Origin of the sequence: Hymenobacter oligotrophus (assembly GCF_003574965.1) — a bacterium.
Lineage (GTDB): Bacteria > Bacteroidota > Bacteroidia > Cytophagales > Hymenobacteraceae > Solirubrum > Solirubrum oligotrophum.
The window spans coordinates 3,429,451-3,542,581 of sequence record NZ_CP032317.1; the positions used below are offsets into that span (position 1 = coordinate 3,429,451).

At 59.2% G+C, this 113,131-nt stretch carries 102 protein-coding genes and 1 tRNA gene (2 of these 103 running past the window's edge); 65 read left to right on the forward strand and 38 right to left on the reverse strand.

Annotated elements, in window-relative coordinates; translation table 11 throughout:
• From D3Y59_RS14725 to D3Y59_RS14745, 5 genes are all read left to right on the forward strand, one after another.
• Window positions 1-360: the 3' portion of a hypothetical protein gene (locus tag D3Y59_RS14725; protein WP_059071879.1), read on the forward strand. 330 nt of this gene lie to the left of the window's left edge; only the last 360 of its 690 coding nucleotides appear in the window; the start codon falls outside the window, past its left edge; it ends in the stop codon at window positions 358-360.
• Window positions 361-670: 310 nt separating this feature from the next.
• The gene (locus tag D3Y59_RS14730) at window positions 671-2,890 is read left to right on the forward strand and encodes a prolyl oligopeptidase family serine peptidase (protein WP_119445735.1); all 2,220 of its coding nucleotides are present in this window, start codon (window positions 671-673) and stop codon (window positions 2,888-2,890) included.
• Window positions 2,891-3,003: 113 nt separating this feature from the next.
• Window positions 3,004-3,426: a hypothetical protein gene (locus tag D3Y59_RS14735; RefSeq protein WP_162910814.1), complete on the forward strand. Its 423-nt coding sequence runs from the start codon at window positions 3,004-3,006 to the stop codon at window positions 3,424-3,426.
• A 111-nt stretch (window positions 3,427-3,537) separates the two neighbouring features.
• Window positions 3,538-3,765 (forward strand): hypothetical protein, encoded by a 228-nt coding sequence (locus tag D3Y59_RS14740; protein WP_119445737.1) that lies wholly within the window; start codon window positions 3,538-3,540, stop codon window positions 3,763-3,765.
• 93 nt (window positions 3,766-3,858) lie between these two features.
• The gene (locus D3Y59_RS14745; RefSeq protein WP_119445738.1) at window positions 3,859-4,380 is read left to right on the forward strand and encodes a GNAT family N-acetyltransferase; all 522 of its coding nucleotides are present in this window, start codon (window positions 3,859-3,861) and stop codon (window positions 4,378-4,380) included.
• Window positions 4,381-4,389: 9 nt separating this feature from the next.
• On the opposite strand, the gene D3Y59_RS14750 is transcribed toward D3Y59_RS14745, so the two are convergent.
• From D3Y59_RS14750 to D3Y59_RS14795, 10 genes are all read right to left on the reverse strand, one after another.
• Entirely contained in the window at window positions 4,390-5,643 is a 1,254-nt protein-coding gene (locus D3Y59_RS14750; RefSeq protein ID WP_119445739.1) for a sterol desaturase family protein, read from the reverse strand.
• A 154-nt stretch (window positions 5,644-5,797) separates the two neighbouring features.
• Window positions 5,798-6,100 (reverse strand): DUF4286 family protein, encoded by a 303-nt coding sequence (locus D3Y59_RS14755; protein ID WP_119445740.1) that lies wholly within the window; start codon window positions 6,098-6,100, stop codon window positions 5,798-5,800.
• An 85-nt stretch (window positions 6,101-6,185) separates the two neighbouring features.
• Window positions 6,186-6,629 carry a DUF6526 family protein gene (locus D3Y59_RS14760; RefSeq protein ID WP_119445741.1) on the reverse strand — a complete coding sequence of 148 codons (444 nt, stop codon included), beginning with the start codon at window positions 6,627-6,629 and terminating at the stop codon, window positions 6,186-6,188.
• Between the two features lie 37 nt (window positions 6,630-6,666).
• Window positions 6,667-6,948: a hypothetical protein gene (locus D3Y59_RS14765; RefSeq protein ID WP_119445742.1), complete on the reverse strand. Its 282-nt coding sequence runs from the start codon at window positions 6,946-6,948 to the stop codon at window positions 6,667-6,669.
• 66 nt (window positions 6,949-7,014) lie between these two features.
• A complete protein-coding gene (locus D3Y59_RS14770; RefSeq protein WP_119445743.1) occupies window positions 7,015-8,292 on the reverse strand; it encodes an MFS transporter in 1,278 nt (425 codons plus the stop codon).
• 77 nt (window positions 8,293-8,369) lie between these two features.
• A complete protein-coding gene (locus D3Y59_RS14775; protein WP_119445744.1) occupies window positions 8,370-9,293 on the reverse strand; it encodes a cation diffusion facilitator family transporter in 924 nt (307 codons plus the stop codon).
• A gap of 66 nt (window positions 9,294-9,359) precedes the next feature.
• The gene (locus tag D3Y59_RS14780) at window positions 9,360-11,834 is read right to left on the reverse strand and encodes a TonB-dependent receptor (RefSeq protein ID WP_119445745.1); all 2,475 of its coding nucleotides are present in this window, start codon (window positions 11,832-11,834) and stop codon (window positions 9,360-9,362) included.
• A 316-nt stretch (window positions 11,835-12,150) separates the two neighbouring features.
• Window positions 12,151-12,708 carry a hypothetical protein gene (locus tag D3Y59_RS14785; protein WP_119445746.1) on the reverse strand — a complete coding sequence of 186 codons (558 nt, stop codon included), beginning with the start codon at window positions 12,706-12,708 and terminating at the stop codon, window positions 12,151-12,153.
• Between the two features lie 30 nt (window positions 12,709-12,738).
• Window positions 12,739-15,141 carry a TonB-dependent receptor gene (locus D3Y59_RS14790; protein ID WP_119445747.1) on the reverse strand — a complete coding sequence of 801 codons (2,403 nt, stop codon included), beginning with the start codon at window positions 15,139-15,141 and terminating at the stop codon, window positions 12,739-12,741.
• 127 nt (window positions 15,142-15,268) lie between these two features.
• Window positions 15,269-15,604 carry a hypothetical protein gene (locus D3Y59_RS14795; RefSeq protein WP_162910815.1) on the reverse strand — a complete coding sequence of 112 codons (336 nt, stop codon included), beginning with the start codon at window positions 15,602-15,604 and terminating at the stop codon, window positions 15,269-15,271.
• 412 nt (window positions 15,605-16,016) lie between these two features.
• On the opposite strand from D3Y59_RS14795, the gene D3Y59_RS14800 reads away from it, so the two are divergent.
• The 3 genes from D3Y59_RS14800 to D3Y59_RS14810 all read left to right on the forward strand — a co-directional run bounded on the left by D3Y59_RS14800 (window position 16,017) and on the right by D3Y59_RS14810 (window position 19,688).
• Complete coding sequence (locus D3Y59_RS14800; protein WP_162910816.1) at window positions 16,017-16,481, forward strand: hypothetical protein; 465 nt, start codon at window positions 16,017-16,019, stop codon at window positions 16,479-16,481.
• 183 nt (window positions 16,482-16,664) lie between these two features.
• Window positions 16,665-18,497, forward strand: a complete 1,833-nt coding sequence (gene htpG, locus D3Y59_RS14805; RefSeq protein WP_119445750.1) for a molecular chaperone HtpG — start codon at window positions 16,665-16,667, stop codon at window positions 18,495-18,497.
• Window positions 18,498-18,698: 201 nt separating this feature from the next.
• Window positions 18,699-19,688 carry a toxin-antitoxin system YwqK family antitoxin gene (locus D3Y59_RS14810; RefSeq protein WP_162910817.1) on the forward strand — a complete coding sequence of 330 codons (990 nt, stop codon included), beginning with the start codon at window positions 18,699-18,701 and terminating at the stop codon, window positions 19,686-19,688.
• An 18-nt stretch (window positions 19,689-19,706) separates the two neighbouring features.
• Here D3Y59_RS14810 and D3Y59_RS14815 read toward each other — a convergent pair whose 3' ends face one another.
• Window positions 19,707-20,057, reverse strand: coding sequence for a YraN family protein (locus D3Y59_RS14815; protein ID WP_119445752.1), 351 nt, complete (start codon window positions 20,055-20,057; stop codon window positions 19,707-19,709).
• Between the two features lie 212 nt (window positions 20,058-20,269).
• On the opposite strand from D3Y59_RS14815, the gene lipB reads away from it, so the two are divergent.
• The 10 genes from lipB to porN all read left to right on the forward strand — a co-directional run bounded on the left by lipB (window position 20,270) and on the right by porN (window position 30,641).
• Window positions 20,270-21,079, forward strand: a complete 810-nt coding sequence (gene lipB, locus D3Y59_RS14820; protein ID WP_119445753.1) for a lipoyl(octanoyl) transferase LipB — start codon at window positions 20,270-20,272, stop codon at window positions 21,077-21,079.
• Window positions 21,076-21,492, forward strand: a complete 417-nt coding sequence (locus tag D3Y59_RS14825; RefSeq protein WP_119445754.1) for a hypothetical protein — start codon at window positions 21,076-21,078, stop codon at window positions 21,490-21,492. Before lipB ends, D3Y59_RS14825 begins: the two co-directional genes overlap by 4 nt.
• Before the next feature lie 48 nt (window positions 21,493-21,540).
• Complete coding sequence (locus tag D3Y59_RS14830) at window positions 21,541-22,608, forward strand: MraY family glycosyltransferase (RefSeq protein WP_240410385.1); 1,068 nt, start codon at window positions 21,541-21,543, stop codon at window positions 22,606-22,608.
• Window positions 22,562-23,776: a DUF4271 domain-containing protein gene (locus tag D3Y59_RS14835; RefSeq protein ID WP_119445755.1), complete on the forward strand. Its 1,215-nt coding sequence runs from the start codon at window positions 22,562-22,564 to the stop codon at window positions 23,774-23,776. Before D3Y59_RS14830 ends, D3Y59_RS14835 begins: the two co-directional genes overlap by 47 nt.
• Before the next feature lie 72 nt (window positions 23,777-23,848).
• Complete coding sequence (locus tag D3Y59_RS14840; protein WP_119445756.1) at window positions 23,849-24,679, forward strand: uroporphyrinogen-III synthase; 831 nt, start codon at window positions 23,849-23,851, stop codon at window positions 24,677-24,679.
• A gap of 165 nt (window positions 24,680-24,844) precedes the next feature.
• Window positions 24,845-25,855, forward strand: a complete 1,011-nt coding sequence (locus tag D3Y59_RS14845) for a PorP/SprF family type IX secretion system membrane protein (RefSeq protein WP_119445757.1) — start codon at window positions 24,845-24,847, stop codon at window positions 25,853-25,855.
• A gap of 234 nt (window positions 25,856-26,089) precedes the next feature.
• A complete protein-coding gene (porK, locus tag D3Y59_RS14850) occupies window positions 26,090-27,106 on the forward strand; it encodes a T9SS ring complex lipoprotein PorK/GldK (RefSeq protein ID WP_119446500.1) in 1,017 nt (338 codons plus the stop codon).
• A gap of 88 nt (window positions 27,107-27,194) precedes the next feature.
• Window positions 27,195-27,965, forward strand: coding sequence for a type IX secretion system motor protein PorL/GldL (porL, locus tag D3Y59_RS14855; protein WP_205590841.1), 771 nt, complete (start codon window positions 27,195-27,197; stop codon window positions 27,963-27,965).
• Between the two features lie 65 nt (window positions 27,966-28,030).
• On the forward strand, window positions 28,031-29,614 hold the full coding sequence (porM, locus tag D3Y59_RS14860) for a type IX secretion system motor protein PorM/GldM (RefSeq protein WP_119445759.1): 1,584 nt from the start codon (window positions 28,031-28,033) through the stop codon (window positions 29,612-29,614).
• A 46-nt stretch (window positions 29,615-29,660) separates the two neighbouring features.
• Window positions 29,661-30,641, forward strand: coding sequence for a type IX secretion system ring subunit PorN/GldN (porN, locus tag D3Y59_RS14865; protein ID WP_119445760.1), 981 nt, complete (start codon window positions 29,661-29,663; stop codon window positions 30,639-30,641).
• Between the two features lie 106 nt (window positions 30,642-30,747).
• On the opposite strand, the gene uvrC is transcribed toward porN, so the two are convergent.
• From uvrC to porW, 3 genes are all read right to left on the reverse strand, one after another.
• A complete protein-coding gene (uvrC, locus tag D3Y59_RS14870) occupies window positions 30,748-32,571 on the reverse strand; it encodes an excinuclease ABC subunit UvrC (protein ID WP_119445761.1) in 1,824 nt (607 codons plus the stop codon).
• A 193-nt stretch (window positions 32,572-32,764) separates the two neighbouring features.
• On the reverse strand, window positions 32,765-35,104 hold the full coding sequence (locus D3Y59_RS14875; RefSeq protein WP_119445762.1) for a penicillin-binding protein 1A: 2,340 nt from the start codon (window positions 35,102-35,104) through the stop codon (window positions 32,765-32,767).
• Between the two features lie 109 nt (window positions 35,105-35,213).
• Entirely contained in the window at window positions 35,214-38,216 is a 3,003-nt protein-coding gene (gene porW / locus D3Y59_RS14880) for a type IX secretion system periplasmic lipoprotein PorW/SprE (RefSeq protein WP_162910818.1), read from the reverse strand.
• Window positions 38,217-38,444: 228 nt separating this feature from the next.
• Between porW and D3Y59_RS14885 the strand changes: the two genes are divergently transcribed.
• From D3Y59_RS14885 to atpG, 8 genes are all read left to right on the forward strand, one after another.
• Window positions 38,445-38,684 (forward strand): AtpZ/AtpI family protein, encoded by a 240-nt coding sequence (locus D3Y59_RS14885; protein WP_119445764.1) that lies wholly within the window; start codon window positions 38,445-38,447, stop codon window positions 38,682-38,684.
• 40 nt (window positions 38,685-38,724) lie between these two features.
• Window positions 38,725-39,153, forward strand: coding sequence for a hypothetical protein (locus D3Y59_RS14890; RefSeq protein WP_119445765.1), 429 nt, complete (start codon window positions 38,725-38,727; stop codon window positions 39,151-39,153).
• A gap of 29 nt (window positions 39,154-39,182) precedes the next feature.
• Complete coding sequence (gene atpB, locus D3Y59_RS14895; protein ID WP_119445766.1) at window positions 39,183-40,259, forward strand: F0F1 ATP synthase subunit A; 1,077 nt, start codon at window positions 39,183-39,185, stop codon at window positions 40,257-40,259.
• A gap of 62 nt (window positions 40,260-40,321) precedes the next feature.
• Window positions 40,322-40,582, forward strand: a complete 261-nt coding sequence (atpE, locus tag D3Y59_RS14900) for an ATP synthase F0 subunit C (RefSeq protein ID WP_059071914.1) — start codon at window positions 40,322-40,324, stop codon at window positions 40,580-40,582.
• Window positions 40,583-40,736: 154 nt separating this feature from the next.
• On the forward strand, window positions 40,737-41,231 hold the full coding sequence (locus D3Y59_RS14905) for a F0F1 ATP synthase subunit B (protein ID WP_119445767.1): 495 nt from the start codon (window positions 40,737-40,739) through the stop codon (window positions 41,229-41,231).
• An 89-nt stretch (window positions 41,232-41,320) separates the two neighbouring features.
• Entirely contained in the window at window positions 41,321-41,878 is a 558-nt protein-coding gene (gene atpH, locus D3Y59_RS14910) for an ATP synthase F1 subunit delta (RefSeq protein WP_119445768.1), read from the forward strand.
• Window positions 41,879-41,887: 9 nt separating this feature from the next.
• A complete protein-coding gene (atpA, locus tag D3Y59_RS14915; RefSeq protein WP_119445769.1) occupies window positions 41,888-43,465 on the forward strand; it encodes a F0F1 ATP synthase subunit alpha in 1,578 nt (525 codons plus the stop codon).
• Between the two features lie 102 nt (window positions 43,466-43,567).
• The gene (gene atpG / locus D3Y59_RS14920; protein WP_119445770.1) at window positions 43,568-44,461 is read left to right on the forward strand and encodes an ATP synthase F1 subunit gamma; all 894 of its coding nucleotides are present in this window, start codon (window positions 43,568-43,570) and stop codon (window positions 44,459-44,461) included.
• Between the two features lie 95 nt (window positions 44,462-44,556).
• Here the strand turns inward: atpG and D3Y59_RS14925 are convergent, their stop codons facing one another.
• Entirely contained in the window at window positions 44,557-45,285 is a 729-nt protein-coding gene (locus D3Y59_RS14925; protein ID WP_119445771.1) for an HAD family hydrolase, read from the reverse strand.
• A gap of 163 nt (window positions 45,286-45,448) precedes the next feature.
• On the opposite strand from D3Y59_RS14925, the gene pafA reads away from it, so the two are divergent.
• The 4 genes from pafA (at window position 45,449) to D3Y59_RS14945 (ending at window position 49,686) form a co-directional block, all read left to right on the forward strand.
• Window positions 45,449-47,170, forward strand: a complete 1,722-nt coding sequence (gene pafA / locus D3Y59_RS14930; RefSeq protein WP_119446501.1) for an alkaline phosphatase PafA — start codon at window positions 45,449-45,451, stop codon at window positions 47,168-47,170.
• A gap of 91 nt (window positions 47,171-47,261) precedes the next feature.
• Window positions 47,262-47,849, forward strand: a complete 588-nt coding sequence (locus D3Y59_RS14935; protein WP_119445772.1) for an inorganic diphosphatase — start codon at window positions 47,262-47,264, stop codon at window positions 47,847-47,849.
• A 154-nt stretch (window positions 47,850-48,003) separates the two neighbouring features.
• Window positions 48,004-48,687 carry a DUF6766 family protein gene (locus D3Y59_RS14940; RefSeq protein ID WP_119445773.1) on the forward strand — a complete coding sequence of 228 codons (684 nt, stop codon included), beginning with the start codon at window positions 48,004-48,006 and terminating at the stop codon, window positions 48,685-48,687.
• A gap of 75 nt (window positions 48,688-48,762) precedes the next feature.
• A complete protein-coding gene (locus tag D3Y59_RS14945) occupies window positions 48,763-49,686 on the forward strand; it encodes a UbiA family prenyltransferase (RefSeq protein ID WP_119445774.1) in 924 nt (307 codons plus the stop codon).
• Window positions 49,687-49,695: 9 nt separating this feature from the next.
• On the opposite strand, the gene D3Y59_RS14950 is transcribed toward D3Y59_RS14945, so the two are convergent.
• Window positions 49,696-51,210 (reverse strand): NAD(P)H-hydrate dehydratase, encoded by a 1,515-nt coding sequence (locus D3Y59_RS14950; RefSeq protein WP_119445775.1) that lies wholly within the window; start codon window positions 51,208-51,210, stop codon window positions 49,696-49,698.
• A gap of 124 nt (window positions 51,211-51,334) precedes the next feature.
• Between D3Y59_RS14950 and msrB the strand changes: the two genes are divergently transcribed.
• Entirely contained in the window at window positions 51,335-51,793 is a 459-nt protein-coding gene (gene msrB, locus D3Y59_RS14955; RefSeq protein ID WP_119445776.1) for a peptide-methionine (R)-S-oxide reductase MsrB, read from the forward strand.
• Window positions 51,794-51,830: 37 nt separating this feature from the next.
• Here msrB and D3Y59_RS14960 read toward each other — a convergent pair whose 3' ends face one another.
• Window positions 51,831-52,268: a GNAT family N-acetyltransferase gene (locus D3Y59_RS14960; RefSeq protein ID WP_119446502.1), complete on the reverse strand. Its 438-nt coding sequence runs from the start codon at window positions 52,266-52,268 to the stop codon at window positions 51,831-51,833.
• Window positions 52,269-52,474: 206 nt separating this feature from the next.
• Here D3Y59_RS14960 and sdaAA point away from each other — a divergent pair, with 206 nt between their 5' ends.
• Window positions 52,475-53,380: an L-serine ammonia-lyase, iron-sulfur-dependent, subunit alpha gene (sdaAA, locus tag D3Y59_RS14965; RefSeq protein ID WP_119445777.1), complete on the forward strand. Its 906-nt coding sequence runs from the start codon at window positions 52,475-52,477 to the stop codon at window positions 53,378-53,380.
• A gap of 84 nt (window positions 53,381-53,464) precedes the next feature.
• On the opposite strand, the gene D3Y59_RS14970 is transcribed toward sdaAA, so the two are convergent.
• From D3Y59_RS14970 to ispF, 5 genes are all read right to left on the reverse strand, one after another.
• Complete coding sequence (locus D3Y59_RS14970; RefSeq protein ID WP_162910819.1) at window positions 53,465-54,517, reverse strand: hypothetical protein; 1,053 nt, start codon at window positions 54,515-54,517, stop codon at window positions 53,465-53,467.
• A gap of 109 nt (window positions 54,518-54,626) precedes the next feature.
• Window positions 54,627-56,006 (reverse strand): LutB/LldF family L-lactate oxidation iron-sulfur protein, encoded by a 1,380-nt coding sequence (locus D3Y59_RS14975; protein ID WP_119445779.1) that lies wholly within the window; start codon window positions 56,004-56,006, stop codon window positions 54,627-54,629.
• Window positions 56,007-56,166: 160 nt separating this feature from the next.
• Window positions 56,167-57,825, reverse strand: coding sequence for a M28 family peptidase (locus D3Y59_RS14980; protein WP_119445780.1), 1,659 nt, complete (start codon window positions 57,823-57,825; stop codon window positions 56,167-56,169).
• 206 nt (window positions 57,826-58,031) lie between these two features.
• A complete protein-coding gene (locus tag D3Y59_RS14985; protein WP_119445781.1) occupies window positions 58,032-59,729 on the reverse strand; it encodes a M28 family peptidase in 1,698 nt (565 codons plus the stop codon).
• Window positions 59,730-59,850: 121 nt separating this feature from the next.
• Window positions 59,851-60,330 carry a 2-C-methyl-D-erythritol 2,4-cyclodiphosphate synthase gene (gene ispF, locus D3Y59_RS14990; protein ID WP_119445782.1) on the reverse strand — a complete coding sequence of 160 codons (480 nt, stop codon included), beginning with the start codon at window positions 60,328-60,330 and terminating at the stop codon, window positions 59,851-59,853.
• A 225-nt stretch (window positions 60,331-60,555) separates the two neighbouring features.
• Between ispF and D3Y59_RS14995 the strand changes: the two genes are divergently transcribed.
• The 5 genes from D3Y59_RS14995 to D3Y59_RS15015 all read left to right on the forward strand — a co-directional run bounded on the left by D3Y59_RS14995 (window position 60,556) and on the right by D3Y59_RS15015 (window position 67,991).
• Complete coding sequence (locus D3Y59_RS14995) at window positions 60,556-61,191, forward strand: TetR/AcrR family transcriptional regulator (RefSeq protein ID WP_240410387.1); 636 nt, start codon at window positions 60,556-60,558, stop codon at window positions 61,189-61,191.
• Between the two features lie 33 nt (window positions 61,192-61,224).
• Entirely contained in the window at window positions 61,225-62,745 is a 1,521-nt protein-coding gene (locus D3Y59_RS15000; RefSeq protein WP_119445783.1) for a TolC family protein, read from the forward strand.
• A 52-nt stretch (window positions 62,746-62,797) separates the two neighbouring features.
• On the forward strand, window positions 62,798-63,991 hold the full coding sequence (locus D3Y59_RS15005; protein ID WP_240410388.1) for an efflux RND transporter periplasmic adaptor subunit: 1,194 nt from the start codon (window positions 62,798-62,800) through the stop codon (window positions 63,989-63,991).
• 90 nt (window positions 63,992-64,081) lie between these two features.
• Window positions 64,082-67,597 (forward strand): efflux RND transporter permease subunit, encoded by a 3,516-nt coding sequence (locus tag D3Y59_RS15010; protein ID WP_119445784.1) that lies wholly within the window; start codon window positions 64,082-64,084, stop codon window positions 67,595-67,597.
• 121 nt (window positions 67,598-67,718) lie between these two features.
• Window positions 67,719-67,991: an acyl carrier protein gene (locus tag D3Y59_RS15015; protein ID WP_119445785.1), complete on the forward strand. Its 273-nt coding sequence runs from the start codon at window positions 67,719-67,721 to the stop codon at window positions 67,989-67,991.
• Window positions 67,992-68,082: 91 nt separating this feature from the next.
• Here the strand turns inward: D3Y59_RS15015 and D3Y59_RS15020 are convergent, their stop codons facing one another.
• Together D3Y59_RS15020 and D3Y59_RS15025 are read right to left on the reverse strand one after the other, a co-directional pair.
• The gene (locus D3Y59_RS15020) at window positions 68,083-68,865 is read right to left on the reverse strand and encodes a YkvA family protein (RefSeq protein ID WP_119445786.1); all 783 of its coding nucleotides are present in this window, start codon (window positions 68,863-68,865) and stop codon (window positions 68,083-68,085) included.
• 174 nt (window positions 68,866-69,039) lie between these two features.
• Complete coding sequence (locus D3Y59_RS15025) at window positions 69,040-69,573, reverse strand: C40 family peptidase (protein WP_240410389.1); 534 nt, start codon at window positions 69,571-69,573, stop codon at window positions 69,040-69,042.
• 350 nt (window positions 69,574-69,923) lie between these two features.
• Between D3Y59_RS15025 and D3Y59_RS15030 the strand changes: the two genes are divergently transcribed.
• Complete coding sequence (locus D3Y59_RS15030; protein WP_205590842.1) at window positions 69,924-70,358, forward strand: hypothetical protein; 435 nt, start codon at window positions 69,924-69,926, stop codon at window positions 70,356-70,358.
• 145 nt (window positions 70,359-70,503) lie between these two features.
• Entirely contained in the window at window positions 70,504-70,773 is a 270-nt protein-coding gene (locus D3Y59_RS15035; RefSeq protein ID WP_119445788.1) for a hypothetical protein, read from the forward strand.
• Window positions 70,774-70,847: 74 nt separating this feature from the next.
• Here the strand turns inward: D3Y59_RS15035 and D3Y59_RS15040 are convergent.
• Window positions 70,848-70,920: transfer RNA gene (locus D3Y59_RS15040), tRNA-Thr, on the reverse strand.
• A gap of 164 nt (window positions 70,921-71,084) precedes the next feature.
• Between D3Y59_RS15040 and D3Y59_RS15045 the strand changes: the two genes are divergently transcribed.
• From D3Y59_RS15045 to D3Y59_RS15070, 6 genes are all read left to right on the forward strand, one after another.
• Window positions 71,085-71,546 (forward strand): hypothetical protein, encoded by a 462-nt coding sequence (locus D3Y59_RS15045; protein ID WP_119445789.1) that lies wholly within the window; start codon window positions 71,085-71,087, stop codon window positions 71,544-71,546.
• Between the two features lie 71 nt (window positions 71,547-71,617).
• Entirely contained in the window at window positions 71,618-72,388 is a 771-nt protein-coding gene (locus D3Y59_RS15050) for an FkbM family methyltransferase (RefSeq protein WP_119445790.1), read from the forward strand.
• Window positions 72,388-72,681, forward strand: a complete 294-nt coding sequence (locus D3Y59_RS15055) for a DUF4834 domain-containing protein (RefSeq protein WP_119445791.1) — start codon at window positions 72,388-72,390, stop codon at window positions 72,679-72,681. Before D3Y59_RS15050 ends, D3Y59_RS15055 begins: the two co-directional genes overlap by 1 nt.
• Window positions 72,682-72,819: 138 nt before the next feature.
• Window positions 72,820-75,390, forward strand: coding sequence for a YfhO family protein (locus D3Y59_RS15060; protein ID WP_119445792.1), 2,571 nt, complete (start codon window positions 72,820-72,822; stop codon window positions 75,388-75,390).
• Window positions 75,391-75,507: 117 nt separating this feature from the next.
• Window positions 75,508-76,443, forward strand: a complete 936-nt coding sequence (locus tag D3Y59_RS15065; protein WP_119445793.1) for a 1-aminocyclopropane-1-carboxylate deaminase/D-cysteine desulfhydrase — start codon at window positions 75,508-75,510, stop codon at window positions 76,441-76,443.
• A gap of 36 nt (window positions 76,444-76,479) precedes the next feature.
• Window positions 76,480-77,109 carry a DUF4230 domain-containing protein gene (locus tag D3Y59_RS15070; protein ID WP_119445794.1) on the forward strand — a complete coding sequence of 210 codons (630 nt, stop codon included), beginning with the start codon at window positions 76,480-76,482 and terminating at the stop codon, window positions 77,107-77,109.
• A gap of 23 nt (window positions 77,110-77,132) precedes the next feature.
• Here the strand turns inward: D3Y59_RS15070 and D3Y59_RS15075 are convergent, their stop codons facing one another.
• Window positions 77,133-77,624: a regulatory protein RecX gene (locus D3Y59_RS15075; RefSeq protein WP_119445795.1), complete on the reverse strand. Its 492-nt coding sequence runs from the start codon at window positions 77,622-77,624 to the stop codon at window positions 77,133-77,135.
• Between the two features lie 341 nt (window positions 77,625-77,965).
• Between D3Y59_RS15075 and D3Y59_RS15080 the strand changes: the two genes are divergently transcribed.
• Both D3Y59_RS15080 and D3Y59_RS15085 read left to right on the forward strand, forming a co-directional pair.
• Window positions 77,966-78,868, forward strand: a complete 903-nt coding sequence (locus D3Y59_RS15080) for a DMT family transporter (RefSeq protein ID WP_240410390.1) — start codon at window positions 77,966-77,968, stop codon at window positions 78,866-78,868.
• A 128-nt stretch (window positions 78,869-78,996) separates the two neighbouring features.
• Window positions 78,997-81,606 carry a DUF5686 and carboxypeptidase regulatory-like domain-containing protein gene (locus D3Y59_RS15085; RefSeq protein WP_162910820.1) on the forward strand — a complete coding sequence of 870 codons (2,610 nt, stop codon included), beginning with the start codon at window positions 78,997-78,999 and terminating at the stop codon, window positions 81,604-81,606.
• 11 nt (window positions 81,607-81,617) lie between these two features.
• Here the strand turns inward: D3Y59_RS15085 and D3Y59_RS15090 are convergent, their stop codons facing one another.
• Entirely contained in the window at window positions 81,618-82,556 is a 939-nt protein-coding gene (locus D3Y59_RS15090) for an EamA family transporter (RefSeq protein ID WP_162910821.1), read from the reverse strand.
• Between the two features lie 163 nt (window positions 82,557-82,719).
• Here D3Y59_RS15090 and D3Y59_RS15095 point away from each other — a divergent pair, with 163 nt between their 5' ends.
• Window positions 82,720-85,221 (forward strand): bifunctional UDP-N-acetylmuramoyl-tripeptide:D-alanyl-D-alanine ligase/alanine racemase, encoded by a 2,502-nt coding sequence (locus D3Y59_RS15095; RefSeq protein ID WP_119445799.1) that lies wholly within the window; start codon window positions 82,720-82,722, stop codon window positions 85,219-85,221.
• Window positions 85,222-85,284: 63 nt separating this feature from the next.
• Window positions 85,285-85,905 carry an OmpA family protein gene (locus D3Y59_RS15100; RefSeq protein WP_119445800.1) on the forward strand — a complete coding sequence of 207 codons (621 nt, stop codon included), beginning with the start codon at window positions 85,285-85,287 and terminating at the stop codon, window positions 85,903-85,905.
• 130 nt (window positions 85,906-86,035) lie between these two features.
• Here the strand turns inward: D3Y59_RS15100 and D3Y59_RS15105 are convergent, their stop codons facing one another.
• Window positions 86,036-86,935, reverse strand: coding sequence for a carboxypeptidase-like regulatory domain-containing protein (locus tag D3Y59_RS15105; protein ID WP_119445801.1), 900 nt, complete (start codon window positions 86,933-86,935; stop codon window positions 86,036-86,038).
• A 191-nt stretch (window positions 86,936-87,126) separates the two neighbouring features.
• Between D3Y59_RS15105 and D3Y59_RS15110 the strand changes: the two genes are divergently transcribed.
• Window positions 87,127-87,384, forward strand: a complete 258-nt coding sequence (locus tag D3Y59_RS15110; protein WP_078063199.1) for a FeoA family protein — start codon at window positions 87,127-87,129, stop codon at window positions 87,382-87,384.
• A 110-nt stretch (window positions 87,385-87,494) separates the two neighbouring features.
• The gene (gene feoB, locus D3Y59_RS15115) at window positions 87,495-89,573 is read left to right on the forward strand and encodes a ferrous iron transport protein B (RefSeq protein WP_240410391.1); all 2,079 of its coding nucleotides are present in this window, start codon (window positions 87,495-87,497) and stop codon (window positions 89,571-89,573) included.
• A gap of 134 nt (window positions 89,574-89,707) precedes the next feature.
• Here the strand turns inward: feoB and D3Y59_RS15120 are convergent, their stop codons facing one another.
• From D3Y59_RS15120 to D3Y59_RS15155, 8 genes are all read right to left on the reverse strand, one after another.
• Window positions 89,708-90,418: an SAM-dependent methyltransferase gene (locus D3Y59_RS15120; protein WP_119445803.1), complete on the reverse strand. Its 711-nt coding sequence runs from the start codon at window positions 90,416-90,418 to the stop codon at window positions 89,708-89,710.
• 21 nt (window positions 90,419-90,439) lie between these two features.
• A complete protein-coding gene (locus D3Y59_RS15125; protein ID WP_119445804.1) occupies window positions 90,440-91,222 on the reverse strand; it encodes an alpha/beta fold hydrolase in 783 nt (260 codons plus the stop codon).
• Window positions 91,223-91,260: 38 nt separating this feature from the next.
• The gene (locus tag D3Y59_RS15130; protein ID WP_162910822.1) at window positions 91,261-93,150 is read right to left on the reverse strand and encodes an ATP-binding protein; all 1,890 of its coding nucleotides are present in this window, start codon (window positions 93,148-93,150) and stop codon (window positions 91,261-91,263) included.
• Between the two features lie 108 nt (window positions 93,151-93,258).
• Window positions 93,259-93,843, reverse strand: coding sequence for a hypothetical protein (locus D3Y59_RS15135; protein ID WP_162910823.1), 585 nt, complete (start codon window positions 93,841-93,843; stop codon window positions 93,259-93,261).
• On the reverse strand, window positions 93,843-94,925 hold the full coding sequence (gene selD, locus D3Y59_RS15140; protein WP_119445807.1) for a selenide, water dikinase SelD: 1,083 nt from the start codon (window positions 94,923-94,925) through the stop codon (window positions 93,843-93,845). The genes D3Y59_RS15135 and selD overlap by 1 nt, the downstream gene beginning before the upstream one ends.
• Window positions 94,926-94,970: 45 nt before the next feature.
• Window positions 94,971-95,360, reverse strand: coding sequence for a VOC family protein (locus tag D3Y59_RS15145; RefSeq protein ID WP_119445808.1), 390 nt, complete (start codon window positions 95,358-95,360; stop codon window positions 94,971-94,973).
• Window positions 95,350-96,414: a tRNA 2-selenouridine(34) synthase MnmH gene (gene mnmH / locus D3Y59_RS15150; protein ID WP_119445809.1), complete on the reverse strand. Its 1,065-nt coding sequence runs from the start codon at window positions 96,412-96,414 to the stop codon at window positions 95,350-95,352. The genes D3Y59_RS15145 and mnmH overlap by 11 nt, the downstream gene beginning before the upstream one ends.
• 92 nt (window positions 96,415-96,506) lie before the next feature.
• Window positions 96,507-97,220, reverse strand: a complete 714-nt coding sequence (locus D3Y59_RS15155) for a pyridoxine 5'-phosphate synthase (RefSeq protein ID WP_119445810.1) — start codon at window positions 97,218-97,220, stop codon at window positions 96,507-96,509.
• Window positions 97,221-97,466: 246 nt separating this feature from the next.
• Here D3Y59_RS15155 and D3Y59_RS15160 point away from each other — a divergent pair, with 246 nt between their 5' ends.
• The 14 genes from D3Y59_RS15160 to D3Y59_RS15225 all read left to right on the forward strand — a co-directional run bounded on the left by D3Y59_RS15160 (window position 97,467) and on the right by D3Y59_RS15225 (window position 110,954).
• Window positions 97,467-97,928, forward strand: a complete 462-nt coding sequence (locus tag D3Y59_RS15160; RefSeq protein ID WP_119445811.1) for a GatB/YqeY domain-containing protein — start codon at window positions 97,467-97,469, stop codon at window positions 97,926-97,928.
• 96 nt (window positions 97,929-98,024) lie between these two features.
• A complete protein-coding gene (locus tag D3Y59_RS15165; RefSeq protein ID WP_119445812.1) occupies window positions 98,025-98,543 on the forward strand; it encodes a CvpA family protein in 519 nt (172 codons plus the stop codon).
• A gap of 22 nt (window positions 98,544-98,565) precedes the next feature.
• Window positions 98,566-99,207 (forward strand): anthranilate synthase component II, encoded by a 642-nt coding sequence (locus tag D3Y59_RS15170; RefSeq protein WP_119445813.1) that lies wholly within the window; start codon window positions 98,566-98,568, stop codon window positions 99,205-99,207.
• Window positions 99,191-99,973, forward strand: a complete 783-nt coding sequence (locus D3Y59_RS15175; protein ID WP_119445814.1) for an alpha/beta fold hydrolase — start codon at window positions 99,191-99,193, stop codon at window positions 99,971-99,973. The genes D3Y59_RS15170 and D3Y59_RS15175 overlap by 17 nt, the downstream gene beginning before the upstream one ends.
• A gap of 148 nt (window positions 99,974-100,121) precedes the next feature.
• Complete coding sequence (locus D3Y59_RS15180) at window positions 100,122-100,802, forward strand: CBS domain-containing protein (protein ID WP_119445815.1); 681 nt, start codon at window positions 100,122-100,124, stop codon at window positions 100,800-100,802.
• Between the two features lie 3 nt (window positions 100,803-100,805).
• Window positions 100,806-102,293, forward strand: coding sequence for a POTRA domain-containing protein (locus tag D3Y59_RS15185; protein WP_119445816.1), 1,488 nt, complete (start codon window positions 100,806-100,808; stop codon window positions 102,291-102,293).
• A gap of 27 nt (window positions 102,294-102,320) precedes the next feature.
• A complete protein-coding gene (locus D3Y59_RS15190) occupies window positions 102,321-103,211 on the forward strand; it encodes an NAD kinase (RefSeq protein ID WP_119445817.1) in 891 nt (296 codons plus the stop codon).
• Between the two features lie 130 nt (window positions 103,212-103,341).
• Window positions 103,342-104,232 (forward strand): DUF6089 family protein, encoded by an 891-nt coding sequence (locus tag D3Y59_RS15195; protein ID WP_119445818.1) that lies wholly within the window; start codon window positions 103,342-103,344, stop codon window positions 104,230-104,232.
• Between the two features lie 37 nt (window positions 104,233-104,269).
• Window positions 104,270-105,007, forward strand: coding sequence for a type IX secretion system protein PorG (gene porG / locus D3Y59_RS15200; RefSeq protein WP_162910824.1), 738 nt, complete (start codon window positions 104,270-104,272; stop codon window positions 105,005-105,007).
• A gap of 72 nt (window positions 105,008-105,079) precedes the next feature.
• Window positions 105,080-105,826, forward strand: a complete 747-nt coding sequence (locus tag D3Y59_RS15205; RefSeq protein ID WP_119445820.1) for an isoprenyl transferase — start codon at window positions 105,080-105,082, stop codon at window positions 105,824-105,826.
• 10 nt (window positions 105,827-105,836) lie between these two features.
• Window positions 105,837-108,374, forward strand: a complete 2,538-nt coding sequence (gene bamA, locus D3Y59_RS15210) for an outer membrane protein assembly factor BamA (RefSeq protein WP_119445821.1) — start codon at window positions 105,837-105,839, stop codon at window positions 108,372-108,374.
• 36 nt (window positions 108,375-108,410) lie between these two features.
• Window positions 108,411-109,100, forward strand: coding sequence for an OmpH family outer membrane protein (locus tag D3Y59_RS15215; RefSeq protein ID WP_119445822.1), 690 nt, complete (start codon window positions 108,411-108,413; stop codon window positions 109,098-109,100).
• 36 nt (window positions 109,101-109,136) lie between these two features.
• Complete coding sequence (locus tag D3Y59_RS15220; RefSeq protein ID WP_119445823.1) at window positions 109,137-109,805, forward strand: OmpH family outer membrane protein; 669 nt, start codon at window positions 109,137-109,139, stop codon at window positions 109,803-109,805.
• A gap of 84 nt (window positions 109,806-109,889) precedes the next feature.
• A complete protein-coding gene (locus tag D3Y59_RS15225) occupies window positions 109,890-110,954 on the forward strand; it encodes an RluA family pseudouridine synthase (protein WP_119445824.1) in 1,065 nt (354 codons plus the stop codon).
• Window positions 110,955-111,029: 75 nt separating this feature from the next.
• On the opposite strand, the gene D3Y59_RS15230 is transcribed toward D3Y59_RS15225, so the two are convergent.
• Both D3Y59_RS15230 and D3Y59_RS15235 read right to left on the reverse strand, forming a co-directional pair.
• A complete protein-coding gene (locus tag D3Y59_RS15230; RefSeq protein ID WP_119445825.1) occupies window positions 111,030-112,643 on the reverse strand; it encodes a tetratricopeptide repeat protein in 1,614 nt (537 codons plus the stop codon).
• Between the two features lie 58 nt (window positions 112,644-112,701).
• On the reverse strand, window positions 112,702-113,131 hold the 3' end of the coding sequence (locus D3Y59_RS15235; RefSeq protein ID WP_119445826.1) for a PstS family phosphate ABC transporter substrate-binding protein. The gene runs 548 nt beyond the window's last position; only the last 430 of its 978 coding nucleotides appear in the window; the start codon falls outside the window, past its right edge; the stop codon is at window positions 112,702-112,704.

Sequence of the window (113,131 nt, forward strand, 5' to 3'; positions counted from 1 at the left end):
AAAGCCGGTGGGCTGCTACGCCAGCGCCTACGCGCCATCCGCACGGAGCTGCCGGTGCGCTACCTCGTAATTGTGGAGGGCATGGCCGCCCGCTACCCGCAGGGCGACCCCCGCAACCGCCAGGAGGAGCAATCCACTTACCAGCTCAGCTACCGCCGCGCCCTTAACCTGCTGAATTTCTGGCGGCAAAACGGCGTGAATTTCACGCAGGACCGCTCCGTCGAGCTCATCATCGGGGGCAGCGGTTTCTACGGCACCGGGCGCTACACCGGCCGCCGCGAAGGCGACAACAAGCGCTTCCTCATCCAGGTGATACCCAAAGTCGGGCGCATTGAAGGTGCCACGATTAAGGCCAAGTAGCGCGCAGTAGCGCGGACTTTGCAGTTCGCGTCCACGGATAGTAATTTCTAACCTAGGGATGCAGCGCAGTGTAGCGCGGGCTTGAGCCCGCGCTTGTCAGCACGAAATCGTCCGCGTGTTTTCGCCCGTTACCAATCGTTCACGCCAACGCGGACTGAAGTCCGCGCTACACCGGATGCCATAGGTCCGAAAACAGAAATTACTATTTGTGGACGCGGACTACAAAGTCCGCGCTACACCGCGTTACTCAGCGCTACTGCCGTTGCCGAAACCGCTATTTTGCGTACCTCCTCCGTTATTATTCGTTCCTATGAAAGCATCCCGACCCATACTGAGCGCCACGCTGGCGGTGCTGGCGGCCTGCGGGCCCGCCAAGCAGCTAAACCAGCCCACTGCCACGGCGCCGCTTACCGAGAAACCCGTGACTGAAAACGCAGCTCCGGCCAAAGCAGTGGCCAAACTTGATTACCCGAAAGCCCGGAAAGTCGACCACAAAGACGACTACCACGGCACCAGCGTAGCCGACCCCTACCGCTGGCTCGAAGACCCCGACTCGCCCGAGACCAAGGAGTGGGTGACGGCCCAGAACAAGGTGACCTTCGGCTACCTAGGGCAGGTTCCGTACCGCGACCGGATTCGAGAGCGGCTCACGCAAATGTGGAATTACGAGCGTTACGGCGTACCGCAGGAGGAGGGCGACTACCTCTACTACCAGAAAAACGACGGCCTGCAAAACCAGGCCGTGCTGTACGTGCAACGCAAAGGCCAAACCGGCGAGGGCGAAGTACTGCTCGATCCGAATAAGTTTTCCGCCGATGGTACCACGGCTCTGAGCGGCACTTACTTCTCCAACGACCACCGCTATATGGCCTACACCACCTCGGGTGGTGGCTCCGACTGGCAAACCATTCACGTGCTCGACCTGAAAACGCGCCAGCCGCTGAAAGACGAGCTGAACTGGGTGAAGGTATCGGGCGTGGCTTGGGTGAAGGACGGTTTCTACTACAGCGGCTACGATGCGCCCAAGGCCGGCGAAAACAAGCTGGCCGGCAAAAATGAGTACCACAAGGTGTACTTCCACCGAATCGGCACGCCGCAATCGACCGATAAGCTGGTGTACGAAAACAAGCAGATGCCCCTAGGTTTCCGCATTGCCTCCGTTACCGAGGACGAGCGTTTCCTGGTGGTGTACCTCACCGACGGCAAATCGGACGGCAACAAGCTGGCCGTGCGCGACCTCACCGATGCCAAGCAAGCTGGCAAGTGGGTTGTCCTGGGTTCGGATTACGAGTCGGACATTAGCCTGGCCGGTAACATGGGCGGCAAGCTGCTGCTCTACACCAACCAAAAAGCGCCGCGCTACCGCGTGGTGAGCGTCGATCCGAAGCAGCCGCAGGAGGCCAGCTGGAAAAACGTACTGCCCGAAACCGAGAACAAGCTCGAAGGCCTCGACCAGGTGGGCGGCAAGCTGGTGGCTACATACCTGAAGGATGCCTCGTCGCTGATTAAGGTGTACGACGAGCAGGGCAAGTTTCTGCACGATGTGGAGCTGCCGGCCCTAGGTACGGCCTCGGGCTTTGGCGGCCGCAAGGAATCGAAGACGGTATACTACGCCTTCACGTCCTTCACGTATCCAACCACCATTTACAAGTACGACCTGGCCACGAACCAGAGCACAGTGTTTCGGGCCCCGAAGGTAGATGTGAACCCCGCGGACTACGTGACCACGCAAGTGTTCTACCAGAGCAAGGACGGCACGAAGGTGCCCATGTTCATCACCCACAGAAAAGGGGTGAAGCTCAACGGCCAAAACCCCACGTACCTATACGCCTACGGCGGCTTCAACGTGAGCCTGACGCCGGGCTTCTCGGTGGCGCGCATGCTGTGGCTCGAAAACGGCGGTATTTTGGCTATACCCAACCTGCGCGGCGGCGGCGAGTACGGCGAGGCCTGGCACAAAGCCGGCATGACGCCGAACAAGCAAAACGTATTCGACGACTTTATTGCCGCCGCCGAGTACCTGAAGGTGCAGGGCTACACCTCGGCCGAGAAGCTGGCCATTGCCGGTGGCTCGAACGGTGGCCTGCTCGTGGGGGCTACCATGACGCAGAAGCCCGATCTGTGCCGCGTAGCTTTCCCGGCCGTGGGCGTAATGGACATGCTGCGCTACCAGAAGTTCACCATCGGCTGGAACTGGGCGCCTGAGTACGGTACCGCCGACAACTACCAGCAGTTCCAGAACCTCTACAAGTTTTCGCCGCTGCACAACCTGAAGCCGGGTACCAGCTACCCCGCCACCATGATTACCACCGCCGACCACGACGACCGCGTGGTGCCGGCGCACTCGTTCAAGTTTGCCGCCACCTTGCAGGAGGCCAACAATGGCCCCTGGCCACAGCTCATCCGCATCGACGTGAATGCCGGCCACGGCGCCGGCAAAAGCACCAAGCTGCAAATCGACGAATGGGCCGATGTGTGGTCGTTTGCCTACTACAACATGGGCCTGAACCCGTATCAGAACCTGAAGTAGCACCCTAGGTGCTGCGCTGCCATATTTATTAAACAAGCGCGTTCGGCATTGCCGAACGCGCTTGTTTAATAAATCAGACCAAGTATGGCTGCTAATATCTACCTGTTATCCCCGTGGTTTTAAGGATATTCGTTTCGATTATTATTAGTGTGTTTTTTGCTGCGTTGTTCAGGCAATTAATGCCTGTAAAACCTGCCCTAATTTTTGCCACGCCAAGCGAAGGCATGGGTTTCATGCGGGCATGGCTGCTGAATTTTATAGTGGAGTTGGTGTACTTTCTGCCGTTTTATGTGCTGGGCGGTTCTTTGTTCGCGTTGATGCTTAGCGGTGATAAAACCAATCTGCCCAAACCTCTGGTATTGTATTTGGCGGGCGGATTAGTGGCCGCTGTTATTTACGCAACGCTAACGTTTGGTAGCAATTCCATATTCAGGCCAACAGAATTCTTCGGCTCGGTTGTGGTTTACTTCCTAACCGGTATCGTTTATGCCGTGGTTTACCACTGGCTACTGCCCAAACAGCCGACGCGCACGTAAGATGTTGTCTTCGCCTGTCACCCAAACATCCAAAGTGGCGTAGGCTACCTGCCGCAGGCTGTGTATCTTGCGCCGCGAAAACGCCAAGCCTTGATTTTTTCCGCTCCGAATATGAAGAAACTGCTGATGCTCGGCCTCGTGGCCGGCGCTATGCTGTCGGTATCGGCCTGCAGCAACCCCGATTACGAAACCAACGACATCACGGCAACTGAATTGCCTTCGCTGCCCCCGGCGGCTGCCGGCAAAGACTCCGCTGCGGTAGCTGCTGAGCAAGCCAAGCAAGAAATTTCGGCCCAGAACGCCACCGAAGCCATCAAGAAGCAACAGCCCGTGATGTAAGCTTCGGCCCCGACGGCCGACGAATTACCTAGGCGCCCGCTTTCCCGAAAGGAGAGCGGGCGTTTCCTTTGTAGCCTTACTTAGCGCATTGCCATGCCCGTCCCCATCAACCTGCGCATCCGCCGCGGTACCGAAGCCGATTTGCCCCGCGTGCACGAGCTCATCGTGGAACTGGCCGTGTACGAGCGCGCTCCCGACGAGGTAACCAACACCCTGGCCGACATGCGCCGCGACGGGTTCGGGCCCAACCCCATCTTCGGCTTTTTTGTTGCCGAAACCGACGAGCAGGGCATCCTGGGCATCGCGCTGTTCTACACCGGCTACTCTACCTGGAAGGGCCGCATGCTGTACCTCGAAGACCTGATTGTAACCGAGCAGGCGCGCGGCACGGGCATTGGCCGCAAGCTGTTTGATGCCGTGGTGGCCGAAGCCCGCCGCACCAGCGCCAACCGCCTGCGGTGGCAAGTGCTCGAGTGGAACGAGCCGGCCATCGGCTTCTACAAGAAAATCGGCGCCAACCTCGACCCCGAGTGGCACAACGGCACCCTTACCGCGGAGGAGCTGCGCGCTTACCGCTGCGACCCAGCCGTGGAAGCTGCCATAACGCTAGGCTGAGTTGGCCGCCTACGCCTGCGCGTAGGCGGCTTCGGGCACTTTGGTGGCGGACGCAAATACCCGCCGGAACGAATACAACCACAGCAGCGAACTGCCTAGGTACACCCCGCCGGCTGCCAGCGCGGCACCCAGCCAGGGCTGATGTTGCAAGGCCAGCAGCAACAAGCCCACCGAAGCTGCCAGCCGCAACGGCTCGAGCCAGTACCCCCAGCGCTTGGCCTCAAACAAGGCTCCGCAGGCCAGCGCGGCCCACGTGCACCAGCCTGCTACCAGCCAGCGCGAAGCAGGTGTCATGTCTTTCTGCGTAAACAAGAATACCGCTGCCACGCCCAGTAGCACCACGTACTGCCCAAACACGTACCAATTGACGGTAGCCGGCGCGGTGGTGCAGTACTTTTGGTAGGTAGCTACCTCCACCGCGGGTACTTGGTAGGGGCCACCTAGGGCCGCGGGGCGCCAACCCGGCCGCCCGAACACCACCCGAAGCTTGTTGCCGAAGCCCGGCGTTTGGCGCAGCTGTTCGGCCATCTGAAAGTAGTGGCCGAAATTTGCCCACACGGGGTTCCAGGAGCGCACGGGCGTGGTGATGCCGTACACGGGTGTTTCTTCTTCCTCCTGAAAAGTACCGAACAGCCGGTCCCAGATGATGAAGGTGCCCGCGTAGTTCTTGTCGATGTATTTGGGGTTGCGGCCGTGGTGCACGCGGTGGTGCGAGGGCGTGTTCAGCACCCACTCCAAGGGGCCGAGCTTGCCGATGAGCTCGGTATGAATCCAGAACTGGTACAGCGTTACCAAGGCCGAGACGTACACGAAGAAGCTCGTCTCGAACCCCACCATGGCCAGCGGCAGGTAGAACATGAACGTGAACATGCCCTGCAAGGAGCTCTGCCGCAGGGCTACCGAGAGGTTGTAGTCTTCGCTTTGGTGGTGCACCACGTGGCCGCCCCAGAAAAAGTTAATCTCGTGCGAGTAGCGGTGGGCAAAGTAGTAGCATAAATCGGCCAGCACGAACAGCAGCAGCCCCGTAGCCCAGGTGCGCGGAATGTCGAACAGCCGGAAATGCTCGTACAGCAGCTCGTACACGCCCACCACCACTACCTTCAAGAACACGCCCGAAATCTGCGACGTCATGCCGCAGCTGATGTTGGTAATGGCGTCGTGGAAGCGGTACTTCTCCTTGTGCTGCAACCGCTCAACCAACAGCTCCGCGCCGATTAGGGCGAAGTAGATAGGGATGGACAGCACGATGGGGTTGAGGTTCATGGCGCGGGCGGGCTGGTTGTGGCGAGGAATTTAAGCAGAAAGGCCACGTCTTCATACCCCAACCCAAAGCTCCATAAACAGGCCCGCCGCACGCAGCGGTGGCTACGTGCGGCGGGCCAATGTGTTAAGTGCAGACTCGGGCCCGCAGCAGTGCTTAATTGATTACCTCGAGTACCGTGCGGAACGATACGTACTGGCCCGGAAAGCGCGTTTCCAGGTCGGCGCGCAGGCCGGGGGCCGAAACGCGCTGGTACTCATCGAGCTGCTCCATGCTAGTGCAGTAATACTGGGCGGCGTACGTAAAGCCGTCTTCCTCTTCGTTAAGCAGGCGCAGGAGTTGGCTCTTGACGAAGAAACCCGTGGCCATTACATCGGGCATGTGCACATCGCGCATAAAGGTTACCCACTCTTCGGCAACTTCCGGATCGACGCTGCTGGTTACGTTGTACAGGATCATAAGCAAGGAAATAAAGGAGCAGGGCAGGAGGCTCCCTGCAAAGGGCTACACCTAGGGCTAGCTAAGCCAGCCGCTCGGGGCAAAGTTACACCCGCATGTGGTCGGGCCGGAACTGCTGTATCTGCTCGCGAATGGCACCGGGCGCGAGTTTCTGCTGAGCAGCAGCAGCGGCCAAGGTAGGCAGTTCGGCATCGGAGGCAAAGCGCAAAGAGAGTATCTGACCTAGGCTGAGCTGCTGCTCCAAGGGGCCGAAGCTCTGCTGCGTAAGCTCGAAGTAACGCTGGCGCACCTCGAGGCGGGCGATACGGTCTTGCAGCGTCAGGGCGTAGTGCTGGCGTAGCATCACCAGCGTCAGGAGCAGAATGATGGCCAGCGCCGCTATGCTGAACCACAACCGCGATTCATCGGAATCGGAACCTGCTACGGCCGCGTACCGGCGGCCCGTGTAAAAAGCCATTACCAAGGCGGCGGGCAGCAGCACAAAATGGTGCAGCCAGTAGTAGCGACGGGTAAAGCGGGCTTCGGCCATGCGGAGCAGGTTGGTGGATTGGGAGCTTGATTAGAGATTACGGATTGGTACGACGCTGGGCTTTTTCTTCGTCACGAGCGGCGCGTTCCCGTTCGCGGTCGAGGTTGTCCTTGGCTTTGTCGCGCTCTTTGCTGCCGGGCTTAGCCGTGGGCGAGTTGATTTGCGGCGCCGCCGAGGGCGTAGCCGTAGCAACGGGTGGCGCAGCAGCCGTGGGCGTGGCGGCCGGGCGGGTATCGGAGGTAGGCGGAACCACTTGGGCCGAAGCGGCAAAAGCCAGCAACAAGCCACCTAGGGTAAGAGCGCCGGTGATGAGTTTCATGGCAGTGGGGGAGGTAGGTATGCCATCAGTACGATACAGGAGCCGTGGCAGTTCCGCCTAGGTGGGTTAGCTCACCTCCAGGTAGTCGAGGTCTTTGCCATAACTCTCGGGCAAAGTACTCACGGCCCAGAAGGCCACCAGTAGCGAAAGCACACCTACAACAGCGCCGCTACCAATGAGGTTGGGCGTGCCACTGGGGCCAGCCATTGCCGCCGCAATGCCGTTGAACAACGGTACCAAGCCTACTACCGAACCGCGCGCGAAGTTGGGGGCGGTGGTGGCTACCGTAGCGCGCAGGTTGGTGCCAAACTGCTCGGCCGCTACCGTTACAAACAAGGCCCAAAAGCCCACCGAAATGCCCAGCACGAAGCACACGGCATAGAATACCGTAGGCGAAGCACCCCGGATACCAAACAGGTACACCGCAATCAGCAAGCCGCACAACACCAAGAACAGCTGCAGCGCCCGGTTGCGGCTGCGCAACAGTTGGCTGATGGTGCCGCTGGCAAAGTCGCCGAATACGAGGCCGAAATAGCACCAGAACACCGCCAGGCCAGCCGTTACCTCGCCCTGAATACCTAGGGCGCGGCCAAACTCGGGCGCCAGCGTGATGAGGATGCCCACCACAAACCACAGCGGTACGCCAATCAGCAAGCACTTAATGTACTTAAGCAGGCGCGGGCCGTTGGTGAACAGGCTGAAGAAGTCGCCGCGGGCTACGCCTTGCTGCTTGGCCTGCTCGAACATGCCCGACTCGAACACGCTCACGCGCAGCACCAGCAAGGCCAAGCCCAAGCCGCCACCCACGAAGTAGGCATTGCGCCAGCCCAGCACTTCGCCCACCCAGTAGGCCAGCATAGCGCCCGATACGCCCACAGTGGCGACAATCATTGTGCCATAGCCGCGCTTTTCTTTGGGCAGGGTTTCGGCTACCAGCGTAATGCCCGCACCCAGCTCGCCGGCCAGGCCAATGCCAGCAATCAGGCGCAGCCAAGCGTATTGGTCGATCGTCTGCACAAAGCCGTTGGCAATGTTGGCCAGCGAGTACAGCAAAATCGAGCCGAACAGCACCGACAGGCGCCCGCGCTTATCGCCCAGCACGCCCCACAAAATACCGCCCAGCAGCATGCCGCCCATCTGCATCGAAATGAGGTGGGTGCCTAGGTTGGTTACATCGGCCGCGGCTGTAATGCCTAGGTCCTTCAGGCTAGGCACGCGCACAATGCTGAACAGGATCAGATCGTAGATATCGACGAAGTAGCCAAGGGCGGCCACGACCACGGCAGCGCTGAGTAAGCCGGTTGTTTTGGGAGCAGAAGTTGGTGGGGTAGAGATGCGAGCCATACGTAAACTGAGTGGAACTGCAGATTACGAAGATTTGGCTGGGTCGCAATGCGCACGCGGCGTCAGGCAGGCTTGGGCTAAGCGTCGCAGCTGGCGTGCGTGCAGGCGCCGGGCTCTATCTGCACCGTAATGTGGCCGATGTTGAACTCGTCTTGCAACTGGTGCTGCAGCTCGTGCAGAAACTGGCTATCGGTACCGCTGGGGCGCACCAAGTGGGCGGTAAGGGCGGTGTCGCTGGTGCTGAGGGGCCAGATGTGCAGGTCGTGCACATCGGTTACGCCGGGCTGGGCCAGCAGGAAACGCCGCACTGCCATCGGATCGATGCCGTGGGGCACACCCTGCAGGCTCAGTTGCACCGTTTCGCGCAGCAAGCCCCACGAACTTACTGCTACTACGCCCAGGATGATAAAGCTAATAGCCGGATCGAGCCACAGCCAGCCCGTGAAATACACCAGCGCGCCGCCCACCACTACGCCCAACGATACCAGCGCATCGGTGAGCATGTGCAGGTAAGCGCCTCGGATGTTGGCGTCGCCCTGGTGCCCGCGGCTGAAAAGCCACGCCGTGAAGCCGTTGATAACAATGCCCACGCCGGCTAGCAGCATCACCACGGGCGCATTTACGGGCTCGGGGTGGCGCAGGTGGTTGATGGTGTCCCACAGAATAGCACTTAGGGCCACGTACAACAAGGCCGCATTTAGCAAGGCCGCTTGTATGGAGGCGCTCTTCAGGCCGTAGGTGTAGCGCTCGGTGGTTGGCTGCTTACCTAGGCGGGTGGCACCCCAAGCCAGGGCCATGCTGAGCACATCGGAGAGGTTGTGGCCAGCGTCGGAAAGCAGCGCCGAGGAGTTGGCCCACCAGCCGCCGGCAGCTTCGGCGGCCACAAACAGCAAATTCAGCCCAATGCCCCAGCCAAACGCCTTGCCGAAGTGGGCCGGCGCGTGGTGGTGATGGTGGTGTCCGTGGTGGTCGGCGGGGCCGTGCGAGTGGTGGTGTGCCATGGCGGTAAAAGTACGGCCGGCACTACCCAGCCGGCCGTACGAAATTTCAACCGCAACCGTGCAGAATTAGTTGAATTGCAGCGGTACCAACAGCCTAAAGCTCACGTTGCGTCCCATGTTAAACACGCCCGTACGGCCTGTGGCGTTGTTCACGGCCGTGTACTTTAGGCGGCTAAGGTGGTGCTGATAGGCCACGTCGAATAGGTTGTTCACGCCAATCATCAGCGTAGCCACGGTGCGGCCTTTGCCGTTCGTTACATCGGTGCCGGCCCCTAGGTTTACCAGGGTGTAGCTGGGCGTAGCAATTTCGGTTTCGAAAGCCGAGAAGATGCGGTTCTGCGCAAAGTTGTGCTCCACGCCGGCGCGGGCGTACACGTTGGCCACGCGGCTGATGGCGCCCACTTTGCGGAAGTTCACGCGAAGCTCCGACTGCAGGCGGTCGGCGGGGGTAAAGGGCAGCCACCGCTCACCCTCGGCCTGGCCTAGGCGGCGGGCCCGCACCATCGAGAAGGTGTTCTCGAAGTGCAGCCAATCGAGCGGGTGCGGGTGCAGGTCGATGCTGACTTCGCCGCCGTAGAGGTTGGCTTTGCCTTGCCCGTACACAAACACCCGGAACTCTTCGCCGTCCTGCGTCAGCACCGAGTCTTGGCCGGCGGCGTTGCCGATGCGGCGCGGGAAGATGAAGTTGCGAATGCGGTTGTCGAACGCATCAACGCTGAACGTAACGTGGTCGGTGTTGATGCTGAAGCCTAGGTCGGCTTGGCGGCTGGTTTCGGCTTGCAGGTTCGGGTCGCCGATTTCGTAGCGCGTGGTGCCCTCGTGCACGCCGTTGGAGGCCAGCTCGGCAATGTTGGGCGCCCGAAAGCCGCGCGAAAGGTTGGCTTTCAGCACCAATTGCTCGGAGGCATTAAACGCCCCGCCCGCGCTGCCCGACCAATTGCGGTAGGTATTCTCGAAGGCCAAAAACTTGGCTTCGGCCGCGGGCGCATCGGGCGTGGTGGGCTGCCCGGACGCGTTGAGCCACAACGCGTCGCTGGTGATGTGGCGCTCGTCGTAGCGCAGGCCGCCGCTCAGGTCGAGCTTACCGAGGGTGCGCTTTGTTACGCCAAACACGCCGCCATCGAACAGCCGGTAAGCCGGTATCAGAAACTCCTCGCCCAGGTTCTGGTTTTCCTGGCGCATGCCGCTCAAGCCCACGGTGGTGGTCCAGCCCCGCAGCTCGGGCAAAAAGTAGCGCGCGGCGTAGTCGAGGGTGCGCAGCTGAAAGTACAGCGAAGGCTCGTTGGGGGCCAACACCTCACCAAACTCGCGGCGCAGGTTTTGCTGCCAGCCCACGTTCAGCGTCAGCCGCGACTGACCTAGGATGAAGTTGTTGTCGGTGCCGATGCGCAGGTGGTTTACGCGCTGGCCGGGCACGTACACGTCGTAGCCGCGCAGGTCGCGGTCGGTTACGGGTACTTCATCGATGCCAGACGCGGAGAGGGTGTTGGGTACCAGCTTCAAAAACTCGCCGGTTTGCTCGTCCCGCTCGCCCTCAATCAGCCCCAATACTTGGTTGAAGGAGGTAAACGTAAGGTGCGAGTAGCCCCAGCTTTTATTCAGCCCCACGTAGCCGCTGCCGTCGATTTCGCGAAACGCCGAGTTGTACACCGGGCCGTCGTAGCGGTTGCGGTAGGGGGCGGCGCGCTTGCTGGTGCCGCGCACCATCCAGTTCAGGCCTTGGCGGTTGCCGGCCGTCATCAGCGAGTAGACCTGCTGGCGGTTGTTGGTTTGGTAGTTGGCCATCAGCGAACCGATGATTTTGCCTTCCTCCACCGGGTCGGGGGCCACAAAGTTTACTACGCCGGCCATGCCATCGGAGCCGTAGAGCAACGAGCCCGGGCCCTTGATGATTTCGGCCCGGTCAACAGAATACTCGTCGAGTTCGATGCCGTGCTCATCGCCCCACTGCTGGCCCTCTTGCTTGGCGCCGTTGTTGAGCGTGATGACGCGGTTGGCGCTTAGGCCCCGGATAACGGGCTTGCTGATGGCCGCGCCGGTGGTTATTTGGTTGACGCCGGGCGTGCGGGCAATGGCATCGATAATATTGGAGCTGGCGTGCTGATCGAGCTCGGCGCGGTCGAGCACGGTGGTGGGCACCGGCGAGCGGCGCAGCTCCGTAGAGGCCGATACGCCGGTAATCACGATTTGGCCGATTTCGGTAGCGGTGGGGCTGAGGGCCAGCTCCAGCGGTTGGCCGCTGCCGGTATCCACGGTGCGCACCAGCGTGCCGTAACCCAGGGAGCGTACTTGCACCAAAAAGCGGCCGCGCGGTAAGTTGCCGAAGCTAAAACGCCCGTCGGCATCGGCCACGGTGCTTTGCTTCAGATCGGGAAATACCACCACGGCGCCGGGCAACGGCTGTTGCGTAGGAGCATCGAGCACGCGGCCCACCACGGCTGCTGTAGCCGGAGCTGCTGTGCGCGGCCGGCGCGGCGAAGGGGTTTGGGCCTGCGCCGTGGCCGCCAGCAAAAGCGCTGCGGCCAGCAATAAACGAGACATAAGCGGAGCTAAACGAACGGGGGAGGTGGCGAATGAACGAAGAAACAATGTTTAGGATGCACCCTCAAAAGAAAACACCGGCCACAAGCCGGTGCTTTCCCCCTATTTCTCCATAACCAAACCAAATGGAGAGAAAAAACGCGGGCCGCGCGAAGCCGCCCAATCTTATGCTTCGTGATTAAGAGCAGTACCTAGGCGCTACAGTTGTCAAAAGCCATTTTTTTCTTTGATGATGGCAATAACGCAAATTTGCTCAGGCCTCGACTACAGGGTGTGGTGCAACCAGCACTTGAGGCGCCAGTAGCAAACAGCGTACTTACTGAACGGTTACCGGGAAGGTCACGTCGGCGTCGGTCGAGCCTAGGTCGGGCTGGCCGTTTTTGTTGTCGGGCTGGTGACGCAGCACCACCTTAAGCGTGCCGGTGGCGGCGGTGGTGGTTTGCACGCGCGTAGCCAGGCCAACTTCCAGGTTGTTTTTGTCGCGGTCGGTGCGGGTTACCGTAAGCAGGTTGGCCGGCGCCGGGGTGTACACCACCAAGTGCTCGTCGTTTTCGGCCTGCACCTCGGCGGTAATGTTGCCGGCCGGGTTTTTCGATTCGTCGAGGAAAGACAGCGCACCCGTGTAGGTGGTGTTGGGCGCCAAGCGCAGCGTGCCGATGGTGGGGGCGTTGCCGCCGGCGCCATCGAGGTCTTTCCACTCCACCGTTACGGCCTGGCCACCGCCCGTGGTGGGCGTAAGGGTGTAGCGCACCGTAGTAATCAGCTCGTTCTCATCGTCGGGCTCCGGCTCATCGTCGTTGCCGCAACCAGCTAGCAACAAAGGGGCAACAAACAGCACCGCGGCGAGGTAGGGGCGGAAAAGTGTGGTTTTCATGAGGGTGTGGATGAAGTGGTTTGTAAAAGGTTAGTTGGCCGAAGCGCGCCGGCCGAAATTCAAGGGTGCTTGCAGCCGCAGCGTGATGTTGCGGCCCATGTCGTCGGCGAAATAGCGGAAGCGGTTGAGGTACTCGCGGTACCGTTCGTTCAGCAGGTTGGTGCCCGTTAGGCTAAGCTGCACCGGCACACCGCCTAGGTGCACGGTGGCGCCTACCTCGGCCCCGAGCAAGCCGTAGCCATCGGGGGCGGGTAGGGGGTCGTAAAGGGCGCTGGGCACGCGCGTTTGGCGGCGGGTAGCACCTAGGGTTAGCTGCGCGAAACGTTGGGTGAGGCGGGCAGCGGGGCGGCCGGCCCACTCGCGGCGCACGGCCAGCTCAAAACGGTCGGCTGGTACGTACACCAAGTAATCATCGAGCCGCAGGTTGCGGGCCCGCACCAGCGCCGCTTTGCCACTCACAAGCCATCCCGCAGCCGGCGTGTAAGCTAGCGAAGCATCGAGCCCGCGGAACACGGCATCGGTTTGCTGGTAGCGCCACGGCCGAAACACGCCCTGAATGGTGGTTACCGGCTGCCCGATTACTTGGTAGATGTACCCGTCGATGTGGTTCTGGTACACCGTCAGCTCGCCGTTCAGGCGCGGGTTGGCGTGCAGCGTAGCAGTAAGGTTCAGGTTGCGGGCGGTTTCGGGCTGCAGTTGCGGCGCCCCGGCTGGGCGCGCTACGTCGTAGCCTTCCTCGTACAAGCCGTTGTGCACGCCCTGCGCGTACCGCTCGTTGGGGGCGGGGGCCCGGCGCACCAGCGCGGCATCGGCCCGCAGCGTAAAGTGCGGCGACACCTCGTACACGGCGCCCAGCGAGGCCGAGGGCGTCCAGAATTGAAAGCGCTGCCGCTCCACCCCGTAAAACAAGCTCGAATCGGCCGCGAAACCCCGGATAAGGCGTTTGGTGGCTAGGTCGCGGCGGTCGAGGCGCACCCCGGCCTCCAGCGTCAGCTGCTCGTGCTGCCACCGCTCAATAGCAAAAGCGCCGCCCACCCAGTTGTTGTAGAACGGGATGAACTGCCGGCTGCCCGGCGCGTAGCGGTTGTGCTGGTAAGTGCCGCTCAGCCCCACGGTACCGCTGAAGTTGCCTAGGTGCGGGTGCTCCCAAGCCACATCGGCCGTGGTGGTGTAGTTGAGGTAGCTGAGCTGGGGCAGGTTTTTGCGGCCGGCCGCGCTGCCGCTTCGCACCACATCGTACTCGTCGCGGTAGTCTTGCTGATGCGCTAGCGTGGCCGTAAGCTTTCCGCCGTGCCCGGTTTTCACAAAGCCCGTCAGCTTGGCCAAATCGTGGCGCACCTGCTGGTACGGCCGCGCAATGTTGTAGCCGAACGAACCCAGCCCTACGGGCCGCCCGCGCTCGGTGGCGGTTTGCAAATCGGCGAGGTTGCCCACAATGGCCGCCTGCAAAATGCCCATGCGCGCGTTGAACTGGCTGTAGAACACCTCCAGGCCATAGCTATCCTTGCGCCAACCTAGGGCGGCCGCAAAGTTTCGCTCGCGGTAAGCAGTGTTCTCGAGCCAATAATCGGGCGTGCGGGTGTTGCCGGCTTGCTTTAGGGTGCCCTGCACGCGCCAACTCAGGGCCGGCAAGCGGCGCAAATTGCCCTCAACGGTGGTGGCCACGGTAGCCAGGCCGTTGTTGCTGGCGCCCACCAAGTTCAGCTCGGCGCCCACGCCGGCCGAGTCGCGCAGGGGCTTGGGTTGCACCAGCACCACGCCGCCCACGGCATCGGAGCCGTAGCGCACGCCGGCGGCGCCTTTCACCACCGTCAGCTCGGAGGCCACAAACGGGTCGATTTCGGGGCCGTGCTCCTGGCCCCATTGCTGGCCCTCTTGCCGCACGCCGTTGTTCATGATGGCCACGCGGTTGGAGTGCAAGCCGTGGATGATCGGTTTGAACACACTTGGCCCCGTTTGGATGGCCGATACCCCGGCAATCTTTTGCAGCGCTTCGCCTAGGGCCTGGCCCCGTGTGGCTTGCAGCGCTTGCCCTGCGAGCGTGCCAGCCGCCTGCGTTTGCGGCCCAACCACCCGTTCGCCGCGCACCACGGCGCTCCGCAGCTTGATAGCGCTTGGGTGCAGGGCGAAGTTGCGCACGGTGGCAGCACCCACGCGCAGCTCGGCCTCTTCGGCTTCGTAACCCACGAAGCGAACCTGCACCCGGTAAGCACCGGCGCACACATGAAAATGAAAGTGGCCTTCCGAATCGGCTTGGGTGGCTTCCTGCGTGGGTAGCAATACTACCGTGGCGCCTGCCAGCCCTTCGCCCGATTCATGGTCCGTTACGCGGCCGGCCAACGGCAAGGTGCACGTGCTTTGGGCAGCAGCCGCACAGGCTACACCCCAGCACAGCCCCGCCCAAAGCAGGACCGCCGCAAGGCGGAAAAGCATGAAGTAGGAGGAAAGATGCCCGAATACTAAACAGGGGGCTGTGCACGTGGCTGCTACCGCCGCTAGGGTAGCTTAGGTGCACAGCACACCTAGGCCCAGCTGCTCGGCAGCCTGGGCACTCAGTAAATTAGGCGCAAGCCGGCGGGCCTCGGAGGTACGCCGTCGCGGGCGTGGCGCTTTCCCAAACCGAGTACTGCAGCGCGGCTTTCAGCGGCGCGTAGCGGTGTACTACCGGTTGCAGCACCAGCTCCGGCGTGGGCTGGAACGGCACGTCGAACAAGTGGTCGACGGGGCAGTGCTGGTGCTTGGCCGTGAGCAGGGCTTTGTAGCCACGGCCGGTGTGGGCGGCTTCCTTCTCGGTGTGCTGGTGGCGGTGCAACGCCAGTATAGCCGACTCCGGCAGCAGCACCCGCACGAAGCAGAGCAGCAGCAGAATGGCCAACTGAGAACGGAGTGCACGCATAAGCGGAGACGAAGCAGGTGCTTGGGCGGCTAATGTAAGGAGAAACCCGAAACCGCCGCAAATTTTCGTCTCCTTAACAAGCCCATGGGCATTTGGTTATGGCACAACGGGGTAGAGGCCTCGTGCGTAAATAATTACACCTTCTGATTTTCGTACCGCTACGCATTACTGCCCCATGAAACAACTTGTACAACGCTCCCTGCAACTGCTGGCCCGTTACCTGCGCGGCCACGCCCCGGTTAGCGCTCCAAGCGCGCCCGATCCTTTGTTTGTGTAGCCCTAGCGGCTGCGTCGGCAAGCGTTTAGCACGCCGTATTTCTTTTTCGCATAGGCTTTTGCTGCATCCGGCAAGTAGCTGCTTCAGGCGTTTGGCACGGCATTTTCATTTGCTGTGTCAAACGCCTGATTTACTGTGATGGATAACCTGTACTTCGATAGCCTAACGCTGTTTCACGACCCTGCTTTGCGCTTGCTGTACCACCGGTGGCGCGGCACCTACAACAGCCACTTGTTTCAACCGGCCGTGCGGCATATCCAAAGCTTGCTCGAGCAACGCAACGTGGAATACTGGATCGTCGACCTGAACGGCCTGCCCAACTTAGGGCTCGAGGATCAGTTTTGGATTAGCGCCGAGGTGCTGCCCCAAGTGGCGCAGCTGCCGCACTTGCGCCAGCTGGCCTTGGTGCTGAGCTCCAACGTGTACAACCAACTGGCGGCCGAGAGTATTTTGCACCTAGGAAACAGGCACTTGCAATTCGAGGTGCAGTTTTTCTCCGATACAGCTTCGGCTTTCGATTGGCTTATTAACCCGACGCTTGAGTCCGCAACGCCTGCCCAATTGTTGGCGGAGCAGGCAAGCCTGCGCCCGGTAGCGTAGCAGTTGGGCAGCGCCTTTGGCGGATGGCGGGCCGCTGCTAGCAGGGCAAAACTGCCAGCTTGGCAGCTTTGCGTACGGTTTGGGCAACTGGAATAAGGTTTGATTTCGGGGCGAGCAACGGCAGCCGTGTGTAGTGGGCTGCCTTTGTACCCGTCAAACACATCTACCCCTTACCTAACCGCTATGCAGGAAACCGGTAGCATCTCGATTCATACCGAGAACATCTTCCCCATCATCAAGAAGTTCCTGTACTCCGACCACGAGATTTTCTTGCGGGAGCTTGTTTCGAACGCCGTTGATGCCACCCAGAAGCTGAAGAGCCTTGCGCAGCTGGGCGAATACCAGGGCGAAGCCGGCGAGCTGAAGGTGACGGTGAGCGTCGATAAGGAGAAGCGCACCATCACCGTGTCGGACCGCGGCATCGGCATGACGGCCGAAGAGATTAAGAAGTACATCAACCAGATTGCCTTCTCCGGCGCTACCGAGTTCGTTGAGAAATACAAGGACAAAGACGCCGCGGCCAAAGACCAGATCATCGGTCAGTTTGGCCTAGGTTTCTATTCGGCTTTCATGGTAGCCAAGGAAGTCGAAATCTTCTCGAAGAGCTACAAAGAAGGCACCGAAGCTGCCCGCTGGGTGTGCGACGGCAGCACCGAGTTTACGCTCGAAACCACTGAGAAGCCCGAGCGCGGCACCGATGTGGTGCTGCACGTGGCCGAGGATAGCGACGAGTTTCTGGAAGAGGCGCGCCTGCGCGGCATTCTGGAGAAGTACTGCCGCTTCCTGCCCGTTGAAATTGAGTTCGAGGGCAACGTTATCAACCAAACGCAGCCGCTCTGGACCAAGCAGCCTTCGGAGCTGACCGACGAAGACTACACCAAGTTCTACCAGGAGCTGTACCCGTTCTCGGAAAAGCCGCTGTTTTGGATTCACCTGAACGTGGATTACCCCTTCAACCTCACGGGTATTCTGTACTTCCCGAAGGTGAAGGACGAGTTGCAACTGCAGCGCAACAAAATTCAGCTGTACTCGCGCCAGGTGTTTATCACCGACGAGGTGAAGGACGTGGTGCCCGAGTTCCTGATGCTGCTGCACGGTGTGCTCGACTCGCCCGATATTCCGCTGAACGTGTCGCGTAGCTTCCTGCAGGCCGACGCGAACGTGCGTAAGATCAACCAGTACATCACCAAAAAGGTAGCCGATAAGCTGGCCGAAATCTTCCGCAAGGAGCGCAGCTCGTTCGAGGAGAAGTGGGGCGACATCAACTTGTTCGTGAAGTACGGCATGCTGTCGGACGACAAGTTCTACGACCGTGCCAAGGACTTTGGGCTGCTGCAGAGCATAGCCGGTAAGTTCTACACCTTCAACGAGTACAAAGAGTTGGTGCAGGCCAACCAAGTGGACAAGAACGGCCAGAGCGTGCTGCTCTACACCACCGACGAAGAAGCCCAGCACGCCTACGTGGTAGCGGCCCAAGAGCGCGGATACGACGTGCTCAACTTCAACGGTCCGCTCGATCCGCACTTCATCGGCCTGCTCGAGCAAAAGCTGGAGAAAACCACCTTCAAGCGCGTTGATGCCGATACTATCAGCAAGCTCATCGAGAAAGAGGAAACCGCCGAAAGCGTGCTCTCCGACGAGGAGAAAACCAAGCTGCAGGAGCTGTTCGCCAAAGCCATCAGCAACGAGCACATGCACGTGCAGGTAGAGGCCCTGGCCCCGCAAGATGCCCCGGTTATCATCACGTTGCCCGAGTTTATGCGCCGCATGAAGGACATGCAGCGCGTAGGGAGCGGCGGTGGCATGGCCATGTTCGGCTCGCTGCCCGATAGCTACACCGTGAGCGTGAATGCCAACAACCCCGTGGCCCAGCGCGTGCTGAAGGCCGACGAGGAGGCTGCCACCAAACTGGCCAAACAAGCCTTCGACTTGGCCTTGCTGGCCCAAGGTTTGCTGAAAGGCGAGGCGCTGACCCAGTTTGTGAAGCGTAGCGCCGAGCTGCTGGCCGCCGAATAACGAGTTTTGTTCCGGAGCGAAGCCGGTCTTGCAACTGCTGCGGTTGCGGGGCCGGCTTCTTCTTTTGCTGAGCTGCCGGCACCAATCGTGCAACAAAGTGTACCTGCCGAGCTTGCCCGTCGTAGAATGCTAGTGCCGACCTAGGGCACTATCAAACCCTATCTTTACGTTTCGCTACCCAAACACCTTCCTGCCTACTTCATGCGTCCGTTTCGTCTGCCGACCACGCTCTTGCTGCTGCCGCTGATGCTGCTTGGGGCCTGCGCCAAGAAGACGGTTTCCTTCAACAGCAAGCCCGAGGCTGGCGCCGTGGCCCTGCTCGCGCCCGATAGCCTAGGTGGCACCCGCGCCGATACGCTCGCGGCAACCCGCGACACGGTAAAGGCGCCCTCGCTGAGCACGGCCAAAAAGCTCAGCAAAGAAGAGCAGCGCAAAGCCGAGGAAAAGCAGAAGGAGGCTCAGCGCAAAGCCTTGGCCAAGCGCAAGAAAAACGTGTTTCTGGGCGAGCCCATCAAAAAAGGCTTTGCCAAATCGGGCGCAAAGGGGCGCAACCAGGTAATCGAAATTTTTTACTACCTGAAGGTGCCCAAGCAGCCCAACGCTTACGCGCCCAGCAAGTGGTACTTCAACGTAGCCAAGCGCCGCATCGAGAAAACGGCCTCCGCGGCCGAAGCCGACCCGGGCAAGTACAAGGTGCTGCACGGGCCTTACAGAAAGATGCAGGGCGGCAAAGTGGTGGAAACCGGCTTTTACTACGTGGGCACACGGCACCTGCGCTGGGAGCGGTACAACAAGGAAAACATCCTGCTGAGCAAAGTGCACTACGAGCAGGGTTTCCCGCGCGATGCCCACATCAGCTACTACGACGGCGGCCAAACCATGGTGAAGGAAGTTATTCCGTACATCGACGGCAAGCTTGAGGGCGAATACGTGAGCTTTAAGCCCAACGGTCAGCTCGATTGGGCCGGCGAGTTTGAGAACGGGCGCAAAGTGGGCACCTGGACGAAGTACTGGGGCTTCCGCAACCGCCGCCACTACGAATACCAGTACGGCGACTCCGGCTTCGACCCGGAGCAAGAGCCTGTGCTCGTGAAGGAGTACAACCGCAACGGCGTGCTGATTTACGAGAAAGACAAGCTCGACAAGCGCGCCGAAGACTCCCGCAATTCCTTGGCCCCGCGGCGCAACTAGGCACCTAGGCGCACAGGCTCAGAACGCGTCCTCAAACGCCTCCACCCGAAAGCCTGCCGAGTTGGGCGTAAGCGCCACAATATCAAAGCGAATGTCGGCCTGCCAATTGTGGCTGATGATGAATTGCTCGGCGGCGCGCCGGATGCGCTGCTGCTGCGCCGGCGTTACGAACGTTTCGGGGTAGCCGTAGCGCAAATCGGTGCGCACCTTCACCTCCACAAACACCAAGCGGCGGGTGCCGTCCTGCACAATCAGATCTACCTCGCTGCGGCGGTAGCGGTAGTTGCGCGCCACCACGGCGTAGCCTCGCTCGAGGTAGTAGTTGGCAGCGGCTTGCTCGCCGGTGGCACCTAGGGCAGCAGAAAGCATAAATGGCGTGCGGTGGACTTGGTTACGGTGCTTGCCAACGCTTACTCGGGCCGCGAAGTAAAGGTTTGGCAGCCCCTTGTAGCCAGTACCGCAAACGCAATACGGCAACCAAGGGCCATCAACCGCTAATAAGGCGTTACTTTTGTAGGCGACAACGCTTTCGACCTGCCGCTTGCGTGGTTGAGTTAAAAGCGCTGCAAATCCTCTGAGCTATGGAACCTGAACTGTATTCGGCCTGCGCGCAACCGGTGGCTGCGGCTGTTTCGCACCCCGAGCCGGCTGGCGTTGCCGCAACGGCCAATACGCGCGTGGTGCTGCAGCGCTTAGGTCGCGTAGCTTACGCTCCTACTTGGCAGTACCAAGAGGAGTTGCTGGCCAATTCGCTGGCCGTCAAAACGCGCAACCGCCTGGCCGAAGGCAGCGGAGCCCAGCCCGAAAGCACGCCCAACCACCTGCTGTTCTGCGAGCATCCGCCGGTATACACCCTGGGCAAAAGCGGCAAGCCCGAGCACTTGCTGCTCGACGAAGCCGGCCTGGCCGCGCACGGTGCCACCTACCACCACATCAACCGCGGCGGCGACATTACCTATCACGGCCCCGGGCAATTGGTGGGCTACCCTATTCTCGACCTAGAGAACTTCAAGCCCGATATTCACCATTACCTCCGCACGTTGGAGGAGGCCGTTATCCGCTTGCTGGCCGAGTATGGCTTATCGGCCGGGCGCATTCCGGGCCTTACCGGCGTGTGGCTCGATTTTGAAGAAGGCGCCCCGAACCCGCGCAAAATCTGCGCAATGGGCGTAAAGTGCAGCCGCTGGGTTACCATGCACGGCTTTGCGCTCAACGTCAACACCGACCTTTCGTATTTCGGCTACATCGTGCCCTGTGGCATTACCGACAAAGCCGTGACCTCGCTGCAGCAGGAACTCGGCCGCGAAATACCCTTGCGCGAAGTAGAAGACCGTTTGCTGCCCCATTTGGCTGAGCTGCTGGGAGCTGAAATTGTTGAACCCACCGCATGAAAGAAGACATCAAATTTGACCCCGTAGAAGGCGTTTCGGTAGCCATTGTTCCCGACGAGGCCGCCGCCGTAGAGGTAGGCAAACCGGGTTGGTTGGTGTATTTGCTCAACCATAACCGCTTCCCGCTCGAAAACGTCATCATTAGCTCCAATGGCTACGGCCTCGATGCCGACGGCCACGACGTGCGTACCTCAACGCTTCGGCACCACTTCCCGGAAATCGAGGCGTACTCGGCTGTGCCCATCGAACCCATCGACCCAGCTCTGTTTCACCTGAATAACCAGTACTGGGTGAGCTACTACATCGGCGGCCAGATTTTTGATAAGAAATTCATTTTCGTACCCGATTCCATCGTGGCCGATAACCTTATTCCGATTGCCCTGCTCGGCCGCGAGGGCGTGCTGCACAGCTAGCCGCCTTCGGTCGCTGTTGCGTAACTTTACTCGTCTCACTCCCGACATATGACTCCAAACGGCATAACGCTGGGGCTGGCCTTCTTGTGGGCCTTTTTGGTGGCGTTGTTCGCCGTGCCTTCGGTGATTTACATTGCTCACCTCAAAAACATGCTCGATTTGCCTAACAAGCGAACCGTGCATGCTTTGCTGACCCCGCGTCTGGGCGGCGTGGCCATTTTTGCCGGGTTCATGTCGGCCCTTACCATCTTCGCCGACCTAGGCAATGGCATTCAGCAATTGCTGGCAGGTTGTATTGTGCTGTTTTTCGTAGGCCTCAAAGACGACCTTGTATCCATCTCGCCGGCCAAAAAACTGGTTGGCCAGTTGCTTGCCACGGGCATCGTCATGTTCATGGCCGATATCCGCATTACCAGCTTTCAGGGCATTTTTGGAATCCACGAGCTGCCCGATGGCATTAGCTACGCGTTTACTTTCCTGGCCATTGCCGGCATCACCAACGCCATCAACCTGATCGACGGCCTCGACGGGCTGGCGGGCTCCATCGTTCTCATCATCGTCAGCACGTTCGGCTACTACTTCCACCGATACGGCGGCTCGGCGTTCGGCAACTACGTGTTCGTATCGGTGTGCGTAATTGGTGGTATGCTGGGCTTTTTGCGCTATAACTTCCACAAAGCCACCATTTTCATGGGCGACACCGGTTCGCTGCTTTGCGGATTTATTGTTTCGGTGCTCACCATCCAGTTCATTCAGATGGGGCTGCACACCAGCCAGCCCTTCGACGCGGCTAACCCAGCCGTAGCGGTTGGCATTCTGTTCGTGCCGTTGTTCGATACGCTGCGCGTATTTACCGTGCGCGTGCTCAACGGTACGTCGCCCTTCACCCCCGATAAGAACCACATCCACCACCGAATTCTGGCAATGGGTTTCCAGCAAATCAGCACAGTGCTGCTGCTGGCCTTGCTCAACCTCGTGGTCATTCTGTTTGTCATCAACTTTGGCTACCTAGGCAATACCTTGCTCATTGCAGGGTTGATTGCTTTTTCGTTGTTGTTGAGTGTATTCCTTGGAACATACCGCAGCCGCAGCGCGCAGCAGCGAGTCGCCTCGTAAGGCCTGGGGCAACACTTGGTGGGCGTGGTTGCTGGCGCTGCTCTTGAGCATCGGGCCGAGGCTGCTACATGCCGTTGAGTACCGCCCTTTGCCGCCAGCGCCGCCCGTAGGCCTAAGCAACGATTGGCTTATTTACGATGCGGCCGGCAACAAACTGGTGTTATACCTACCTGGGTACCACCCGCCAGCTCGTGCGTACTACCAATGGGTAGCAGTACGGCCCAACCAGCCCTTTCGCATAAGCTTTGCGGCGCGGCAGGATTTGGCCCTTTTTGTTGATAACCAATTAATTTTCCGGGCGGAATCGGCAGGCAATTACACACTCGATTTGACCCAGTTGCTGCCGAAGCCCATTAGCTACGGGCAGCATTTGCTATGCGTGTGGCACCCCGCGGCCGCCCCCGATTACGTTTCGTTTTCCAGCGCTTTGCCTGCCGAGGCAAAGACCAGCTCTTTTGCCACGGCCAACTGGTGGAAGCCGCAACTACGCGCCTCAGTTCACCAAGGCGAAAACGTATTTCTCTGCTTTCTGATTCTTATTGGGCTGATGTACGGCGCCATTCGCACCGTGTACCGCCCGGGGTTCGCGCGCATCTATGAGTTGTGGAGCAATGTCCCAGGCGAGCAAAATTTTCTGACGCGGCCCACTATTACGTGGCTCAACGTGCTGCTTATATTATTATTCTCGCTTTCGTTTGGGCTGCTGATCGTCGCAATCCATACCAACGTCCAGAATATCGTTATCCTGAAGCAGCTTTTTTCAGTTTCCGAATCGGGCCTGGTTGTACGCGTTATCCTTTACGCGGTGCTGGTATCTGTATTCGTGTTCGCTAAAGCCGTTTATATCGCTTTAATGGGTTATATATTCGATTTATCATCTTTAGTCTTAGTTCAGTATAGAGAGTTTGTTCGCAGCCTGCTGTTCATGGGGTTATTTCTTCCCATTGTGATGCTGCTGTACCTAGTACTGAATCAATCTTGGCCTGAAGGCGTGTTGTGGGTGTCTAACGGCGTGGTTTCTACCATGTTGCTGGCCACCGTTTTTAGGGTTGGCCGCACGCTTAACCGTCGCATGTCACTGCTAAATCTGCATTTGTTTTCGTACCTTTGCGCCACCGAAATCATCCCCTTGACTGTGTTGCTCAAGTTGTTGGTTATCACGTATTGAGTGAACGGCTCCTTGTTCTTTCGTCCACAGCTCCATTTCGTATCGCTTAAGCTTTACTTTCTTTAACCTCACATGGCTGAGAGCACAGACAAGCCGGGTACCGGTCGGCACGCCAAGCGCATTCGCAGCATCTTGGTTACGCAACCTAAGCCAGCCAATGATGTGTCGCCGTACTTTGCCATTGCCGAGAAATACGGCATCAAAGTAGATTTTCGCGAGTTCATCCAAGTCGATCCGGTTTCGTACAAAGACTTCCGCAAGGAAAAGGTTAACATCCTGGATCATACGGCTATTATCTTTACTAGCCGCAACGCCGTTGACCATTTCTTCCGCATTTGCCAAGAGGCTAAGCTGGAGATGCCGGCCGAAATGAAGTACTTCTGCATTTCGGAGCAAACTGCTAATTACCTGCAGAAATACATCGTGCTGCGCAAGCGCAAGCTATTTGTCGGCCTGCGTACGGCTGTCGACCTTTTCGATGTAATTAAGAAGCACAAGAACGAAAAGTTCCTGTATCCGTGCTCCGACATTCGCAAGGATGACATCCCTGAGTTTATGCGTGCCAACGGCTTCAAATTTTCCGAAGCCGTGATTTACCGCACCGTAGCCAGCGACTTGTCCGATCTGTCGGATGTGAAGTACGACTGCATAGCCTTCTTCAGCCCGTCCGGCATTAGCTCTCTGTTTGTCAACTTCCCTGACTTTGTGCAGGATGGCACGCGCATTGCCGCTTTTGGCCCTACTACGGCCAAAGCCGTACGCGACGCCGGGTTAGAGCTCGACATTGAAGCGCCACTGCCTAATGCGCCGTCCATGACGGGGGCCATCGAGGCCTACATCCGCTACCACCACGGTGCCGAAATAGCCAAGGAGCAAGCGCGCAATAACAAACAAAAAGCATAGCGCGTTTAACTGCCAACGACGAGCGGGGAGCATAACATAATAAGTGTGCTCCCCGCTCGTTTTTTCGGGGCATTTGGGCAAGGTTGTATTTTCAATACATTTGAAAGTACATACCTTATTTTCGCCATCTGCCGTAGCCACGCATACTTACAGCAGCAGTCTTTTATGAAGAGAAATCTACTTGCTACGCTTGTGCTGTCGGCTGTAGCTGGCTCTGCTGTAGCACAGCAGCAGCCGCAGTTTAGCCATTATCCTTTCAACGGGATGTACCTGAACCCAGCCTATGCCGGCATCAAGGGTCAGGGTGAATTCATTTCGATTTATCGATACCAGTACTTCAATTACAAAGCTACCCTCGACGAAGGCGGCGAGCCGAAAACGTTTATGCTGTCGGGCTCCTTGCCGGTGCGGGCCCTAGGTGGCGGCATTGGTTTCAATGCCTATCGGGACGAAATAGCCCAGTCCGATATTACATCGTTTTCCCTTTCGTATTCAAAGCATTTCAAGATCGGAGACGAAGGCCTCCTAGGTGTCGGGCTTCAGGGTATATACAACAACTGGCGGCGGGGTGGGTACCGCGCTGTCGACGAGTTCGACCCGAGTATCCCCGACAACAGCTCCGACAACAAGTTCGATGCTGGCGCGGGCGTTTGGTACGAGTCGCCGCGTTGGTATGCCGGTTTCAGTGTTAATAATCTGCTGCGTTCGCAGTACCGCTTCCAAAGCGTACCGGATAGCCTAGGCAATAGCCAAGGCAAACAAGCCAGGGCAACGGCCGAAAATCACGCGTATCTGAGCGTAGGTTATAACTTCGAGCTAACCGACGAGATTACCTTAACGCCGTCGGCCATTGGCAAACTGGTGTTGCCGGGGCGTTTTGGCGACAGCAAAAAGTTTTCACTCGATAACAACTCGTTCGAGGCAAACGTACGGGCCACCTACAACGACAAGTATTGGGGCGGGTTTGGCTATCGTTACGGAGAATCTTTTATTGGCATGGTGGGCGGATCCATACTAAAAGATAACGCTCTTCGGATTGGTTATGCGTTTGATTTAATTGCATTTAATCAGGATGCTCGTGCATTCAGTTCGCACGAAATAATGATTTCTTACCGGCTGCCTAAGCCGGGCTTAGCGATCCGCCCAGCCATCCGTACGCCGCGGTACAGCTTCTAATTGAAGGCTAATTGATGGAACTATTGGTTCGTTAAGTACCTTTGCAAAGGTATTTTGACCCAAGTGTAATAACGCAAGGCACTCAGACGTTTAACCAGCTGCCTAATCGGTTATGAAACAAACCGATGGCCTTTGGTTAAACGCTTGTTTGCGAAAAGCTTTGTCGCTAAATTTGCCAAGCGCAAAATTGTAATCTTTGGGTATCGCCGCCTGAACAGTCACTTTCACCCTCACATGAACAAGTTTCTTGGTTTGCCCCTCATTGCCTGCGTGGCCTTGATGCTGGGGGCTTGCAGCTTCGGCAAAGGCCCCACCGGCGACCTGGTGGGCGCTGAAGACCGTCCGGAATTTAACCCGCAGGAAGTGCCTTTTGGCATGGTGCCCTGCCCCGGCGGTACCTTCCACATGGGTCAAACCGACGAGGACATTGCTGCCTCGATGGTGAACATGAACAAGCAGGTGACCATCGCCGGCTTCTACATGGACGAGACGGAAATCACCAACAACGAATACCGTCAGTTCATGAATGCTGTGATGCAAGACTCAATCGACGTGTTGGGCGAGCAGTACATCATGACGGAGCTTTATCCGGATACCACTGTGTGGGTTCGTGACTTCACCTACCACATGGGCGACCCGCTGATGGAGTATTACTACAGCCACCCAGCGTTCGATGACTACCCCGTAGTGGGCGTCGACTGGTTTGCGGCTAAGTATTTCTGCAACTGGCGCACCAAGCACAAGAATGCCGCCGCTGCTGAAGAAGGCTTGGCTGGTGTTCCTGGCTTCCGCTTGCCTTCCGAAGCCGAGTGGGAATACGCTGCTCGCGGTGGCCGCGAACTAGCTACTTTCCCTTGGGGCGGTCCTTACCTGCGTAACTCGCGGGGCTGCATGCTGGCAAACTTTAAACCCGGCCGCGGCGACTACGCTTCCGATGGGTTTGCTTACACTTCACCCGTAGGCGCTTACTTCCCCAACGACTTCGGCCTGTACGACATGGCCGGCAACGTTTCGGAGTGGTGCGACGACGCCTACATGGAATCTTCGATGCCGGTGGTTTGGGACATGAACCCCACTAACCCCGACGACAACGAGCCGCGCAAAGTAGTACGTGGTGGTTCTTGGAAAGACATTGCTTACTTCCTCGAAACCGGCACGCGCAACTTCGAATATCAAGATTCGGCTCGCTCTTACATCGGCTTCCGCTGCGCGCTGATTCAAATTGGTATGGGCACTAATAACAGCCTTTAATCCACGTTTCGCTTTTTCTCGCTCACACCAACTTCTTTACTTCTAATTAACAATGGCACAAAAGGGAAATTTTCTGTATGACACGGTCATGCCGAAAGTGTATGGCATCGGTGCGGCGGTGGTTATCGTCGGTGCACTGTTCAAAATTCAGCACTGGAAAGGTGCCGATGTCATGCTGATCGTGGGTTTGGGTGTTGAGGCGTTGATCTTCCTGCTGAGTGCTTTCCAACCCCAGCACAAAGACCCCGATTGGTCGCTGGTATACCCCCAGTTGGCTGAAGGTTACGACCCCTCTACCGGCGACCCATCGTTCGGCGCTACCAACAACTCGGGTACCGGCCTGACCCGCAAGCTCGACGACATGCTGAAGGACGCTAACGTGACTCCGGATGCTATCAAGTCGTTGGGTGAAGGCCTGAACCGCCTCAGCACTACTACTACGCAGCTGTCGACCCTAGGCGACGCTACCAACGCTACCGACGAGTACACCCAGCGTGTGCGTGCTGCCGCTCAGTCGCTTGACAACATTAACGTAGCATACAAGCAAACTGCCGAAGCTATGTCGGCTATGTCGAATGCTACTGCCGATGCTAAAGAGTATCACCTGCAAGTTCAGAACGTAACCAAGAACCTAGGTGCGCTGAACGCTGTGTACGAAATGGAACTGCAGGATGCCAACACGCACCTGAAGTCGATGAACAAGTTCTACGGTACGCTCAGCCAAGCCATGGAAAACCTGGTTAGCGCTGGCAAAGACACCGAGCAATTCAAAGACGAGGTTGCCAAACTGACGGTTAACCTGAACTCGCTCAACCGCGTGTACGGCAACATGTTGAACGCCATGCGTGCTACCAGCTAATTGCTGAGGCTAGCTAACGCAGGTTATCAATACACCCACGACTTCTTTATTAGGATTCAATAACAATGGCGGGAGGTAAAGAAACACCGCGGCAAAAGATGATTGGCATGATGTACTTGGTACTGACTGCCCTTCTTGCGCTGCAAGTAAACTCCGCAATTCTGCTCAAGTTTAAGTTCCTCGACGACAGCCTTTCCAACATCAACGAAAAGGTGTCGAAGTCAAACGACTTTGCTGTAAAAGGCATTCAGGCTCAGGTTGAGAAGAACCGCAACCAAGCCAAGGACTTGGTGGTGTTGAAGCAAAGCCAGGAAATTCGGGAGCGTACCAAGCAGACGATTACGTACCTGCGCGAGGTTCGTGATAAGCTGGTAACGGCCACCGAAAACACCAAAGGCAAATCGGAGTACAAGAACATGAGTGCCGAAGACAAGGTGGCCATCACCATGCTCGGCGGTTCTCGCAACGGCGAGGCGTACAAGATGAAAGACGAGCTGAATAAGTTTTCGTCTTACATCAAGCAGTTCGTACCAGGCGTTTCGCCGCTTGCTATGGACGCTAAAGAGGACCCAGGTGTTATCGACCCGGAGCAGAAGAACAAAAACTTCGCTGAGCTCAACTTCGAAAACACCCCGTTGGTAGCAGCACTGGCCGTGCTTTCGCAAAAAGAGGCTGAAGTGCTCAAGTATGAGTCGGACGCTTTGAGCGAACTTGCTAAGCGAGTAGGTGCTGAAACGATCGTATTCGACAAAATTGGTGCTTTCGCTAGCGCCGAGTCGAACACGGTAGCTGCCGGTACCAAGTACAAAGCCGAACTGTTCCTGACGGCCTCCGCTTCGGGTATGCGCCCCTCGATGACCCTGAATGGTTCGCCGCTGCAGGTTGGTCCCGATGGCAAAGGCAAAATCGAATTCACCGCCACTCCTGGTGCGTTCGATGCTTCGGGCAACGCCAAGAAAACCTGGACGGGTACGATCCGCATCCGCAATAACGGCCGCGATACCACGTTCAAAGTAAGCGTGCCTTACACCGTTACGAAGCCCGTAATGCAAATTCAGTCGGCTTCGGTGCAGGCGCTGTACTTTAAGTGCGGCAACAAGCTGAGCGTACAAGTACCGGCTCTTGGTCCGCAGTACAAGCCTGGCTTCTCGGCTTCGGGTGCTCAGGTTATCCAGGGCGACAAAGTTGGCGACGTTACGCTTGTGCCTAACTCGGCTGAAGTTACCCTGAACGTAAGCAGCGGCGGCAACGCTATCGGCTCGCAAACCTTCAAAGTTCGCCCGATCCCTAAGCCCGACATCAAATGCGTAGTAGGCGGCCGCGAGGCCAACGAAAAGCAGGGTACCCCGATTACGGCTGTGCGTAACATGAGCCTGCGTGCCATTCCGGATCAAGGTTTTGCCTCGTTCTTGCCCGAAGATGCTCGCTACCGTGTAACGCGCTACGAAGTAACGCTGGTACGTGGCAAGCGCCCGGCCATGCCTACTATCAACGTAAACGGCCCCGATGTTGATTTGAGCAGCGTAGTTAACTCGGCCCGTGAAGGCGACCGTCTGTTCATCGAAGTAAAAGAAGTTCGTCGTATGAACTTCCGCGGTGAGCAAGAAGAGGTGCGCATGAGCAAGCAGTTTAACGTGCCGCTGATCTAGTACTAAGTAGTTGAACCAACTGCCTGGCCTTTTGCCTTTCCCTCACATGAATAAGTTCTTATCCTTCGCCGCTATGGCGGCCAGCCTATCGCTGTCGGTTTCGGCGTCGGCCCAAGAGCAAGCAACTACGGCCAGCAGCAACGGCTCGTATCGGCCCATTCCTAACTCGGACATCATGTTCCGCAAAACCGTGTGGCGTGCCATCGACCTGCGGGAAAAGCAGAACAAGCCGATGTTCTCCGAGGGCAAAGAAATCAGCCGTGTGATTCTGGAAGCAGTTCAGCGTGGTGAGCTGCAAGCCTACCGCAACGACTCGCTTACTACTACTTTCACTCCGACGGAAGTTTCCGGTAACTTTTCTTACGCTGAGGCTACCAACGAGCTGAGCGCCGAGGAGAAAGCAGCTGGTTTCACGCAGGAGGATAGTGGCTTTGGCGGTAGCGATGATGGTTGGGGTGCTCCTGCTAAAAAGTCGTCGGCTGCCAAAACGCAGCCGAAGCGCGACAAGAATGGCAAGATCATGAAAGACAAAAACGGGAAAACCATCATGGAGAAGGTCCCCGCTACGTCTACTGCTGCTGCCAAGCCGGCCGGTCCTCCGAGCTACAACTACCGCTTCAAAGACATCTACCAGATGGAATTGAAGGAGGACATGATCTTCGACAAGAAGCGTTCGAGAATGTACCACGACATCAAGTCCATCACGCTGCTGGTGCCGGCTACGCTGGGCTCCAACACGTCGGGCATTGAAAAGCCGATCGGTACCTTCAAGTATTCGGATCTGGTTCGTGTGTTCCGCGCTAATCCCGACAAAGCCATTTGGTTCAACCCCCAGAACGACGCACAGCACAAGAACTTGGCTGACGCTTTCGAACTGTGGCTGTTCAACTCGTACATCGTAAAAGTGTCGAACCCGAGCGACTCGCGTCTCGACGAAATCTACGGTGGTCAGCAGCAAGGCATTTTGGCTGCTTCGCAAGCCGCCGCCGACCTGATCGAGTATGAGTACAGCCTGTGGAGCTTCTAAGTCTACTAGGCCCAAACAAAAAAGGCCCCTGCTAACTGCAGGGGCCTTTTTTGTTTGGGCCTAGGTGGTTGTAAATGTTGGGCTATTCAGGATCAGAAAACTATAGCTATTCTGCGGAGCGGGCAGGCACGTCCTGCTGGGCGAAGTAGTCGAGCAGCACCTTGGCTTTGGCCTTGCCGATTTCACTTACCAACTCGGATTCGCTCAGTTCCTTTATCTTCTTTACCGATTTAAACTTGTTCAGGAGCTTATCAGCCGTAACCGGACCTAGGCCCTTCACGTCGGTGAGTTCGGTCTTTAGCGTGGCTGCATCGCGCCGCGAACGGTGAAACGTGATGCCGAAACGGTGGGCTTCGTCGCGCATGCGCTGAATGAGGCGCAGCGTCTCGCTTTTCTTGTCGATGTAGAGCGGCAAAGGGTCGTTGGGTACGTAAATTTCCTCCAAGCGCTTGGCAATGCCAATGATGGGAATTTGCCCCCACAGCCCTAAGTCCTTTAGGGCCTTTACGCCCATGCCCAGCTGGCCTTTGCCGCCGTCGACCACGATGAGTTGGGGCAAGCTGGCGCCTTCGTCGAGCAGGCGGCGGTAGCGGCGCGTCACGATTTCGTACATCGAGTCGAAGTCGTTGGGGCCCACCACCGTTTTGATGTGGAAATGGCGGTAATCCTTTTTGCTGGGCTTGGCGTTGCGGAAACACACCATGGCCGCCACTGGGTTGTCGCCCTGAAAGTTGGAGTTGTCGAAGCACTCGATGTGGCGCGGCAAGTCCTTCAGGCGCAAATCCTTTTTGGCTTGCTCCATAATGCGCACCTCGTTAACGTCCTTCGATTTCTCGTTCATCGACTCTTTCTCTTTGCGGAGGTAGAGCACGTTTTTAATCGAGAGATTCAGCAGCTTACGCTTGTCGCCGATTTCGGGCACGGCCACTTTTACGCCAGGTAAGGGTAAGGGCGGCAGCTCCACGTTCACCAATATCTCCTTCGATTCGCTCTCGAAGTCCTGCCGCAGCTGCATCACCATGGGGGCCAGGATTTCGGCGTCGGTTTCGTCGAGCTTCTTCTGCACTTCCAAACTTTGAGTTTGGGTAATTGAGCCGTTCATCACCTTCAGGTAATTAATGAAGGCCGATTTCTCGTTCGAGGCGATACTAAACACGTCGATGTTCGATAGCGACGGGTTAACGACCATTGATTTCGTCTGGAAGTCGTCGAGTTTGTCGAGCTTCAGCTTGTACTGGTGTGCCAGCTCGTACTGTTGGTCGGTGGCCGCTTCCATCATTCGCTCCTTAAAATAGCCCTTGGCCACGGTGAGGTTGCCCGACAGGATGTTGCGGATTTGCTGAATGTGCTGGTTGTAAATTTCTTCCTCAATCAGGTCCTGACACGGCCCTTTGCAGTTGCCAAGGTGGTACTCCAAGCACACCTTGTATTTGCCGGCGGCCACGTTTTCGGGCGAGAGGTTGTAGGTGCACGTGCGTAGCGGGTACAAAGCTCTGATGAGCTCCAGAATAAGGTTCATGCCCGTTACGCTGGCGTAGGGGCCGTAGTAGCGCGAGCCGTCGTTGATTTTGTTACGCGTGGGCAGCACCCGCGGAAACCGCTCGTTGGTGATGCACAGGTACGGGTACGTTTTGCCATCCTTCAGCAGGATGTTGTACTTGGGCTGGTGCTGCTTGATGAGGTTGTTCTCCAGCAGAAACGCATCCGATTCCGAATCGACGATGGTAAACTCGATGCGCTCGATGTTTTTGACGAGCTGCTGGGTTTTCTTGTTGTGGTCTTGCTTAGTGAAGTAGCTGCTCACGCGTTTGCGCAAGTCCACGGCTTTGCCGACGTAGATGATACGCCCTTCGGCATCAAAGTATTTGTAGATACCCGGCCGGTGCGGCAGGTGTCGGATTTGCTCTTGCAGGTGGGCTTGGGCAGCCATAGAAAAGTAGTAGCAGAGGTAAGCAGGGTTTTAAACTACCAAAACATCAACGAGGTTGACAGAATTCACCTAGGTCGCGCGTCGGATGCCTTGGGCCAGGGGCAACGTAGGCAGGAGCCCTAGGTGGCCGCCGGCAACAAAACAGCCCCGCTTGCAGGGCAGGCGGGGCTGTAATGATAAAAAGTACGTGGGGCTAAATATCTTGGTCCTCGAGGTCCTGAATGTCCACTTGGTTCAGTTTCTGCTCGTACGGAATGGTGTCGCGCTGGGCGCCGTAGTAACGCGAGCAGTCGATTTCAATATCCAACGGCTTCTGCGGTTTCGGAAACTCGCCGGTGCTGATGCCGATGTCTTTGTTGTGCTTGTACACCTGCCGCATAAACAGGCCATAGATGGGCAGAGCCAGGCGCGAGCCTTGGCCGTATGCACCCGTGCGGAAGTGAATGCTGCGGTCTTCGCCGCCTACCCACGTGCCGCACACCAAGTCGGGCGTCATGCCCATAAACCACGCATCGGAGTAGTTAGAGGTGGTGCCGGTTTTGCCGGCCATCTGGTGCGGAAATTTGAAGCCGTTGCGCAGAATGATGGAGGTACCACCTTGCTCTTCCACGGCGCCGCGCATCATGTACGTCATCAGATAAGCGGTTTCCTCGTTCAGGGCCTCCTTAGTTTGGGCCACAAACTCGCGCAGCACGTTGCCGTTTTTGTCCTCGATGCGCGTTACCATCATCGGGGCCGTCCAAACGCCCCGGTTTACGAACGTGCTGTACGCCCCCGACAACTCGTAAATGCTCACGTCGGACGAGCCAAAGCCCACGGCTGGCACCGCCTCAATGGGCGAGGTAATACCTAGGCGCTTAGCGTAGGCCACAATGGTTTCGGGGCCCAGCTTTTGTACCAGCCAAGCCGTAATCGAGTTCATCGAGCGAGCCAACGCCTGCCGCAGCGTGAAAGTGCGACCCGAGAAACCGCCCTCGAAGTTTTTGGGCGTGTAGGGCGCGCGGCCCGCCACGGCCGGGAAGGTGGTAGCCACGTCGGGGCGCTGGTAGCAAGGCGAGTAGCCCTGGTCGATGGCGGCTACGTACACAAAGGGCTTAAACGTGGAGCCCGGCTGGCGCTTGCCCTGCTTTACGTGGTCGTACTTAATGTACTTGAAGTTGATGCCGCCTACCCAAGCCTTGATATGGCCGTTGAGCGGATTCATGGCCATAAAGCCGGCGTGCAGCAGGCGCTTGTAGTAAGCCAGCGAATCCATCGGCGACATGGTCACTTCTTTCTCGCCGCCGTTCCACGTGAACACCTTCATGCGGTACCGCTTGTTCAGGTAGTACTTGATGGAATCTTTGTTGCCATCGAAGCGGGTGTGAAGCGAGCGGTAGCGCTCGGTGCGCTGGATGGAGGTGCTCAGGAAGTTGGGAATGAGCTTGCCGTTCTCGTCGCGCCACGGCTGCTGGCCTTTCCAGTGCGCATCAAACCAGCGCTGCTGCAGCTTCATGTGGTCGGCCACAGCGGTTTCGGCGTAGCGCTGCATGCGCGAGTCGATGGTGGTGTAAATCTTGAGGCCGTCGGCGTACAGGTCGTAGCCGGTTTCCTTGGCCCAGCTGCGCAGCATTTTGCTTACCTCCACCCGGAAGTACGGCGCAATGCCTTCGTTTTGATTTTCAACCTTGTAGTCGAGCTTAATGGGCTTGGCTACCGCGGCGGCATAGGTACCTTCGTCGAGGTAATCGTATTTGCGCATTTGGGTCAGCACCCAGTCGCGGCGCTTTTTGCTGCGCTCGGGGTTGCGCACCGGATTGAACACGGTGGGGCCGTTTACCAAACCCACCAGCAGCGCCGATTCTTCCAACGTCAGCTCTTTTGGCTTTTTGTTGAAAAACGTTTTGGCCGCCGTGAAAATGCCGTAAGCATTAGAGCCGTATTCAGCCTGATTGAGGTACATGCGCAGGATTTCGCGCTTGGTATAGTTGCGCTCGAGTCGCACCGCCAAAATCCATTCTTTGGTTTTGGTAATGAGCATGCGCAAGCCCGGCACGTCGTTCAGCTTGCCGTCGTTCAGGTCTTCGCGGGTGCGGAACAGCATTTTGGCTAGCTGCTGGCTAAGTGTAGAGCCGCCGCCGCTTTTGCCACCCAGCACCAAGCCCGAGGCCACCCGCATCATAGCTTTGGCATCGATGCCGGAGTGTTGCTCGAAGCGCGCATCCTCGGTGGCCACCAACGCATCAACGGTATGTTGGCTGAGGTCGTCGTACTCCACGGGCGTGCGGTTCTCGCGGAAGTATTTGCCCATCAGCGCACCATCGGCCGAATAAATTTCCGACGCCAGTTCGCTTTTGGGATTTTCGAGCGTGCGTAGGTTGGGCATGCTCCCGAACAAGTTCAGGAAGTTGATGCTCACAGCCAGCACAAACAAAATGGCGGCCAGCACGCCCGCGCCAAACAACAGCCAGAGCGTACGGGTAACGGCCCCAAACCGCTCAGGACGGTTTGGCTTGGGGCGATAAGCAGGTTTAGGCCGTGAAACGGTAGGCATTTATGAGAATTAGTAATTGAGAATTAACAATGAATAGTTGACAGCTGGTGCCAGCATGTGTATACACCGGAGCCGATGCATACTGCAGCCAATTATTAATTGCTCATTGTTAATTCTTAATTGAATAAACGGGCTGGGCGAAGCGCAAATACTCCTCCAGGTTGCCGCGCGAGAGGAGCACCGGCAGGTTATCAATACCGATCAGGAAGGATTGGTAACCCGCGTTGCGAAACTTCATCAGCGGGCCTTGCGGCCCGCGCAGCTTAAGCGCGTAGTTAAGCGCAACCTTGGCGTTGGGCAAAGCCTGCACAACCAGCAACTGCTGATCGGGACCTAGGGGCTGCGCCTGCACCTGCAAATTGCTGGCCTTAAAGAAGCGGTTGTTGTAAGCGGCAAGCTGATTTTGAAGCTCGGCAAAAGCAGCGGCGTCTTTGGGGTAGGCAATTACCACCGCGTGCGCTGCATTCACATCGGCGCGGTACGGCGAGGCTTCGGCAGGCGGGGCGGCAGTTGGCTTAGGCTCGGTGGCAGCGGTTGGGGAGGGGCTGCCGGCCCCTGCAGGCTGCGGCGGCGTAGGCGAGTTGTTAGCAGGCGGGGTTGGTGCGCTTGGGGCAGGCACTTGGGCAGCGGCGACCTTGGGCGCGGCAGGAGCGGGAGCTGCGCCCTTCGAGGCCGGTGGCGTAACCACCGGGGCTGGTAATTTTTGAGGCTCGGCTTGCGGGGCCGGCTTTAGCGCCACGGCTGGCGTTTCGTTTTCTTGGTACAGAATGCGCACACGGTTATCAACCTCGCCGGGACGAAAGAACGACACCGATGGCTTTTCGGTGGAGGCCAAGGCGCCGGCCAACTGGCCGCTTTCGTAGCGGCCGTAAGTGCTCAGTAGCTCTTGCGCCCTAGGTGCCAGCCCACTCTCGGGGTACTTCTTCACAAAGGCAGCTACCTCGGCTTTGTGCTTGGCCGGCGGTTGGGTGCGCAGCGTTAGCAGCAGTTGCAGGTACTCGGCGCGGTCGTTCAGGTCGGTTTCGGGGTACTGCTTGCGCGCCCGAACCAAGGCTGCGTTGGCTTTCTTGAATTCCTGCTTTTTGTAGAGCGCAAATGCCGAATCGAGCCGCACGGCCATGTGCTCGTTGGCCACCGAAGTGCGGCGCAAGTACTCGGGGTCGGCCACAAGCCGGGCAAACGAGGAGTTAGCAAACTCCTGCCGTAGCCGTTGGGCGTAGGCTTCGGCTTTAGCATCGCCTAGGTCCTTGTAAAGCAGGTACAAGCTGTAGTACACCTCCAGGGTGTGCGGGCTGTTCGGAAAACGTTGCAGCAACTGCTCGTAGGTCTGGGCTGCCTTGGCCGGCTCTTTCAGCTGCTGGTTGTAAATGGCTCCTAGGGCAAACAAGGCCTCCAGCACCTTGGCTTCGGCCTGCTGTTGTTGCTCGGCCGTAGCCGGTATGCTTTGCTGATACTGCGCCAGCAACGCCGCGCGTTCGTCAGCAGGCGTGGCCTGCTGGGCCGATGCCCCGCTAGCCGGGTTTACCAGGCTGCCATCGGCCCCGCGTACCGAAACCGGCGCCCCGGCGCCTGGCACCGGCGCACCGGTGGTGGCAAGGCTGCTCAGGCGCCAGTTATCGGTTAGAGGGCGGTTGCCCCAACGCCGCTCAAAGTCGGCGCGGGCAGTGCCCAGCGCCGTTGGGTTATCGAAGTACCACAGCCGGCCTGTGGAGACACTGGCAAACGCCAGCGGGTCTACGTTGGGGTTGCCAGCGCGGGTGGGGTCTTGACCTAGGGCCGTTTGGTTGACGCCGCGAGCGGCCAACGCCGCCTGCCGCTCGGCTGCCTGTTTGCGGCGCAGCAGCTCCGCATCGGCATAAGCAACCAAGCGCGTGCGCAGGGCCGCTGTATCCAGTTTGGCCAAGGCAAGCAAGCTGTCTTGGGTTTCAACGGTAGTTAGGTGCTGGGCAAAGTCGCGCAAAATATCGCGCCGCTCCACAATTGCCGCAAACTCCGGCGTTTCCCTGGGCAGGCTCTGGGTAGTGCTATCGTAATAGGCGGCTGCGGGGCGGTACTTCTGCAGGTTTTCGTAGTAGATGCGCCCAGCCAGCAAGTACGCATAGCCGCGTTGCGCCCGGTTGGTGGTATTCAGCCGCACCGATTGGTTAAGCAGCTTCAGCGCTTCGTCGTATCGTTGCTGGCGGTACTCCAGGCGCGCCATTTCGTAGTACACTTTGTCGCGGTACTCGCGGTTGTTGGGGTCCTTCAGCAGCTTCGCGAAGTACTTGTTTAGGCGCGTGCGGTCTTGCTGGTTCAGGTCCGATACCTGCCCGAGCATGAGTTTGGCAAAAAAGTCGAGCTCGTAGGGCGGGTTGCGCCGCAAAATGCTGTTGAGCTGGGCGTAAGCTTCCTTGTCCTGGCCGGTGTTCTGATAGAGTTGCGCTAGCACATAGCGCGTGCGCGAGCGTTCGTCCTTTTTCTCTATATATGGAATGGCCTTGCTGAGATTCTCAATGGCCAGCCGCTCGTTGCCCTGCCTAATGTGGTATTGCGCGCGGGTCAGGAAAAGCTCGCGCGCATTGTCGTAGGTGCCTTCTTCTTTATCAAGCAAGTCCGATACGGCGGCGGCATTTTCCCACTCGTTGGTGGCCATGTACGTGCGCATCAGCCAGATCAGCGCCTCGTGCCGGGCGTTGGCGTCCTTGCTGGTGGTGTTCACGTACTTAAACGTCTTTAGCGCCTCCTCGAACTCGCGTTTGTAAAAACGGGCCTTGCCAATCAGCACATACGCGTCGTCGGTATAGTCGCTAGTGCCGTGGCGCTGAATAGGCAAGGAGGCCTTTTTCACCACGTCGTCCATGTCGCCCGCGAGCTGCACGGCCTTTACCGAATCGACCACCGGCAACAGCGGCAGCGTACGGTTGTAATCGTTGGGGCGTTCCTTATTTAGGGCAGCCTCCACGCCCCGCATTTTCTCGCGCGCCAAAAAGTAGCCGTTGTCGCGGGCAGTAATGTTTTGGTAGGTGCGAGCTATCACGTTGTGGCGTTCGGCCGAGCAGCCCGCCAGCAAAGCGGCGCCAGCAAAAGCCAACCCAACAACAGGTACCCAAGTAAGGCGCAAAAAATTCGACACGAGCAGCAGAAAGCAGGCGGGTGAAAGGCAGTGTGAGCAAAACGCCGACCGACCGTGATTTTGTTCGGAAGCGATGTAATCCTCCTAGAACGCTACAATGCAAGTAAAAGTACGGGAAAAATGCGCCAGCCCCGGGTTGGTGTCGCTGCCCTAGGTGCTTAAGCCCTGCCGATAGGCAGGCATTTACGCAGCGCGCCGTACCTTTGCCATCCGCTTGCCCCAACCTACATGCCCACGCCTAACCCACAACCCCCGTTTAAATCCGATTCGGACGCCGACCGGCGGCGCCAGTTCGGCAAGTTTTCCGGCGTAGGCGTGCAAATGCTAGTAGTGATAGGCCTAAGCGCGTGGGGTGGCGTTGCCCTCGACAAGAAAATGGGCTGGGAGCCTTGGGGCACCATTTTGCTCACCTTGCTCGGGGTATTTATTGCTATGTACCAAGTCATCCGGGCCGTCTCCGAAAAATAGGCTGTCCACAAAACCAAGCTCCTTTCTGCCCTAGGCAGGTTTGCAATACCTACTCCACGTGAACCGCTTTTTTCGCAACCTACTGCTGTTTTCGGTGCCGCTGGCCGCTCTGCTGTACTTCCTGCGCCTGCAGTACGGTACTGCTGTTGTGCACCCGCAAGCCGATTATTTGCTGCTCTTTTACGTAGGGCTTACGGCTTTCACGTTCTGGCTGACTTACCGAGCTGTAAAGCGCAAACCCGATAGCATGATGACCGCCTGGTTTGCCACCACCGCCCTGCGTTTGGTACTGGCTATGGTAATAGTTGTGGGCTATTTGGTAAGCGGTGGCGCCAAGGATGGCAACAACACTTGGACTTTTTTGGGCTTGTTCTTCCTGCTGTATTTTCTCTACACTGGGTTTGAAGTCTGGAACGTCGTGACTAACTTGCGCCCGTTTTCAAAACCGGGCTCCGAAAGTGCGCAATAGTGCGCTAAGTAGGCCTTAAATCTCACTGAATGAAGCGGTTTCTGCTCCTTTTCTTCTGGATTCTGACGTTGCCGGTTTTTGCGCAGGAGCATCACGGCGATGTGCCATCCACCTCGGCCACGCAGGTGGAAGCCACCGAAGAAGGCGAGTTCAAGCCGGGTGAGATGATTCTGCATCACATTGCTGATGCGCACGAATGGCACTTCGCCACGATTGGTCACACCCATATTACGTTGCCGCTGCCGGTAATTGCATACCAGCCCGGTAAAGGCCTGTCGGCTTTCTCCTCGAGCAAGCTGGCTCACGGTGAAACCTACAACGGCCTCAAGCTTGAGCATGAGCACCTTGTAGCCCAAGATGGCAGCAAAGTGTACGACTTTTCGATTACCAAGAACGTAGCCTCGCTGCTCTTGAGTGCACTGCTGCTGATTGTTGTTTTCTTCTCGGTAGCCAGCGGCTATAAGAAGAACCACGGCCGTGCACCGCGTGGTATTCAGTCGTTCTTCGAGCCCATCATTGCCTTCATTCGCGACGACATCGCCAAGACCAACATCGGCCCGAAGTACGAGCGTTACCTGCCGTACCTGCTCACGTTGTTCTTTTTTATCTGGTTCAACAACCTGATGGGCTTGATGCCCGGTGCTGCCAACCTTACCGGCAACATCAGCATTACCTTCCTCCTTGCCCTGCTGACGCTGCTCATCACCGTGTTCAGCGGCAACAAAAATTACTGGGGCCACATTTTTGCCACGCCCGGTGTACCCACCTGGTTGCTGCCCATCATGATTCCGGTTGAACTGATCGGAATCATCACCAAGCCGTTCTCGCTGATGGTGCGTTTGTTTGCCAACATCACGGCAGGCCACATCATCGTGCTGAGCTTCATTTCGCTCATCTTCATCTTTAAGAGCGTGGCAGTTTCGCCCCTAGGTGTTGGCTTCGCCCTGTTCATCAACGTGCTGGAAATGCTGGTAGCCATTCTGCAGGCCTACCTTTTCACCCTGCTCTCTGCCATGTACATCGGTGGGGCAGTAGAGGAGCACCACCACGATGCTGACATCCAAATCGGCGGCGAAGACATGAGCAAGCCGGCTACGCATCACTAAGCTCGACATTCCCCTTTTTTGTTTTTCCTGACTTTTTTCTCACTCTCCTAACTCTTTCTGTTATGCTGCTCACTCTGTTGCTGCAGGTCGTTAATGCTGTTGGTCTGGCCGTTATGGGTGCCGGCCTGGGTGCTGGTCTGGCTATCCTCGGTGCTGGTCTCGGCATTGGTCGCATCGGCGGCAGCGCCATGGAAGCCATCGGCCGTCAGCCGGAAGCTTCGGGCCGTATCCAAACGGCGATGATCATCGCGGCTGCTCTTATCGAAGGCGCCACCCTGTTCGCCGTCGTAGTCTGCCTGCTGGTAGCTCTGCGTCTGCAATAACAGTCACCCATAAGCGGCCGCCTGTAGCCTTGCTTTGGCAGGGCAGCAGGCGGCCGTATTGGTGTAACTGTACCCACGGAGCGGCTTTGGTTTTTGGCGGGCTTGTCCTGCCTTCTACGGTCGCCCATTTCCCACACGCATTGCCCTAAACGCCATGAATCTGATTACCCCCGATTTTGGCCTGCTGTTCTGGCAGTTTGTCGTTTTCCTGCTGCTAGTATTCTTGCTGGCTAAGTTTGCGTGGAAGCCCATTCTGGCTGGTCTGCGCGAGCGGGAAGAATCCATCGAAAACGCTCTGCGTCAAGCCGATCAGGCTAAGCTGGAAATGCAGCAGCTGAAAGCTGGCAACGAAAAGTTGCTGGCCGAGGCTCGTCAGGAGCGCGACCGTATTCTGAAAGAAGCTACTACAATCAGCGAACAGCTGATTGAGCAAGCCAAGCAGAAAGCAACCGACGAAGGTGCCCGCATGATCATGCAGGCTCGCGAAGCCATCCAGAACGAAAAGCAAGCTGCTTTGGCCGAAGTGAAAAACACGGCTGCTCAGCTTTCCATCGACATCGCCGAGCGCATCCTGCGTCGCGAACTGACGGATGCCACTGCCCAAAAGCAGCTGGTAACCGATTACCTGCAAGAGGTAAAACTCAATTAGTAGTGAGTATGGAGTATTGAGTAGCCAGATCGTTTCTTTCAAAACGCCCTACTCAGTACTCAATACCAAATACTCAATACCATCCCACAATGTCTGAACTACGAGTCGCCGCCCGCTACGCCAAGTCTTTGCTGGACTTGGCGCAAGAGCAGGGTACGCTGGATACGGTAAAGCAGGACATCGAGCTGTTCTCCAATACCATGGAGGGTAGCCGCGACCTGCGCCTGCTGCTGCGCAACCCTATTGTGCAGCACGACAAGAAGCTGGCCATCCTGCGGCGGCTGTTTGACGGCAAGGTGTCGGACCTCACCATGCGGTTCTTCACCATCATCACGCAGAAAAACCGCGAAAACGCGTTGGAATTCATTGGTCCGGAGTTTCTGAATCAGTACAACGCGCTACGCGGTATCCAAACGGCAACGGTTACGACGGCTACGCCGCTCACGCCCGAACTCCGCGCGCATGTGGAGCGTTTGGTGGTCGGTCAGACGGGTGGCCAGGTAATGCTGCAGGAACAAGTAGATCCGTCCTTAATTGGTGGATTTGTTTTGCGCATCGGCGACCGGCAGATCGACGACTCGGTACGCACGCGTCTCAACCGCCTGCGCACCACTTTCAAAGAGAACCCCTACCAAGCCCAACTATAAGTCAGCATCATGGCAGAAGTACGTCCGGATGAAGTATCCGCCATTCTGCGGGAGCAGTTGTCCAATTTCAAGTCCGAAGCCGAACTCGAAGAAGTCGGTACGGTGCTGCAGGTTGGCGACGGGGTAGCCCGCATTTACGGCCTTTCAAAGGCTCAGTCAGGCGAACTGGTTGAGTTCGAGAACGGCCTGCAGGCACTGGTTTTGAACCTCGAAGAAGACAACGTAGGTGCCGTAATGCTCGGCGACTACAGCGAAGTACGCGAGGGCGCTACCGTGCGCCGCACCAACAAAATCGCTTCGATTAAAGTAGGCGAGGGCATCGTGGGCCGCGTGGTAAACACGTTGGGCCAACCCATCGACGGCCGTGGCCCCATTGCTGGCGAGCTGTACGACATGCCGCTGGAGCGCAAGGCGCCGGGCGTAATCTTCCGCCAGCCGGTAAACGAACCACTGCAAACCGGTATCAAGGCTATCGACGCCATGATTCCGATCGGTCGTGGCCAGCGCGAGCTGATCATCGGCGACCGTCAGACGGGCAAGTCGACGGTTGCGCTTGACGCTATCCTGAACCAGCGCGAGTTCTTCGAGCGCGGCGAGCCGGTTTTCTGTATCTACGTTGCCATCGGCCAGAAGGCCTCGACGGTAGCCCAGATCGTGAACTCGCTGCAGCGCGGCGGTGCCATGGACTACACGGTGGTTGTTTCGGCTTCGGCCGCTGACCCCGCTCCGATGCAGTTCTTTGCCCCGTTCACGGGTGCTGCCATCGGTGAGTTCTTCCGCGATACGGGTCGTCCGGCTCTGGTTGTGTACGACGACTTGTCGAAGCAAGCTGTGGCTTACCGCGAGGTGTCGCTGCTGCTGCGCCGCCCGCCCGGCCGCGAAGCTTACCCTGGCGACGTATTTTACCTGCACAGCCGTTTGCTCGAGCGTGCCGCTAAAATCAACGCTTCGGACGACATCGCCCGTAACATGAACGACCTGCCCGACAGCCTGCGTGGCCTCGTGAAGGGCGGTGGTTCGCTAACGGCTCTGCCCATCATCGAGACGCAAGCTGGTGACGTATCGGCTTACATTCCGACGAACGTAATTTCGATTACCGACGGTCAGATCTTCCTCGAAACCAACCTCTTCAACTCGGGCATCCGTCCGGCTATCAACGTAGGTATCTCGGTATCGCGTGTAGGTGGTTCGGCTCAGATCAAGTCGATGAAGAAAGTGGCTGGTACGCTGAAGCTGGATCAGGCCCAGTTCCGCGAACTGGAAGCTTTCGCCAAGTTCGGCTCGGACCTCGATGCCTCGACCAAGCTCACCATTGAGCGTGGCCGCCGCAACCTCGAAATCCTGAAGCAGCCGCAGTTCTCGCCGGTAAAAGTTGAAGACCAAGTAGCTATCATCTATGCTGCTACCAACGGTCTGCTCGACGCCATCCCGGTAAACCGCGTACGCGAGTTCGAGAAGGAGTTTACGCAGGTGATGAACACCCGTCATGCCGACGTGCTGGCTGGCCTGAAGGCCGGTAAGCTCGACGATACCATTACGGGCACCATCCGCCAGGTGATCAAAGACCTGTCGGCTTCTTACAAGTAGTAATTAGTTGTCAGTTGTCAGTTGTTGGTTGTCAGTGTGGGGTAGTTCGACTACCCTGCACACACTGACAACTGATAACGGGCAACTGACAACTCTTTTCATATGGCAAGCTTAAAAGAAGTCCGGGGCCGCATTCAGTCGGTAAGCTCGACGCAGCAAATCACCAAAGCCATGAAAATGGTGGCGGCAGCAAAGCTGCGCCGCGCGCAGGACAACATCATGCGCATGCGCCCCTACGCGCAACGCCTGAACAGCATCTTGGCTAATTTGTCGCAAGGCAATGCAGAGGACAGCGTGACCGGCGAATACGGCGTGGTACGCGAAGTGCGCCGCGTGCTGATCATTGCTGTTACGTCGGATCGTGGCTTGGCTGGTGCTTTCAACAGCAACATCTTCAAGGCTACGAACGCGCTGATTCAGGAACGCTACGCCGACCTGGCTGCCGCCGGCAACGTACGCGTGATGGCCATTGGCCGCAAAGCGCACGATTACTTCGGCCGCCGTGGCCTGTTGGTGGGCAACCATACCAACGTATTCACGAACCTGTCGTTCGACACGGTGCGCGTGGCTGCTGAAGAGGCTATGGATGCTTTCCGGGCCGGGCAGTATGATCAGGTAGTGCTGGTGTACAACGAGTTTAAGAACGTGGCGACGCAGATTATCCGTACGGAGCAACTGTTGCCCATTCTGCCGCCCGAAGCACCCGCCAACGCCGCTACCACCTCGAACCTGGACTACATTTTTGAGCCCAGCAAAGAGGAAATCGTGCTGACTTTGATTCCGACGTCGCTGAAAATCCAGCTCTACAAAGCGGTGCTCGAAAGCAACGCTTCGGAACACGGTGCCCGCATGACGGCCATGGACAAGGCCACCGAAAACGCCGGCGAGTTGCTGAAAGCGCTAAAGCTAACCTACAACCGCGGCCGCCAAGCCGCCATCACGAACGAGATTCTCGAAATCGTGGGTGGTGCCGAAGCCTTGGCTGCCAGCCGCTAAACCACAGGCTCAGACCTAGGAAAAGCCTGCCCCAGCCGGGGCAGGCTTTTTTGTTGATAGGCACCTAGGGCGTTGCCAAGGCAACCGGGCAGGCGCTACAGCTTGGCGTAGTTGCGCTCGGCAATGTGCTTGCCGGGCTTGGGCGTGTAAGGGTTTTGCTCCACGAGCGCCAACACGCGCTCGGGGGTAAGCTGGGTAAAGTCTTTCATGACGTGCATCGGCGCCTGAAACTTGTTGGCGCTTATGCTGGTGCTCAGGCAAATGCAGCGCATTTTGGCTTTGTAAGCGGCTTGCTCGCCCAGCACGGCATCCTCGAATACCACGCAGCGCTCCGGCGCAACGCCCAGCTGCCGGGCGCACTCGCTGAAGGTATCGGCGTGAGGTTTGCCGCGCTGCACATCGGCTTTGCCCACCACCACATCGAAGAAGCGGCGCAGGTTGAGGTGGTCGATGATATAGCCGATGGTTTCGGGGGCCGAGCCGGTACCTAGGGCTAGTTTGAAGCCGGCCGCGCGGGCTGCCTGCAAAAAGCCAGTGAGGCCGGCGGTTTCCTGGCGTTTGTCCCAGTAGAGCACGCGGTACAGAAACTCGCGGCGGTCGGCGTAGGTCTTGAGTTCCTTTTCGGGTACGGGGTTGCGGTATACGGTTTTGAGGATGTTGGTAGCCGGCATACCGTTCAGGCGCTGCAGCAACCCGAGGGCATTGGTTTGCAGGCCCAACTCGCGAAATAGCAGTTGAAAAGCTTTGGCTTGGTAGCGGGTGTTATCAATGAGGACGCCGTCCATATCGAAAATGAGGGCGCATTCGGAAGCACGGAGGGGCATAAAGCTAACTAGCAGTAGGAGTGAGGTAACCAGAGCGCGGCTGTGTGCGTGTACGAGAAGTTAGCTACCTAAGCTGCCATAGCCGGGCTTGGGCATTTGCCTGTTACCTTTGCGGCCGCAAACTTGGCCGGAGCCATGCCAGGCTACCAGCCCGCGTTTTTTTATGCGAAACACTCTCTTGACTGGACTGCTGGCCGCGGCCACCTTGCTAGGTGGCCAGGCGCCGGCCATGGCGCAGAAGCCCAAAGCCGTACCTAGGCCCAAGCTGGTGGTCGGCATTGTGGTCGACCAAATGCGTTACGACTACTTGTACCGCTACTGGAACAAGTACGGCAACGACGGCTTCAAACGCCTGCTCGGGGAGGGTTTCAGCTACGAGAACACCCACTACAACTACGTGCCCACGTACACCGGGCCGGGCCACGCCAGCATTTACACCGGCACCACGCCCTCGGTGCACGGCATTGTGGGCAACAACTGGTTTGTGCGCGAGGCCGGCAAAGGCACGTACGTAACCGACGACAAAAGCGTGCAGGCCGTGGGCGGCTCTCCGGCCGCGGGGCAACAGTCGCCGCGCAACATGCTCACCACCACCATTACCGACGAGCTGCGCCTGGCCACAAACTTCGGCAGCAAGGTAATTGGCGTGTGCATCAAAGACCGGGGCTCGGTGCTGCCGGCCGGGCACGCAGCTTCGGCGGCGTACTGGTTCGATAACAGCAACGGCGCCTTCATCACGAGCACCTTTTACACCCAGCAACTGCCCGAGTGGGTGCAGCAGTTTAACCAGCGCAAACTGGCCGAACAGTACCTGGGCAAGCCTTGGGAAACGCTGCTGCCCATTACCGAATACACCGAAAGCACCGCCGACGACGTGCCGTGGGAAAACACGTTTCGGGGCGAAGCCAAACCCGTATTCCCGCACAATTTGCCAGCCTTGAGCGGCGTGGCTCCGGCCGATGTGCGCAAAACCATGCAGGCCGCCGGCGAAAAGGTGCCCAGCACCAACCTCGACCTCATCCGTACAACGCCTTTTGGCAACACGCTCACGCTGGATTTTGCGCTGGAAGCCTTGCGGGCCGAAAACATGGGTAAAGGCGACCAAACCGATTTCTTGGCGCTGAGTTTTTCCTCGACGGACTACGTGGGCCACCACTTTGGTACCAATGCTATCGAAACGGAGGATACCTACCTGCGCCTCGACCGCGACATTGCCCGCCTGCTGGCGTACCTCGACAAAAACATCGGCAAAGGCCAGTCGTTGGTGTTTCTGTCGGCCGACCACGGCGCGGCGCACTCCACGGAGTTCTTGCGCAGCCAGCGCCTGCCCGGCAACGGCGTGGGCGTTACGCTGATGCGCGACTCGTTGCAGCGCGAACTGGCGCGCCGCTTCGGGCCGGGCCAGTGGGTGCTGAGCTACGAAAACCAGCAGGTGTACCTCAACCGGCCACTACTGGCGCAAAAGAAAATCGACCTGTACCAGATGCAGCAGGAAGTGGCGGGCATCATGACGCAGTTTGCCGGCGTTACGCGCGCCATAACAGCCACCGACCTCGAAAAATCGCACTGGGAAAGCGGCATGCTGATGTACCTCGAGAACGGATACTTCCCGAAGCGCAGCGGCGACGTGATGGTGGTGCTGGCCCCGGGCTGGCTGGAGGCCTACGGCTACCCCGTGGTAAAGGGCACCACGCACGGCTCGTCGGGCGCATACGATACGCACGTACCTTTGCTGTTCTGGGGGTGGCGCGTGCCGCGCGGCGAATCGGCCCACCCGGCGCGCATTACCGATATTGCACCCACCTTGGCGCGCTTCCTGCACATACAGGAGCCCAATGGCTGCACCGGCCAACCCTTGCAGGAGGTGCTCCGCAAGAAGAAATAAGCTCAGCCTTTCGGCTGCTACTCTCGTACAAACTCATCCTTTACCCGGCGGAGGCTGCTTTTGTTGGCCCGTCATACTCTCATCATTTGCAATGGCTCACTCTCACTCCACTACGCATTTCAACCCCTGGCACGATGTAAACTACGGTTCCAAAGCGCCGCAGACCGTAAACGCCATCATCGAAATTCCGAAGGGTTCAAAGGGTAAGTACGAGCTCGACAAAGACAGCGGCCTGCTGAAGCTCGACCGCGTGCTGTTTTCGGCTGTGCACTACCCGGCTGCTTATGGCTTTATTCCGCAAACCTACTGCGACGACAAAGACCCCCTCGACGTGCTGGTGCTGTGCTCGGTTGACGTGGTGCCGATGTGCCTGATTGAGGCCAAGGTGATTGGCGTGATGCAGATGATCGACAACAACGAGGAGGACGACAAAATCATTGCCGTAGCTGCCAACGACGTGTCGATGAACCACTACAACGATATTTCGGAGCTGCCCCCGCACACCCTGCTCGAAATGCGCCGCTTTTTTGAGGATTACAAAGCCCTCGAAAACAAGCAGGTGGTAGTAGAAAAATTCATGGGCCGCGAAGAGGCATACAAGATTGTGCAGGACAGCTTGCGCCTGTACGACGAAACCTTCCGCCACAAAAACCACCAAGCCCAGCTTTCTATGCTCTAGGCCCTAGGTGCCGTTGGCTTAGCGGCGCTGTGCCAGCAAAAAGCCCCTGTCCCCGTCCGGGGGGCAGGGGCTTTTTGCTGGCTGTTGGGGTTTAGGTATCACATTTTTGGCCGCGGGGGCGTACACGCTTTCAGACGTTCCTTTCCGGCTCTTCATGACGCAACAAACTCCCCGCAGCCCACTTGGGCGCTTTCTGTACCAAAATGGCCTGTCGCTTACGGTTGGCATGCTCACGCTGATTACGCTGGTGGGCCAAACCCTAACCGGCCACCACGACTACAACGACGAGCTGCAGCAGCTAAACCGACCCGCGCTGAGCCTGAGCGAGTACGTAACCTCGGGCCACTGGCTGGAGGCCACGTTTGAAAACTGGGAAAGCGAGTTCCTGCAGATGGCTCTGTACGTTCTGCTGACCGTGAAGCTGCGCCAGAAAGGCTCGGCCGAATCGAAAAAACTCGACGAAGAAGAGGAAGTGGACCGCGAGCCAAACCCCTACGACGACGACGCCCCGTGGCCCGTGAAACAGGGCGGCGCGGTGCTGTGGCTTTACAAACATTCGCTGAGTTTGGCTTTTCTGGTGCTGTTTATGGCGTCGTTCTTCCTGCACGCCGTGGGCGGCTCCGAGGTTTACAACATCGAGCAGCAAGCCCACGGCCAGCCCACAGTGGATGTGTGGGGTTACTTGGGCACGGCACGCTTCTGGTTCGAATCGTTTCAGAACTGGCAGAGCGAGTTTCTGAGCATTGTTTCGATCGTGGTGCTGACGATCTGGCTGCGGCAGTACGGCTCGCCTGAGTCGAAACCGGTAGACGCGCCGCACAGCGAAACGGGCAAGTAGCGCCGGGCCAGCAGCGGCTAACAGCCCCAGCGAACGTATTTTGCGCCTTTAACCGCTCAGTTGCTGCTCGCCGCAATGCCTCCTCAACACGCCGCCGCGCCGTCGTCATCTGCCCTGGGGTACCGGCGGCCATGGTTTTGGGCTGTGACCGATGCGGTGCTGTACGGCAACGGGCTGGTAGCGGCCGCAGCCGCGATTTTGGTAATGGCCTCGGGTCGGTACTGGCAGCAAGCGCTGCCGCTTTCGGTGCCGGCGCTGGTGTTGGCTGCCACGATGTTTGTGTACAATCTCAACGGAGCCCGGCGCCACAACCTACGCCTGCCGCCCCACGTGCCGGCCCGCCGCCGCTGGATTGTGCAGCACCGCCCGTTGCTGCTGTCGGTGGTGTTGGCCTCGGCGGCTGTGGTAGTGGCCTTGTATCTTACAAGCCCCTTTATCGAGCGGCTAACGTGGTTTCTGGGGCACTTGGCATTGCTGTCGTTGGCGTACTCGTGGCCGGTGCTGCCGGGGCGCGACGGCGGCCGCCGCCGGGGCCTGCGCGACATTCCGGGGCTGAAAACGCTGCTGATCGGCTACGTTTGGAGCGCCGTTACGGTATGGCTGCCGGCGCTTTGCCTGGGCCTCAGTATCGATACTGCGGCCGTTTGGCTGCTGTTTGGGCGCCGCTTTTTCTTTATTCTGGCTATTGCGTTGGTGTTCGACCTGCGCGACGTGAGCCGCGACCGGCGCGCGGGCACCGCCACGCTGCCTGTGCTGCTGGGCTACGAGCGCGGCCGCTACGTGGCCCTAGGTTGCGTAGTAGCCTCAGCAGCGCTGGTGCTGCCGGGCTTGGCACTTGCGGGGCAAATGGTGCTGGCTGTGCCTACGCTGCTTACGGCTTTGGTGGTGTGGTTTGCTAATGAAGCCCGCTCCGACTACTACTACGCGCTGCTGGCCGATGGCCTACTGCTGGTGCAGGCCGGGGCGTTGTTTGTAGCTGCTGCGGGCACTGCCACCTAGGGCTGCGCTTCAGAGCGTACGGGGCGTGGTAAGCTCGTGCAGTGCCCGGCCGATGTAGCGCGGCAAGTCGCCGGCAATTAGGCCTGCTTGTCCGGTATCGGCTGCGGCCAAATCGGCGGCGCGGCCGTGGGCGTACATGCCGAGCAGCGCAGCATCGAGGGGCCCTAGGTGCTTGTCGGCCCGCAAAGCCGTGAGCAGCCCCGTGAGCACATCGCCGCTGCCGCCGGTGGCCATGCCGGGGTTGCCGGTGGTGTTGAAATACAGCTCACCTTCGGGCGTGGCGAGGCAGGAGTAGGCGCCCTTTAATACCACGTAGCAACCGTAGTGCCGGGCAAAGTTGCGCAGCAGCTCCAGGCGGTGGTAATCGTTGTGGGCGGGCTGGGTAAGGCGCTCGAACTCTTTGGGGTGCGGCGTTAAAATAGTGTTGGGTGGCAGCAGGTCGAGCAGGCTGCGGTTGGCACCCAGGAGGTTTAGCGCGTCGGCATCGAGCACCAGCGGCACTTTGGCGGTGCACAGCAGTTCTTCAAGCACAGCGCGGGTATCGTCGTCTTGCCCGATGCCGGGGCCCATGCCCACAGCGGCGTAAGGTTTTAGCTCGGGCAGGTTGCTGAGGTGAGTTTTGCACTCATCGGGCAGGCACATGGCCTCAGGCACGGTGCTCTGCAGCACGGCGTAGCCCACAGCGGGCACGCTCACCGTCAGCAGCCCTACGCCGCCGCGCAGGCAGGCGTGCGCCGCCAACACGGCAGCGCCCACTTTGCCGCGGCTGCCCGCCAGCAACAGTGCGTGCCCAAAAGTACCTTTGTGGGCAAAGGTGGCGCGGGCGGGCAGGCGGCCGGCCAGCAGCGCGGCATCAACCAAGTGCATAGTGGCCGGCACTTCGGCTAGGTACCTAGGGCTAAGGCCGATGGGCACGGCATGCCATTGCCCTACAAACTCGGCGTTTTGCGGCAGCAGCAGAGCCAGTTTAGGAAGCTCGAAACAGACGGTATGCCGGGCCTTCACTACGGAGCTGCCAGTGGGCTGCGGCGCATCGGCAAACAAACCCGAGGGCACATCGATGCTCACCACGCGGGCCCCGGCGGCGTTGAGGTGCTGCACCAAGGCGGCCGCGGTGCCCTCGAGCGGGCGGCTAAGCCCCGTGCCAAACAGCGCATCAACCACAACAGTGGCCGGGTCGATAGCCGGAAACTGCCCGAGGTGCCACTCGGTTACGGGTACCTCGGCGGGTACTCGGGCACGGTTCAGCTCCCAATCGGCGGAGTGCTGCGCGGCGGGCAGCAAGCCTACCTGCACGGAGTAGCCCTGTTGGTGCAGCAGGCGCGCGGCCGCCAAGCCGTCGCCGCCGTTGTTGCCGGGGCCGCACAGCACCAATACGGGCGCAGCGGCAGGGGCGAGGCGGGCCTTCAGCCAGGTTGCCAAGGCCGTGGCGGCGCGCTCCATCAGCTCGGCCGAGGCAATGCCTTCTTCTCGGATGGTGGCCGCATCGGCTTCGCGGGTTTGGGCGGCGGTGAGTAGCTTCATGCCGGTAGCTTACGCAGATTTTGGCGGATGGCCCAACCCTAGGTGCAGCGGCCGCGCTAAACCGCAGGCAGGGTTAAGCCGTTGCTAGCTATTCTGGTTTTCCTCTGAACCTAACCCCTCTGCCATGACAACCTGGGCCGACGTAATTCGCTTTTCCAATAACGGGGTGCCCGCGCCCGAGCGCCGCGTGGAAAAAACCGATGCCGAGTGGCGCGAGCAACTCACCCCCGAGCAGTACCGCATCACGCGCCAGCACGGCACCGAGCGCGCCTTTACGGGCGAGTACTGCGAGGCGCACGACCCCGGCCTGTACGCCTGCGTGTGCTGCGGCACGCCCTGCTACGATTCAGGTACTAAGTTCGAATCGGGCACGGGCTGGCCGAGCTTTACCGAGCCGGTGAAAGACAACGTGGTGAAGTACAAGAAGGACAGCAGCTACGGCATGGTGCGCGTGGAGGTGCTCTGCAACGTGTGCGATGCCCACCAGGGCCACGTGTTTCCCGATGGCCCCGCACCCACCGGCTTGCGCTACTGCATCAACTCGGCCGCCGTGAAGCTGGTAGACCAAGAAGCCAACGCCTAGCGGCCAGGGGCACACATCAACTAGGCGTCCGCCGTGCTCACGACTGGTTACGATACGGATCGAGCTTGGCGTTTTCCATGAAGCGTTGCGGGCTGGCCAGGGGCGTAAAGCCAAACTCGGCGTACAGCGAGTGCGCATCGCGCGTGCCCAGCATCCAACGGCGCAAGCCTTGTAGCTCGGGGTGCTCGGAAATATGGCGCATCAGCAGCTTGCTGAGGCCTTGGCCGCGGTACTCCTCCAGCACAAACACGTCGCAGAGGTAGGCAAAGGTGGCTTTGTCGGAAATGATGCGGGCAAACGCCACCTGTTGGCCATCGGCGTTGTACACGCCGAAGCACAACGAGTTGCGGATGGAGCGCTCCACCAGCTCGCGGCTGATGCCGGGCGCCCAGTACGAGCGGTTGCTGAGAAAATCGTGGATTAGGCCGATGTTGAGGCGGCTGCTATCGGTGGAGATGGTAAAGGCGGAAGGCATACGCAGCATGAAGCAAGGGCCTGGTGGGGCCTATTTTGAGCGGAAAGTAAGCGGTATCTTTGGAAGCTGTGCTCCGGGGCTGCGGTAGCCGCCTGCAAGTGCCAGCTGCGAAAAGGCGGCCCCGCCGGCACCCCTTGGTGCGCAACCGCGTTTAGCAACTATTGCCCCCATCTGCCTACTCACTGACCCGCTTTTCCCGCATTCACATGTCGTTGCTTTTCAATGATTTTGCCAGCTGGCAAGCGCACTGCGCCCAAACCGGCGAGGCGCTGTGGCAGCCCGTACTAACCTACGAAATGGAGCAAAAAGGCCGCTCCGAAGAAGAAATCTGGGACGGGCTGCAGCGCGCCTACGATGTAATGCGCGATGCCGTGCGCACCGGCCTGAGCGAGGACATGACCTCGCGCTCGGGCATGATCAAGAACGGTGCGAAAAAGGTAGCTGCTTCCCCCGTAACGGTATTGTCGCCCGAGTTTAAAATGCTCGTAACCCGCGCCCTAGGTGCCAAAGAGGTAAACTCGTGCATGGGCCGGGTGGTGGCCGCGCCTACGGCCGGCGCCTCGGGCATTTTGCCGGGCATCCTGACGACCACGCAAGAGCTGCACAAGCTCGACGACCGCATCATTCTGGAGGGCTTATTGGTGGCTGCCGGCGTGGCGCTCATCATCGAGCAAAATGCCTCGTTGGCGGGTGCCGTAGGCGGTTGCCAAGCCGAAACCGGCAGCGCCGCCGCCATGGGCGCCGGCGCCATTGTGTACTGCCTAGGTGGCTCGGTGGAGCAGGCGTTTGCGGCCGTGGCCATTACCATTCAGTGCATGCTGGGTTTGGTGTGCGACCCGGTGGCGGGCCTCGTGGAGGTGCCCTGCGTGGTGCGCAACGCTTCGGCCGCGGCCATTGCCTTCTCGTCGGCGCAAATTGCCATTGCCGGTGTCGATCCGGTTATCCCCGTCGACCAATGCGTGCAGGCGCTGGGCGAAGTGGGCGAAAGCATGGAAACCCGCTACAAGGAAACGGCCCTGGGCGGATTGGCCAACACGCCCCGCGCGCGCCAAATCGAGCAAAAAGTACTGGTACAGGACATCCAGATTTTGCCCGATCAGCCCGAGGCGTAGGCCGCTAGCTGCCCTAATACAACAAGCCCCGCCGGTGCTATGCCTGCCGGTGGGGCTTTGTTTTTAGTTGCGCCCTAGGTGCCGCTACACGGTTTTTACATCCGGAGCGGTGAGGAGCTTGGCCAAGAAGGTTACGGCCTCTGTGTAGCGGCCGCGCAGGGTATGGTAGCGGCGCCAGGCCGCGTCCGGGTCGGGGTGCAGCTGCACATTGTGCGCTTGCAAGCATTTGTACGCCTCCAAAAACTCACGGCGGCTGGGCTCTTCAAGGGCGTCGGTGGGCCCGAGCAATTCGGAGGGCTTGCTGCGGGCGCGTTGCTCAAAAAAGCGGTACACGCGGTTTACAGCCAGGCAGCCGGCTTTAAAGCTAATTTCGACCTGATTACTGCGCGGCTGATCGACGGCGCTGATAATGAGCGCGGCGGCATCGAGCAAAATGCCGGCCGAGGCAATCCAGGAGCGGCCCGGCTGGGGCGAGCGAAAAAACGACAGCACCGGCAACGAAGTGTGGGTTTCGTCGATCTGCACAAACCACTCTTCCCAGGCGCGCCACTCGTGGTCGTCGTCGAGCAAGCTGCCGCCGCGGTTTAGCCACACAATTAGGTTGGTGGCCGAGCTGGGCGCGCCGGCCCGCAGCTCGAGCTGAGCTACCACCAGCTCGCGGCGCGAAAACGCCTGGTAAATGGTGGGCAGGTAGGAGATAAGCAGCGTCATCAGCAGCAGGCCCCAGGTAGCCTCGGAGTAGGATAAAAAGGAGCCCACCAAACTGTTGGCCTCCAGGGAGCCGAGCGTAAGCAGGCTGTTGCTGCTGAGCTTGTAGCAAAAGGCCCACGAGCCTTCGCCCACGGCCCAAAACATGCCCGTGTAGCCGAGGGCAATTAAGGCCAACCAAGCAATGGGCAGCAGCACCAGCGCCACCGGTGCGTAAAGCGCCAGCACCCAGTCGCGGCGGGCGTAGGTACGGCCTAGGGCTGCCACCATATAAAACACTAGCCGCACCCCCCGAAACACCCAATTGCTGAGCAGCACCGACTCGTTGCGCGGCATGATGAACGCCCGAATGGCCGCCGACAGCGTGTACATCACCACCGCGGCGCCTGCCAGCAGCACCGCTCCCCGTAAGGCCCAATCAATCAGCATAAAACACCGCCGTATATATTCTGCCGAGGTTGTACGGGCCGGCCGGCGGGCGGTTGGCTGCCGCACCCAAAGCGCCTAGGTAACCCGGGCACCGGCGCGGGTCGGCAGGCTACGGCTGCCGCTCTTTCCAGAGTTGCCGAAACGATTTGGGCGCCAGTTGCACGGCTTCGCGGCGCTTGTTCCAGCCGGTTTGGCCCAGCAAGCGGTTTAGCACCCAGCGTTTGGCCGAAAGCGGGGCCATGCCCCACAGCCAACGGTGCTTCATGCCGTAGAGCCACAGCTTAATGCCGCGCGCTTCGTCGGCGTCGTTGTGGTGCTCGCGCACGGTTTGTTGGCGGTTGAGCAACAGGATGTTGTGGATGGGAATGCGCACCGGGCACACCGAGGTGCACGCCCCGCACAACGAAGAGGCGTAGCTTAGGTGCTTGTTGTCTTCGAAGCCGGCTAGGTGCGGCGTAATCACGGAGCCAATGGGGCCGGAGTAGGTAGCCTCGTAGGTGTGGCCGCCGATGTTTTTGTACACGGGGCACACGTTCAGGCAGGCTCCGCACCGGATGCACTGCAGCGCCTCGCGCTTGTCGGGCTGGGCCAGCAGGTTGGTGCGGCCGTTGTCGAGCAGCACCACGTACATTTCGTCGGGGCCATCTTTCTCGAGCGGCTGTCGCGGCCCTAGGTACACCGTATTGTATACAGTGAGCTGCTGGCCGGTGCCGCTGGTGCTGAGCAAGGGCCAAAACAAGTCGAGGTCTTGCAGCGTGGGAATGAGCTTTTCGATGCCTACGATGGCAATGTGCGTGCGCGGAAACGCGGCCGAGAGGCGGGCATTGCCTTCGTTCTCGGTTACGGCTACGCCGCCCACATCGGCCACCAAAAAGTTGCCGCCCGTAATGCCGATTTCGGCCGAGGTGTACTTGTTGCGCAGCAGTTTGCGCGCCGTGTACACCAGCTGCTGGGCATCGTCGGTGGGCGCAATCTTCAGGTGCTTCACGAAGATGTCTGCAATGTCCTTCTTGCTCAGGTGCATGGCCGGCGTTACAATGTGGTAGGGCCGCTCACCATTCAGCTGCACGATGTACTCGCCTAGGTCAGTTTCCACCGATTCAACACCGTTTTTCTCGAGGTAGTCATTCAGGTGAATTTCCTCCGTGGTCATGCTCTTGGCCTTTACCACGGTGCGGGCCCGGCGGCGCTGCACAATCTTGCCAATTTCAACGAGGGCTTCCTTGGCATCCTGCGCCCAAATAACCTTGCCGCCGCGCCGGGTGAAGGTCTCCTCCCATTGCAGCAGGTACTGATCGAGGTTGTTGACGATTTGCGCTTTGCGGTACGCAGCGCGCGAGCGGGCCAGCTCATGGTCGCGGTACCACTCGAGGCCTTGCTGCACGGCCGTGTTGTACTTGCCAATGTTGAACCGGATTTTACGGCGGTGCTCCAGGTCGAAGGCTTTCGAATCGGAGTCGACCAGGAATTGGGATGCTTTAGTAGTCATGGCAGCACAAATCGGAGCAATCAGCAGCAATTGCGACTATAAAAATGCGGAAGTCTGCCGAGAGTTCATTTCTCGGCAGACTTCCAGCGGTTAGTTCGCAGTTATCAGGCGCATCTCAGGCGGCGTTTAGTAGCCAACCTCCGCTTGCCCCAATGGTTACCTAGGGCTTGTTCGAATCAACGACGGGGCGGTTGTCGCGGTTGGCCAGCTCCCAAGCGGTATGGAACACCAAACGGCCGCGCTTTTCCATCAACGGGAATTCGATTTTCTCCACGTCGTCGGTTAGCTGGTGGTAGTCGGCGTGGTCGCCGGTGGTGTAGAAGATAACCGGAATTTTGTGCCGCGCGAAGTTGTAGTGGTCGGAGCGGTAGTACACGCGCTCGGGGTCTTTGGGGTCGTTGTAGCGGTAGTCGAGCTCCAGCTGCGTGTACTTCTTGTTCATGTCCTCGCTGATGGCGTGCAGCTCCGACGAGAGCTTATCCGAACCGACCAAGCACACGTATTGGTCGCCGGGTTTGTGGTTGTCATCGGTGCGGCCTACCATGTCCAGGTTCAGGTCGGCAATGGTTTGCGCCAGCGGAAACACCGGGTTATCGGTGTAGAACTCCGACCCAAACAGGCCCTTTTCCTCGCCCGTTACGGCCAAAAACAAAATGCTGCGGCGCGGGCCGTGCCCTTCGGCCTTTGCCTTGCCAAACGCCTCGGCCAGCTCCAGCACCGATACCGTGCCCGAGCCGTCGTCGTCGGCGCCGTTGTATACTTTCCCGTCGCGGATGCCTAGGTGGTCGTAGTGAGCCGATAGCACCAGCACCTCGTCTTTTTTGTCGGTGCCTTCGAGGTAGCCCATCACGTTTTCGGTGGCGAAGGTTTCGGTTTTGCGTGGCGAGCGTACTACCACCTTCGCGGGTTTAAACGAAGCTTTCACCGGCTTGCCAGCCGCGGCTACCGCTGCTTGGTATTTGGCCACGCCCTCAGCGTTGCTGCCCAGCAGCTCGTAGCCAGCGGCCGTCGAGATGAAGTACGTAGCGGCCCTAGGCGACTGCACCTGCGCTTTGCCCGGGAAGCCCATGCGCGGCTGATTCAGGTAGGGCATAAAGCGCGCAAGGTTCTGGGCAAACTTTTCGGCGTCGGGGTTGATGAAGAACACCGAGCGGGCGCCTTTTTGCGTAGCCAGCGCCGACTTAGCCCGCGTATCGAGGCCCCACTTGCTGGGCTTGCCATCGGTGCTTAGCATGGGCTTGCCGTCCTTGGTTGGTTCGCCGGCCAGCACAATCAGGTCTTTGCCCTTCACATCCAGGCCAGCGTAATCGTTGTAGGCGTCTTGCTCAATGCCGTAGCCCACAAACACCGGTTGCAGGGTGGTTTCCTGCGAAAACGGCGAGTCGCTGCTGATGAAGTAGTCTTGCAGCAGTTTGTACTGCTGCTTGCCAATTTGCAGCTTCATCTGCTCGGCGGCCCAGTGGTTGCGCTCCAGCGTAAAGTGTTGCAGGTACGGGCTGTCGGAGTTCTGCACCGGGCCGGTTAGCCCCAGAGCGGCAAACTGTTTAGCGAGGTAGTCGGCGGCCATTTTCTGGCCTTTCTCGCCGGTTTCGCGGCCCTCGTACGCGTCGGAGGCCAGCACCGTCAGGTGCTTGCGCAGGTCCTCCTGCGTAATCGTGCCAGCGTAGTTTACCGCCCAGTCGGTAGCCGTGGCCGCGGCTTTTTCGGTTTTGGTTTTCGTCTTGACTTTGGTTTTGCTCTGGGCTAGCGCGTGCGGCGCGCCACCTAGGGCCGCCCAGCCCAAAGCTGCTGCCAAGGCATAGAGTTGAGGTTTGTGCATAAGGAAATATGGTTGCTGTTGAGAGATATTGCTGAGGGCAGCAGGGCAGCGGCGCCTACCAAGTGCAACGGCCCGGCCGGTGTAAAACCAGCCGGGCCGTTGTGGTAAGCAGCCGATAACCACGGCCAAGGTGCTCGGTAGCCAGTGGCGTACTACTATGCTGAGCCTGCCTTGCCCGTTGTCGGTTATCGATTACCCAACGCCACCTAGGGCTTGTTCGAATCGACCGCGATGCGGTTGTCGCGGTTTACCAGTTCCCAAGCCGCATGGAACACCACGCGGGCGCGCTTCTCCATCTTCGGGAATTCGATTTTCTCCACCTCGTCTTTGGCGCCGTGGTAATCGTCGTGCACGCCGTTGAAGAAGAACGCCACCGGAATGCCGTGCTTGGCAAAGTTGTAGTGGTCGGAGCGGTAGTAAAAGCGGTTCGGGTCGTTCGGGTCGTTGTAGCGGAAGTCGAGGTCCATGGCGCCGTTCTTCTCGTTGGCGGCCAGCACAATCTTGTGCAGCTCCGAGGAGAGCTTATCCGAGCCAATCACGTACACGTAGTCGCCCTTGCCTTCATGCTCCTTATCGGTGCGGCCTACCATGTCGATGTTCAGGTCGGCTACGGTTTGCTTCAGCGGAAACACGGGGTGGTCGGAATAGTACTCCGAGCCCAGCAGGCCCTTTTCTTCGCCCGTTACCGTCAGGAACAAAATGCTGCGGCGCGGGCCGTGGCCCTCGGCTTTGGCCTTCACGAAAGCTTCGGCCATTTCGAGCACCGATACCGTGCCCGAGCCGTCGTCGTCGGCGCCGTTGTGTACTTCGCCGTTGATGATGCCGATGTGGTCGTAGTGGGCCGATACCACAATCAGCTCGTCCTTTTTGTCGGTACCCTCGAGGTAGCCCAACACGTTTTCGGTCGTGAATTTCTCACGCTTTTTGGGCGCGCTGATGGCAAACTTAGCGGGCTTGAAACTTGCCTTGGCAGGCTTGCCGGCTGCGCTCACGCTCGTTTCGTACTTGCGCACGTTGGCATCGGTGGTGCCCAGCAGCTTGGCACCTAGGGCCGGCGATACGAAAAACGTAGCGGCGCGCGGTTCCTTCTTGGCATCCACAAAGCTGATGCTCGGGCGGCTCAAGTAAGGAGCCATGCGAGCAGCCGTTTTGCCAAAGTTGTCGTTGGGGTTGAAGCTTACGAAAAACACCGAGCGGGCGCCCTTTTGCGTAGCCATGGCGGCTTTGGCGCGGTAGTCGTTGCCCCATTTGCTGGCGGCCCCGTCTTTGCCCAGCAGGGCTTTGCCGTCCTTGGTCGGCTCGCCCATCAGGATGATCAGGTCCTTGCCCTTCACATCGAGGCCGGTGTAGTCGGAGTAGCCATCTTGCTCGATGCCGTAGCCTGCAAACACCGGCTGCACGGTGGTTTCCTGCTCAAACGGCGAGCCGCCGTAGGCGTAGAAATCCTCCATCCACTTAAACGTTTGGCCGCCCACCTTCAGGGTAGCGCCGCCGGCCCAGGTGCTGCGCTCCATCGTGAAGTGCTGCATGTAGGGGTTGTCGGAGTCTTTCACGGGGCCTACCAGGCCCAGCTCCTGAAAGCGCTTGGCCAGGTAGTCGGCGGCCATTTTCTGGCCTTTTTCGCCGGTTTCGCGGCCCTCGTACGCGTCGGAGGCCAGCACCGTTAGGTGCTTGCGCAAATCGTCCTGCGTTATCGTGCCGGCGTAGGTAGTGGCCAAGTCAGCGGCGGGGGCAGCGGCGGCGGACGGAGCGGCAGCCGCGGCGGGGGCAGCAGTGGCCGCCGGAGCCTCCGACTTGTGCTTAACCTTCACCTTGCGTTTGCCGCTGGGTGCATCTTGCGCCGCAGCGGGCCCGGCAACTACCGAAGCAGCCAAAAGCAGCGCGTAAAAAGACTTGTGTGACATAGGCAGACAGCGCACCGCGCTGCTTGTGGGAAAAGGGTGAGTGAATTAAGGAGTGAATCAGAAGTTTGCGAAGCAAAGACGCTCGGCTAACCGCAAGGTTGCCCGGCCCTAGGTGCTTTCGTTAAGCTCGCACAATCAGGACCGTAGCGTAGGCGGCCACCCCCTCTTGCCGGCCCACAAAGCCCAGCTTTTCGGTGGTGGTGGCTTTGATGGAGATGTCGTCTTCCGGAATGCCCATCACCTCGGCCAGTACGCGCTGCATGGCGGGGATGTGCGGGTTCACCTTGGGCCGCTCCAGGCAAATCGTCGAGTCGATGTTGCCTACCTCGTAGCCCCGCTCGCGCAGCAGGCGCATCACCTCGGCCAGCAGGCGCTTCGAGTCGATGCCCTTGTATTGCGGGTCGGTGTCGGGAAAGTGAAAGCCGATGTCGCGCAGGTTGGCCGCGCCCAGCAGCGCGTCGCAAATAACATGGATGAGCACATCGGCGTCGGAATGACCTAGGGCGCCGTGGGTGTGTTCGATCTGAATGCCGCCGAGCCAAAAAGGGAGGCCTTCGCGGAGCTGGTGCACGTCGTAGCCGAAGCCGGTGCGAATTCTCATGTGAGCAGGCAATATGGTAAAAAAGCGACTCCAAGGTACGGAGCCGGGAGCGTACCGCCGAGCCAAGCCGTAGAGCGCGGCTACAGCAAAAAAATAGCCGCGCCGGTAAAGTAAAACCCGGTCGGCCGCGTCGGCCTCGGCAAGGCACCCGACCAATCCAGAATAATAGCGAAAAAATAATGGAAACTTTGGGTTCACTTAAAGTTTCCATTGTACCTTTGCGACGTGAGTACGGAAATCAAGGATCGGATTCTGCAGGCGGCAGTTGAGCTGTTCATGCGCAACGGCATCCGCAGTGTTTCAATGGATGACATTGCCGCGCAGCTCGGCATGTCGAAGAAAACGCTCTACAAGTGGTTCGATAACAAAGACCAGATTGTGCTGGCTACCATGCAGCAGCACCTGGGCCACGAAGAATCGACCTGCGAGCTGGTGTTTGCCACCGGCAGCAACGCCCTGGAGGAGATGTTCAACCTGATGCAGTGGCACAAGCAAATGCTCTCGACGGTGCACCCGAGCATTTTTCATGAGCTGCAGAAGTACTACCCCGAGGCGTGGGCGCTGTTCGAGGAGCACAAGAACACGTTCATCCTCACCAAAATCGTCGACAACCTGCGCCGCGGCATCGGGGAAGGCTTGTTTCGCGCCGACCTCGACGTGGAGGTGTTGGCGCGCCTGCGCCTGGCCGAAATCGAGTTGATGTTCGACGGACGCGTGTTTCCGCCGCGGCAATTTGAGCTGCAGCGCCTGCACCTAGCCACCGTCGAGCACTACCTCTACGGCATCTGTACCGTCAAGGGGCACCGCCTCATCAACCAGTACCGCCAGGTAACGGAAGAAGTCGAAGAAGAAACGAAGTAAGTCTCTCGCTCTCAACTCCTATACCATCTCGCAATGAAAAAAGCGTTTCGCCTACTGCTGCTTGTAGCGGCACCGGGCTTTCTGGGGATGCCCACGCTCTCGGCGCAAACTCCCTCCACGGGGCAGCCGGTGGCCACCAGCACCCCCATGGCTTTAAGCTTGCAGCAGGCCATTAATTATGCGTTGCAGAACAAATCGACCTTGCAAGCCACTCGGATTAACGAGAAGGTAGCGCAGGCGCGGGTAGGAGAAATCCGCTCGGCGGGTTTGCCGCAAATCAACGGGGCCGTTGCTGTTACCGACAACTTTAAGCTGCAAAAGGCGCTGGTAAGCTTCCCCAACCAGCAAACCGTGCTCACGCAAACCGAGGTAAACCAGGCCCAAAACGGGCAGGAGGCGGTACTAACCAGCCGCCAGGGCCCGGCCATTCCGCCGCAGCCGTTCGCCTTTGGCCTGCAGTGGCAGGGCAACGCCGGCGTGCAGGCTTCGCAGCTGTTGTTCAACGGCTCGTACCTCCTAGGTCTGAAAGCAGCCAAGGTGTACGAGGCCCTGTCGGTGAAGCAAACGCAGCAAAGCGAAATTGAGGTGATGGAGCAGGTGTCGAAAGCCTACTACAGCACCTTGGTGGCGCGCGAGCGGTTGCAGCTGCTGGCCCGCAACGTGCAGCGCCTCGATACTTTGCTGTATCAAACCAAGCAAACGTACAAAGAGGGCTTCGTGGAGAAACTTGACGTGGACCGCCTGCAAGTGCAGGTAAACAACCTCAAGATTGAGCAGCAAAACGCCCAGCGCCTCGTGGAGCTAAGCGTGGCCTTGCTAAAGTTCCAGATGGGCCTCGATCAGCGCCAGCCCGTGGAACTGACCGATAAACTCGACGGCGCCGTGGTGGATGCCGAAGCCGAGCGCCAGCGCCTGCAAAGCGGCCTTAGCACCGATTTCAACTACAGCAACCGCGTGGAGTATTCGGTGCTGGAAACCCAGCGCGATTTGGCCGTGCTCGACGTGCGCAACCGCCGCGCGGGCTACCTGCCCTCGCTTAACCTGGTGGGCAGCTACGGCGTCAACGGTTCCGACCGCACCCTAGGTGGTTTGATGGAATTTCGCGGCACCAACTCCACCAACGAGCAGGGCTTCCGCAACCAAAACTGGTTTGGCTTCGGCAGCATTGGCCTGCAGCTGCAAATCCCCGTGTTCGACGGCTTCCGCAAGAAATACAGCATCGAGCAGGGCAAACTGGCCTTGGAGCAGGTGAACAAAGGGTTCACCACGCTGCAGCAAAGCATCGATTTGCAGCGGGCTCAAACCCAGACCACCCTGCAAAACTCTCTCGACGTGCTGGCTAACCAAAAGGCCAACCTCGAGCTGGCCACCAACGTGGCGCGCGTGGCCAAAATCAAGTTTCAGGAAGGCGTAGGCTCTAACCTGGAGGTGATTACGGCCGAAACCGATTTGCGCCAGGCCCAAACCAACTACTACGCTGCCTTGTATGATGTGCTGGTAGCGAAAGTAGACTTCAACAAAGCGTCGGGCTCGCTCTCGACGCCGAGCAAATAGGGCGGTTAGCGCCTGATCCTCCATGCAAACGCTCCCCGCGAACACGTCAACCATGAAACGTTCTTTTCAGCAGGCTTTCGCTAACCGCACGCTGTTTTTCGCCACTCGTACCATGAAATCAACTACTTCGGCCGCTGCTGTGCTGGCCCTGGCTTTTCTGGCCTCTTGCGGCGGCGAAAAAGATCCGCAGGCCGAGCTGGCCAAGCTGAAGCAAGACCAGGCCGCCACGCAAGCCAAAATTGCCGAGCTGGAGGCCAAGGGCGGCGCCAAGCCTGCCACGGTAGCCGCCACGCCTGTTTCCGTTATCAACGTGCAGCCGGAAAGCTTTACCAGCTACCTCGAGGTGCAGGGCCGCGCCGATTTCGACGAAAATGCCAACGTGTCGCCGCGCGTGCCGGCCGTGATTACCGACATCCGCGTGCAGCGCGGCGACCGGGTAAGCCGCGGCCAAGTGCTGGCTACCCAAGATGCCGCCGTGCTCGAATCGGGCATTGCCGAGCTGCGTACCCGCCTCGAGCTGGCTCGCACCGTGTTCGAAAAGCAGGACCGCCTCTGGAAACAGCAAATCGGCACCGAGATTCAGTACCTGCAAGCCAAAAACAACTACGAAGCCCTGCAGCGCAGCTTGGCTACGCAGCAGCGCCAGCGCGCCATGTACAACGTGGTGGCCCCGTTCAGCGGCGTAGTGGATGATGTGCCCGCCAAAGTGGGCGAAATGGGCAACCCCGGCATGCCGGTGGTGCGCTTGGTTAGCGGTGCCGGCAACAAGATTGTGGCCGATGTATCGGAAAACTACGCGGCCAACATCAAGGCCGGCGACAAGGCCCTGGTGAGCATCCCCGACCTAGGGGCCGCCGATATTCCTTCGACGGTGCGCACCGTGAGCCGCACCATCAACCCGGCCAGCCGCACTTTTTCCGTGGAGCTGCGCCTCAACGGTGCGCAAGCCCAGCAGCTGCGACCCAACATGGTGGCTACCGTGCGCATCCAAAACTACAACAAAGCCCAGGCCACGGTACTGCCCGTTGACTTGGTGCAGCGCGACGAGGAAAACAGCTACGTGTTTGTTATAGAAGACAAAGGCGGGAAGAAGATTGCCGCCAAGCGCGTGGTGCAAACCGGCGCTACCTACAACGGCAAAATGGAAATCACCGGCGGCCTGAAAGCCAACGACCAAGTGATTTCGGCGGGTTACCAGAACCTCAACGAGGGCCAAACGGTGGCCCTTGCCGGCGCAGCCGGGTAAGCTGGCGGACTGGCGTGGCGCTTAGGCACCTAGGCCTAACCCAGGAGCCGCACCGCCCGAGATATATCACATCCTAGCTTCTGACTTCTCATGCAGGATATACAAAAAGAGTTTGGGCCCACCAGTTGGTCCATCAACAACAAAACGAGTATATACATCATCACGCTGTTGCTGTGCGTGGCGGGTGTGTTTGCCTACATCAAGCTGGGCAAGGAGAAGTTTCCGGACATCGTGATTCCGCGCATTATCGTGGCCACGGTGTACCCCGGCACTTCGCCAACCGACATCGAGAACCTGGTTACGCGCCAGCTCGAGAAGGAAATCAAGTCGGTGAACGGGGTGAAGAAGATCAACTCGACCTCGAACCAGGACTACTGCATCGTGGACGTGGAGTTTAACTCCGGCGTAGACGTGCAGTACGCCAAGCAGCTCATCAAGGACGCCGTTGACAAGGCCCAGAACGAGCTGCCCAACGACCTGCCCTCGCCGCCTACCGTGCAGGAGGTTAACCTGTCGGAGCTGCCGATTATGCAGATTAACCTGGCCGGCAACCTGCCCGCCTCGCAGCTCAAAAAACTCGCCGACGACTTCCAGGACAAGATCGAGGCCCTGCCCGAAATCACCCGCGTCGACATCATCGGGGCCCTGGAGCAGCAAGTGAACGTGGATGTGGACATGTACAAGCTGCGCGCCGCGCGGCTTGGTTTCATGGACATTCAGAATGCCATTGGCCGCGAAAACATTACGATTTCGGGCGGCTCAATTGACGTAGGCAACCAGAAGCGCGCCGTGCGCGTGGCCGGCCAGTACGCCAACGCCGCCGACATTGCCAACATCCAGGTGAAAAACCTGAGCGGCGCCGCCGTACGCCTAGGTGACATTGCCACCGTGGAAGATGCCTTCAAGGACCGCGAATCGTACGCGCGCCTCGACGGCAAGCCTTCCATCACGCTGAACGTCATCAAGCGCCAGGGCGAAAACCTGATCGATGCGTCCGATAAGATCAAGGCGCTGGTCGACGAGTCGAAGAAGACGCTGCCCGGCGACTTGCGCGTGACCATCACGGGCGACACCTCCAACGACACCCGCGTAACGCTCCACGACCTGATCAACACCATCATCATCGGCTTCATCCTGGTAACGGTGATTCTGATGTTCTTCATGGGCACCACCAACGCGCTGTTCGTGGGCTTGTCGGTGCCGATTTCGATGTTCCTGGCCTTTGTGGTGCTGCCCATGTTCGGCTTCGCCCTGAACATGATCGTGCTCTTCGCCTTCCTGCTGGCCCTAGGTATCGTGGTCGACGACGCCATTGTGGTAATCGAGAACACGCACCGCATCCTGCACGAGCACCCCAACCTGAGCACGGCCAAGGCCGCCAAGTTTGCCGCCGGCGAGGTATTCGTGCCGGTACTGGCCGGTACCCTCACCACCGTGGCGCCGTTTGTGCCGCTAATGTTCTGGCCAGGCATTGTGGGTAGTTTTATGTTCTACCTGCCCGTCACGCTGATTCTGACGCTGATGTCGTCGCTGATCGTGGCCTTCATCATGAACCCGGTATTTGCCGTGTCGTTCATGGAGCGCGAAGACCACCACGCCGAGCACAGCAAACCCAAAGTGACGCGCAACCTGCTGATCTGGACGGCGGTGCTCGTGGGCTTCGGCATCCTGTTCAACCTCGTGGGTATCGGCGGCCACAGCGCAGCCGAGGCCGAAGGCGCTGCGGCCGTAGCAGCCGGAGCCGAGTCGCCGGGTTTCTTGAAAGAGCATGGCCACTTCATCGGCAACCTGTCGCTGTTTATTGCGGCCTTCATCTGGCTGAACATCTTCGTGTTCAACAAAGGGATTGCCTGGTTCCAGACGAAAGCCCTGCCGCGCTTCCAAGACGGCTACGCCAACCTGGTGCGTTGGGCCATTGGCCACCCGGTGCTGGTGATGCTAGGCGTGCTGGTGCTGTTCATCGGCTCGTTTGTGGCCGTGGGCATGCGCCAGCCCAAGGTCGACTTCTTTCCGAAAGGCGACCCGAAATTTGTGTACACCTACTTGCGCATGCCGGTGGGCACCCGCGTAGAGGTAACCGACTCGGTGGCCCGCATTCTCGAAAAGCGCATCTACGGCGTTATCGGGCAGAGCAACCCCGATGTCGAATCGGTGATTACCAACGTGGCCATTGGCGCCAACGACCCCGGCGAGGCTTCCGCTACGGGCGTGTCGCAGTCGCACCTGGCCAAAGTGGCGGTGGCTTTCAAGGAGCTGAGCGAGCGGACGGGCCCGAGCACCCGCACCTACATGGACAAAATCCGGGAGGTGGTAAAGGGCATTCCCGGCACCGAAATTTCGGTTGACCAAGAATCCAGCGGCCCGCCCACGGGCAAAGAAATTGCCATTGAGGTAGCCGGCGACGACTACCCGCAGCTGGCTGCGCTGTCGAAGGACGTGATTCGCTACATCAACTCGAAAAACATCGGGGGCATTGAGCAGCTGCGCTCGAACCTGGAAGACCGCAACCCCGAAATTGCCGTGAACATCGACCGTACCCGCGCCAACCGCGAGGGCATCAGCACGGCGCAGATCGGCATGGAAGTGCGTACCTCTATTTACGGTTCGGAAGCCAGCAAATTCAAGACGCCCGAAGACGAGTACCCCATTCAGGTGCGCTACGCCAAGCCCTACCGCGAAGACGTAAACGCCATCCTGAACGCCCCGCTGACCTTCCGCGACGCGACCGGCCAGATGCGCCAAGTGCCGATTTCGTCGGTGGCCGACGTAAAATACGGTACCACCTACGGCGGCATCAAGCGCAAGGACGTGAAGCGCGTTATCACGATTTCGTCGAACGTGCTTAGCGGCTTTACCGGCCCCGATGTGGTACGCAACATCGAAACGGCCCTCAAGGCTTACCCCACGCCGGCCGGTTACACCATTAAAATGGGCGGCGCGCAGGAAGACCAGAAGGAAACTTCCGACTTCTTGCCTATTGCCGGCCTCGGTGCTTTGGCCCTGATCTTCCTGATTCTGGTGGTGCAGTTCAACTCGTTCAGCAAGCCGGTTATCATCCTTTCGGAGGTGCTGTTCTCGATTGCCGGCGTGTTCTGGGGCTTGGCCATTACGGGCATGAACATCAGCATCGTGATGACGGGCGTGGGCATCATCGCGCTGGCGGGTATCGTGGTGAAAAACGGCATCCTGCTCGTGGAGTTCACCGACATACTGCGCGCCCAAGGCATGCCCATGCGCGAAGCCATTGTGCTGGCCGGCCGCACCCGCCTGAACCCGGTAATTCTGACGGCCACGGCCGCTACCCTAGGTCTGATTCCGCTGGCTATCGGCCTGAACGTGGACTTCTACGAGATGTTCGCTGCCTTCGACCCCATGTTCTACATCGGCGGCGAGTCGGTGGTGTTCTGGGGTCCGCTGGCCTGGACGATCATCTTCGGTCTGGTTTTCGCTACGGTAATCACCCTGGTGGTGGTGCCGGTGATGTACCTGCTGAGCGAAACCCTGAAGGGCAAGCTTAGCGGCAAAGACCCCGACGCTAGTGTGCCGCAGGAAGTTGATGCCGAGGAGGTATCGGCTGCCACGCCCGCGATTCTGGCCGAGTACTAACTGCTAGGCTTGCAACCTTTTGCGCCTGAAATGGCTCCGACATATGGCCGCTCGGCCGTACGTCGGAGCCGAACCGGGCAATCTTCTTTACCTCTTTCCGTTCTTTTCGTCGTTTCACGCCATGTTAACCCGAACGACTACCGCCGCCCCCGCCAGCATCGAACAACAAGTGCTGCGCATCATCAGCAAGCGTAAAGCCATCAAGCCGAACCGCCTGCGTGTATCCAGCAACCTCAGCCGCGAACTCGGTTTCGATACGGTTGACGTGGTAGACATCATCTTGGAACTCGAACGTCGCTTCCACATCACCATTCCCGACGAAGTGCCGCTGAACACCGTGCGCGACTTTGTGCGCTACGTGGCCTCGCACCTAGGGGGCTCCAAAGCCCAATAGCACCCCGCGCACCTAGGGTTCCTTTACGCAACAGGCCCGCATACCTCCGGAGGTATGCGGGCCTGTTGCGTAAAGGAACCTGCTGACTGGCTTAACGTACGTTGCCGCCGGTATCGCCGCCACGCATGCCACCGCTTTTGGGGTCGCGGCTGCCGGCCGTGCTGGCGCCCTCTACGTTGGGGTTGGGCTTAATGTCGAGGTCGGGGTGGTGGGCGTTGGTTACGCTGCCCTCGGGGTAGGCTTCGCTTACCTGGTTGGCTGGGTCGGGCTGCGAGCCGCCCGGTAAATCGGCACGGCCGGCGCGCTTCGCCGACTCAGGGTTTTCCACAAACGAGCCGCTGGTTACGCTGTGCTCGGCTTTCTCGAGGTGCTGGGCCGCGGCGGCCGTGCCCGATAGGGGTTGGTCGGTGGCGGCTTTTTCGGCGCCTAGGTTGCTGCCGGCGGCCAAGGGCTGGGCGCGCGTACGCTCCCATTCTTCAAACTTGTCCATTTCGTTTTTGAGGGTGCTGGTAAACCATGCCAACAAGGCCACATCATCAAGCAAGCCGACCACCGGAATGAAGTCGGGCACGAGGTCAATCGGGCTCATGAAATAGATGAGCACCGCCACGGCCCCAAGCACGGTAGGCGTGGGCACGCCGTGGTATTCGCCCGAAGCGGCCGAGCGCACCAGTCGGAATAGGGTTTGCAGGCTTTCCCAGGCCTCTTGGGCCAAATGGCCGAGCTCTTTTTTCTCGCTGGCTTTGTGGTAAGCGTCGCTGAGCAGTTGCTTAATGCGCAACGGCTGGCGCAAGTAGCTTTCTGCTTTGCTCAAGAAACCTTTGAACAAGGGCGACGAGGCAACTTGCTCGCCTTTGGGTTGATTAATAGCCATACAGCTAGGCGGTGAAGAGAGAATAATGGCGCAGCAGCGCAGGCAGTACCGGCGCTGGTTGCCGTTCTAATACTACTTCGGGGCAAAATAGTTATTCAGCAGCATTCCGGCAGGCAAACAAAAAGCCCCTGCCGGTGGGGCAAGGGCTTTTTTAAAGAGCAGCGCAGCGTTGGGCTAGTTGCGGTTCACGCGGCCGGCCGCGTAGAAGTTGCGCTGGTAGTAGGGTTGCTGCAGCGAGCTTACCATTACACCGCCGTTGGTAGCCGAGTGGGCAAACTTGCCGTCTTTCAGGTAGATGCCTACGTGGTAGATGGGTTGGCCGGGGCCGCGGCGGAAAAACACCAAGTCGCCGGTTTGCATCTCGTCCTTGCTTACGCGCTTCACGTGGTTGAACATGGAGCGTGAGCTGTGCACCAGGCTGATGCCGTATACTTCCTTGAACACGCGGGTTACAAAGCCCGAGCAATCGGTGCCGCTTTTGCTGTTGCTGCCAAAGCGGTAAGGCGTGCCCAACCACTCGGTAATGGTGCGCAGCAAGCTGGCGTTGTCGTCGTAGCTGGCCTTGATGCCAAGGGCTTGCGAGTAGTAGCCAACGTTCAGCGAATCGCGGAAAGAGGCTGGGTTATCACCTTCGGGAAACGAAAAAAACGAGGCCTCGGCAATGGGGGCAGGGCCACCGGCTACCGAAGCAGCTTTCCCGTTGGGCACGTAATCAAAGAAAAAAGAAAGAGCCAGTGAAACAGCGGCGAGGCAACACAAAAGGGTATTCTTCATTGTCCGTCGTGTGGGGTTTGGTTCCGCTCCCGAGCGGCGACCCTTACGGGCCAGGTGGCGTACTTTTCTTCTCTAAGACAGTTGTTTGAGAAGGTGATAAAAACAGTTCGTTGAACTCCGGTTCGGATAAGTTATATCTTCCCCGATATCGTAAAAATAGGGCTCAACCAGAAGACGTACAAGCTTTTAAGCTAAAAGTGGCGTATTTTCCTGGTAATGTTCTATTGTTAGTCTCTTCGAAACTCGACATAGCCACCTAACCTTTAGGCAATTAGCTCGTATAGATGCCCGCTTTTTCGATGACTGCCCCCAACCTGCCTCGCATAATTGAGAACTCGCCGTTGGCGCGCATTGCCCGCTGGAAGCTGGGGCAAACGAACGTGGCCATGGTGCTGGGCCGCAGCATACACCTGAGCGGCGTAACGCGCGCCGATTTTCTGCGCGATGCCTCGTGGGTGGCACACGAGCTTTGCCACATCCGGCAAGTGCAGGAGCATGGCCTAATGGGCTTTCTGTGGAAATACTTGGTCGAGTCGGCTCGGGTGGGCTACTATGCCAATCGTTTTGAGGTAGAAGCCCGCGAGGCCGGCCGCCGCGACGCCGCGCAGGTGGCCGTGTGGCTCGGGATAGCGCCCCCGCAGGGCCATGGTCGCGGCGGTGCAGAGCCAAGCCAGCCTTCGGCCACGGCGGCGGATGCCCGGCCCGATACGGTGGCCTGATACCCTAGGTGGCAGCCACAGGCGTACGGCTGGGCAGCAAACCAATCAAATGTTTGAAACCCCGGAGGTAGATTTTACGAATAGTTGCGTGTAACTGAGGCTGGTAACTCCAGCCGATGGTTTAACCACACTAAACATCGCAACCATGGCTACGCAAAACACCTCCAATAACACCGACTTCCTGGGCACCGCCAATAGCTCGTCGCGCCCTGGCCAGCAAGAAAACAGCGCCAACCCGGCTGCTTCGCAAAAAGGCAACATGATCGGTGGCCTGAACAATACCCTGAAAAACTTCGGCGACTCGGCCGCGGGCCAGCTGAACAAGCTGAGCACCACCCAAAAAGTAATGGGTGGCCTGGCCCTGGCTGCTGGCATTAGCTGGCTAAGCAAGGCTATGAACAAGCGCAGCGCCTAAGCTGGGCAGTGCCCGTAAATGGCAATAAACAAAAGGCCCCGTTTCCGAGAGGAAACGGGGCCTTTTGTTTGCAGAGCCTGCTATTGGACTCGAACCAACGACCTGCTCATTACGAATGAGCTGCTCTACCAACTGAGCTAAGCAGGCATTTACCGGGCGCAAGCCGTAGCTGTCGTTCGGGGCTGCAAATATAAACACGTGGTTTTACTCCAAGCAATCGGTGGGCAAAAAAAACCTCGCAACCCCGGCTTGGCCCTTGCGTTTGGCCTGATGAACAACCTCGTGTCTTCCTCCACTGAACCCTTTTGTTTATGGCCGCCTCCGCTTCCGATGATTTCGCGCACGCTTTAATCAGTGGCCTGAGCGGCTCGGTGGTGCTTACGCTGGTGCACCAAGCAGCCCGCCAAGCAACGCCCGATGCGCCGCGCATGGACATTTTGGGCATGCGCGGGCTGCGCAAAATCCTGTCGGCGGCCGACGCACCCCAGCCCGATCACAAAACGGCATACAATATCACCATGGCCGGCGACTTGCTCGTGAACGGGCTGTACTACAGTTTGGTAGGCACGGGCTCCGATGCTTGGCTGCGCGGCGCCGCCCTAGGTGTGGCGGCCGGGGTGGGGGGCGTGCTGCTGCCCGGCCCCATGGGCTTGGGCAACGGGCCCAGCAACCGCACCCCGCAAACGCAGCTCATGACGGTGGCCTGGTACACCCTAGGTGGTTTGGCCGCGGCAGGCATGTCGCGGTTGTGGAGCCGGTTGGGCAAGCAATAACAACTGCCTTTCAGCGGTGGATTCGCCCAGGCGCCGCTAGTTGGTGGTGCTAAGCTTACCTTTGCCCCGCAATGAAAGCACTGCGCAAACTGTTGGTTGGCACGCTGGGCTTCGAGCGCTACATCCGCCTGGCCAGCCACGTGTATTTGCGGCTGGTGGCACTGGGGTGGGGGCGCGCGAAGTACCCCGAGCTGTTTTTTCTGGAAAAGCTGGTGAAGCCCGGCAACGTGTGCCTCGATATCGGCGCCAACTTGGGCTACTACTCCGTGGCCTTGTCGCGGTTGGTGGGGCCGCAGGGCAAGGTGTTGGCCGTGGAGCCGGTGCCGCTGTTTCAACAAATCTGGCAAGACAACGTGCAGCTCAGCGGCTTCGATAACCTGCTGCTGTTGCCCTACGCCCTAGGTGGCAAGAACGCCGTGGTAAAAATGGGCACGCCTGCTCGCAACGGACTGCTGCACCACGGCATGACCAAAGTAACTGACAGCAGCCCCAGCGAGCAGTACGGCCAGTACTACAACGTGGAAATGCGCGTGCCCGACGAGTTGCTGGCCGATTTCGAACGACTCGACTTTATTAAGTGCGACGTCGAAGGCTTCGAGTACGAAGTATTTCGGCACATGCAGAATACGCTGCGGCGGCACCGGCCCGTTATTCAAACTGAGCTGAACGGCCTTGAGAACCGCCAGCGCGTGGCTGGCTTGCTGGCCGACTTGGGATACCGCCCGTACGTGCTGGAAACCAAGGATGCTGCGCCTAGGTTAGTACCTTGTCCGGCCGAGGTGCTTGCTGCGCCAGCCGACCGCGACTTTTACTTTCAACCCGACTACCCCGCCGACCGCTAATGTTCATCAACTTCCTGCTCATCACTTTCCTCGTGGCCATGGTGCTGCGGCTGGTGCTGCCCGCGCTGCTGCGCTGGGCGCTGAGTGCGTTTGTAAAGCGGCAGATGCGCAAAGGCGGCCTGGTGTTCGGGCCCAACGGCAACCCGTTTGCTGCGCCGCCGCCTTCGGGTGGCCCCAGCCACAGCGGTGCCAACGGGCAAGTACGCGTTGATTACGTGCCTCCAACGGCCAAACGCCAGCCCGATACGAATTTCCGCGGCGGCGAGTACGTCGAATTCGAGGAAGTGAAATAATCGGACTACCTTCGGGCTTGAAGCCCGGCTGGCGCCTGCCGGCCGGGTTTTTTACGTTTGTAGGGGTGGTATGCCACGCGCCCTAGGTGCCGCCGCTTGCCATCCGCCTCACCGCCTACTTACCACCAGCTACCGTACATGCCCGCTGTCGAATCGACAACGCCAACAGCACCCTCGTTGGGCCGCCGTTTGCTGCCGCACCTGCTAGCCGTTGCTTTCTTGCTCGTGCTGGCCGTTATGTATTTCTCGCCCATCGTATTTGGGGGCAAAACCTTGGCCCAGCACGACATCGTGCAGTTCAATGGCAGTGCCCGCGAGGCGCTTACCTACCGCCAGCAAACCGGCGAAGAAGCCCTCTGGACGAACTCCATGTTCTCGGGTATGCCCACGTACCTGATCAGTACCCGCTTCCCCGGCGACTTATCGGTGTACCTGAACTACGTGTTTACGGTGGGCTTGCCAGCGGTTGCCGCTAACCTGTTTGCTGCCCTGTTTTGCGGCTACCTGCTGTTCGCCTTTTTGGGCATGCGGCCGCTGGTGGCGCTGGTGGGTGCTATTGCGCTGGGCTTTACGAGCTACAACCTCATCATTCTGGCGGCGGGGCACAACTCTAAGTCGTACGCCTTGGCGTATGCGCCGCTGGTGTTGGCGGGCCTGCTGGTTACGTTCCGGCGGCAGCGGCTGCTGGGGGCGGCGTTGTTTGCCCTAGGTCTCACCATGAACATCAGGGCCAACCACTTGCAAATCACCTACTACTTGCTGCTGCTGGTATTGGTGTTTGGGGTGGTCGAACTCATTTTTGCGGCCCGCGAAAAGCGCCTGCCCGATTTCTTCCAGCGCACGGCTTTGCTGGCGGTGGGGGCCCTGTTGGCTGTGGGCGTAAGCTTCGGCCGCCTCTACACCACGGCTACTTACACCAAGTACAGCATCCGGGGCAAATCGGAACTCACGACGCCGGCACCCACTGCGCCCGGCGAGCAAGCCGCTGCCCCGGCGGCCGATGGCGAAGGCGGCGGCCTCGACCGCGACTATGCCTTCAACTGGAGCTACGGTGTAGGCGAAACGATTACGCTGCTTATCCCGAACTACTACGGAGGGGCCTCGCAAGGCAAACTCGACGACGACTCGAACACGGGCAAAGCGCTCAGCGGCCTAGGTGTGCCGCCGGTGCAACTCGAGCAGTACCTCTCGGGCATGCCCACGTATTGGGGCGACCAACCCATTACCAGCGGGCCCGTGTACATGGGCGCGGTGGTGTGCTTGCTGTTTGTGTTGGGCCTGTTTGTAGGCGACCGACGCACGCGCGTTTGGCTGCTGGTGGGCACCATCCTGTCGATAATGCTGGCGTGGGGTAAGAACTTTGCCACCTTCAACGACCTGATGTTCGACTTCTTTCCGGGCTACAACAAGTTCCGGTCGGTGTCGATGGCGTTGGTTATTGCCCAGCTGGCCATGCCCTTGCTGGCCGTGCTGGCCTTGGCCCGCGTATTGCGCAACCGCCCCGCAGCGGCAGCACCTGCCGTGCACCCCAAGCTGCCCACAACCCCGGCGGATAGCCCCGAAACCGCCGAGCTGCGCCGCAAGCTGCTGCTGGCTACCGGCATTACGGCGGGTATTTGCGTGCTGGCGTTCATTTTCGGCCTAGGTGCCGATTTCGCGTCGCCCGTCGACAGCCAATTGCAGCAACAAGGCTTCCCCATCGATGCGCTGCGCCAAGACCGCGCGGCCCTCATGCGCGCCGATGTGCTTCGCTCGCTGTTCTTCATCGTGGCCACGGCCGGGGTGCTGTGGTTCTACCTCAACCGCAAGCTCACCGTATCGGTAGCCGCTGGCATTGTAGCCCTGCTCACGCTCATCGACTTGTGGGCTGTGGATAAGCGCTACTTGGGCGAAAGCAGCTTTCAGAACGAAACCGTGGCGCAGCAGTTTGTGCCCTCGCGTGCCGACTCGCAAATCCTGGCCGACCCCACGCTGCACTACCGCGTGCTCAACCTCAGCAACCCCTTCAACGAGGCCCAAACCTCGTACTTCCACAAAAGCATTGGGGGTTACCACGGGGCCAAGCTGCGCCGGTATCAGGACCTGATCGAGCGGCAGATTTCGCAAAACAACCCGCGCATCCTGAGCATGCTCAACGCGCGCTACGTCATCACGCAGGATCAGCAAGGGCAGCCCGTAGCCCAGCGCAACCCCGGCGCTTTGGGCAACGCTTGGTTTGCAAGCGCCATTCAACCTGTGCAGAACGCCGACCAAGAAATGGCCGCGCTCAGCAATTTCGATCCGGTGAACACGGCCATTGTGGATGTAAGCAAATTCCCGCAAAGCAAAACCAGCTATAACGCTGCCGGCTCGAGCATTACGCTCACGAACTACTCGCCCAACGCGCTGAAGTATACCGTGAATGCCGCGCAGGAAGGCTTCGCGGTGTTCTCCGAAATCTACTACCCCGAAGGTTGGAACGCTTACCTCGATGGCAAGCCTGTGCCGCACGTGCGCGCCAACTACGTGCTGCGCGCTATGCCCGTGCCGGCTGGCCAGCACACCATCGAGTTTAAGTTCGAGCCCAAGGAGTACGCCGTTGGCAATACGGTGTCGTTGGTGTCGTCGCTGCTGCTGTTTGGGGTGCTGATTGGGGCCGTAGTGTACGCCGTGCGCCGCAAGCCAGTGCCCGAGCCCGAAGCCGAACGCGATGAGCTGATGGCCGCCTAGGTAGCGCCAGCTAATTCAGTACACTGCCACTGCTCCGGCCTGGTGCAGTGGCAGTGTTGTTTTTAGCACATGCCACAGCGGCCTAGGTCGGCGGCTTGCGTTTCCTTTGCAGCAGCCATGCCTCAACTAGTGCAGCCGCCTGTTCTGCTCGATTTGCCCGAGCCCGTTGCCGAGCGCCGCGGCGTGCAGCTGCGCTTGCTGCGCGACGATTTGCTGCACCCCGAGCTGCCGGGCAACAAGTGGCGCAAACTTAAGTACAACCTGCTCGAGGCGCAGCACCTAGGGCACCGCACGCTGCTTACGTTTGGGGGTGCCTATTCCAACCACTTGGCCGCGGTGGCCACGGCCGGCCGGCTGCAGGGCTTCGGCACCATTGGCGTGGTGCGCGGCGAGGCCGCTTCCGAGCTTAGCCCCACGTTGCAGCAGTGCCAGGCCAACGGCATGCAGCTGCGTTTCGTCGGCCGCGAGGCGTACCGGCAGCGGCACGAGGCTGCCTGGGTTGCCGAGCTGCTGGCGCACCTAGGGCCAGCCTACGTGGTGCCCGAAGGCGGCACCAACACCTTGGCTTTGCAGGGCTGCGCCGAACTGATAACGGAGCTCGATGCCGCTGGCGAGGCCTTCGATGCCGTAGCCGTAGCATGCGGTACCGGCGGCACGCTGGCCGGCTTGCTCGTGGGCCTAGGTGGGCAGCGGCATGCCGTTGGGGTAGCAACCCTGAAAGGCGCCGACTTTCTCCGCCGCGATGTAAACAACCTAACCGCTGCTGCGGTGGGGCAGGTGTTCAGCAACTGGCACCTGCACACCGGCGCGCACTTTGGCGGCTATGCAAGGTTCTCCGAGCCGCTGCTGGCGTTTATCTACCGCTTTTACCAACAGTACCAAGTGGTGCTCGACCCCGTGTACACGGGCAAACTGCTCTACGGCGTGCTGCAGCTGATTGAAGAAGGATATTTTGCCGCGGGCAGCACCGTGGTGGCCGTACACACCGGTGGCCTGCAGGGTTGGGCCGGGTTTCAGCAGCGCTTCGGCGTGGCGGCGCCGGGTATCGTATAGCTTAGTATTGTCAACTTCGTTTTTCCACGCACGCTCATGATGCTGTTGCTGCGGCGCTTGCTGCCCTTGCTGTTTCTGGTTGCGCTGGGTTGGTTTCTGTGGCGGAAAGTAGCCCCGAGCCTGCGCGACTTAAACTCCTTGGTGGAGCCCGAGCCGCGTGTAACCGTAACGCACAACACCGTGCTCGAGAAGATTGAGGGCATGGGCAAGTTAGAACTGGTGCGCTACCGCTTCAAGGACGTGGTGGAGTACCGCAAAAGCACCTACCGTTTTCTGCCCGATGCCAAGGTGGCCCTGATCGTGGCCGGCGAGGCCATTGGCTGCGTTGATTTGCGCAAAGTAGGTGCCTTGGATGTGGTGTTCGAAGGCGACTCCCTAGTGCGCGTGGCCCTGCCCGCCCCCGAGCTGTGTACCTGGCGCATCGATCATTCGCAAAGCCGCGTGTACGACACCGAAAATGCCCTGCTGCAAGATGCCGCGCTGGTAGATGAGGGTTATAAGTACGCCGAGCAGAACGTGCGCCGCGCCGCTTTGCAGTCAGGCATTTTGGCCCAAACCCAGCAAAACGCCGAGCAAATTTTGCGGCCCATGCTCGAAACCCTCACGGGCCGCCGCGTAGTGCTAACCCAGCAAACCGCGCCGCCGCAGCGCGGCCGCTTGCAGTAGCTCCGCGCAGGCTGGGGGTGCCCTTAGTCCTCCGCCAATATTTCACCTAGGGCGTCCTGAATCAGATCGGCCTCATAGCCTTTTTGCGTGGCGTAAACGCTTAGCTTTTGCCGCCGCTTTAGCGGGTTGCTTTCTTTCTCGAGGGCGTTCTTCTTTTCGAGCAGCTCGCGCAGGTTTTGGTAGTACTCGTCGCCGTCGATTTCGCTCATGCCGGCCTTGATGCAGAACTCCGAAATACGACGCTGCTTCAGCTCCATTCGGATGCGGCGGCGGCCCCATTTCTTGAGCCGGTACTTGCCGCGCACAAACGAGCGGGCAAAGCGCTCCTCATCGAGCAGCTTTTCGCGTACCAGCCGAATAATGATTTCGCCGGCTTCGTCTTCGTCGAGGCCGTAGCTGCGCAGCTTGTCTTCTACCTCGCGGTGGCTGCGCTCCTGGTAGGCGCAGTAAGCGGCTATTTTCTGTAAGGCCTCGCCGGGCGTGTAGGTTTTGCGTTTGCGCGAAGCGTCTTCCATTACTCAGGCAAAATAAGCAGGCCGGTGCGGCCCCTAGGTACGCTTACGTATAATGCCCGGCACGGGCTACCGCCCTAGGTGCGCAGCCGCCCTTTGGCCGAACTGGGCAAAAAAACAGCCGCCGCCCAGAAGGCGGCGGCTGTTCGCTCACATAAACAAGTTGAATCCAAAAACGGTAACCAATACTGACGGCAAAGGTTCTTCGATTCAGCTGGGGCAAGATAGCACGTTTTGCCCACATTTCGCACAATATTAAGCAATTAAAATACCCGTATAGTGCTGATTTCCGACTTCGCTGATTTGCACAGACCTTTGCGCCCTTGCTCTTTTTTCTTGGCGCTATGCTATTAAGTCGCGGAGCCCGCTACATGCTTATTTCCACGTTCTGCTTTGCCCTGATGAACGTATGCGTGAAGCTGCTGAAGCATTTGCCGGCTATGGAAATTATCCTGTTCCGGTCGGCTATGTCGGTGTTGCTGAGCTACCTAACGTTGCGGGCCCTGCGCATCCGGCCGTGGGGCTCCAACCACTTCTTTCTGATAGCCCGTGGCACCACCGGCGCTATGGCCCTGATGCTGTACTTTTTTACGTTGCAGCGCATGCCGTTGGCCACCGCCGTAACGGTGCAATACCTGGCGCCCATCTTCACGGCTATCATCGGCATCTTCGTGGTGAAGGAGCGGGTGCTGCCCTGGCAGTGGGCGTTTTTCCTGCTCTCGTTTGCGGGCGTGCTATGGGCCGAAGGCGTAGATACCCGCGTGGAGCCCATGTGGTTGGGGCTGGGCGTGCTGTCGGCGGTATTCTCGGGCTTCAGCTACAACTCCATCCGGCGCCTCAAGGGGAAAGAGCACCCGCTGGTGGTGGTGTTTTACTTCCCGATGGTGGCCTTGCCCATCTCGGCTGCCTTTTGCTTGTTCAACTGGCAAACCCCGCAAGGGCTCGATTGGCTTTGGCTGGTTCTGACGGGCGTGCTAACGCAAGGTGCGCAGGTGTACATGACGAAAGCCTACCAGGCCGAGCGCCTTGCTAGCGTAGCCAACCTCAATTACATCGGCATTCTGTACGCCCTAGGTCTGGGTTACGCGTTTTTCGGCGAGGCTTTCCCGCCCGGGGCCTACGTGGGCATGGCTCTGGTGCTGGCTGGTGTTTTGCTGAACTCGTGGTACCTAGCCCGGCACGCACGGCACACCCAAGCGCCCACGCCCGAGCCCGATGCCATCGAGGGCGAGGCCGTACGCACCTAGCAAAAAGTTGCTTGCCGGGGCAACGCTGGTGCGAAGGCCGCACTCTTAGCAGTATCTTCCCCGCCAAGTGCGTTATGTTGCCTGCTATGCGTCGTCAGTACCTGGTTTGTTGCTTTTGTCTGTGGTGTGTGTTGCTGGCTCCGTTGGCGCTGAAGGCTGGAATCATCCGCGGGCGCATCACCGACCCGAAAGGCGAAGTGCTGGCGTTTGCTAACGTGGCCGTGAAGGGCACCAGCACCAGCACGGCCTCCAACGAGCAAGGCAACTACCAGCTGCCGTTGGCCGCCGGGCGCTACGAGCTGGTGTTTCAATACGTGGGTTTTAAGCCTCACGTAGAGGCGGTGCGCGTGGCGGGCGGCGACACCGCAACGACGCTCAACGTAACCCTCACGCCCGAAAATTACCAGCTGCGCGAAGTGGTGGTGCGCGCCAAAGACAAAGATCCCGCCTACGCCATTGTGCAGCACGCCATCGACTGGCGCAGCTACCACCGGCGCGAAGTGGCCGCCTTCACGGCGCGTACCTACATCAAAGCCCTGGCCCGCCTCAATGAAGCGCCTAGCCGCATCCTAGGTTTGTTTAAGACTGGGCCCGATCTGAAGCCCGGCATCATCTACTTGTCGGAGTCGGTTTCGGAGGTGGCGTTTCGGCAGCCCAACCTGGTGCGCGAGCGAATGATATCATCCAAAGTGAGCGGCGACGCCAAGGCGTTTAGTCTGAACCGCGCAGGCGCGGGCCGCGGCCTGAGCTTTTACAACCCTGTACTGAAGCTGTTTTCGGAGCGCGGGTTTGTGTCGCCCATCGCGCCCAATGCCTTCTTGTTCTACCAATACACCCTCGAGGGCACCACGCAGCAAAACGGCCAAATGGTGCACAAAATCAGGGTAACGCCGCGCCGCCGCACCGATCCGGTGTTTGCCGGCCACATTTACGTTATTGAGGGCACGTGGCGCTTGCACTCCGTGTCGCTGACGCTGAACAAGGACGCCCAGCTCGACTACGTCGACGACGTGCGGATCGACCAGATTTTTGCGCCCGCGCCCAACGCGCCCCACGTGTGGCTGTTGCAAACCCAGAAGCTGACGGCCAACTACTCGGCGTTCGGCTTTAAGGGCAACGCCTACCTCACGGTGGTGTTCTCGAGCTACCGCGTTACGCCTACCTATGCCAACCGCCCGGTGCCCACGCAGGCGCCAGCACCCGCTGCCAACGAGCCCGCCCACGCCGAAACCGTAGCCGAGGCCAGGCAGCAGCGCCCCAACGTACGTGCCCTTACGCGGCAGGTAAAGCGCCAAAGCAAGCGCACCGGAGCCGCCGCCGTCGATTCGCTGGCCCGGCAGGCGGGTGCGCTCGAGGTGGAGCGCATGGGCAAGCACGAGGTGTTGCGGGTTGAGAAAGGCGTGAACGAGCGCGACAGCGCCTATTGGGCCCAAATTCGCCCGGTGCCGCTTACCGATGAAGAAAAGCGCGACTACCGCGTGAAGGACAGCACCGAGGTAGTACGCAACTCCAAGCCCTACCAGGATTCGCTCGACCGCATCCGCAACAAGTTCGATGCGAAAAGCTTTATGCTCACGGGCTATACCTACAACCAGACGCACCGCAAGGAGCAGTTTTACGTAGCGCCGCTGTTCAATATTCTGCAGTACAGCACCGTTGAGGGCACAATTATAAACCCGCAGTTTACCTACACGCGCTACACCGACGACCGCCGTCGTTTTTGGCTGACGCCCTCGTTGCGCTACGGTACCGAAGCCCGGCTTTTCAGCCCCTCCTTGGAGCTGAACTGGCAGCACGACGCCGCGCGCACGGCCCGCCTGCAGGTGGTGGTGGGCCGTACCGTCGAGAATTTCGACCCAAATTCGCAGCTCACGCCGGCCATCAACACCTCGTACACGCTGCTGCGCAACCGCAACTTTGCCAAGTACTACCAGCGCCGCGGCGCCGAGGTGGGCTACCTGCGCGAGGTGCTCAACGGGCTTACCGCGCGCGGCGCCGTAAGCTACTTCGACCGCCGCGAGCTGCAGAACGCTACCATCGATTTGCTGAACGACATCCCGGGCCGGGCTTTTACGCCCAACCAGCCCGTGGCGGCCGAGCTGCCGCAAGGCGCTGGCTTTGGGCGCAGCCGCGCCCTAGGTTCCGAAGTGTGGCTGAGCTACCAGCCGGGGCAGCGTTACATCAGCCGCCCCGACGGCCGCGTGAACCTGGGCTCGCGGTACCCCACTTTCCGCTTTACCTGGCGGCAGGGCTGGGGCGTCGAGAATTTCAGCGATGTGCGCTACACCATGCTGGAAGTGGGCGTGCGGCAAAGCCTGAACCTAGGGCTGCTGGGCACCAGCAACTACTACGTGAATGCCGGCGGCTTCCTGGGCAAGCCCGAGCTGGCCTTTATGGATTACCGCCACTTCTCGGGCAACCTTACGCGCTTTGCGGCTGATTTTTCGCGCTTTCAGCTGCTCGATTACTACCGCTACAGCACGCGCCGCACGTTTGTGGAAGCCCACTACGACCACCATTTCAATGGCTTTTTCCTGAACAAGGTACCCGTGCTCAAACGCCTGAAGTGGCAAGAGGTGGGCACCGTAAATTACCTGCACACCCCCACCGTTGGCCACTACGTGGAGTTGGGCGTGGGCATCGAGCACGTTTTCAAGTTTCTGCGCGTCGATTACTTCACGGCGCTGCAGTCGGGGCGCAAGCTCGAGCAAAGCGTGCGCGTTGGGTTTGGGTTCTGACGCGTGAGCACCTAGGCCACTCGCGTAGCTTGCTCCGGCTCGGGCACCGCTTTAGTAGTTGCCGGCTGGCGCTTGGCGGGCCAGTTGTACAGCAACACCGACACCACAATCAGCCCGTAAGCAATTACCTGATTGGCGGTTGCCGACTCCCCGAAGTACAGAAACGCCAGCAGAAAGCTCACGAGCGGGTTGAGGTACATCAGGATGCCTACCGTGCCCGACGACAAACCACCTAGGGCAAACAAGTTTAGGAACAGCGGCAGCACCGTAAAGCCGGCGCTCAGTAAGCCTACAATCAGCAGCAGGCGCGTATCGGCAAAACCCGCGAGCGGATCGGCACCTAGGGGGCCGGCTAGCGGCACCAGCACCGCCGTGGCCAGTAGCAATTGTAAGCCCAGCAGCACCAGCTTATCGTAGTGGCGCAGCACACGTTGGGTGATGAGGTAGCTGGCATAGCTCAGGGCCACGAGCAAGCTCATGCCTACGGTTTGCAAATTGCCGGTGGCCAGCAAGCCGCAACTAACCAAGCTGATGGCAATGGCCGCACCTTGCACCGGCCGCAGCCGCTCACCCAACAGCGCCCAGCCCAGCAGCGCCGTGAGGATGGGGCAAAGCAGGTAGGCAAACGAGCCGGCCTGTACGCTCACGTGGTTGACTACGTAGATGAACAGCAACCAATTGATAGTGAGCAGTATGCCACCTAGGGCCGTGAGGCCCAGCATGCGCCGCCGCTCGGCGGGCACTGCCATGCGGTATTGCTGCCAGGTTTGCCGCAAGGCATCGCGCCGACCTAGGAGCAAAATGCCAGCCAGCAACAGCAAAGCCAGCAGCACCCGGAAGTACAAAATCTGACCGCTGGCGTAGCCCGTGAGCAAGCGCAGCGGAATAGGAAAGAAGCCCCAGATAAGGTATGCAGCCAGGGCGGCGGTATGGAAGCGAGATGGTTTCAACCGGGTAAGCATTTGCGCCTAGGCGGCGGCGCGCTGAAAAAGACCGCAAAGATAACCGGTAGCCGAGGCAATATTCTGACTGCGTGTAAACTAAAGCGACCAAAGCAGCAGCGCACAGGCGTGGGTGCAATCGGCGCGCGTGTAGCTCTACCTTTGCGCTGCTATGCTCACCTTCTCACATCTGCCGGCTCTTACGGGTGGCACGCTGCTGCAGGCACCTGCCGATGCTGCTGCTCCGGTGCTTCATTTGCTGCTCGATAGCCGCCGTATGGCCCAGGCTGCCGGCACCTTGTTTGTGGCACTGCGCGGCCCCCACCACGACGGGCACCAGTACGTGCCCGAGCTGTACCAGCGCGGCGTGCGCCTGTTCCTCATCGACAAGGCCGAGATAGTGCCCGGAGCGCTGGCCAACTACCCCGAAGCGGGCTTTGTGCTGGTGCCCGATAGCTTAGTTGCCTTGCAGCGCATTGCCGCCGAACACCGGGCCAGGTTTGATATACCGGTGGTGGGCATTACGGGCTCGAACGGCAAAACCATCGTAAAGGAGTGGCTGGCGCAACTGCTCAGCCCCGACGAGCTCATTTGCCGCTCGCCGCGCAGCTACAACTCCCAAGTAGGTGTGCCACTGAGCGTGTGGGAGCTGCGACCGGCGCATACGCTGGGTATCTTCGAAGCGGGTATTTCGGAGCGCGGCGAAATGGCGCGTTTAGCGCGGGTCGTTCAGCCCACCCTAGGTATTTTCACTAACCTTGGCTCGGCACACGACGCCGGGTTTAACTCGCACGCCGAGAAAGCCGCCGAGAAAATGCAGCTTTTTGCCGGCGTTGATACCTTGTTTTACTGCCGCGACCACACCGAGGTGCACGCAGCAGCCGAACAGCTGCCGGCGCGCGTGCAACGCTTTAGCTGGTCGCGCCGCAGTGCAACCGATGCCCAAGTGCAGGTGCAGCTGGGGCCTGGTGCCGACCCCCAGCAGCCACTGGCGCAGGTGCAATACCTAGGGCAAACGCACACGTTTACGCTGCCTTTTGCCGATGAGCCTTCGGTTGAAAACGCGCTCCACTGCGTAGCCTTGCTGCTCTGGCGCGGGTTGCCCGCCGCCGAGCTGCAGCGCCGCCTGCTGCGCCTGCAACCCGTGGCCATGCGCCTCGAAATGAAGCAGGCCATTCACGACTGCTACATTCTCGACGACACCTACAACAACGACCTGGCCGGCCTCGATTTAGCTTTGGATGCGCTGCGCCGCCAACCGCGCCGTGGCCGCCGCACGCTTATCCTGTCCGATTTGCTCGAATCGGGCTTGCCCGCCGCGGAGCTGTATCAGCAGGTGGCCCAACTTGCCCGCCAACACAACGTGCAGCGTTTGCTGGCTGTGGGCTCTGAAATCAGCCAGCACCAAGGCTTGCTGCAGGCGGCGGTAGCCGATGCGCAATTTTTCGCCGACACCGATGCGCTGCTCAACTGGTTTCACCCCGACCACTTCCGCCACGAAACTATCCTGGTGAAGGGCGCCCGGCGTTTTGGCTTCGAGCAGGTAGTAGCGGCTTTTCAGCGCAAAATTCACGGCACCGTACTCGAGGTAAACCTCGATGCATTGGTGCACAACCTTAACTACTACCGCGCCCGGCTGCAGCCCAACACCCGCCTGATGGTGATGGTGAAGGCTTTTGCCTACGGCAGTGGCTCCTACGAAGTAGCCAACCTGCTCGAGTTTCACCGCGTCGACTACCTAGCCGTGGCCTACACCGACGAAGGCGTGCAGCTGCGCGAGCACGGCATTTCGTTGCCAATCATGGTGATGAACCCTTCGCCCGATTCCTTCGCCCTGCTAAGGCAATACCACCTCGAGCCCGAAATCTATTCGTTTGCCCGCCTGCGCGAGTACCTGATGGCCGCCCAAAGCGGCCCGCTGCCGCCCATCCACCTCAAGCTCGACACTGGCATGCGGCGCTTAGGCTTCGACGAAGCCGACCTCGACGAATTGTTGCCCTTGCTGCAGCAGCATGCCGGTACGCTGCGCGTAGCCAGCGCCCTCACGCACCTAGCCGGCGCCGACGAGGAGCAGCACAACAGCTTCTCGCACCGGCAGCTAGCGGCTTTCCAGCGCATGGCTGCTCGCCTCGAAGCAGCCCTAGGTCACGCCGTGATCAAGCACGCCCTGAACTCCCCGGGCATCATGCGCTTTCCGGAAGCTCAGCTCGATATGGTGCGCCTGGGCATCGGCTTGTACGGCGTCGAAGCTGCTGGCCTCGATCCGGCCGCACTCCGTGCGGTGAGCACCTTGCGCACCACCGTTTCGCAGCTGAAAACCTTGCCGGCTGGCGAAACCGTGGGCTACGGCCGCCGCGGCGAAGCCGCCGACCACAACCGCCGCATTGCCACGCTGGCCATTGGCTACGCCGATGGGTACGACCGGCGTTTTTCGCGCGGTGTGGGGGCGGTAATCATCCGGGGCCAGCGCGCACCCATCATCGGCAACGTGTGCATGGATATGTGCATGGTCGACGTGACGGAGGTGCCCGACGTGCAAGAAGGCGACACGGCCGTAGTGTTCGGCGACGAGTTGCCCCTAAACGAGCTAGCTGCTCGCATCGGCACCATCCCGTACGAGCTGCTCACCAACGTAAGCGAGCGGGTTAAGCGGGTGTTTATATCGGAACAGTAGCGCGGGCGGTTCAACACAAAACGAAGAGTGTGCGTATGCAGGCCCACACTCCCAACCACACCCATGAAAAAACCGATCCTTTCCCTGCTGGCCGGTATGGCCTTGTTCACGGCCTGCAACGACCTTAATAAGCCCCAAGCCAAAGACGAACCCCAAGAGGCCACGCAGGATACCGCTGTGGTATACCGCGACGGCAAAACCGCCGCCGACGCCGCAGCTGGTGCCGCCTCTGCCGTAAACCCCGACAATTGGGACATTGACGCCGACTTGCCCAATGTGCGCTACGAAGAAGTAACCCTGCCCGAGGTAGAAGTGCGCGGCAACGAGCGTTACAGCGTGTATTCGGTTGATGAAAAAGTGTTTTTTGATACCGACAAAGCCGAGCTGAAGCCGTCGGCTAAAGACGCGCTCAGCCAGATTTCCGCTTCCATCGGCAAGCGTTTCGGCAGCAAGGATGTGCGCATCATGGGCTTCACCGATTCGCGCGGCGACAAGAACTACAACAAGGAGCTAAGCGCCAAGCGCGCGGAAGCCGTGAAAAACTGGATGGTGCAAAACGGCAAGGTTGAGGCCGGGCGCGTAAGCCTAGAGCCGATGGGCGAAGAAGCTCCGGCCGCCTCGAACGCTACCGCAGCGGGCCGTCAGCAAAACCGCCGCGTCGAGATTGTGGTGCGCAACAGCTAATCCGGCGGTTGCCAAACCGCTGCGGCAAACCCGCAACAAGCAAAAGGCCGGCTCCCTGCAGGGAGCCGGCCTTTTGCTTGTTTACAAACCAACATCGGGCTAAGTCAGCTATGCCAGTTGGTTGTAGCTATTACTTGTATACGTCTACCTCCGCTTTAATCATAGCGTTGTAGCGCAAGCCCGTGCTGTTCGACATGGTAATCAGGCTCCAGCCTTTGCCCATGGAATACGTCCAGGTGCGGCTTTCCTTGAACTCGAACGTAGGCTTCATGATCTGGCCGTAAGGCGTGTAGTTATCCATGAAGTTGGTGGTGTAGAACTTGTCGCCCGACACAATCCATTCCATGGCCACGAAAAATCCTTCGTCCGGCGCCATGATGTTGTACGGCGTCATGTCGATAGTGAACCAGGAGCCACCGCCCGGAGCCGATACCACCACGTTCTCGGTGAGCAAGTCGGTGTTGGGAGCGTTGTAGTCGCCGTCGTTTTTGTAGATGCGCACCCGGAACGGTTCTTTCGGGAAGCCGTGCTCACCGATGTAGAAGGAAACCGTGCGAATCATGCCGAGCTTTTTGCCCTTCTCGTTTTTCACGAAGAAAGCGTATTGGCTGCCGGGCATGCCCTGAATCATGCCCTCGCCGGGCGTGTTGTTGCGGGCGCCCATGTCGGCGTTTTTCACCTTGCCGGCTTCTACCTTCACTTCCGCCAACACGATGTTGCGCTTGGTAACCTCCACAATGAGGTCCTCCAGCTTGGCGCCGCGCTTCACGGCCACGGCCTTGCGCACGTAACCTAGGGCTTGGATGATAAGCGAGTCCTGCGCGACTTTCTCCGGCTGTGCCATCTGAAAGAAACCGTATTCGTTGGTCAACGCACCGGTTTGTTCTTCTTTCAGGCCAATAGAGGCAAAGGGGATGGGCTCTTTGGTTTTGGCGTCAACCACGCGGCCTGTAATGCGATTATCCTGCGCACTAACCAACTGCGGGAGCAACCAACCTAGCGCAACGAAAAAGAGTAGGCGTTTGAGCATAAGCGGTGAATTATAGAATCAAAAATACAAGCAGTTCGGACGGTAACTGCAATCTTCCTTCGAATATTTATAAAAGTGCAATTCAGGCCTAGGTAAGTGCTACCCAGCTAAGACCTAGGAGCTTTGCTTTTGGCGGAAACCTTTGTGGGGCGTACCTTTGTTTATAGCTTGTCTAAATAAACGTACCGCCTGTGCCCACCCTGTCTGTTGCCTCCGCTACCACGTCCCGCAGCGTTAAAGATCTGCGCTTGGGCGAGACGGGTACCATCTGCTGCCTCAAAGATCCGGAAATGGCGCTGAAGCTCCTCGAGATGGGTTGCATACCGGGTACGCAGGTAACGCTCAGCGGGCGGGCGCCGTTGGGCTGCCCCATTACGCTGCACGTCGACGGCGAATACACGCTGTCGTTGCGCGTGAGCGAGGCGGCTACCATTATGCTCAAGGATTAACGCTTCGGCGGATGGCGAGTGCGGCAGTATTAACTCCTGACCCCAAGCAGGGTCAGCCAGCAGCAGTTGCTGCTACCCGATCGGCAACCGAGCGCCACACGCGCATTGCCTTGATCGGCAACCCCAACTCGGGCAAGTCTTCGCTGTTTAACCAGCTTACGGGGCTCAACCAAAAGGTGGGCAACTTTCCGGGGGTTACCGTCGACCGCAAAACGGGCGTGGCGCAACTCACGGCGCACCACCGCGCCGAGATTGTCGACCTGCCCGGCACGTATTCGCTTTACCCCAAGAGCCTCGACGAGAAGGTCATCACCGATCTGCTCTACGACCGGGCCTCGAGCGAGTACCCCGACTTTGTAGTGGTGACGGCCGACGCTTCGAACCTGAAGCGCAACCTGCTGCTGTTTACGCAGCTCGCCGATTTGCAGCTGCCCATGGTGCTGGCCCTGAACATGATGGACACGGCCGAACAGCACGGTGTTCAGATTGATGTGGCCGAGTTGCAGCGCCAACTGGGAGTGCCCGTTATTCCGATGAACGCCCGCAAAGGCGTGGGCGTAACGGCGCTGAAGATTGTGATGGCGCAGGAGCTTGGTGCTCCTGGCCAGACGTTCTACGAACCGACCGACGAACTGCTGCCGATGATCCGGCAGATTCGCTACTACTTCAACCTGCACAACGATTACTTGGCGCTGCACTACGCGCACCAGTACGAGCGGCTGAAGTTTTTGTCGGCCGATGATAAGGCTTACATCCACGAGCTGCGTCAGCAATACGGCTTCGATTCGGTAGCCCTGCAAGCGCAGGAAACCATCGACCGGTACGCCCGCATTTCGGAGCTGCTGCTCGATGTGGTGCGCGTAACGCGGGCCGAGAAGAACGAGTCGTACAGCAACAAGATTGACCGGGTGCTCACGCACAAAGTGTGGGGCTACCTGATTTTTCTCAGCATTCTGTTCCTGCTCTTCCAGGCCATTTTTGCTTGGGCCGAGCTCCCCATGGACCTTATCGACCAAGGCGTGGCGTGGCTGGGCGGGCAAGTGAAGAGCTTGGGCAAAGGACCGCTTATTGATTTGCTTTCTGACGGCATTATTGCTGGCCTAGGTGGGGTGCTGATGTTCATTCCGCAGATTGCCCTGCTGTTCGCCTTCATTGCCGTGCTCGAAGAATCGGGCTACATGGCGCGCGTGACGTTCATGATGGACAAGATCATGCGCAAGTTTGGGCTGAACGGCAAGAGCGTGGTGCCGCTGATTTCGGGCATGGCCTGCGCCGTGCCGGCCATCATGAGTGCGCGTACGATTGAGAACTGGAAGGACCGCATCATCACCATTTTCGTGGTGCCGCTGATGTCGTGCTCGGCGCGCATTCCGGTGTACACCGTATTGGTGGCGCTGGTGGTGCCCGAGCGTACCGTCCTAGGTATTTTCAATCTGCAAGGCGTGGCCCTGATGGGGCTGTACCTCCTAGGGTTTGTATCGGCGGTGCTTTCGGCGTGGGCGCTGAAGACGCTGCTGCGGGCCAAGGAGCGCAGCTTCTTTATCATGGAGTTTCCGGTGTACCGTTGGCCGCGCTGGAAAAACGTGGGCCTAACCATTGTGGAGAAGGTAAAAGCCTTTGTTTTTCAGGCTGGTAAAATCATCGTGGCCATTTCGGTGCTGCTGTGGGTACTGGCTTCGTACGGCCCCGGCGACTCACTGGTGCAAGCCGAACAGCAGGCCCGCACCGAAGCCGCTCAGCAGCAGTTTACCCCCGAGCAGACCGAGAACCTGATTGCCGCTCATAAGCTCGAAAGCTCGTACGCTGGCGTATTCGGCCGCAGCATCGAGCCGGTTGTGCGCCCCTTGGGTTTCGATTGGAAAGTGAGTATTGCCCTGCTGACCTCGTTTGCCGCCCGCGAGGTATTTGTGGGCACCATCTCCACTATCTACAGCGTGGGGCAAGATGCCGATATGAGCACCGTGCAGGAAAAGCTGCGCGCCGAAAAAGACGAGTTCGGCCAGCCGTTCTTCACAACTGCCCGGGCCGCTTCGCTGCTGGTGTTTTACGTATTTGCCATGCAGTGTGTGAGCACCTTGGCCACTACCTACCGCGAAACCAAGGGCTGGACGTGGCCGCTGCTGCAACTCGGATACATGTCGGGCTTGGCCTACGTAATGTCGTTGCTGGTGTACCAGCTGCTCAAGTAGGGGCGCGTTGCAGCCCCGGAGGGTACACGCAACGCCCTAGGTATTAAGCAAACAAAAGCCCGAACCGCAGCGCGGTTCGGGCTTTTGTTTTTGTAAGGTCATTATCGTTCAGCAAACGGGCGCGCAACGCGCCCCTAGGTGCCGATCAGGAAAACGGCAGGCTGCTTGTGCAGGTCAGGCAAAGCAGCCTTTTTCCAATTGGCTACGGTGTCGGTGCGCAGGTATTCGTTCGGTGCCGTAAGGTTTGCGGCCACGCACAGGCGGGTGCTGGGCTGCAATTGCGCCAGCAAATCCTCGAGCAGTTGCATGTTGCGGTACGGCGTTTCGATGAACAGCTGGGTTTGGTGCTGCGCCAAGGCTTGGCGCTCGAGCTGCTTGATGGCTGCGGAACGCTTCGGCCGCTCGATGGGCAAATAGCCGTGAAAAGCGAAGCTCTGCCCGTTGAAGCCCGAGCCCATCAGCGCCAGCAACAGCGAAGACGGCCCCACCAGAGGCACTACCCGAACCCCTGAGCGGTGCGCCTCGCGGGCCAGCGCGGCACCTGGGTCGGCAATGCCGGGGCAGCCCGCCTCGCTGATAACGCCCGCGCTGATGCCTTGCTTAACCAGGGGCTCCAACGCCGCGCGCACCTGCGTATCGGTCGAGTCTTTGTCGATAACCGAAATGCGCAGCTCTTCGATTACCTGCGCCGGGGCCACTTGCTTGATGAAGCGGCGGGCCGTGCGGGCATTCTCAACCAGAAAATACCCTAGGTCGGCTACGCGCTCCGCTATTTGAGGAGGCAGCACTTGGGCGGCCGTGTCGTCGGCCAGCACCGTCGGAATAAGATAGAGCGTTCCTTTCAATTAAGAATTAACAATTAGTAATTAATAATTGGCTGACGCAAAGGTCGTTACCAACTCGTATACCTTGTCGGGCGCCTCGGCGTGCACCCAGTGGCCGGCATCTACCACGGTTTCGACCACGGAGTTGGGAAACAGCTGCGGAATGTGGTAGAGCTTGTCCTCGGTGCTGATGTAGTCGGATTTGCCCCCGCGGATAAACAAGGTGGGTTTCAGGAAAGGCGTTTCGGCCGTAATCTCGGCGCCAATGGCTTCCATCTCGGCGGTAAGCGCCGCCAGGTTGGGGCGCCAGGCGAAGGTGTTGTCGTCGCGGCGGTACAGGTTTTTAAGCAAAAACTGGCGCACATCGGGCCATTTGATGTGCTGTGCTAAGGCCTCGTCGGCTTGCTGTCGGTTTTCGAGCTGCGCCAAATTGACGGCTTGCAGGCCAGCCAAAATATCGTCTTGGTGGCGCATGTCGCTGAAGCGCGGGGCAATATCGAGCACTACCAGCTTGGCCAGTCGCTCGGGGTGGCTGAGGGCCAGGCGCATGGCTACTTTGCCGCCCATGCTGTGGCCTAGCAGGGTAATTTGGCTGCCGTCGAGGCCGAGCGTATCGAAAAGCTCCAGCACGTCCTGGGCCATCAGCTCGTAGCTGTGCTCATCGGAGTGGGGCGAGCGGCCGTGGTTGCGCAGGTCGACGGCAATGACGCAGAATTGCTCAGCCCAGCGGCGCGCTAGGCTTTGCCAGTTATCGAGAGTCCCGAACAGCCCGTGCAGAATAACAAGCGGGCGGCCCTGGCCTTGTTCGCGGTAATGTAGTTGCATAGCGGGCGCAAAGGTCGGAAGCCCGGCGCACATATCGGCTAAACCTGGGTGCGGGGCAACGTGAACTGTACGGTAGTTCCTTGGCCCGGGGTGCTCTTTATGCTCAGCTCGCCGCCTTGCCGCTTGGCAAAGGCTAAGCACAACGGCAGCCCCAAGCCCGTGCCCGAGCGCGCGCGGCCAATGGTGGGGCGCGGCGCGGTGCAGCGGCCGGGCTCTAGCAGGGCCTGCACTTGCTCTTCGGGCATGCCAAAGCCGCTGTCCGAAACGCATATGGCCACCATGCGGTCGTCGGGGGTGAGTACGGCGCCCAGGCGAATGGTGCCGCCCACGGGAGTGCACTTCAGGGCGTTGCTCACGAGGTTGCGCAAAATGGTGCGCGTCATGTTGGCATCGGCCCATGCCGTTAGGCCCTCGGCGGCGGCCACGCTCAGGCTAATTTGGCGCGCTTGGGCGGCGGGGCCGTGCAAGGCTTCCACATCGCGCAGCAGCTCACTTAGTTGCAGCTGCTGGGGCTGAAAGGCAAGCTCGCCGGTTTGCGTTACGGCCCAATTCAGCAAGTTATCGAGCAAGCTATTGAGGTGCTGAGCCGATTGACGCACCTGCTCGGGCAAGCGGCGCAGGCCTTGTTCGTCGCCGGTGCGCAGGTAGAAATCGATCAGCTCCGTCACGCCTACAAACGAGGTAACGGGGCCGCGCAAATCGTGGGCTACGATGGAGTAGAGGCGGTCTTTGCTTGAGGCGAGTTGTTGTGTTTGGGTGTTGGCCTGCTCAAGTGCCGCGTGGTTGGCCGCCAAAGCCCGTTTGCTGCGCCGCAATTGCCACGTAAGCCCGCCTACGCCCACCAAGCCCAGCACCAACGCGCCCACGGCAATGCGCAGCTCGCGGTTGCGCAGCTGCTGCAACTCGGCGCGCTGGGTAAGCAGGCGAATCTGGTTTTCCTTTTCGGCCGACTCGTAGCGCGACTGCAGCGCCGACAGCGTACCGAGGCGGGCCCGGCTGTTGAGGGTATCGTTGAGGGCCTCGTAGCGCTGCCGCCACTCGTAAGCTTGGCGGTACTGTTGGCGCGCCGCCTGAATGTTGGCCATCAGGTTGTAGCCATCGAGCACGCGCTCCAGAAACCCAATGCGGCGGCCCTGGCTCAGGGCTTTGCGCGTTAGTTCTTCGGCTTCGTCGAGCTTGTTGGTGAGCAGCAATACCGAGGCCAGCAGCTCCTGTTGGCTGGTTACAAACCGCGGGTTGTTGGCCGCCTGGCTGAGCTCCAGTGCTTTGCGTAACAGCCCCTCGGCAATGCTGTAGTTGCCGATTTGCAAATAGTGGGTGCCAAGGTGCCCTAGGTACATGGCCTCGCCGGCACGGTCGCCGGTGCGGCGCGCCAGTTGCGTGGCCTGGCGGGTGTACTGCATGCCTTTGGGGTGTTGGCCGCGGTAGAAGAAAAGCCCACCTAGGTTGCCATAAAGCATCAGTTGGGTGCGCACGCTCACGCCGGGCGTGCGAATGCGCGCGAGGGCCTGGCGGTAATTGGCCCAGGCATTTATGGTGTCGCCGCGCTCGTGATGAATGCTGCCCATGGCAGTGTAGCCGCGCACTATGCCGTCGGAGTTTTGCAGCTCTTGGGCCAGCAACAGGGCCTCTTGCTGCAGCTTAAGCGCATGGGGGCCGTCGGAGAGGTTTGCGTAGCAACTGCCTAGGTGCAGCAACGCCCGCATTAGCCCGGGTTTATCGTCGAGGGTGCGGGCCAGCCGTACGGCATCTTCGCCGTAGCGCAGGGCCCGGTTGGGCGAATGGTCGTGCAGGGCGTAGCACAGTTGGCTAAGCACCCGCACCCGGCTGGTATCGACGGGTAGGGCAGGCAAACGCTCCCGCAACCGGGCCACGCCGAGCGAATCTTGGGCGTGAGCCGCCAGTGTGGCCCACAACCAAAAGCACATAAGCCCAGGCAGAAACCGCCCCATGCTAACGACAGATTTACGCGGAGGTGGTCGGGAGGATTACCTGGCTAATATAACAACACTTATATGCAGTTTTGCAACAAGCAGTTACAGCCAGCAAAACCACCGTTCGCGGCGCTGCAAATGCGTGTGGCGCAGAAACTCGGCCACCGGCCCTAGGTTGGTGAGCAGCGAGGTAAGCGTAAGCACGCGGCCGTCGTGCAGGTGCAGGCGCAGGTACTCGTAGTTGCTCCAAAACACGCGGCGGGTGCGGCACACAGCGTACTCTACCGCGGCAATGTCGCGCCGCCCGAAGCTTCGCTGGTAAGGGCCTTCGTACACTTCCAGCACGTTGCGCTTGGGCTCGAACAGCAGCGTGGTGCGGCGGTTGTGGCGGTAGTATTGCCAGTGCAGTACAAAGCTCGGCAGCGAAAAGCCAAGCACCGCGGCTGCCAGCAGGCACACAAGCACCACCTCCCAACTGCCAACGGGTTTGGCTAATGTTTGGGTGATAGGGGGCAGGCCCACGGTGAGCGTGGCCATTGGCCACGTAAGCAAGTATACTCCGCGCCAGTAGTTGGCCTGAAAAACGGTGCGTTTGCGCCCGAACAGGCGCAAACCCCACTGCAAGACCAGCGCAATCAGCCCAATGCCTACCGCCAACTCCAGCAACGGCCCGAGCACCTTTCGCATTAGCGCACCACGATGTACGGCTCGCTGCCTTGGCGGGCGCGGAGCTGGCCAAAAGGCTCGGCCGGCACACCTGCTTCGCGCAGCAACTGCTCCACGGCGGCGCGGCCCTCGGGCGCTACGCACACCAGCAACCCGCCCGAAGTTTGGGGGTCGCAGAGCCAATGGCGTTGCTCTTCGCTGATGTCGCCGCCAGCGCCCGACACTTTGTGGCCGTACGAATCCCAGTTGCGGTGCGTGCCGCCGGGTATGGCTTTCTGTTGGCGGTAGGCCTCGGCCGCGGCAATGCGTGGTACTTGCGCAAAGTCGATTTCGGCCGTGAGCTGGCTGCCTTCGGCTACTTCGGCCAAATGACCTAGGAGGCCAAAGCCAGTTACGTCGGTCATGGCTTTTACCTGGGGCAGCTTACCTAGGGGCTCGCCCAGTTTGTTGAGCTGCATCATCTGGCGCGGGGCCAGTTGCGCGTCGGCCTCCGTCAGCAAGCCTTTTTTCTGAGCCGTTGTCAGCATGCCCACGCCGAGGGGCTTGGTGAGGTACAGCAGGCAGCCTTCGGTGGCCGTGTCGTTGCGCTTCAGGTTCGGAATGTCGACTAAACCACTCACGGCCAGGCCAAAAATGGGCTCGGGCGAATCGATGCTGTGGCCGCCGGCCAGCGCAATGCCGGCCTCGGCGCACACGCTGCGGCTGCCCTCAATCACGCGCCGGGCCACCTCGGGCGGTAGCTTGTCGATGGGCCAGCCCAGTACGGCAATGGCCAGCACCGGGCGCCCGCCCATGGCGTACACATCGGAAATGGCGTTGGCCGAGGCAATGCGCCCAAAGTCGTACGCATCGTCGACGATGGGCATGAAAAAATCGGTGGTGCTGATAAGGGCTTGGCCCGTGCCTAGGTCGTACACGGCCGCGTCGTCGCGGGAGGCGTTGCCCACCAACAGGCGCTCGTGGTGGGGCTGCGGCACGGTGGTGTGCAAAATCTGATCGAGCACCTTTGGAGCGATTTTGCAGCCGCAACCCGCGCCGTGGCTGTACTGCGTCAGGCGAACGGCGTCGGCGGAGGTGGAAGGAGCAAGCAAGTCGGGGTTCATATCAAATTGAAAATTAGGGAGCTGCCGGTACAACTCGCAGCTGGGCTATACTTCCCAGACCGCATGTTGCAGCACCACGCGGTAGCCGTCGGGGTCTTCGAAGGTAAGGCCGCGCACATCCCAATACGGGTTGTGGGCAAGTACGGGCACAAACCCAGCGCTTTGCATGCGGGCAGTGGCTTGCTGCCAGGCGGTGGCATCGGGCAGGTAAAACACGAGCAAGTGCTCGGCCGAAGGAGCCGCTGCGGCTAAGTGGCCGCGCTCGTGCGTAAACTCCAGGTGGTACGGCGCCTGCGGGTGGCCCAGCATCAGACCATCGAACCCGGCGTGATCTTCAAACGAGCCGAGTACCTCAAAGCCTAGCCCGTCGCGGTAGAAGGGTAGCAGCGCGGCCAAGTTGTTGGTGGGGCGGGCTACGCGCAGCTTAGGAACCATGTGCAGTAGGTGCAGCCGAAGCGGCCGAAAGTTGGTTGGCGGCAGCTAGCACCAGCTCGGCGTTAACCGTTGGGTCGCAAGTATCGGAGGGTACCCGCACCAAGGGCACTTTGCCTGCGCGGTCGTCGAGGCCGTGGCGGTACGTTTTGTCGTAGTAGCCAAGGGCAATGTCCACCATCTTTTCCATGTCGCCGGCGTCGATGGCGGCTAAGGCTTCCTTGGTCATCAGCCCGCCGAGCTTCTTTTGAATGCGCTCAATGGCTTGGCGCAGCAGCTCGGGCGCGTGGCGGCCGTACTCGTCGGCCAGCTTGCGCGTACGCACCGGGCGCGGAATATCGAGCACGATAAGCGGAGCCTGGCGCAAGTGCTCGTAAAGGGCGCCGGGCAAGGCCACTGTGCCAATGGTGCGGCTTTCGTCTTCGAGCCACAGCCTAGGTGCCTGGGCTTGTTGGTGAAGTTGCCAGGCCAGCTCGTTCTCGAACTGCTCGGTGGTGGGCTGCGGCGGTAGGCCAATGGCCCCAAACGCCGAGCCCTTGTGATGCGCCAGCCCCTCCAAGTCGATGGTGGGCTCGTGGTGGTACTGGTTTAGTACGTGCAGCACATCGGTTTTGCCCGAGCCGGTAAGGCCACCTAGGGCCAGCAACGGGCGGGGGCGGGCCAGCTCGGCCAGGGCCCAGCGGCGGTAATCTTTGTAGCCTTTGTCGAGCAGGTGCACCCGAAAACCGGCCAGCTCGAGCAGCCATTGCACCGCCCCTGAGCGCATGCCGCCGCGCCAGCAGTGCAGGCGTACCTCCTTGCCGGGGGCCAGCTGTTGGGCTTCGCGTACCAGCTGACTCATTTTCGGCCCGAAGAAATCAAGGCCCAGGAGCACGGCCTTGTCCTGGCTCACGCGCTTATACGTAGTGCCGATGCGTGCCCGTTCCTCGTCGGAAAAGATGGGGAAACTTACCGCGCCCGGTATGTGCCCCTGGGCGTACTCCAGCGGCGCCCGCGCATCAAAAATTGGTGCATCGGCAGGGCCAGCCATAAAGTCGGGGAGCAGGAGGCGCGGCATTGTTGAATGAAGGAAGAAGGTGGAAGGAGGAATGAAGAATGACGTGAGGGACAGGACTTTAAAAACCTTCCTTCTTCATTCATCATTCTTCTTTACAGAAGCTGCCGACGGTAGAGCTGAATGGTGTTTTCGAGCCCTAGATACAGCGCGTCGCAAATAAGCGCGTGGCCAATGCTTACCTCCTGCAAGGCCGGCAATTGCTGCTTCAGAAAAGCCAGGTTATCGAGGTCGAGGTCGTGGCCGGCGTTTACGCCCAAGCCGAGCTGCTGGGCCAAGGCTGCGGCCGCGCGGTAAGGTGCCACGGCCGCCTCGCGGTTGTGGCGGTACTGGGTGGCGTAGGCTTCGGTATACAGCTCGATGCGGTCGGTGCCGGTGCCCACGGCTGCTTTTACCATTTCCAGGTCGGGGTCGAGGAAAATGCTCACGCGGCAGCCCAAGGCCTTCAGCTCCTGCACAATGCCCCGAAGGTACTCTTGGTGGCATAGCGTATCCCAACCGGCATTGGAGGTAATGGCATCGGGCGCATCGGGCACCAGTGTTACTTGCTCGGGGCGCACTTCGCGCACCAACTCCAGGAAATCGGGGGTGGGGTTGCCCTCCACGTTCAGCTCGGTGGTCACGATGCCCTTCAGGTCGCGCACGTCTTGGTACCGAATGTGGCGCTCGTCGGGGCGGGGGTGCACGGTAATGCCCTCTGCGCCAAACCGCTCGCAGTCGCGCGCGGCTTGCAACACATCGGGGCGGTTGTGGCCGCGGGCATTCCGCAGGGTGGCTATTTTATTTATGTTTACGCTAAGCTTTGTCATATCGTGTGGGTGCCCGCTAGCATACGTTGGGCCGCGGCCAAAGATAGGACGCCGGCCCGGGTGGCGTGCAATGTTGGCGGTGGCCCTAGGTGGTTTGCTGGTTTAGGAAGCGCGGCCACCCAACACCACGCTGGCCCGGGGCGTATCGGCGGTTGGGCCGCTTGCCGCGCACGTAGCAAACCGGCCCGCGCCCACGGTGTGGCCAAAAGAAGTAATCTTGCACCTCATTTTTCTGCCGCTTTTGTTATGACGCTGAAAGAACGCATCGACGCCGATATCAAGAAGGCCATGCTGGCCAAAGACAAAGTTCGCCTGACTGCCCTGCGCAGCATTAAGTCGCAAATCATGCTAGCCGAAACCGCCGAAGGTTTCCAAGGCAGCCTGACCGCCGACGCCGAGCTGAAGCTCCTCAACAAAGCCGCCAAGCAGCGCCGCGAAGCCGCCGAGATGTACCAAAAGCAGTTCCGCTCCGACCTCGAGGAGGTAGAGCTGGCCGAACTGGCCATCATCGAAGAGTACCTGCCCGCGCAGTTGTCGGAGGCCGACCTTACCGAGCGGTTGGTTGAAATTATTGGCCGCGTTGGCGCCACCGGTCCTTCCGACCTAGGCAAAGTAATGGGCGTGGCCGCGCGCGAGCTGGCCGGCCAAGCCGATGGCCGCGCCATTTCGCAAGAAGTAAACCGCTTGCTCAACAACACGAATTTTTAGGGTCTTGGGGTCTTGGGAGCTTAGGGGCTTGGCTGACGTTGAGTTGACCATAGCCCCGAACGAGCCCCAAGGCCCTAAGCCCCCAAGACCCCAATTATGTCCGGCTTCGATTTATTGTTGCTCGTGCCTTTGGCCGTGGGCGCAGTCAAAGGCTTTCGGCGCGGTATTGTGCTGGAGGTTGCCTCGCTGGTGGCCTTTGTGCTGGGCGTGCTGGGCGGCCTGAAACTGCTCGGGGCGGCCATTCCGCTGGTGCGCCACTACGTGGGCGAGGCGTTTGGCATGCTGCCGTTGGTGTCGTTTCTGTTGGTGTTTGCCATCATAGCCTGGGGCGTGCACATGGCCGGCGGGCTGCTGAAAAGCGTGGTACACCTTACGCCCCTAGGCGTGCTCGACAACCTTGTAGGCGGGGCAGCCGGGGCCCTTAAGTGGGTACTTGGCCTGAGCTTGCTGCTCTACGGCACCGGGCTGGCCGGTTTGCCCATTGCCCAACCGCTCACCCACAACTCGGTGCTGCTGCCCGTGGTGGCCGAGGCTACGCCGCTGGCCCTGCAAGTGGTGGGCGTGGTGCTGCCGTTTGCCTCCGAGCTGCTTGCCACGCTGCGGAACGTGTTTTAGCACCTAGGGCGTTTGCCTTCCGATGCGCCTGCTGCTGCTCGATAACTTCGATTCCTTTACCTACAACCTGCTCGATTACTTCTGCCAGCTGGGCACCGAAGTAATGGTGCGCCGCAACGACGTGCCCTTGTCCGAGCTGCTGGCGCTGCCCTTCGATGCGGTGGTGCTGTCGCCGGGGCCGGGTACACCTCGGCAAGCAGGCAACATGATGGCTTTGCTCGAGCAAGTGCACCAGCGCGTGCCGGTACTGGGCGTCTGCCTAGGTCATCAGGCCCTAGGCGAGTTTTTCGGGGCCGAACTGGGGCGGGCCGCGCGGCCCATGCACGGCAAGGTTTCTGAAATGCAGGTGGCGGCAGGGGAGGAGCTGTTTGCCGGCCTGCCCGCGCGCATGCCCGTTACGCGCTACCACTCGTTGGTGCTCCGCAATTTGCCGCCAACGCTGGTGCCCTTGGCCTACACCGCCGACGCCGACCACGAGCTGATGGCCTTGCGCCACCACGCGCTGCCGCTCTACGGCGTGCAGTTTCACCCAGAGGCGCTGCTAACCACCCACGGGCTGGCCATGCTGCGTAATTGGGTACGGATTGCGTATCATTGCACAGGTGTGGCCACGCAGTTGGCCCCGCCCAAGGCGCTTATTGAGAACGATGGAATTGCAGATTAAGCAGCACAGCGGATTCAAATATGTGGATGAGGGCAGCGGCGAGGTATTGCTGCTGCTGCACGGCTTGTTCGGGGCTCTCAGCAACTGGCAAGGCGTTATCGACGAGTTTGCCCGCGATTATCGCGTTGTCATACCGATGCTGCCCGTGTACGATATGCCCCTCACGCGGGCCGGCATTACGGGCTTGGTCGAGTTTGTGGAAGGCTTCGTGAAAACCATGGGCCTGAACGAGCCAGCTACCGTGCTCGGCAACTCTTTGGGCGGCCACGTGGCGCTGGTGTACACCTTGCGCAACTCCGCGCGGGTGCAGCGCCTGGTGCTTACGGGCAGCAGCGGCCTGTTCGAAGACTCTATGGGCGGCTCCTTCCCGCGCCGCGGCGATTACGCCTACGTGCAGGAGCGCGTGGCCTACACCTTCTACGACCCCAAGGTGGCTACCAAGGAGCTGGTCGATGAGGTGTTCGATGTTACGAACTCCAATGCCAAGTGCTTGCGCATCATTACCATTGCGCGTTCGGCACAGCGCCACAACCTCACCAAGGACCTAGGCCGCATTCAGGTGCCCGTGTTGCTGATCTGGGGCCTCAACGACACCATTACGCCGCCACTTGTAGCCCACGAGTTTCACCGTTTGCTGCCCAACTCCGAACTGCACTTCCTCGATCATTGCGGCCACGCCCCCATGATGGAGCGCCCACAGGCGTTTAACCGCCTGTTGCATCAGTTTTTGCAGCAACAAGTGCCCCAGCCCACCATCGGCGCGTAGTTTGGCGCTGGCCACGCAGCAAAATCGCCGACCGACTCGTAGTTTGGGCTAGCCTGCTGTTGCGGCCCGGCGCCGCGCCCGCAACCTAGTGCACCGTTTGTCGCTTATACACCAGCGACTAATTTTCCACCGCTTACCCCGGGTTGTCATGCACTCGATGCTCGCCGAAGACCTGCTGAACCAAATGATTCCGCCGCTGAAGGTATCCGACTCGGCGGGCAAGGCAGCGCGTTGGCTGGAGGAATTCCACGTCGATCAGCTGCCCGTGGTACAAAACCGCCAGTACCGGGGCATGGTTACCGAGGCCGACCTAATCGATGTGGCCACCAACCCCGAGCAGCTGCTTGGCAGCGTGGCCTTTGGTTTTGCTGAGGTGCACGTGCAGCGCGACCAGCACTTTTACTCCGTGATGGAAATGGCCATCCGCAATAAGGTGCAGCTGGTGCCCGTGCTCGACGACCAACGCGAGTACCTAGGCGTGGTAACCGTAGGCGATACGCTGGCCGCGTTCGGGCAAATACCCGGCAACGCCGGCGAAAGCGGCATCCTGGTGATGTCGATGGAAGAGCGGGACTACTCCTTGAGCCAAATCAGCCGCTACATCGAGGAAAACAACGCCAAAGTGCTCAGCTCGCACGTAGCCGAAGACGAGTCCGATACGCGCCGCATTCGTCTGACGCTTAAGTTGAATACCAGCAACATGGGCCGCATTGTGGCTACGCTCGAGCGGTTCGGGTACGTGATAACGGCGCAGTTCAGCGGAGCCGGCGAAATTACCGAGGCCGACCAAGAGCGCCTCGATTCGCTGATGCGCTACCTGAGTTTGTAGCCAGTGCGAACAGCCGTAGTTGCCGCCATCCTTTGGATAGCGTTGTGGGGTGCGGCCACCGCCGCCAAGGTCGGCAACCTCGCTGTACACAACGCTGCTCATGCGGGGCCTCCGCCCGATTCGGTGCGGCGCGTTGCCCTCGATAGCCTGCTGGCTGCACAGTGCCCCGGCTACTCGGCCGTGCGGGTTGGCCAGGTATTATTCGTCGGCAACGAGGTAACTAAAGAGCACATCTTGCGCGCCGAACTCGATTTCCGCGAAGGCGACACCCTGCAAGTAGCCGAGTTGGCCTCCCGCCTCGAGCGAAACCGGGCGCGGCTCTACAACCTGCAACTGTTCAACCAAGTAGCGGCCCAAGTAACCTGCCGCGACGGCGAGCTGATTGTGTTGTTTGGAGTGCAGGAGCGCTGGTACACGTTTCCGGTGCCCATTTTCTCCTTCGCCGACCGCAACATCCGCTCCTGGCTCGACCGGCCCGACCGCTGGCAGCGCTTCGATTACGGTTTGCACCTCACGCGCTACAATTTTCGGGGACGCAACGAGCAATTGCTGGGCAACTTGCAGTTTGGATTCAACCGCAAATACGAGCTGTTTTACCTCACGCCTTCCCTAGGTCGATTCCGGCGCATGGGCCTATCGGTAGGGGCTTCGCTGCTGCAAAGCCGCGCCCTCGACTATGATACCCGCCAAGATCAGCTGCTGGCGCTGCGCACCGACAACGCCTTTCCGGTACAGCGCTGGTACGTAACCGGCGGATTGCGCTGGCGCCGCACCGTGCAGCGCCTCACCACGCTCGATGGCTATTATTACCACGAACGCATTTCCGACTCGGTGCAGCGGCGCAACCCCAATTATTTCCTAGGTGCCCGCCAGCGCGCATTCGTGGATGTGGTGCTGAGCCGCACCCTCAACCAGCGCAACTCGTTTGCCTATCCGCTTAGTGGGTCTTTTCTGCAGCTTAGCCTCACGCAGCGGTTCTTCGTGGCATCGGCCAGCCCACCCATCACTACGCTTGCCGGCCGCTATGCCCGATACTTCGACCTAGGCAAGGGCTTTTACTACAGCGCCAGCGGCGAGGCCCGGCTCCGGATAGCCCAGCGCCTGGCCTACGCCGATAGCCGCGCCCTGGGGTACCGCCAGGCCTTGGTCCGCGGTTACGATTCGTTCGTTGTGGATGGCCGCCACTACGGCGTGGTGCGGCAAGGCCTCTCGTACCGCATCTTCGACGCCGGCCGGCTGAACTTGCCCATGCTCAACGACCCGCGCCTGAACCGCGTGCCCCTAGTGCTCTATTTGAATACATTTGCCGATGCGGGGTACGTGGCCGAGCGCTCCGTGCCCGCCACCAACCGCTTGCCCAATCAGTTGCTTGCCAGCTTGGGTGTAGGTTTGCACCTGGTAACCTACTACGATCGGGTGTTCACGCTGGAGTACGCCCGAACGCTCAATGGCTTTGGCGGTTTCTTTTTCCGCACCGAATTTCCCATTTAAGCGCCTGTTCAACCTAGGGCCCCACGTATGCGCATTGCCATTCAGGGAAAACCATTCGAGGCCGATATGGCGCCGCACCTGCAGCAGTTGTTCGATGAGCTAGCTGCTCGTCAGGCTGTTATTGCGGTAGCCGAAACATTTCGCGAGTACCTACAGCACCTACGTTTGCCAGAGGGCATCTCCACCTTCCGGCGGGGCGACTCACTGCGCGGAACCGACTTTGTGCTTAGCATTGGCGGCGATGGTACCCTGCTCGATACGGTTACCTACGTCGGCAAGCACGAAATTCCCATCCTAGGTATCAACACCGGGCGGTTGGGGTTTTTGTCGACCGTGCCGCCCGACCGCATTCCGCAGGCCATTGATGCTCTGTTTCGCGGGCACTTCACGCTCGAGCGCCGTAGCCTCATCCATGCCGATACCGACCCGGATGTGTTCGGCGGCCTCGATTTTGGCCTCAACGAATTCTCCATCCTCAAGCGCGATTCATCGTCGATGATCGTGGTACACACGTACATCGACGGCGAATACCTAAACTCTTATTGGGCCGACGGCCTGGTGGTTTCAACGCCCACAGGCTCCACGGGCTATTCGTTGAGCTGCGGCGGGCCGGTAATGTTGCCGCAAACCAACAATTTCATCATCGCTCCCGTATGCCCCCACAACCTGAACGTCCGACCACTCATCGTACCCGATCATAGCATCATCTCGTTCGAAATCGAGGGCCGCAGCAACAACTTCCTGTTGTCGCTCGATTCGCGTTCCGTAACAGTCGATGCCGGGGTGCAAATAGCGGTCCGACGTGAAAAATTCGACGCAACATTAGTAAAGCTAAACCACGTGAATTTCCTTAGCACCCTGCGCAGCAAGCTCAATTGGGGCCTCGATCGACGCAACCCTGCTGGACTATCCATGTAAAGCATCGGATTTTTTCTATGAATTGTTTTTAAAACCCAGAGTGCCTACTACTTTTGTTCTTGACTGCAACCGTATCCGCATGGGTACTTGGCTTTCCTAATTCGATATTTCTAACCCCGCTCCACATAGTATGAAGAAACTCTTGACTCTCACCCTGACGCTGGTACTGGCGCTGGTGCTGGTAGCCAACCAGGCGAGTGCCCAGCAGTTCAGCAAGCGGAAGCAGTACAACTCGGTAGGCGTGAGCCTGAACGCGATGAACTATTTCGGTGACATCGTGCCCAAGCCCAGCATCACTAGCTTGCGTTTTGCTGCCACTCGCCCCAACATCGGCCTGAGCTTTACCCACCGTTTCGCCCCGCGCATTTCGGCCCGTGGTAGCTTGTCGTACGGCCGCATCACCGGCGACGACGCCAAAGCCGCTGATGACACCGATCCGGACGCTAAGTACCGCTACAACCGTAACATGAACTTCCGCAACGACATTGTGGAATTGTCAGCTGTAGGTATTTTCGATCTGATAGAAAACCGCAACAACTACCTCAAGCGTCCGGACTTTGTGCCTTACGTTTTCGGCGGTGTGTCGGTGTTTCACCATAATCCAAAAGGCCAGGATGCAAGCGGCAACTTTGTAGCACTGCAACCCCTCGGCACCGAAGGACAACGAGTGAATGGCGACGGCACGTACGGCCTGTGGCAGATCTCGATTCCGTTTGGTGGTGGTGTGCGTTACAAACTAAACAAAAGCTTTGACCTGGGCTTCGAAATCGGCTGGCGCAAAACCTTCACCGATTACCTCGACGACGTAAGCGGTAACTTCGCTCCCGACGCCCAACTGCTCACCGACCAAGCCAAATACTTTGGCCGTGGCATCACTCGAAGCACTCAAGGCGAATTTGCTCGTTTCAATGAGCCCGGCCAGATGCGTGGCAAGAGCAATGAAGACGACTGGTACATCGTTACTGGTTTTTCGCTAAACTACATTCTCGCTCCTCGCGTTAAGAGCCCCAAGTTCCGTTAATCAGTCGTTGGCTGCCTGCCAACGCAGCCTTCTCCTGATGACAAAGACATTCCTCTTCAAAACGCTCCTTGTTTGCTCCGTGCAAGCAGGGGGCGTTTTTTTTGCCCAAAGCGCAACCGCTCAAAACACCAGCGAAATCGGGTTAGGTCTAGGTGCCCTGAACTACAAAGGCGAATTAGCACCTGAATACCGGCTGCTCAACAATCGGCCAGCTGTATCGGCCTTCTACCGAAAGGATATCTCGGCGCCGGTTACCTTGCGCGGCACCGTAACGTACGGATTGATCCGGGGTAACGACGCCGACTTGACGGGAGAAGGCGGAAACCCGTTGCCACTGCCAGCCTACCGGCAAGCCAACCTGAAGGGTTCGTTGCTCGATGTATCAGCCACTCTCGAATACAACTTCTTCGACTTTCATAACCGACGCGACAAGGTCCGTTTCACACCTTATGTGTACACGGGCATTGCTGGTTTTCTAGGCTTTACCCGTTTATCAGGCCCGTTGCCCGGTTTTGATGAAAAAAGCAACACCCTAGGGCTGGCTATTCCGGCGGGGGTAGGGCTCAAACTGGCGCTGTCGCGGCGTTGGAACCTAGGGCTCGAAACCGGCGCGCGGCGGGCACTTACCGATTTGCTCGACCACGTTAAAGACCAAAGCCCGGCCGTAGCCAACCGCTTCGATAAGGATTGGTATTATTACTCAGGGGTAAGCGTGTCGTTTACTTTCTACAAAATCAACTGCCCCGATTCGTACGGCAACAAGCCGCGCCTGTAGCGCTAAGGCACTCAAATCCGGGCGTATGCAACCATTTGCGTAACTTGCGGCCTCTTTACGCAAACACTACGCATGTCGGTCCCATCAGCTATAGACCCTTCACGTATCCCCTCTCACGTAGCCGTAATCATGGACGGCAACGGGCGGTGGGCGAAGAAGCGCGGCGGACTGCGCATCTTCGGGCACCAAAGTGCCATTACCGCTGTTCGCGAGACGGTGGAGGCTGCTGCCGAGCTTGGCGTATCGGTCCTGACGCTGTACGCTTTTTCAACCGAAAATTGGGGCCGTCCGAAGCACGAGGTGATGGCCCTGATGCAGTTGTTGGTACACACCATCCGGCAAGAAACGCCTACGCTGCTGAAAAACAGCATCCGGCTGCAGGCCATTGGCGATACTTCGCAACTACCACAGGCGTGCCAGCGCGAGTTGGCCGAAGCCATGGAGCTAACTGCCGCCGGAACGCGCACCACTTTGGTGCTGGCCCTTAGCTACAGCGGCCGTTGGGATTTGGCGCAGGCCGCCCGCAAGCTGTCGGTTGATGTGGCTGCCGGCAAGGTGATGCCCGATGCTGTAACCGAGGATGTGTTAGCTGGTTATTTGGCAACGGCGGGCATGCCCGATCCTGAGCTGCTAATTCGGACCAGTGGGGAGCAGCGCATCAGCAATTTTTTGCTGTGGCAACTGGCCTACACCGAACTTTATATTACCGAGCTGTTGTGGCCCGATTTCCGCCGCGAACATTTCTACGAAGCTGTTCTGGCTTACCAAAGCCGCGAACGGCGTTTTGGAAAAACCAGTGAGCAACTGACCGTTTCGTAAGTTTCCTTCGATGAGTCCTTTCTTTTTGCGGCTGAGCAGTGTAATGCTGGCCGGGCTGCTGCTAGGGTTGGCCAAGCCGCTTAGCGCACAAACGCAGCCGGCCGGCAGAGCTACCAGCCAAGAGCCGCAGCGCTACGAAATTGGCGGTATCACCGTCAGCGGAGCCCGTTTTTTGGATGCCAATACGCTGATAGGCCTGACGGGCCTAAAGGTTGGCGACCCTGTTTCGATACCGGGCGAAGAGCTGGGCCGTGCAATTCGGAAGCTGTGGGACCAAGGCATCCTGGGCGACGTGCAGGTGGTGGTCGACCGCGTTGAGGGCAACCGAGTTTTCCTCGATTTTCAGTTGAAGGAACGTCCTCGCCTCTCCAAAATTTTCTTCACGGGCATCAGTAAAACCCAAGCCGACGACCTGCGCAACAAGATTAAAATCGTGCGCGGCAAAGTGGTTACGGATGCCTTGCTCAGCAACACGCGCCAAGCCGTTCGGAAATTCTACACCGATAAAGGCTTCATGAACGTGAAGGTGAACATCGCGCAAGAGGCCGATTCGACGCTGCCGAACAGCGTGGAATTGGTCATCGATGTTGACAAGGGCGATAAAGTTCGCATCTCGGATATTGCTTTCATCGGGAATGAAGCCATTGCCGATGGCAAGCTGAAAGGCAAGATGAAAAAGACCAAGGAGAAGAAACCTTACAAGTTTCTGAACTCCGGTAAGTTTCAGAAAGCCGAGTTCGAGGCCGACAAAGAGAAGGTAATCGAGTTCTATAACTCGCAAGGCTTCCGCGACGCCATCATCACGGCCGATTCGCTGGTTACGGTAAAAGACAAGAAAGGCGAAGCTGAAAAGCTACAGCTGCGCATATACGTGGAGGAGGGGCCGAAGTACTACTTCCGCAACATTACCTGGAACGGTAACTACCTCTACGACGACAAAACGCTGGCCTCGATTCTGGGTATCAAGAAAGGGGATACCTACAGCAAAGAGTCGTTGGACAAGCGCCTGAATTACAATCCCACGGGCCAAGACGTAACGTCGATCTACATGAACGACGGCTACTTGTTCTTCCAGATCGAGCCCGTAGAAACCCGCGTGGAAGGCGACTCAATCGACATTGAGATGCGCCTGACCGAGGGCGTGCAGGCCCGCGTGAAAGACATTAACATTGCCGGCAATACCAAAACGTCGGACCACGTAATCCGGCGCGAACTGCGTACCCTGCCCGGCGACAAGTTTAACCGCGAGCTGCTTATTCGCTCGCAGCGCGAACTGGCTTCCCTAGGTTACTTCGACCCGGAGAAGGTAGGCATGAACCCTGTGCCCAACCCGGCCGATGGCACCGTGGACATTAACTACTCCGTGGTTGAAAAGCCTTCTGACCAGATTACCCTTTCGGGTGGCTGGGGTGGCTACGCCGGGTTTATCGGCACGGTGGGCCTGGTGTTCAACAATTTCTCGCTGCGCAAGGCCTCGGAGCTGCGCAATTGGCGCCCTGTGCCCGGCGGCGACGGGCAACGCCTGGCCCTGAACGTGCAGGCCAACGGCTTGCAATTTCAGTCGTATTCGTTTTCGTTCACGGAGCCTTGGCTAGGGGGGCGTAAGCCCAATGCGCTTTCGTTTACCCTGAACAAGAGCATTCAGCGCTTCTCTACGGGCAGCAACTTTGATGTGCGTGCGGGCAGTTTCATCAAGGTAAACAGCGCTTCGGTGAGCTTAGGCCGCCGCCTGCGCTGGCCCGACGACTACTTTACGCTCAGCAACAGCTTGTCGTTTAGCCAATACAAACTGAAGGACTATCCGTACTTCAGCGGCTTTAGCACCGGCAACGCCAACAACTTCACCTTCAATACCACGCTGGCGCGTAACAGTACCGACAACCCCACCTTCACGCGCCGGGGCTCGGCCTTGTCGCTGTCGCTGAACCTGACACCGCCGTACTCAGTATTCCCGGGGGCGCACCCCAATGTAAACGAGTGGGTGGAGTTCCACAAATGGATGTTCGACGCCTCGTGGTTTACGCCCCTAGGTGGCAAGTTTGTGCTGAACACCCGGGCCCACTTCGGGTTTATCGGGCGCTACAACCAAAACCGTCAGATTGGCCCGTTCGAGCGGTTTAAGCTGGGAGGGGCGGGCCTGGGCTTTGGCGGCGCGGCCAACTTCCTGGTTGGTACCGAGTTTGTGGGCCTGCGCGGCTACGACGACCCCAACGAGCAGTTCGCCATTCAGAACCCCAACTCGTCGGGTGGTGTGGCCTACAACAAGTACGTGATGGAGTTGCGCTACCCTGTGTCGCTGAACCCGGCGGCCACGGTGTATGTGCTGGGCTTTGCCGAAGCCGGTAACGCCTTCGAAAATTACTCGACCTACAACCCCTACAAGCTGTACCGCTCGGCGGGCGTGGGGGCGCGTATTTTCATGTCGGCATTTGGTTTGCTAGGCTTCGATTACGGATACGGTTTCGATACCGTAACACCGTATGCGCCTACCAACGGCAAGCAAGACCGTGGCAAATTCCACTTCATCATCGGCCAGCAAATTCGCTAAGGCACCAAACCACCTAGGGCCGGCGTTCTGTAGCATATGAAACGACTATTGTTTGTGCTGCCGCTATTGTGGCTAGCGCTGATGCCTGCCCGGGTGCAGGCCCAGAAATTCGGCTACATCGACTCGGAGTTCATCATGGGCAAAATGCCCGCTTATGCGCAAGCGCAGCAAGAGCTCAACACCCTGTCGCAGAACTGGCAGAAGGACATCGAGGCCCAGAAAAAGGACCTTGACCGGTTGTACCGCACTTACCAAGCCGAGGAAGTGCTGCTGACCGAACCCATGAAGAAGAAGCGCCAGGACGAAATCCTCAAAAAGGAGCAAGACATCAAGGCGTACCAGAACAAGGTCTTCGGTTACGAAGGACAGTTGTTTAAAAAGCGTCAGGAGCTAACCAAGCCGGTGCAGGATCAGGTGTTTGAAGCGGTTGAAAAAGTGGCTAAGAAGAAGCAATTGGCCATTATTTTCGACAAATCCGGCGACCTGACCATGCTTTACACCAACCCTGCGCACGATTACACGGAATTTGTGCTGGAGGAATTGGGTTTAGCATCTGAAGAGCGCAACCAGCCTGCTGCCAAAGGCCCGGTACGCAGCGTTCAGACCCCGACCACGCCCGGCGGCACCGCCGACGACGCGGAGTTTGAGGACCAACGCCCGGCCGCCAAACCCGCGACACCGGCTAAGGGCAAGCAGCCCGCCCGCCCAGGTGCCCGGAATAATTAACTTTGTGAATCTAACCCTCCTGACTTTTTCCTCTCAATGACCCTGACCCGCAAGTTTCGCCTCGTGTTGGCCGCCGCAGCCCTTACGCTGGCTGCCGCTCCTGCCGCCCTGGCTCAGACTGCTCCGGCCACTGCGTCGGCTTCGCTGAAAATCGGCTACACCAACGTTGATTATGTGTTGAGCCAGATGCCCGAAAGCCGTCAGATCGAATCGCAGCTGAAGGACTACAGCACCCAGCTGGAAAACCAGCTGAAAACCAAGTACCAGGAGTACCAGACGAAGGCCGAAGCCTACCAAAAGGGTGCCGCCACGATGTCGGACCCGGTGCGTGCCGATAAAGAAAAAGAGCTGACCAACCTTCAGCAGTCCATTCAGGAGTTTCAGCGCAACGCCGAATCGTCGGTGCAGCAAAAGCAACAGCAGTTGCTGAAGCCCGTGTACGACAAGCTGCAGAAGACCATTGACGTGGTAGCTGACAAAAACGGCTATACCTACGTGTTCAACTCCGATGCAGGCTTTGGCACCACGCCTATTCTGCTACACGGCCCGAAAGATGGCGACATCTCGGACCTGGTACTGAAAGAAATGGGCGTAACGCCCGGCCAGAATAACCAGGCCGCTGCCTCGGCCAAGCCCGCCAGCACCACGCCTGCTACGCCGGCCGCTCAGCCCGCCAGCAGCAAAACCAAGGTTAAGAAGAAGTAATTCTTCTGCCGCTATTCCCGAAAGCCGGGGCCTGCTGCCAGGCCCCGGCTTTTATGTTTGCATTCCACTGCGCTTACCGCCGCTATGCACGAGCTAAACCCCGATTTGCTGCCCGATGACCTCGCCCTAGGTGCCGCGGCCGAAGAAGACGAGCTTTACGAGCACCACCGGATTCAGGCCGATGGGCGGCAGGAGCCCATGCGGCTCGATAAGTTTTTGCTTAACCGCTTGCCCAACGTATCGCGCACCAAAGTGCAGGCCGGCATTGAGGCCGAAGCGGTGCAAGTGAACGGCAAGCCCGCCAAGCCGAGCTACAAAGTGAAGCCCGGCGACGTGATTACCGTGACGCTGCCCGAGCCACCTAGGGAAGACAAAGTCGTGCCGGAGGCCATGGAGCTGGACATCCGCTACGAAGACGACCAACTGCTGCTCGTAAACAAGCCTGCCGGCATGGTGGTGCACCCGGCCTACGGCAACTGGAACGGCACGCTGGTAAACGGCTTGGCCTGGCACTTGCAAAACCTGCCTACGGGCCGCAACGGCGCCATCCGGCCTGGCCTCATACACCGCATCGACAAGGACACCTCGGGGCTGTTGGTCATCGGTAAAACCGAGCTGGCCATGACGCATCTTTCAAACCAGTTCTTCTACCACACCATCGAGCGGACATACTTAGCTTTGGTGTGGGGCGTACCCAAGGAGGCGCAAGGCACCATTAGGGGAAACATTGGGCGGCACCCCAAAGATCGTAAGCTGATGACCGTGTTTCCGGAAGGCAGCGACGTGGGCAAACATGCCGTAACGCACTACCGCGTGTTGCAAAGCTTCGGAAGCGTAAGCCTGCTGCAGTGCAACCTCGAAACCGGCCGCACGCACCAAATCCGGGCGCACATGAAGCACCTAGGGCACCCGCTCTTTGCCGATGCAGCCTACGGCGGCGACCGTATTTTGTACGGGCAACGCACGGGCTCTTACAAAACCTTCGTAGAGAATACCTTTGAGGTGCTACCGCGCCAAGCCTTGCACGCTAAATCCCTAGGTTTCGTGCACCCCACCACGGGCCAGCACCTGCAGTTTGAGGTGGAGTTGCCGGCCGATTTTCGGACGGCGCTGGAGCGTTGGGAAAAATACGCTGCCCAACTGGCTTAGTAACGCTTCCAAATGGCCACAAAAAAGCCCGCTACGAGCACGTAGCGGGCTTTTGCTTGTAGGGTAAGCCCTAGGTTACTTTTTCTTCACCGGAGCTTTGGTAGCGGTTTTGCCTTTGCCGCTAATGTCGTTGATAGCAGCCGTGGCTTGCGCATCGCCGGGGTTGAGGGCCAGGGCCTGCTGCCAGAACGGGAGCGAAGCCTGCTTGTCGCCTTTCTGGTAGTGGTAGTAGCCCAGGTAGCGGTAAGCTTCGGCCAGGCCGGTTTTATTTTTCTCCGGGTCGGCTTTGGCTAGCTCGATGTACTTCTCGTAGTGCGGTTTGGCCAACCCTTGCTTGGTATCGGGGTCGAGGTTGGCGTTGGCTTGCGCACGCAGCAGGTAGCCGGGGGCGTAGGTGGGGCGAGCCGTTATTACAATGTTCAGCAGGCTATCGGATTGCTGGTACTGCTTGTTGAGCGAGTACACGTTGGCCAAGCGCACCTGGTCGGTTAGCTGCGCGCCGCCAGCCATTTTGGCTTTGTACACGGCAATGGCCTTCGGGTAATCTTTCTTCAGCAGGTAAGCCGAAGCCAAATCGTTTTGCAGTTCGGAAGCTTTGCTGGGGTCAGCCTTAATAGCACGCTCGATGATGGCAATGCCCTCGTCGGAACGGCCGGCTTTCGTCAGAATTTTGCCTTGGTACACGTAGTCCTCCGTCAGGATTTTGTCCTGCGGAACCATCTTCATGTACTTGTCCATAGCAGCCACAGCCTGGTCGTTCTGGCCCGATTCGAACAGCGAGTAAGCCAACAGGCGGTTCATGGTCACGTTGGTCGGATCCTTGGCCAACACTTCCTGAATCTGCGTCAGAGCTTCCGGGTACTTCTTGTTCAAGTACAGGAAGGCGGCATAAGTCGCTTGGGTATTGGGCGACTTCTCCGACATGTCGGTGTACTTTTTCATCGTCTGCGACGCCTGATCATACTGGCCGGCGTAGTAGTACATGTCGGCCATTTCGCGGTACACCGGCGCAAAGTTCGGGTCGATGCTGGTTACCTTCTGGAAGTTGGCCAAGGCATCTTTGCCGTTGCGGGCGCGCACGTTCAACCGGCCTTTGCGGTAGTAAGCAGGCAGGTAGTTGGGGTCGGCGCTCAGGGCACGGTCGTAAGCCGTCATGGCTTCGCCGCCGCCGTTTTCGCGCTTTTCGTAAATGTCACCTAGGGCAACCAGCATAGCCGGGTCGTCCTTCTTGTTCAGCTTAAGGGCTTGGTTCAGGTAATCAATGCCCTTCTGGCTGTCCTTAACATCGGACTCGGCGTAGGCCTGGCCAATGGCTGCCAGAACTTTGGCATCCTTGTTCTTGCTCATTTTGGCAGCGGCCTCAAACTGCGCTTCCGCGTCGGCCTTTTTGCCCTGCGCAAGGTAAGCCCGGCCGGCAGACACCCTGGCCATCGGCGACTTAGGGTCGTTGGAGGCCAAGTTGAAGTAGTAAGCAGCCGAATCGGTTTTTTCCTGTTTCTGGTACAGGCGGCCAAGCTCAAATGCAGCTTCAAAGTTCGTGTTGGCTTGCGGCAACAGCGTACGCTTAGCTTCGCTGTAGCGCTCAAGCTGAATGGCCTTCTGGGCGCTTTGCACGTTCTGGGCAAATGCCGCAGTGCCGGCCAGCGAGAAAGCAGCGAGGAGCGTGAGCTTCCAGGGCTTATTGTTCATGAGGTGAGGGTGAGTGAAAAGAGAGTGAGACGGTTTCAACAGGTGTGTGGCAACCACACTACTGGCGGTTGGCTTGCACAAGCCGCACCTGACCGGTAGCAGGCATTAAACCCGATTTAAGAAAAATGAGTTGCCCTTTGTTACCGGCAACAAAGGATGCAAACCCAGTGCCAAGACCGGCGCGGGCCTCGCGGCTGATGATAAAGAGCTTGCGGCGCAGCGGGTATTCGCCCGTGGCCAAGTACGCTTGGTAAGGTTTTACGTAGTCGCTGGTGCGGGTGGGCTGCGAAGCCTTGCTAATGGCAGCTACGCGCACCTTATGCAAAAAGCCTTGGGCTTGTGAGTCATCTTGGTCGCTGATCCAGTTAACGCCGATTACGCCAATGGCATTCGGATGCGTTGCAACGTAATCGATGAGCTTGGGGTTCGATTCGCTGGCAAACACTTGCTTCGACAAAGCCGCTCCGCGCGTTATCGAGTCTTGCACG

Excerpts from the sequence above, each read along its gene's own strand:
- D3Y59_RS14730 (WP_119445735.1), top strand. The coding sequence starts at position 671 with ATGAAAGCATCCCGACCCATACTGAGCGCCACGCTGGCGGTGCTGGCG.
- D3Y59_RS14740 (WP_119445737.1), top strand. The coding sequence starts at position 3,538 with ATGAAGAAACTGCTGATGCTCGGCCTCGTGGCCGGCGCTATGCTGTCG.
- D3Y59_RS14745 (WP_119445738.1), top strand. The coding sequence starts at position 3,859 with ATGCCCGTCCCCATCAACCTGCGCATCCGCCGCGGTACCGAAGCCGAT.
- D3Y59_RS14750 (WP_119445739.1), bottom strand. The coding sequence starts at position 5,643 with ATGAACCTCAACCCCATCGTGCTGTCCATCCCTATCTACTTCGCCCTA.
- D3Y59_RS14755 (WP_119445740.1), bottom strand. The coding sequence starts at position 6,100 with ATGATCCTGTACAACGTAACCAGCAGCGTCGATCCGGAAGTTGCCGAA.
- D3Y59_RS14760 (WP_119445741.1), bottom strand. The coding sequence starts at position 6,629 with ATGGCCGAAGCCCGCTTTACCCGTCGCTACTACTGGCTGCACCATTTT.
- D3Y59_RS14765 (WP_119445742.1), bottom strand. The coding sequence starts at position 6,948 with ATGAAACTCATCACCGGCGCTCTTACCCTAGGTGGCTTGTTGCTGGCT.
- D3Y59_RS14770 (WP_119445743.1), bottom strand. The coding sequence starts at position 8,292 with ATGGCTCGCATCTCTACCCCACCAACTTCTGCTCCCAAAACAACCGGC.
- D3Y59_RS14775 (WP_119445744.1), bottom strand. The coding sequence starts at position 9,293 with ATGGCACACCACCACTCGCACGGCCCCGCCGACCACCACGGACACCAC.
- D3Y59_RS14780 (WP_119445745.1), bottom strand. The coding sequence starts at position 11,834 with ATGTCTCGTTTATTGCTGGCCGCAGCGCTTTTGCTGGCGGCCACGGCG.
- D3Y59_RS14785 (WP_119445746.1), bottom strand. The coding sequence starts at position 12,708 with ATGAAAACCACACTTTTCCGCCCCTACCTCGCCGCGGTGCTGTTTGTT.
- D3Y59_RS14790 (WP_119445747.1), bottom strand. The coding sequence starts at position 15,141 with ATGCTTTTCCGCCTTGCGGCGGTCCTGCTTTGGGCGGGGCTGTGCTGG.
- D3Y59_RS14795 (WP_162910815.1), bottom strand. The coding sequence starts at position 15,604 with ATGCGTGCACTCCGTTCTCAGTTGGCCATTCTGCTGCTGCTCTGCTTC.
- htpG (WP_119445750.1), top strand. The coding sequence starts at position 16,665 with ATGCAGGAAACCGGTAGCATCTCGATTCATACCGAGAACATCTTCCCC.
- D3Y59_RS14810 (WP_162910817.1), top strand. The coding sequence starts at position 18,699 with ATGCGTCCGTTTCGTCTGCCGACCACGCTCTTGCTGCTGCCGCTGATG.
- D3Y59_RS14815 (WP_119445752.1), bottom strand. The coding sequence starts at position 20,057 with ATGCTTTCTGCTGCCCTAGGTGCCACCGGCGAGCAAGCCGCTGCCAAC.
- lipB (WP_119445753.1), top strand. The coding sequence starts at position 20,270 with ATGGAACCTGAACTGTATTCGGCCTGCGCGCAACCGGTGGCTGCGGCT.
- D3Y59_RS14825 (WP_119445754.1), top strand. The coding sequence starts at position 21,076 with ATGAAAGAAGACATCAAATTTGACCCCGTAGAAGGCGTTTCGGTAGCC.
- D3Y59_RS14830 (WP_240410385.1), top strand. The coding sequence starts at position 21,541 with ATGACTCCAAACGGCATAACGCTGGGGCTGGCCTTCTTGTGGGCCTTT.
- D3Y59_RS14840 (WP_119445756.1), top strand. The coding sequence starts at position 23,849 with ATGGCTGAGAGCACAGACAAGCCGGGTACCGGTCGGCACGCCAAGCGC.
- D3Y59_RS14845 (WP_119445757.1), top strand. The coding sequence starts at position 24,845 with ATGAAGAGAAATCTACTTGCTACGCTTGTGCTGTCGGCTGTAGCTGGC.
- porK (WP_119446500.1), top strand. The coding sequence starts at position 26,090 with ATGAACAAGTTTCTTGGTTTGCCCCTCATTGCCTGCGTGGCCTTGATG.
- porL (WP_205590841.1), top strand. The coding sequence starts at position 27,195 with ATGCCGAAAGTGTATGGCATCGGTGCGGCGGTGGTTATCGTCGGTGCA.
- porM (WP_119445759.1), top strand. The coding sequence starts at position 28,031 with ATGGCGGGAGGTAAAGAAACACCGCGGCAAAAGATGATTGGCATGATG.
- porN (WP_119445760.1), top strand. The coding sequence starts at position 29,661 with ATGAATAAGTTCTTATCCTTCGCCGCTATGGCGGCCAGCCTATCGCTG.
- uvrC (WP_119445761.1), bottom strand. The coding sequence starts at position 32,571 with ATGGCTGCCCAAGCCCACCTGCAAGAGCAAATCCGACACCTGCCGCAC.
- D3Y59_RS14875 (WP_119445762.1), bottom strand. The coding sequence starts at position 35,104 with ATGCCTACCGTTTCACGGCCTAAACCTGCTTATCGCCCCAAGCCAAAC.
- D3Y59_RS14885 (WP_119445764.1), top strand. The coding sequence starts at position 38,445 with ATGCCCACGCCTAACCCACAACCCCCGTTTAAATCCGATTCGGACGCC.
- atpB (WP_119445766.1), top strand. The coding sequence starts at position 39,183 with ATGAAGCGGTTTCTGCTCCTTTTCTTCTGGATTCTGACGTTGCCGGTT.
- atpE (WP_059071914.1), top strand. The coding sequence starts at position 40,322 with ATGCTGCTCACTCTGTTGCTGCAGGTCGTTAATGCTGTTGGTCTGGCC.
- D3Y59_RS14905 (WP_119445767.1), top strand. The coding sequence starts at position 40,737 with ATGAATCTGATTACCCCCGATTTTGGCCTGCTGTTCTGGCAGTTTGTC.
- atpH (WP_119445768.1), top strand. The coding sequence starts at position 41,321 with ATGTCTGAACTACGAGTCGCCGCCCGCTACGCCAAGTCTTTGCTGGAC.
- atpA (WP_119445769.1), top strand. The coding sequence starts at position 41,888 with ATGGCAGAAGTACGTCCGGATGAAGTATCCGCCATTCTGCGGGAGCAG.
- atpG (WP_119445770.1), top strand. The coding sequence starts at position 43,568 with ATGGCAAGCTTAAAAGAAGTCCGGGGCCGCATTCAGTCGGTAAGCTCG.
- D3Y59_RS14925 (WP_119445771.1), bottom strand. The coding sequence starts at position 45,285 with ATGCCCCTCCGTGCTTCCGAATGCGCCCTCATTTTCGATATGGACGGC.
- pafA (WP_119446501.1), top strand. The coding sequence starts at position 45,449 with ATGCGAAACACTCTCTTGACTGGACTGCTGGCCGCGGCCACCTTGCTA.
- D3Y59_RS14935 (WP_119445772.1), top strand. The coding sequence starts at position 47,262 with ATGGCTCACTCTCACTCCACTACGCATTTCAACCCCTGGCACGATGTA.
- D3Y59_RS14940 (WP_119445773.1), top strand. The coding sequence starts at position 48,004 with ATGACGCAACAAACTCCCCGCAGCCCACTTGGGCGCTTTCTGTACCAA.
- D3Y59_RS14945 (WP_119445774.1), top strand. The coding sequence starts at position 48,763 with ATGCCTCCTCAACACGCCGCCGCGCCGTCGTCATCTGCCCTGGGGTAC.
- D3Y59_RS14950 (WP_119445775.1), bottom strand. The coding sequence starts at position 51,210 with ATGAAGCTACTCACCGCCGCCCAAACCCGCGAAGCCGATGCGGCCACC.
- msrB (WP_119445776.1), top strand. The coding sequence starts at position 51,335 with ATGACAACCTGGGCCGACGTAATTCGCTTTTCCAATAACGGGGTGCCC.
- D3Y59_RS14960 (WP_119446502.1), bottom strand. The coding sequence starts at position 52,268 with ATGCCTTCCGCCTTTACCATCTCCACCGATAGCAGCCGCCTCAACATC.
- sdaAA (WP_119445777.1), top strand. The coding sequence starts at position 52,475 with ATGTCGTTGCTTTTCAATGATTTTGCCAGCTGGCAAGCGCACTGCGCC.
- D3Y59_RS14970 (WP_162910819.1), bottom strand. The coding sequence starts at position 54,517 with ATGCTGATTGATTGGGCCTTACGGGGAGCGGTGCTGCTGGCAGGCGCC.
- D3Y59_RS14975 (WP_119445779.1), bottom strand. The coding sequence starts at position 56,006 with ATGACTACTAAAGCATCCCAATTCCTGGTCGACTCCGATTCGAAAGCC.
- D3Y59_RS14980 (WP_119445780.1), bottom strand. The coding sequence starts at position 57,825 with ATGCACAAACCTCAACTCTATGCCTTGGCAGCAGCTTTGGGCTGGGCG.
- D3Y59_RS14985 (WP_119445781.1), bottom strand. The coding sequence starts at position 59,729 with ATGTCACACAAGTCTTTTTACGCGCTGCTTTTGGCTGCTTCGGTAGTT.
- ispF (WP_119445782.1), bottom strand. The coding sequence starts at position 60,330 with ATGAGAATTCGCACCGGCTTCGGCTACGACGTGCACCAGCTCCGCGAA.
- D3Y59_RS15000 (WP_119445783.1), top strand. The coding sequence starts at position 61,225 with ATGAAAAAAGCGTTTCGCCTACTGCTGCTTGTAGCGGCACCGGGCTTT.
- D3Y59_RS15005 (WP_240410388.1), top strand. The coding sequence starts at position 62,798 with ATGAAACGTTCTTTTCAGCAGGCTTTCGCTAACCGCACGCTGTTTTTC.
- D3Y59_RS15010 (WP_119445784.1), top strand. The coding sequence starts at position 64,082 with ATGCAGGATATACAAAAAGAGTTTGGGCCCACCAGTTGGTCCATCAAC.
- D3Y59_RS15015 (WP_119445785.1), top strand. The coding sequence starts at position 67,719 with ATGTTAACCCGAACGACTACCGCCGCCCCCGCCAGCATCGAACAACAA.
- D3Y59_RS15020 (WP_119445786.1), bottom strand. The coding sequence starts at position 68,865 with ATGGCTATTAATCAACCCAAAGGCGAGCAAGTTGCCTCGTCGCCCTTG.
- D3Y59_RS15030 (WP_205590842.1), top strand. The coding sequence starts at position 69,924 with ATGCCCGCTTTTTCGATGACTGCCCCCAACCTGCCTCGCATAATTGAG.
- D3Y59_RS15035 (WP_119445788.1), top strand. The coding sequence starts at position 70,504 with ATGGCTACGCAAAACACCTCCAATAACACCGACTTCCTGGGCACCGCC.
- D3Y59_RS15045 (WP_119445789.1), top strand. The coding sequence starts at position 71,085 with ATGGCCGCCTCCGCTTCCGATGATTTCGCGCACGCTTTAATCAGTGGC.
- D3Y59_RS15050 (WP_119445790.1), top strand. The coding sequence starts at position 71,618 with ATGAAAGCACTGCGCAAACTGTTGGTTGGCACGCTGGGCTTCGAGCGC.
- D3Y59_RS15055 (WP_119445791.1), top strand. The coding sequence starts at position 72,388 with ATGTTCATCAACTTCCTGCTCATCACTTTCCTCGTGGCCATGGTGCTG.
- D3Y59_RS15060 (WP_119445792.1), top strand. The coding sequence starts at position 72,820 with ATGCCCGCTGTCGAATCGACAACGCCAACAGCACCCTCGTTGGGCCGC.
- D3Y59_RS15065 (WP_119445793.1), top strand. The coding sequence starts at position 75,508 with ATGCCTCAACTAGTGCAGCCGCCTGTTCTGCTCGATTTGCCCGAGCCC.
- D3Y59_RS15070 (WP_119445794.1), top strand. The coding sequence starts at position 76,480 with ATGATGCTGTTGCTGCGGCGCTTGCTGCCCTTGCTGTTTCTGGTTGCG.
- D3Y59_RS15075 (WP_119445795.1), bottom strand. The coding sequence starts at position 77,624 with ATGGAAGACGCTTCGCGCAAACGCAAAACCTACACGCCCGGCGAGGCC.
- D3Y59_RS15080 (WP_240410390.1), top strand. The coding sequence starts at position 77,966 with ATGCTATTAAGTCGCGGAGCCCGCTACATGCTTATTTCCACGTTCTGC.
- D3Y59_RS15095 (WP_119445799.1), top strand. The coding sequence starts at position 82,720 with ATGCTCACCTTCTCACATCTGCCGGCTCTTACGGGTGGCACGCTGCTG.
- D3Y59_RS15100 (WP_119445800.1), top strand. The coding sequence starts at position 85,285 with ATGAAAAAACCGATCCTTTCCCTGCTGGCCGGTATGGCCTTGTTCACG.
- D3Y59_RS15105 (WP_119445801.1), bottom strand. The coding sequence starts at position 86,935 with ATGCTCAAACGCCTACTCTTTTTCGTTGCGCTAGGTTGGTTGCTCCCG.
- D3Y59_RS15125 (WP_119445804.1), bottom strand. The coding sequence starts at position 91,222 with ATGCAACTACATTACCGCGAACAAGGCCAGGGCCGCCCGCTTGTTATT.
- D3Y59_RS15130 (WP_162910822.1), bottom strand. The coding sequence starts at position 93,150 with ATGTGCTTTTGGTTGTGGGCCACACTGGCGGCTCACGCCCAAGATTCG.
- D3Y59_RS15135 (WP_162910823.1), bottom strand. The coding sequence starts at position 93,843 with ATGCGAAAGGTGCTCGGGCCGTTGCTGGAGTTGGCGGTAGGCATTGGG.
- selD (WP_119445807.1), bottom strand. The coding sequence starts at position 94,925 with ATGAACCCCGACTTGCTTGCTCCTTCCACCTCCGCCGACGCCGTTCGC.
- D3Y59_RS15145 (WP_119445808.1), bottom strand. The coding sequence starts at position 95,360 with ATGGTTCCTAAGCTGCGCGTAGCCCGCCCCACCAACAACTTGGCCGCG.
- mnmH (WP_119445809.1), bottom strand. The coding sequence starts at position 96,414 with ATGCCGCGCCTCCTGCTCCCCGACTTTATGGCTGGCCCTGCCGATGCA.
- D3Y59_RS15155 (WP_119445810.1), bottom strand. The coding sequence starts at position 97,220 with ATGACAAAGCTTAGCGTAAACATAAATAAAATAGCCACCCTGCGGAAT.
- D3Y59_RS15160 (WP_119445811.1), top strand. The coding sequence starts at position 97,467 with ATGACGCTGAAAGAACGCATCGACGCCGATATCAAGAAGGCCATGCTG.
- D3Y59_RS15165 (WP_119445812.1), top strand. The coding sequence starts at position 98,025 with ATGTCCGGCTTCGATTTATTGTTGCTCGTGCCTTTGGCCGTGGGCGCA.
- D3Y59_RS15170 (WP_119445813.1), top strand. The coding sequence starts at position 98,566 with ATGCGCCTGCTGCTGCTCGATAACTTCGATTCCTTTACCTACAACCTG.
- D3Y59_RS15175 (WP_119445814.1), top strand. The coding sequence starts at position 99,191 with ATGGAATTGCAGATTAAGCAGCACAGCGGATTCAAATATGTGGATGAG.
- D3Y59_RS15180 (WP_119445815.1), top strand. The coding sequence starts at position 100,122 with ATGCACTCGATGCTCGCCGAAGACCTGCTGAACCAAATGATTCCGCCG.
- D3Y59_RS15190 (WP_119445817.1), top strand. The coding sequence starts at position 102,321 with ATGCGCATTGCCATTCAGGGAAAACCATTCGAGGCCGATATGGCGCCG.
- D3Y59_RS15195 (WP_119445818.1), top strand. The coding sequence starts at position 103,342 with ATGAAGAAACTCTTGACTCTCACCCTGACGCTGGTACTGGCGCTGGTG.
- porG (WP_162910824.1), top strand. The coding sequence starts at position 104,270 with ATGACAAAGACATTCCTCTTCAAAACGCTCCTTGTTTGCTCCGTGCAA.
- D3Y59_RS15205 (WP_119445820.1), top strand. The coding sequence starts at position 105,080 with ATGTCGGTCCCATCAGCTATAGACCCTTCACGTATCCCCTCTCACGTA.
- bamA (WP_119445821.1), top strand. The coding sequence starts at position 105,837 with ATGAGTCCTTTCTTTTTGCGGCTGAGCAGTGTAATGCTGGCCGGGCTG.
- D3Y59_RS15215 (WP_119445822.1), top strand. The coding sequence starts at position 108,411 with ATGAAACGACTATTGTTTGTGCTGCCGCTATTGTGGCTAGCGCTGATG.
- D3Y59_RS15220 (WP_119445823.1), top strand. The coding sequence starts at position 109,137 with ATGACCCTGACCCGCAAGTTTCGCCTCGTGTTGGCCGCCGCAGCCCTT.
- D3Y59_RS15225 (WP_119445824.1), top strand. The coding sequence starts at position 109,890 with ATGCACGAGCTAAACCCCGATTTGCTGCCCGATGACCTCGCCCTAGGT.
- D3Y59_RS15230 (WP_119445825.1), bottom strand. The coding sequence starts at position 112,643 with ATGAACAATAAGCCCTGGAAGCTCACGCTCCTCGCTGCTTTCTCGCTG.